The organism is Dyadobacter sp. HNCC25DJ184 (genome assembly GCF_056895215.1).
Window position 1 is genome coordinate 57,672 of record NZ_JBXHAQ010000017.1, and the last position, 97,905, is coordinate 155,576.

96 protein-coding genes (1 of these 96 cut by a window edge) are annotated in these 97,905 nt (G+C 43.4%); 71 read left to right on the top strand and 25 right to left on the bottom strand.

All coding sequences use genetic code 11. From position 1 onward, the window contains the following. The 4 genes from rimM to AC1XUD_RS22090 all read right to left on the bottom strand — a co-directional run. Positions 1–323, bottom strand: partial view of a ribosome maturation factor RimM gene (rimM, locus tag AC1XUD_RS22075; RefSeq protein WP_483363196.1) — the 5' portion only. 238 nt of this gene lie to the left of the window's left edge; 323 of the gene's 561 nt are visible here — the first part of the coding sequence; its start codon is at positions 321–323; its stop codon lies beyond the left edge, outside the window. An 81-nt stretch (positions 324–404) separates the two neighbouring features. Further along, positions 405–968: a 30S ribosomal protein S16 gene (locus AC1XUD_RS22080; RefSeq protein ID WP_483363197.1), complete on the bottom strand. Its 564-nt coding sequence runs from the start codon at positions 966–968 to the stop codon at positions 405–407. A 102-nt stretch (positions 969–1,070) separates the two neighbouring features. Further along, the gene (locus tag AC1XUD_RS22085) at positions 1,071–1,382 is read right to left on the bottom strand and encodes a hypothetical protein (protein ID WP_483363198.1); all 312 of its coding nucleotides are present in this window, start codon (positions 1,380–1,382) and stop codon (positions 1,071–1,073) included. Positions 1,383–1,511: 129 nt separating this feature from the next. Continuing rightward, positions 1,512–1,754, bottom strand: coding sequence for a YtxH domain-containing protein (locus AC1XUD_RS22090; protein ID WP_483363199.1), 243 nt, complete (start codon positions 1,752–1,754; stop codon positions 1,512–1,514). A gap of 297 nt (positions 1,755–2,051) precedes the next feature. Between AC1XUD_RS22090 and AC1XUD_RS22095 the strand changes: the two genes are divergently transcribed. Beyond that, positions 2,052–2,438, top strand: a complete 387-nt coding sequence (locus AC1XUD_RS22095) for a response regulator (RefSeq protein ID WP_483363200.1) — start codon at positions 2,052–2,054, stop codon at positions 2,436–2,438. A 102-nt stretch (positions 2,439–2,540) separates the two neighbouring features. On the opposite strand, the gene AC1XUD_RS22100 is transcribed toward AC1XUD_RS22095, so the two are convergent. Together AC1XUD_RS22100 and AC1XUD_RS22105 are read right to left on the bottom strand one after the other, a co-directional pair. Continuing rightward, the gene (locus AC1XUD_RS22100; protein WP_483363201.1) at positions 2,541–4,820 is read right to left on the bottom strand and encodes a tetratricopeptide repeat protein; all 2,280 of its coding nucleotides are present in this window, start codon (positions 4,818–4,820) and stop codon (positions 2,541–2,543) included. 120 nt (positions 4,821–4,940) lie between these two features. Next, positions 4,941–5,663, bottom strand: coding sequence for a 3-keto-disaccharide hydrolase (locus tag AC1XUD_RS22105; RefSeq protein WP_483363202.1), 723 nt, complete (start codon positions 5,661–5,663; stop codon positions 4,941–4,943). A 249-nt stretch (positions 5,664–5,912) separates the two neighbouring features. Here AC1XUD_RS22105 and AC1XUD_RS22110 point away from each other — a divergent pair, with 249 nt between their 5' ends. Next, entirely contained in the window at positions 5,913–6,269 is a 357-nt protein-coding gene (locus tag AC1XUD_RS22110; RefSeq protein WP_483363203.1) for a SnoaL-like domain-containing protein, read from the top strand. A 24-nt stretch (positions 6,270–6,293) separates the two neighbouring features. Here AC1XUD_RS22110 and AC1XUD_RS22115 read toward each other — a convergent pair whose 3' ends face one another. From AC1XUD_RS22115 to pgmB, 3 genes are all read right to left on the bottom strand, one after another. Further along, complete coding sequence (locus AC1XUD_RS22115) at positions 6,294–7,055, bottom strand: isocitrate lyase/PEP mutase family protein (protein ID WP_483363204.1); 762 nt, start codon at positions 7,053–7,055, stop codon at positions 6,294–6,296. Positions 7,056–7,164: 109 nt separating this feature from the next. Next, the gene (locus AC1XUD_RS22120; RefSeq protein ID WP_483363205.1) at positions 7,165–9,489 is read right to left on the bottom strand and encodes a glycoside hydrolase family 65 protein; all 2,325 of its coding nucleotides are present in this window, start codon (positions 9,487–9,489) and stop codon (positions 7,165–7,167) included. 42 nt (positions 9,490–9,531) lie between these two features. Continuing rightward, the gene (gene pgmB / locus AC1XUD_RS22125) at positions 9,532–10,188 is read right to left on the bottom strand and encodes a beta-phosphoglucomutase (RefSeq protein WP_483363206.1); all 657 of its coding nucleotides are present in this window, start codon (positions 10,186–10,188) and stop codon (positions 9,532–9,534) included. A 118-nt stretch (positions 10,189–10,306) separates the two neighbouring features. Between pgmB and AC1XUD_RS22130 the strand changes: the two genes are divergently transcribed. From AC1XUD_RS22130 to AC1XUD_RS22140, 3 genes are all read left to right on the top strand, one after another. Then, positions 10,307–12,052 carry an alpha-amylase family protein gene (locus tag AC1XUD_RS22130; protein WP_483363207.1) on the top strand — a complete coding sequence of 582 codons (1,746 nt, stop codon included), beginning with the start codon at positions 10,307–10,309 and terminating at the stop codon, positions 12,050–12,052. Between the two features lie 162 nt (positions 12,053–12,214). Next, positions 12,215–13,099: an N-acetylmuramoyl-L-alanine amidase-like domain-containing protein gene (locus tag AC1XUD_RS22135; RefSeq protein WP_483363208.1), complete on the top strand. Its 885-nt coding sequence runs from the start codon at positions 12,215–12,217 to the stop codon at positions 13,097–13,099. 91 nt (positions 13,100–13,190) lie between these two features. After that, a complete protein-coding gene (locus AC1XUD_RS22140) occupies positions 13,191–14,264 on the top strand; it encodes a mechanosensitive ion channel family protein (RefSeq protein ID WP_483363209.1) in 1,074 nt (357 codons plus the stop codon). 88 nt (positions 14,265–14,352) lie between these two features. On the opposite strand, the gene AC1XUD_RS22145 is transcribed toward AC1XUD_RS22140, so the two are convergent. The 4 genes from AC1XUD_RS22145 to AC1XUD_RS22160 all read right to left on the bottom strand — a co-directional run bounded on the left by AC1XUD_RS22145 (position 14,353) and on the right by AC1XUD_RS22160 (position 18,932). Next, positions 14,353–15,987, bottom strand: a complete 1,635-nt coding sequence (locus AC1XUD_RS22145; protein WP_483363210.1) for a SulP family inorganic anion transporter — start codon at positions 15,985–15,987, stop codon at positions 14,353–14,355. Between the two features lie 180 nt (positions 15,988–16,167). Continuing rightward, complete coding sequence (locus tag AC1XUD_RS22150) at positions 16,168–17,538, bottom strand: ATP-binding protein (RefSeq protein WP_483363211.1); 1,371 nt, start codon at positions 17,536–17,538, stop codon at positions 16,168–16,170. Beyond that, complete coding sequence (locus AC1XUD_RS22155; RefSeq protein ID WP_483363212.1) at positions 17,535–18,212, bottom strand: response regulator; 678 nt, start codon at positions 18,210–18,212, stop codon at positions 17,535–17,537. Before AC1XUD_RS22155 ends, AC1XUD_RS22150 begins: the two co-directional genes overlap by 4 nt. A 165-nt stretch (positions 18,213–18,377) precedes the next feature. Continuing rightward, complete coding sequence (locus AC1XUD_RS22160) at positions 18,378–18,932, bottom strand: DinB family protein (protein ID WP_483363213.1); 555 nt, start codon at positions 18,930–18,932, stop codon at positions 18,378–18,380. A gap of 220 nt (positions 18,933–19,152) precedes the next feature. Here AC1XUD_RS22160 and AC1XUD_RS22165 point away from each other — a divergent pair, with 220 nt between their 5' ends. The 3 genes from AC1XUD_RS22165 to AC1XUD_RS22175 all read left to right on the top strand — a co-directional run bounded on the left by AC1XUD_RS22165 (position 19,153) and on the right by AC1XUD_RS22175 (position 22,784). After that, entirely contained in the window at positions 19,153–19,755 is a 603-nt protein-coding gene (locus tag AC1XUD_RS22165) for a DUF4136 domain-containing protein (protein WP_483363214.1), read from the top strand. Positions 19,756–19,792: 37 nt separating this feature from the next. After that, positions 19,793–20,458, top strand: coding sequence for a hypothetical protein (locus tag AC1XUD_RS22170; RefSeq protein WP_483363215.1), 666 nt, complete (start codon positions 19,793–19,795; stop codon positions 20,456–20,458). Positions 20,459–20,627: 169 nt separating this feature from the next. Further along, positions 20,628–22,784 carry a hypothetical protein gene (locus AC1XUD_RS22175; RefSeq protein WP_483363216.1) on the top strand — a complete coding sequence of 719 codons (2,157 nt, stop codon included), beginning with the start codon at positions 20,628–20,630 and terminating at the stop codon, positions 22,782–22,784. A gap of 93 nt (positions 22,785–22,877) precedes the next feature. Here the strand turns inward: AC1XUD_RS22175 and pheA are convergent, their stop codons facing one another. Together pheA and AC1XUD_RS22185 are read right to left on the bottom strand one after the other, a co-directional pair. Next, on the bottom strand, positions 22,878–23,954 hold the full coding sequence (pheA, locus tag AC1XUD_RS22180) for a prephenate dehydratase (protein WP_483363217.1): 1,077 nt from the start codon (positions 23,952–23,954) through the stop codon (positions 22,878–22,880). A gap of 43 nt (positions 23,955–23,997) precedes the next feature. Then, the gene (locus AC1XUD_RS22185) at positions 23,998–25,872 is read right to left on the bottom strand and encodes a DNA topoisomerase IV subunit B (protein WP_483363218.1); all 1,875 of its coding nucleotides are present in this window, start codon (positions 25,870–25,872) and stop codon (positions 23,998–24,000) included. Positions 25,873–26,148: 276 nt separating this feature from the next. On the opposite strand from AC1XUD_RS22185, the gene AC1XUD_RS22190 reads away from it, so the two are divergent. The 18 genes from AC1XUD_RS22190 (at position 26,149) to nagA (ending at position 46,088) form a co-directional block, all read left to right on the top strand. Further along, positions 26,149–28,632, top strand: a complete 2,484-nt coding sequence (locus tag AC1XUD_RS22190; RefSeq protein WP_483363219.1) for an SLBB domain-containing protein — start codon at positions 26,149–26,151, stop codon at positions 28,630–28,632. A gap of 2 nt (positions 28,633–28,634) precedes the next feature. Further along, a complete protein-coding gene (locus tag AC1XUD_RS22195; RefSeq protein WP_483363220.1) occupies positions 28,635–29,699 on the top strand; it encodes a hypothetical protein in 1,065 nt (354 codons plus the stop codon). Positions 29,700–29,708: 9 nt separating this feature from the next. Then, positions 29,709–30,536 carry an ABC transporter permease gene (locus tag AC1XUD_RS22200; protein ID WP_483363221.1) on the top strand — a complete coding sequence of 276 codons (828 nt, stop codon included), beginning with the start codon at positions 29,709–29,711 and terminating at the stop codon, positions 30,534–30,536. An 18-nt stretch (positions 30,537–30,554) separates the two neighbouring features. Beyond that, positions 30,555–31,805 (top strand): ABC transporter ATP-binding protein, encoded by a 1,251-nt coding sequence (locus AC1XUD_RS22205; protein WP_483363222.1) that lies wholly within the window; start codon positions 30,555–30,557, stop codon positions 31,803–31,805. Then, the gene (locus AC1XUD_RS22210; RefSeq protein ID WP_483363223.1) at positions 31,798–32,880 is read left to right on the top strand and encodes a DegT/DnrJ/EryC1/StrS family aminotransferase; all 1,083 of its coding nucleotides are present in this window, start codon (positions 31,798–31,800) and stop codon (positions 32,878–32,880) included. The genes AC1XUD_RS22205 and AC1XUD_RS22210 overlap by 8 nt, the downstream gene beginning before the upstream one ends. A 4-nt stretch (positions 32,881–32,884) precedes the next feature. Then, a complete protein-coding gene (locus tag AC1XUD_RS22215; RefSeq protein ID WP_483363224.1) occupies positions 32,885–34,930 on the top strand; it encodes a glycosyltransferase family 39 protein in 2,046 nt (681 codons plus the stop codon). Positions 34,931–34,968: 38 nt separating this feature from the next. Continuing rightward, on the top strand, positions 34,969–35,667 hold the full coding sequence (locus tag AC1XUD_RS22220; RefSeq protein ID WP_483363225.1) for a WbqC family protein: 699 nt from the start codon (positions 34,969–34,971) through the stop codon (positions 35,665–35,667). 1 nt (position 35,668) lies between these two features. Beyond that, a complete protein-coding gene (locus AC1XUD_RS22225; protein WP_483363226.1) occupies positions 35,669–36,328 on the top strand; it encodes an acetyltransferase in 660 nt (219 codons plus the stop codon). A gap of 50 nt (positions 36,329–36,378) precedes the next feature. After that, a complete protein-coding gene (locus AC1XUD_RS22230; protein ID WP_483363227.1) occupies positions 36,379–37,605 on the top strand; it encodes a glycosyltransferase family 4 protein in 1,227 nt (408 codons plus the stop codon). After that, positions 37,602–38,585, top strand: a complete 984-nt coding sequence (locus tag AC1XUD_RS22235) for a glycosyl transferase (RefSeq protein ID WP_483363228.1) — start codon at positions 37,602–37,604, stop codon at positions 38,583–38,585. Before AC1XUD_RS22230 ends, AC1XUD_RS22235 begins: the two co-directional genes overlap by 4 nt. After that, a complete protein-coding gene (locus AC1XUD_RS22240) occupies positions 38,585–39,364 on the top strand; it encodes a DUF5672 family protein (RefSeq protein WP_483363229.1) in 780 nt (259 codons plus the stop codon). Before AC1XUD_RS22235 ends, AC1XUD_RS22240 begins: the two co-directional genes overlap by 1 nt. A 17-nt stretch (positions 39,365–39,381) precedes the next feature. Next, positions 39,382–40,341 carry a hypothetical protein gene (locus AC1XUD_RS22245; protein WP_483363230.1) on the top strand — a complete coding sequence of 320 codons (960 nt, stop codon included), beginning with the start codon at positions 39,382–39,384 and terminating at the stop codon, positions 40,339–40,341. Between the two features lie 22 nt (positions 40,342–40,363). Next, positions 40,364–41,254: a glycosyltransferase family 2 protein gene (locus tag AC1XUD_RS22250; protein ID WP_483363231.1), complete on the top strand. Its 891-nt coding sequence runs from the start codon at positions 40,364–40,366 to the stop codon at positions 41,252–41,254. Next, positions 41,251–42,588, top strand: coding sequence for a hypothetical protein (locus AC1XUD_RS22255; RefSeq protein ID WP_483363232.1), 1,338 nt, complete (start codon positions 41,251–41,253; stop codon positions 42,586–42,588). Before AC1XUD_RS22250 ends, AC1XUD_RS22255 begins: the two co-directional genes overlap by 4 nt. Before the next feature lie 64 nt (positions 42,589–42,652). Further along, a complete protein-coding gene (locus tag AC1XUD_RS22260) occupies positions 42,653–43,702 on the top strand; it encodes an acyltransferase family protein (protein WP_483363233.1) in 1,050 nt (349 codons plus the stop codon). 200 nt (positions 43,703–43,902) lie between these two features. After that, positions 43,903–44,199 (top strand): thioredoxin, encoded by a 297-nt coding sequence (gene trxA / locus AC1XUD_RS22265; protein WP_483363234.1) that lies wholly within the window; start codon positions 43,903–43,905, stop codon positions 44,197–44,199. A gap of 168 nt (positions 44,200–44,367) precedes the next feature. After that, positions 44,368–44,925 (top strand): pentapeptide repeat-containing protein, encoded by a 558-nt coding sequence (locus tag AC1XUD_RS22270; RefSeq protein ID WP_483363235.1) that lies wholly within the window; start codon positions 44,368–44,370, stop codon positions 44,923–44,925. 53 nt (positions 44,926–44,978) lie between these two features. Beyond that, positions 44,979–46,088, top strand: a complete 1,110-nt coding sequence (nagA, locus tag AC1XUD_RS22275; protein WP_483363236.1) for an N-acetylglucosamine-6-phosphate deacetylase — start codon at positions 44,979–44,981, stop codon at positions 46,086–46,088. Between the two features lie 7 nt (positions 46,089–46,095). Here the strand turns inward: nagA and AC1XUD_RS22280 are convergent, their stop codons facing one another. The 3 genes from AC1XUD_RS22280 to AC1XUD_RS22290 all read right to left on the bottom strand — a co-directional run bounded on the left by AC1XUD_RS22280 (position 46,096) and on the right by AC1XUD_RS22290 (position 50,316). Then, complete coding sequence (locus tag AC1XUD_RS22280) at positions 46,096–48,294, bottom strand: B12-binding domain-containing radical SAM protein (RefSeq protein ID WP_483363237.1); 2,199 nt, start codon at positions 48,292–48,294, stop codon at positions 46,096–46,098. A 113-nt stretch (positions 48,295–48,407) separates the two neighbouring features. Beyond that, the gene (locus tag AC1XUD_RS22285; protein ID WP_483363238.1) at positions 48,408–49,172 is read right to left on the bottom strand and encodes a ThuA domain-containing protein; all 765 of its coding nucleotides are present in this window, start codon (positions 49,170–49,172) and stop codon (positions 48,408–48,410) included. A gap of 1 nt (position 49,173) precedes the next feature. Then, positions 49,174–50,316, bottom strand: a complete 1,143-nt coding sequence (locus tag AC1XUD_RS22290) for a glycoside hydrolase family 18 protein (RefSeq protein WP_483363239.1) — start codon at positions 50,314–50,316, stop codon at positions 49,174–49,176. A gap of 1,029 nt (positions 50,317–51,345) precedes the next feature. On the opposite strand from AC1XUD_RS22290, the gene AC1XUD_RS22295 reads away from it, so the two are divergent. Next, complete coding sequence (locus AC1XUD_RS22295) at positions 51,346–52,227, top strand: sialate O-acetylesterase (RefSeq protein WP_483363240.1); 882 nt, start codon at positions 51,346–51,348, stop codon at positions 52,225–52,227. A gap of 422 nt (positions 52,228–52,649) precedes the next feature. Here the strand turns inward: AC1XUD_RS22295 and AC1XUD_RS22300 are convergent, their stop codons facing one another. Both AC1XUD_RS22300 and AC1XUD_RS22305 read right to left on the bottom strand, forming a co-directional pair. Next, positions 52,650–54,392 (bottom strand): tetratricopeptide repeat protein, encoded by a 1,743-nt coding sequence (locus AC1XUD_RS22300; protein ID WP_483363241.1) that lies wholly within the window; start codon positions 54,390–54,392, stop codon positions 52,650–52,652. A gap of 272 nt (positions 54,393–54,664) precedes the next feature. Beyond that, complete coding sequence (locus AC1XUD_RS22305) at positions 54,665–55,342, bottom strand: S24 family peptidase (RefSeq protein WP_483363242.1); 678 nt, start codon at positions 55,340–55,342, stop codon at positions 54,665–54,667. A gap of 110 nt (positions 55,343–55,452) precedes the next feature. Here AC1XUD_RS22305 and AC1XUD_RS22310 point away from each other — a divergent pair, with 110 nt between their 5' ends. The 14 genes from AC1XUD_RS22310 to AC1XUD_RS22375 all read left to right on the top strand — a co-directional run bounded on the left by AC1XUD_RS22310 (position 55,453) and on the right by AC1XUD_RS22375 (position 63,622). Further along, a complete protein-coding gene (locus tag AC1XUD_RS22310) occupies positions 55,453–55,737 on the top strand; it encodes a hypothetical protein (RefSeq protein ID WP_483363243.1) in 285 nt (94 codons plus the stop codon). 30 nt (positions 55,738–55,767) lie between these two features. Continuing rightward, the gene (locus AC1XUD_RS22315; protein WP_483363244.1) at positions 55,768–56,076 is read left to right on the top strand and encodes a helix-turn-helix domain-containing protein; all 309 of its coding nucleotides are present in this window, start codon (positions 55,768–55,770) and stop codon (positions 56,074–56,076) included. Between the two features lie 10 nt (positions 56,077–56,086). Beyond that, on the top strand, positions 56,087–56,254 hold the full coding sequence (locus AC1XUD_RS22320; RefSeq protein ID WP_483363245.1) for a hypothetical protein: 168 nt from the start codon (positions 56,087–56,089) through the stop codon (positions 56,252–56,254). Then, complete coding sequence (locus AC1XUD_RS22325) at positions 56,244–56,606, top strand: hypothetical protein (protein WP_483363246.1); 363 nt, start codon at positions 56,244–56,246, stop codon at positions 56,604–56,606. Before AC1XUD_RS22320 ends, AC1XUD_RS22325 begins: the two co-directional genes overlap by 11 nt. Before the next feature lie 240 nt (positions 56,607–56,846). Beyond that, entirely contained in the window at positions 56,847–57,161 is a 315-nt protein-coding gene (locus AC1XUD_RS22330) for a hypothetical protein (protein ID WP_483363247.1), read from the top strand. A gap of 8 nt (positions 57,162–57,169) precedes the next feature. Further along, positions 57,170–60,172, top strand: coding sequence for a BT4734/BF3469 family protein (locus AC1XUD_RS22335; RefSeq protein ID WP_483363248.1), 3,003 nt, complete (start codon positions 57,170–57,172; stop codon positions 60,170–60,172). Between the two features lie 562 nt (positions 60,173–60,734). Beyond that, the gene (locus AC1XUD_RS22340; RefSeq protein ID WP_483363249.1) at positions 60,735–61,343 is read left to right on the top strand and encodes a hypothetical protein; all 609 of its coding nucleotides are present in this window, start codon (positions 60,735–60,737) and stop codon (positions 61,341–61,343) included. A 2-nt stretch (positions 61,344–61,345) separates the two neighbouring features. Next, entirely contained in the window at positions 61,346–61,522 is a 177-nt protein-coding gene (locus tag AC1XUD_RS22345; RefSeq protein WP_483363250.1) for a hypothetical protein, read from the top strand. After that, a complete protein-coding gene (locus AC1XUD_RS22350; RefSeq protein ID WP_483363251.1) occupies positions 61,512–61,874 on the top strand; it encodes a hypothetical protein in 363 nt (120 codons plus the stop codon). The genes AC1XUD_RS22345 and AC1XUD_RS22350 overlap by 11 nt, the downstream gene beginning before the upstream one ends. Next, positions 61,864–62,058 carry a hypothetical protein gene (locus AC1XUD_RS22355; protein ID WP_483363252.1) on the top strand — a complete coding sequence of 65 codons (195 nt, stop codon included), beginning with the start codon at positions 61,864–61,866 and terminating at the stop codon, positions 62,056–62,058. Before AC1XUD_RS22350 ends, AC1XUD_RS22355 begins: the two co-directional genes overlap by 11 nt. Further along, entirely contained in the window at positions 62,055–62,288 is a 234-nt protein-coding gene (locus AC1XUD_RS22360) for a hypothetical protein (RefSeq protein WP_483363253.1), read from the top strand. The genes AC1XUD_RS22355 and AC1XUD_RS22360 overlap by 4 nt, the downstream gene beginning before the upstream one ends. Before the next feature lie 33 nt (positions 62,289–62,321). Continuing rightward, positions 62,322–62,570, top strand: a complete 249-nt coding sequence (locus AC1XUD_RS22365) for a hypothetical protein (RefSeq protein ID WP_483363254.1) — start codon at positions 62,322–62,324, stop codon at positions 62,568–62,570. A gap of 131 nt (positions 62,571–62,701) precedes the next feature. Beyond that, positions 62,702–62,893 (top strand): hypothetical protein, encoded by a 192-nt coding sequence (locus AC1XUD_RS22370; RefSeq protein ID WP_483363255.1) that lies wholly within the window; start codon positions 62,702–62,704, stop codon positions 62,891–62,893. A gap of 15 nt (positions 62,894–62,908) precedes the next feature. Continuing rightward, entirely contained in the window at positions 62,909–63,622 is a 714-nt protein-coding gene (locus AC1XUD_RS22375; RefSeq protein WP_483363256.1) for a hypothetical protein, read from the top strand. A 10-nt stretch (positions 63,623–63,632) separates the two neighbouring features. Here AC1XUD_RS22375 and AC1XUD_RS22380 read toward each other — a convergent pair whose 3' ends face one another. Beyond that, entirely contained in the window at positions 63,633–64,553 is a 921-nt protein-coding gene (locus tag AC1XUD_RS22380) for an abortive infection system antitoxin AbiGi family protein (RefSeq protein ID WP_483363257.1), read from the bottom strand. An 81-nt stretch (positions 64,554–64,634) separates the two neighbouring features. Then, the gene (locus AC1XUD_RS22385) at positions 64,635–64,931 is read right to left on the bottom strand and encodes a hypothetical protein (RefSeq protein ID WP_483363258.1); all 297 of its coding nucleotides are present in this window, start codon (positions 64,929–64,931) and stop codon (positions 64,635–64,637) included. A 375-nt stretch (positions 64,932–65,306) separates the two neighbouring features. Here AC1XUD_RS22385 and AC1XUD_RS22390 point away from each other — a divergent pair, with 375 nt between their 5' ends. From AC1XUD_RS22390 to AC1XUD_RS22450, 13 genes are all read left to right on the top strand, one after another. Beyond that, complete coding sequence (locus AC1XUD_RS22390) at positions 65,307–65,825, top strand: hypothetical protein (RefSeq protein WP_483363259.1); 519 nt, start codon at positions 65,307–65,309, stop codon at positions 65,823–65,825. Positions 65,826–65,929: 104 nt separating this feature from the next. Further along, the gene (locus AC1XUD_RS22395; RefSeq protein ID WP_483363260.1) at positions 65,930–66,265 is read left to right on the top strand and encodes a hypothetical protein; all 336 of its coding nucleotides are present in this window, start codon (positions 65,930–65,932) and stop codon (positions 66,263–66,265) included. Next, complete coding sequence (locus AC1XUD_RS22400) at positions 66,243–67,520, top strand: hypothetical protein (protein ID WP_483363261.1); 1,278 nt, start codon at positions 66,243–66,245, stop codon at positions 67,518–67,520. The genes AC1XUD_RS22395 and AC1XUD_RS22400 overlap by 23 nt, the downstream gene beginning before the upstream one ends. After that, the gene (locus AC1XUD_RS22405) at positions 67,517–68,491 is read left to right on the top strand and encodes a DUF6712 family protein (protein WP_483363262.1); all 975 of its coding nucleotides are present in this window, start codon (positions 67,517–67,519) and stop codon (positions 68,489–68,491) included. The genes AC1XUD_RS22400 and AC1XUD_RS22405 overlap by 4 nt, the downstream gene beginning before the upstream one ends. 1 nt (position 68,492) lies before the next feature. Beyond that, the gene (locus AC1XUD_RS22410; protein WP_483363263.1) at positions 68,493–69,236 is read left to right on the top strand and encodes a hypothetical protein; all 744 of its coding nucleotides are present in this window, start codon (positions 68,493–68,495) and stop codon (positions 69,234–69,236) included. After that, on the top strand, positions 69,152–69,772 hold the full coding sequence (locus AC1XUD_RS22415) for a C40 family peptidase (protein WP_483363264.1): 621 nt from the start codon (positions 69,152–69,154) through the stop codon (positions 69,770–69,772). The genes AC1XUD_RS22410 and AC1XUD_RS22415 overlap by 85 nt, the downstream gene beginning before the upstream one ends. After that, positions 69,769–70,098 carry a hypothetical protein gene (locus AC1XUD_RS22420; RefSeq protein ID WP_483363265.1) on the top strand — a complete coding sequence of 110 codons (330 nt, stop codon included), beginning with the start codon at positions 69,769–69,771 and terminating at the stop codon, positions 70,096–70,098. The genes AC1XUD_RS22415 and AC1XUD_RS22420 overlap by 4 nt, the downstream gene beginning before the upstream one ends. Next, positions 70,052–70,411 carry a hypothetical protein gene (locus AC1XUD_RS22425; RefSeq protein WP_483363266.1) on the top strand — a complete coding sequence of 120 codons (360 nt, stop codon included), beginning with the start codon at positions 70,052–70,054 and terminating at the stop codon, positions 70,409–70,411. Before AC1XUD_RS22420 ends, AC1XUD_RS22425 begins: the two co-directional genes overlap by 47 nt. Then, positions 70,335–70,745, top strand: coding sequence for a hypothetical protein (locus AC1XUD_RS22430; RefSeq protein WP_483363267.1), 411 nt, complete (start codon positions 70,335–70,337; stop codon positions 70,743–70,745). Before AC1XUD_RS22425 ends, AC1XUD_RS22430 begins: the two co-directional genes overlap by 77 nt. Before the next feature lie 11 nt (positions 70,746–70,756). Next, positions 70,757–71,614 (top strand): hypothetical protein, encoded by an 858-nt coding sequence (locus AC1XUD_RS22435; RefSeq protein ID WP_483363268.1) that lies wholly within the window; start codon positions 70,757–70,759, stop codon positions 71,612–71,614. 130 nt (positions 71,615–71,744) lie between these two features. Continuing rightward, positions 71,745–72,212 carry a hypothetical protein gene (locus tag AC1XUD_RS22440; protein WP_483363269.1) on the top strand — a complete coding sequence of 156 codons (468 nt, stop codon included), beginning with the start codon at positions 71,745–71,747 and terminating at the stop codon, positions 72,210–72,212. Positions 72,213–72,270: 58 nt separating this feature from the next. Next, positions 72,271–74,292, top strand: coding sequence for a DUF5977 domain-containing protein (locus tag AC1XUD_RS22445; protein WP_483363270.1), 2,022 nt, complete (start codon positions 72,271–72,273; stop codon positions 74,290–74,292). Then, positions 74,289–75,680, top strand: coding sequence for a hypothetical protein (locus AC1XUD_RS22450; protein ID WP_483363271.1), 1,392 nt, complete (start codon positions 74,289–74,291; stop codon positions 75,678–75,680). The genes AC1XUD_RS22445 and AC1XUD_RS22450 overlap by 4 nt, the downstream gene beginning before the upstream one ends. Here the strand turns inward: AC1XUD_RS22450 and AC1XUD_RS22455 are convergent, their stop codons facing one another. Beyond that, positions 75,681–75,887, bottom strand: a complete 207-nt coding sequence (locus AC1XUD_RS22455) for a hypothetical protein (protein ID WP_483363272.1) — start codon at positions 75,885–75,887, stop codon at positions 75,681–75,683. A gap of 108 nt (positions 75,888–75,995) precedes the next feature. On the opposite strand from AC1XUD_RS22455, the gene AC1XUD_RS22460 reads away from it, so the two are divergent. From AC1XUD_RS22460 to AC1XUD_RS22485, 6 genes are all read left to right on the top strand, one after another. Continuing rightward, the gene (locus AC1XUD_RS22460; protein WP_483363273.1) at positions 75,996–76,640 is read left to right on the top strand and encodes a hypothetical protein; all 645 of its coding nucleotides are present in this window, start codon (positions 75,996–75,998) and stop codon (positions 76,638–76,640) included. Further along, on the top strand, positions 76,640–80,782 hold the full coding sequence (locus tag AC1XUD_RS22465) for a hypothetical protein (protein WP_483363274.1): 4,143 nt from the start codon (positions 76,640–76,642) through the stop codon (positions 80,780–80,782). The genes AC1XUD_RS22460 and AC1XUD_RS22465 overlap by 1 nt, the downstream gene beginning before the upstream one ends. 73 nt (positions 80,783–80,855) lie before the next feature. After that, complete coding sequence (locus tag AC1XUD_RS22470; RefSeq protein ID WP_483363275.1) at positions 80,856–81,347, top strand: hypothetical protein; 492 nt, start codon at positions 80,856–80,858, stop codon at positions 81,345–81,347. A 190-nt stretch (positions 81,348–81,537) separates the two neighbouring features. Next, complete coding sequence (locus tag AC1XUD_RS22475) at positions 81,538–82,089, top strand: hypothetical protein (RefSeq protein ID WP_483363276.1); 552 nt, start codon at positions 81,538–81,540, stop codon at positions 82,087–82,089. A gap of 19 nt (positions 82,090–82,108) precedes the next feature. Continuing rightward, complete coding sequence (locus AC1XUD_RS22480) at positions 82,109–84,370, top strand: hypothetical protein (protein ID WP_483363277.1); 2,262 nt, start codon at positions 82,109–82,111, stop codon at positions 84,368–84,370. Further along, on the top strand, positions 84,371–85,180 hold the full coding sequence (locus AC1XUD_RS22485; protein ID WP_483363278.1) for a LamG-like jellyroll fold domain-containing protein: 810 nt from the start codon (positions 84,371–84,373) through the stop codon (positions 85,178–85,180). It abuts the gene before it with no gap. A gap of 120 nt (positions 85,181–85,300) precedes the next feature. On the opposite strand, the gene AC1XUD_RS22490 is transcribed toward AC1XUD_RS22485, so the two are convergent. Beyond that, positions 85,301–86,461, bottom strand: coding sequence for a hypothetical protein (locus AC1XUD_RS22490; protein WP_483363279.1), 1,161 nt, complete (start codon positions 86,459–86,461; stop codon positions 85,301–85,303). A gap of 376 nt (positions 86,462–86,837) precedes the next feature. On the opposite strand from AC1XUD_RS22490, the gene AC1XUD_RS22495 reads away from it, so the two are divergent. From AC1XUD_RS22495 to AC1XUD_RS22545, 11 genes are all read left to right on the top strand, one after another. Further along, a complete protein-coding gene (locus AC1XUD_RS22495) occupies positions 86,838–87,629 on the top strand; it encodes a S49 family peptidase (RefSeq protein WP_483363280.1) in 792 nt (263 codons plus the stop codon). 28 nt (positions 87,630–87,657) lie between these two features. Continuing rightward, complete coding sequence (locus AC1XUD_RS22500; protein WP_483363281.1) at positions 87,658–88,086, top strand: hypothetical protein; 429 nt, start codon at positions 87,658–87,660, stop codon at positions 88,084–88,086. A gap of 44 nt (positions 88,087–88,130) precedes the next feature. After that, positions 88,131–89,099 (top strand): hypothetical protein, encoded by a 969-nt coding sequence (locus AC1XUD_RS22505; RefSeq protein WP_483363282.1) that lies wholly within the window; start codon positions 88,131–88,133, stop codon positions 89,097–89,099. Between the two features lie 88 nt (positions 89,100–89,187). Then, positions 89,188–89,910: a hypothetical protein gene (locus AC1XUD_RS22510; protein WP_483363283.1), complete on the top strand. Its 723-nt coding sequence runs from the start codon at positions 89,188–89,190 to the stop codon at positions 89,908–89,910. Positions 89,911–89,970: 60 nt separating this feature from the next. Further along, entirely contained in the window at positions 89,971–90,246 is a 276-nt protein-coding gene (locus tag AC1XUD_RS22515) for a hypothetical protein (protein WP_483363284.1), read from the top strand. Between the two features lie 42 nt (positions 90,247–90,288). After that, positions 90,289–90,582: a hypothetical protein gene (locus AC1XUD_RS22520; protein WP_483363285.1), complete on the top strand. Its 294-nt coding sequence runs from the start codon at positions 90,289–90,291 to the stop codon at positions 90,580–90,582. A gap of 23 nt (positions 90,583–90,605) precedes the next feature. Further along, complete coding sequence (locus tag AC1XUD_RS22525; protein WP_483363286.1) at positions 90,606–91,022, top strand: hypothetical protein; 417 nt, start codon at positions 90,606–90,608, stop codon at positions 91,020–91,022. Then, positions 91,009–91,641, top strand: a complete 633-nt coding sequence (locus tag AC1XUD_RS22530) for a hypothetical protein (protein WP_483363287.1) — start codon at positions 91,009–91,011, stop codon at positions 91,639–91,641. Before AC1XUD_RS22525 ends, AC1XUD_RS22530 begins: the two co-directional genes overlap by 14 nt. After that, positions 91,625–93,118 carry a terminase large subunit domain-containing protein gene (locus tag AC1XUD_RS22535; protein WP_483363288.1) on the top strand — a complete coding sequence of 498 codons (1,494 nt, stop codon included), beginning with the start codon at positions 91,625–91,627 and terminating at the stop codon, positions 93,116–93,118. The genes AC1XUD_RS22530 and AC1XUD_RS22535 overlap by 17 nt, the downstream gene beginning before the upstream one ends. A 548-nt stretch (positions 93,119–93,666) precedes the next feature. After that, entirely contained in the window at positions 93,667–94,590 is a 924-nt protein-coding gene (locus AC1XUD_RS22540; RefSeq protein WP_483363289.1) for a hypothetical protein, read from the top strand. Beyond that, positions 94,587–96,530 carry a C1 family peptidase gene (locus AC1XUD_RS22545; protein ID WP_483363290.1) on the top strand — a complete coding sequence of 648 codons (1,944 nt, stop codon included), beginning with the start codon at positions 94,587–94,589 and terminating at the stop codon, positions 96,528–96,530. The genes AC1XUD_RS22540 and AC1XUD_RS22545 overlap by 4 nt, the downstream gene beginning before the upstream one ends. A gap of 132 nt (positions 96,531–96,662) precedes the next feature. Here the strand turns inward: AC1XUD_RS22545 and AC1XUD_RS22550 are convergent. Beyond that, a partial coding sequence (locus AC1XUD_RS22550; RefSeq protein WP_483363291.1) for a phage integrase SAM-like domain-containing protein occupies positions 96,663–97,905 on the bottom strand: 1,243 nt, incomplete at its 5' end.

Consider the following 97,905-nt stretch of genomic DNA (forward strand, 5'->3'; position numbering starts at 1 on the left):
AATCCTTTGATTTCGTGATAATAGAATTCTTCGTCACCAAGCTCTTCCAATTCTTCCAATGAAAGATACAGGGAACTTCCTACCAAAGCTTGCGCCTTTTCTATTGTATTCACATCCTCAAACGTAACAATCGCGTTGTTTTGCTTCTGAAGGTTGAAGTCTTCTATGAAATACGGAACGAGTTCCCCTTTGATTTCTACAAAAACAGCATCAAGCTCCTCATAATCAGACGGATCGTTTACATCCAGATAAATCATTACATTTCCGGAGGTTCCGTGTGTACGCACAATATATCCTAGCAGGTAGCAATTATCTTGAGTCATTTTTATTTATTTTGTCCTTAAACAAATATGAGTCTGACGGAAACCGGCAGACCCATATTAGCAAAAATTTTGATTCTTCGATTATTCAGCAGACTCTTCAGCAGGAGTTTCTCCTTCTGCTTCCGCTGCTTCACCTTCAACAGCTTCAGTTTCTTCAACCACTTCTTCTTCCACCACTTCTGCAACCGGTGCATTTTTTGCAGCAATCGCTTCTGCACGAGCAGAGTTCACTTTACGTTCAGCTTCCAGCTTAGCTTCTTTTTCAGCCTGATTTTTAGCTGCCAAAGAACCTGCTGCATCTGCCTTACGACCTGTTTTAGATTCTTTCCATTCCTCAAAACGTGAATCTGCAACTTCCTGAGTGATAGCTCCTTTGATAACACCAACTTGCAAATGTTTTTTCAACATTACACCTTCGTGTTGCAAAATAGAACGTGTGGTATCAGTAGGTTGAGCACCTTTCAACAACCAATCTACAGCTTTATCAGCTTCAAGAACGATAGTTGATGGGTTTGTATTGGGGTTGTAACTTCCCAATTTTTCGATGAAGCGACCATCACGTGGTGCTCTGGCATCAGCGATAACTATATCGTAAATCGCTTTCTTTTTGCGTCCGCGACGCGCTAATCTAATTTTAACTGCCATTATAGAAATGTTTGTGGGATCTCGTCCCTTATTAATTAAGGGTGCAAATGTACGATTTTCTATTTAAAAAATAGCAATCCACCTCAAACATTCGCCTCATTATCAGATTAAAACCTCGTCCTTATCCTCCGTGACATGTTTCACCCACTTTAATCCTTTGATTAGCAGGTCACGGCCTTCATCCACTCCATGTTTCATTATTACCTTTTCGATTAGAAAAGGTGCAACGAAATTCAATGGCGTTGGAAGACTCCTTAGTACTGTTTTCCCTAAGATAGCACTCACACCCAGCTCCATTCCTTTTCCTGCCACGCCTGTAGGGCCGGCACTAATCAGTTGGGCTGCGTAATTGACCACCGACTTAATCGCCGAATGAGTTTCAGGCTCTGATTTTATATCCTCTATTTTCTCCATCTTCATATTGAGCGGTTAGTTTTTGGGGGTTAGCTTTTAGTTATTACTATGTGCGTAGTGTACAAATCAACCAGCTTTCAGCCTTAATGTGTATCTGATCGCTGGCAACCAAAAGCTAACTTCCTATAGCTACGAAATGCTTTGTTCTACGTCATCTACCAAACCCTCAGCTTTATCTTTCAATTCGGCAGCTTTCTCCTCCGACTGAATTTTGCTTTTTTCCAGCGCTTCCAGTAATTCGGAAGCAAGGCTATTCGTTCTTTTCCTTATTTTCTTTCTGGTTTTACTTCCGTCTTCAGGAGCGAACAGAAGTCCGATTACGGCCCCCAACGCCGCCGCTGTCACGATTCCCCAAAGTGCCTTATTTTTCATGATATCAAGTTTTACAGTTGAAAGTATTTTACCTAATCGTTACAATTTCCATTCCCGACATATTACCTTACTCAAGTTAGCTTTCGCCAGCCAGATTATCAATACTTTAATAGAGTATCACTGCGAACATCCCGCCTCAGTGTTGAAAATGCGGGATAAGATTCCACATTAGTTTTTCGACGCTATTTTTTTGTTAATTTGATATCGGGTGGCAAGGTTGTTGTAACCACTGTAAAAATCATTTATTTATCCTGTTTCCGATTTGCCCTCACGAGACTTACTTTCGCATAAAATTCCATGAATATTGTAATTATAGAAGACGAGCACGAGTTGGGGGTTTTGATGCGCAATTTCATTGTGAAACAACTGAGTGTTAAGTTGCCTGATCAGATCGTCAAAATTGCCACGTCTATTGCGGAGGGGTTGACCTATATACGCAAATTGAAGCCGGAATTAGTTTTTATTGATAACAATCTTCCTGATGGTAAGGGGATTCAGACTTTATCAGTAATTAAAGAGCTTGGAGGCACCGCTCACATCCCTACGTTGGTAATGATGAGTGCTATGACAGATCTAAAGGAAGAAGCTTTGCGGAATGGCGCCGATTACTTCCTGGACAAACCCATCAGTTTCGTAGAAGTTTCCAGAATTATTAAGGACCAGCTACAAGGTATCCGGGAGTAATAATTCACGAGCAAAAAAATCTCCATATTGGTGCAGCCCCTTGATTTTCGTGGAAAGATTTTCTCAATTCCATTTCACCGAAGATTTCCCTGCCAATTTCTATTACCAGAATACGGGGCATTGCGTCCCTGATTTTCCTTTTCTTCCCGGCATTTTTACTTTCTTCTGCCGATGTGAAACTCTTTTAACTGGCCGTTCAGGCTTTTTTTTGTTGTCATAGGCCACGAGCTTGAAGTCATATTCCGGAATAAAATAATCTTCCTTATACTCGGCTACCGGCAACGGCATGAAATGGCGTCCCGGAAATTTAAGGGTGTCATATTCGTACTTATAAAGATAAATAGTAACCATACCGTCGAGACTATATTTGATACCTATATCTCCATATGGCCCGTCATCTCCGGCAGAAGCAACAAGTTTCATCATCTCCTGCCGCTTTCCCTTAACCAATACATTCATATTATACTGAAAGACCCGGTGGAGAGAGTCAATTTCTAAAGCTACACCCAGATAATATTTTGCATCCGGCATCCTGTCGATCGCGGCATACATGACTGCCGTATTATTCAATGCACTTTTATCCTGATACTGCTGGTAACTCAACTTTGCTTCATCATATTTCTGATAAAAGCGATATACATTCCCAACGTTGACATTGTACAATTTATCTTTCGGAGACTTTTCCATCGCAGTTGTAAAATCTTCGAATGCCCCGTCGTATCGTGCATTCGCTTCCTGAGACTCGCGTTTTTGTTCATGTCTGTTCCCGATATAAGCCTGAACGATGCCGTGATTATTATGAAGAAAAGGCAGTTCAGGATTTTCCTTAAGTAAGCTGTCAAAGAGAGTCATCGCGCGATCCAGGTGATCATTTTCCAACAGCACAACACCCCAACCATTTTGTGCATTGATATTCTGAGGATTTAGGGCGACAGCTTTTCTAAAAACCTGAAAACCTTTTTTGAACATGTCAAAATGCAAAAGCAAATTGCCGTAATTGCTCCACATCAGGTCATATTTCTGCTCATATCGCAGGGCTTTTTCCAAAAACTGACCAGCCTCGGCATATCGTTGTTCGTCGATCAGGATACTACTCATACCTGCCAGGGCCTCATACCGGGCGGGATCAAGCCTTATTGCTTTCCGGAAGTCGTCAGCAGCGTTCTTTTTTATGCCTAAGTAATATTCAGAGAAGCCCTTACAAACAAATAAATCCGCATTGAATTTATTGTCTTCGTCCATGGCACTTTCAGCTCTCTTGAAATCTGATAAAGCTTGCTGGTATTTTTTCAACCCATAATTGGCCACCGCCCTTCCCAATATAGCGGGCATGAAAAGGGAATCTTTTTGAATCACTTTTTCAAAAAGCTCCATCGCCTGTTCATACTCATGGTTCGACAAATGGATATTAGCTAATCCGCAAAACACTGAAGCGTTCTCCCTTTTCACAGTCAGAGCAAGTCGATAATAACGTTGGGCTTCTCCAAGGTTCATCAATCCATAGTATGAATGCGCGAGACCGAGATATGCATCTCCCCGGTATGTTTTGTCGTCGGTTTCCAGGTAAAGCTCAAAAACGGCTCTTGCCCTTCCAAACTCGTTGATGGCCAGCAGTGCATTTGCATATCGGATTTGAGCCTTAGGGTGCTTGCGCGCCACTTTTTCAAAATCCTTCACCGCCTTTTTCTGCTGCCCCATGCGCATATACAGATCTCCTCGCTGAAGCCGATATGCCACCAGGTCATCATTTTGTCGAATAGCAGCTGAAAATTCGTCGATGGCCTCGTCTTTTTTGCCTTCCAATTTATAGATCAGGCCATGGTTGTAATTCCACTTTCCCTTGCTGTTATGCGCACTGGCTGTTTCAGCAAAGGATAGTCCCTCCCCATATTTTTTCTGTTTTCCAAAACCATACAGAATGTTGAGGTTTCCCGAAGATTTGCTCCCATCTTCAGCCAGCTCTGATCTTCCTTTATTGAAATTCCCGGAAAGGTTGTAGAAGAGGCCGCGGTTATGTTGAATGGATTTTTCGGCAGCACCCAAATCCAGACTTTCCATGATCCGACTGGCCTTATGATAGTTGCCGGATAAAGCAAGCAACACCGCCTCGTTGTTCATCCGCTGAACAGAATCTGAAGGCTCGAAATTACTGCTATTGTACTTGCTGTAAGCCGCGTTCAATGCGCGTAAGTTTTTTTGATACTCGTTATTTTTGAGCAGAGCAGGATTATTATCTTCAAAGGCTTGGTTAAAAACAGGCAATAAGTCTTTCAAAAGACTCTGACATTCCCCAAAATTCTGACCCAGAGCCGGGCAGGCCATACCAACACAAAGGAATGGCAGAAATAGAATCCAGACCCAATTGAAGCTATTAATTTTCATTTGCACATGCTGAAGCTGCTCTGGTTAACCTGATACGAAGGCAAGAGATTAGCAACCACACGCTAAAATAACAATTAATTACCAGTTATTTAAGTCCGAATTCCTTTACGAAATACAATTTCAATATGCCTTAAATTTGATGTTGCGGTACCAAACGGTACTTCCCCAATCCTGAAGTCCTATTTTCCCAGTATATAAACCTTTCCCTATCGGGGCATTTTTTAACCCACTTTTGGCGATTCTATCTTTCCAGTCAGCACTATTCAAGTCGTGTTCCTGAACCATAAATCCGTTCAGATATACCGTCAGCTTTTTATTTTTTACAATAAGGTGCAGTTTATTCCAATCGCCCACAGGATTTATCTCTCGTAGCCGGGCGTTCGCTACACCGAAAAAGTCACCTGCACGATGGGTATTTTCCTTTGCTCCCTCGTAAATATTATCATCGATTACCTGCGACTCAAGGCCGGTATTGTGCATAAATTCATATTGACTGGCCTCTTTTACGAAGAAAAATATACCGCTGTTGGCGAATTTGCTTACTTTCCATTCTGCCTTGAACTCAAAGTCTCCTTTGATATCGAAATCCGTAACGATATCGCCCCCATTTGGAGCTTTATTTCCGGCCCGAACGGGAACATCCAATTTGATCGCACCTTGATCAATTTTCCAGGCGGAACCAGGTGCTTTTCCTCCATATGCATGCCAGCCTTTCAAGTCAGTTCCATCAAAAATGAGCTTCCAACCTTCCTTTTTTTCGGCAGAAGAAAGTGTATTCAAGGATTGACTTTGCCCGTCAAAATGCACGGAAACAAGTAATAATGTAAAAAATAGGTATTTCATTGATAGTTGAGGGGGGTTGGGTGTGGGACTTCTCCCATTATTTGAAAAGATACTAAAAGACAATAAAAGAAGAGATAAGGGGTTGCTCTACTTACAGTCGTCATTGCATCCTGTCAATGATTCGTTTAAAATAGTGTAATATCTTGTCCAAATCCCCCCGTTAGAAAGTCCATTTTCCACCCCCTTCAGTTATTTTTTAGCTGATACTTTTGTCATATAAGATTTATAGCAAACACAAAAGATCTGGTTATGACCACTTATGAAGTTGGGGCTCGTTTCGATCAACTTGCCAAAGAGGAAAAATGGTTTGAAATTCAGGAAGAACTTTTTTCGGACGATGTACGGAGTATTGACCCTGAAAATTCACCGTATATGGGTTACGCCGAAGGCAAATCTGCGGTTCGCAAAAAAGGGGAAGACTTCATAAAAAAGATCGAAGCTTTTCACGGTGCGTCAACTACTGCGCCTGTCGTGGGAGGCAACCATTTTGCAGTCGGGAGAGAGATGGATATAACCTTGCAAGAAATTGGACGAGTGCAGGTGAAGGAAGTGATGCTTTATGAAGTGAAAGACGGTAAGATCGTCCTGGAGCAATTTTTCTACTGAGGCCCCTTCTGCTCTATTCTAACATTAAAATAAAGCATCAAACGACCCAGTGTCACGTATTGCTTTCATTACATCCGCTGCCTTACCATATGTTGCTCTGTAAAAGTTAGCACCAGTGCTTATCCGTTTAACACCAAGTTGGGTCAAATCCGATACTGAGAGCACTCCTTTTGTTGCGAGCACATTAAAAGGCAAAGTTGTTGATTTTACTATTTCCGTAATGTCAGCTTCTGCAACTGTAAACGGTACAAACAAACTATCGGCCCCTGCTTCTGCATATAACCTGGCCCGCATTAATGTTTCCCTGAGCGGTGAGGGATGCCCCACCAAATACGAATCCGTTCTCGTATTGATGAATATGTTTTTATTCTTCCCAGACAATCCACTTTTGATAGCTTTTATTTTCGATGCAAACTGATCGGCCGGCACAAGTGCCTTATTTTCAGAATCTTCCAAATTAATTCCGACAACACCAGTGTCTAGCAGAGCTTCGATATTGGCAATGACTTGTTCAATATCTTTCGAATATCCTGTCTCGATATCAACGGTTAATGGCAGCTGTATACTTGCTGCAATTCTTCGTACCACAAACAAGAGCTCATCAAAAGACAAATTCTCTCCATCCTCATAACCCAGCATATCCGCAATTGCCCAACTCGAGGTAGCTACCGCCTGATACCCATTTTCCTCGGATAGCTTTGCACTCCGCACGTCCCATGCATTCGCCAATATCAGAGGTTTGTCCTGATGATGTAAAGCCTTGAATATTTCGTAACCCGTTTGCATTGATGGTATCGTTTTAGATGTTCGATTCTTTCTTTCTATAACCATTGAGAAATTAAGGGCCATTGATCCTTAATTTCTCAATGGTTTAATAATTTGAAACGGCTGAATTCTAGACCATCTTATGCACAATTGAACTTCCGACTGCCACAAAAAACCGCTCCTTGTGGACAAAAATTACCAGTTCTTTTTCCGAGATATTGCTTACCGTCACTTCTTCTTTTGTCACTTTCACATTCAGCAATGACCCGCGATAACCGATCCGGAAACTGTACGAATTCCATTGATCAGGCAGATATGGCGATAAGAGTAAAAAGCCATTTTTAATCCGCTGTCCTGCAAAACCTTTCACGACGCTCATCCAGGTTCCGGCCATGGAAGTGATATGCAAGCCATCTTCCGTGTCATTGTTATAATCGTCCAAATCCAGCCGAGCTGTTCTCAAATACATCTCGTATGCCTTCTCTTTCAGTCCCAGCTTTGCAGCCAGTATCGAGTGCACACATGGCGAAAGCGACGACTCATGGACCGTCATAGGTTCATAGAAATCAAAATCCCGACGGATTTCGTCGGTTGTGAAGTCTTCTTCGAAAAGATATAAACCCTGCAAGACATCAGCCTGTTTGATGAAACACGATCTCAGGATTCTGTCCCATGACCACTTTTGATTAATCGGCCGTTGATTGGCTATATCATGTACAGTCAATAATTCTTTATCCAAAAAACCTTGCTGCTGAAGATGGACACGACGGGCTTCATCATATGGTAAGTATATATTGTCCACAATATGCTTCCAGTCAGCCATTTCGCCATTCAGGTCAAAATTTGTTTTAAGAATAATTTCGTTCAAACGTACCGAATCAGTCGTCCACAACTTGTTGATCACTTCCAATGTATACCGCAGCGTCCATGTAGCCAGATAATTGGTATACCAATTATTGTTGACATTATTTTCATATTCATTCGGCCCCGTGACGCCCAACATCACATATTTATCCTTGTCAGTCGACCAGTTAACGCGTTGCTTCCAGAACCTTGATATACCGATCAAAACTTCCAGACCATACTGGGAAAGGTAATCTTCGTCGCCGGTATATCGGGTATAATCATAAATCGCATATGCAATTGCGCCATTACGGTGGATTTCCTCGAAGGTTATTTCCCACTCGTTATGGCATTCCTCTCCGTTCATTGTCACCATAGGATACAGTGCCGCTCCATTCGTGAAACCCAGTTTTTCTGCGTTTTCGATGGCCTTATCCAATTGCTTGTAACGATATACCAGCAAATTTCTCGAAACCTTCTGGTCGGAGGTTGACAGGTAAAAAGGAATACAATATGCCTCGGTATCCCAATAGGTACTTCCGCCGTACTTCTCGCCGGTGAACCCTTTCGGGCCTATATTAAGACGCTCATCCTCACCAGTATATGTCTGCTGTAAATGAAAAATATTAAATCTGATTCCCTGCTGAGCCGCGTCATTTCCTTCAATGGTGATATCATTTCCCGCCCACTTTTCGGCCCAGGCAGCCACGTGGCGCTCTAGTAAGACGTCGAAACCGTCTTCGTATATGCGCTGCACATAATTTTTACAGGATGTCAGCAACTCTTCGCGGGGATAATTCGCAGACGATAAATTGACCCCATATTTATATACGATCAACTCCTGTCCCTGCCTAACATCCATCGTCACTGTTCCGGCGACGTACTTCTCGCGCTTCACGGGCAACGACTGATATTCTACTTTTAAATCATTAATTTTCACCTCAAACCCCATCCCTGTTGCGACCTGAAATCGTTCAACGCCATAAGGATTTGCTTTCGTTTCCAATATCAGATATCCTTCTGAGAAACTGGTCTCCCGATATACCTCATCCCAAAAGCTTTCGTCATAATTCGAATCGCGATTTTGGATATTTCCGTCGAGATATGGGGTGATCGTTATCAGATCGTCAAAGTCTAACGGAGTGATGCTATATCTGATGGCACCTGACTCGTCGTCGGCCATACTGCAAAAGCGTTTCGAGTGGATTTTCAGGCGACGCCCTCCCGGTAAAGCTACCGTTGCCGTTCTTTCCAGATACCCTTCCTTCATATTTAACTCGCGGCGGAAACTTTCGACTAGGCAGGTATTCAAGTCCAAAATCTCCTCCCCGATTTTCACATCTATTCCCACCCAGTTGCATGCATTCAGCACTTTCGCGAAATAATTAGGATATCCATTTTTCCACCAGCCAACTCTTGTTTTATCAGGAAAATATACGCCGGCAACATAATTGCCCAGTAAAGTCTTTCCAGAATAGGCCTCTTCAAAATTCCCCCGCTGACCCATACGACCGTTTCCAAGGCTCATGAGGCTCTCCGTTATTTCGTTATTGGCCGTATGAAAGCCATCTTCAACTATGGACCAGGGGTCGTGTGTAATATAATTCTTCATCCTGAAATCAGTTACTATTTGTTTGTGATGTAATGCCTTAGGTTATTTAAATTGACTTTTAAGATCTGAGAGGCTAAAATTCTCAAATCCTTCCACTACGATATCTGCCTGGGTTAGAACAGAAGCCTCTCCTATTCCGACCGCGTACATTCCCCCCGCTTTTGCAGCTTCTACTCCAGCAACCGCATCTTCAAAAACCACACAGTCTTCCGGAGCTAAATGCAAATCATTTGCTCCGATCAAGAATACTTCCGGATCCGGCTTGCTTTTCGTGATTCTTGTTCCGTCCACGATCGTTTCGAAATAATCCAGCATATCGATTCGCTCTAATATTACTCTCGCATTTTTACTGGCAGATCCCAGTCCAATTTTTATACTGGCCGCCTTGACTTCCTCCATAAATCTGCGAACTCCCGGAAGCGTATCATCGGGCGTCATTTGCTGACATAATTCAAGGTATCTGGCATTCTTTACTGCTGCTCTGGCAACCTTTTCTTCATCGGTCAATGTGGCATTTCCGAAGCCCAGAATGATGTCTAACGACTCCATTCTGCTAATCCCTTTCAGACTCTCATTTTGTTCTAAACTAAGGTCAAAACCGAGGTCGTTGGCCAGCTCGCGCCATGCTATATAATGGTACTTTGCAGTGTCTACAATCACCCCGTCCAAATCAAAAAGGCAGGCACTTAATGTCGGCATATCATTTCAAATTTAATATCTTGCAAAATAGTAAAAGAAGAACAAAATGTAGAAAAGGATTTCTCTGTATTCGTTTTCTTATCGCCCTGAGCCGTTCACTCCAAACATAACAAACTATATGTCAGCGACAAAAAAGGACAAATTTGTATTATATCAGATCTTCACAAGGCTGTTTGGTAACACCAATACAACCAATAAATTTTACGGTACAATTGAGGAAAATGGTTGTGGAAAGTTTAATGATATAAACGACAATGCGCTGCGCTCGATCAAAGACCTCGGCGTGACACATGTGTGGTATACTGGTGTAATTGAGCACGCAACGCTGACGGATTATAGTAGCTATGGAATTTCCATTGATCACCCATTGATCGTAAAAGGTCGGGCGGGATCGCCCTATGCAGTGAAGGATTATTATGATGTGGATCCGGATCTGGCTGTAAATGTCCCCGACCGGATGGCCGAGTTTGAAGCATTGGTAAAAAGGACGCATGAACATGAGCTCAAGGTAATTATTGACTTTATCCCAAACCATGTTGCGCGCCAATATAACTCGGACGTACGTCCTTCACATGTGCCGGATTTTGGGCAAGATGACGATACGAGTCTCAGCTTTTCACCTCAAAATAACTTCTATTATATACCCCATCAGGATTTCATAGTTCCTGCAGGTCATACCCCTCCGGTGACTGTGGTGTCTCCATATCTGGAACGTCCTGCCAAGGCAACGGGAAATGATGTTTTTCAGGCACAACCGAGCCAGTATGATTGGTATGAAACTATTAAACTAAACTATGGTGTCGATTATCTGAACGGCCATGCTACATATTTTGATCCAATTCCGTCCACATGGTTAAAAATGTACGATATCCTCGCATTCTGGACTGGTAAAGGTGTGGATGGATTCAGATGCGATATGGCGGAGATGGTCCCGGTAGAATTTTGGGGCTGGGTAATTCCAAAGGTTAAAGCCTTGAATCCTGATATCATTTTTATTGCAGAGATATACAATTCAGGTGCTTACCACAACTATATTAACAACGGCAAATTCGATTATCTGTACGATAAGGTTGGGCTTTATAACTCTCTGGAAAAACTGATCAAAGGCCACGGTAGTGCCGAAGATCTTACCAGATTGTGGCAGCAGGAAACAGGAGATATTGAACCCAATATGCTTCGTTTTCTGGAAAATCATGATGAACAGCGGCTGGCTTCCCGTTTTTTTGCAGGAGATCCCTGGCTGGCCGTTCCTGCGATCACACTTTGTGCAACGATGAATACGGGGCCATTTATGCTCTATTTTGGCCAGGAACTCGGAGTAAGATCTACCGAATCCGAAGGTTTTCAGGGAGACGATGGCAGAACTACAATATTCGACTATTGGAGCTTGCCCGAAATACAGGAATGGATGGGTGACGGAAGTTATGACGGTAAGACTTTTAACAAAGAAAGGAAGGCACTACGTGATTTTTATCAGCGACTTAATCACTTCATAACCAACAACGAAGCTATATCGGAAGGTGCTTTTTACGATCTTCAGTATGTAAATATCGATGGTCAGAGCCCTCATTACGATAAAACGAGGATTTACACTTTCCTTCGTTATACCGCGGCGCAACGCTTCCTTTTGGTTTACAATTTTGACCGAAACAATACTTACGAGACCAATATTAAAATGCCTGAAGAAGTATGGGCTCAGACGCTGGGATTAAAGAGATCTCCATCCTATATCCTGAAACCCGTTTTTCCTCAATTAACCCCACTGCCCCACCTTGAAGCTGCGTCAATCACGTCGTCAGGTGTTCAGATTACTTTGCCTCCAGTATCGGTTTGTATTTATGAGATTGTCGCAAAAGATATCTGAACGAAGAACTGGCATGCCTTTTTGCTAAAAAGTTGACGTAAAATTCCTTCCGCTATTTCACCAAACAACACATCAGGATGGAGAAATGCGCGCAGTTTTATAAATTGTAGGATAAATTTGCATTAAGACTTATTCACTCAACACTGTTTACTCCATTTTAAAATGAATGTTTTTAAAGGTATCTGTTCAACCGAATGGAATCCAGTCCGTCAATCCGTTGAGGCCACAAGCGTATCAAAAGCTCTCTCAGTCGTAATATTATACTTTACGTTAACTTCCGCCTTTGCCCAACAAAGTGTTCAGAAACAATTTGAACAAAAAATGGAGCTTCCGGAAAGTGGTGGTATGGGTATGCAGGTTTTAAGGATGAGTGAGTCTTTTTTGGGCATACCCTACGTGGCTAGCACGCTGGAAGGAAATTCCACCGAGCGCCTCGTTTGCAAATTTGACGGGGTTGATTGTACCACTTTGGTGGAAAGTTCCGTGGCACTGGCAGTTGCAAAATCTGAGGACCAGACTTTCGATGATTTCAAAAAAGAACTCACCGATCTCCGGTATCGTAACGGCACCATTGATGGATATCCTTCACGACTGCACTATGTACTCGACTGGATGTATGAAAATGAAAAAAGAGGCAGGCTGCATGATATCACCGAAAAACTCGGTGGAATTCCGTATAAAAAGGAAATTAATTTCATGAGTACCCATGCCAACTTGTACCCGTCGCTGGCCACTTCGGAGGTTTGGGAAAAAGTAAAGGCTCAGGAAAATGCGATCAACGAGAGGGAATATTCATATATACCCAAGTCAGAAATCGGCAAAACCGAGCCTTTACTGAAAAACGGAGATATCATTGCTTTCACGTCTTCGGTGCCCGGACTGGACTGTAACCATATGGGAATTATTACTAAAATCGGGAACAGGGCATATCTGCTGCACGCGTCATCTGCCGAGAAAAAAGTGATTTTATCTAAAACACCGTTGGCTGAATATGCGGCTTCGGTTGCCAAACACACGGGCATCATCGTCGCCCGAATGACGGAATAAACGTTATCAAATTATTGGTCAGTGGATTATTATTAAACATGATGTCTAATAACAGAACGATCGTGTCAATGAAAACCGAACTTTTGATATCATGAATATCGACTTTAATGAATTACTAAGACTGCTGGACTTCAAGCATCAGCCATGGATCAGTATCGGCGTCGGAACGCTTATTGGTTTTCTTGCTGCCTTTATTTTATCCGGTATTATCAAAATTACAGCCAGGAAGAAAGATTGGCAAGTGGTAAAAACCATTAGCGAGAACATGAGCGGAGTATTATATCTGTTTTTCCCGCTGCTGATCATCAATATCATCGCCCAGCCTTTTTCCCATCGTACGCATTTATATGCTCTTATTTACGGAATCGACAAAACGCTACTGGTTGCCGTAACTACCTGGCTGGCAGCAAGGATCGTGATTATTATCGAGATTGTTTTAATAGACAATCTGGATATTAAAGGCGAAAATAATTTACAGGCAAGAAGAATATATACCAAGATCAAGTTCATCAAACGGATCATTGTTGGGATATTGGTCAGTTTGGGCGTTGCGGTATTGCTTTTGAGTTTCGACAGCGTTCGTCAATATGGAGTGGGTATCATCACTTCGGCAGGTATTGCCAGTGTGATCGTCGGTTTTGCGGCGCAGAAGTCGATTGCCAATTTGCTGGCAGGTATTCAGATCGCATTCACTCAGCCTATCAAAATTGATGATGTCGTAATTGTTGAAGGCGAATGGGGGCGAATAGAGGAAATTAACATCACGTATGTCGTTGTCAATATATGGGATTCCCGCAGACTTGTACTGCCTATCACTTATTTCATTGAAAAGCCGTTTCAAAACTGGACCCGCAACAACAGTGACCTCATCGGCACCGCCTTTTTTCAACTGAACTACACAACGCCTGTAGATAAACTTAGAAACCAGCTGGAAATCATTCTTGACAAAACGCCACTTTGGGACAGAAAATCGTGGGCACTTCAGGTCACGGATACTCAGGAGCAATATATGGTAGTAAGAGCCATTATGTCGGCGCGGAATTCATCTGAGGCTTTTGATCTTCGCTGTCTTGTCCGTGAGAAGCTTATCGAATATATAGTGACCGAGATTCCGGAAGCACTGCCTGTTTTCCGCCAGCTCAATTCCAACGACGGCTTGCTTTAAGACAAAAAAATTGGCTACCAGAATCCGGAAGCCAATTTCTCCTTACTACTCACCTAACTCAATTTAATAAAAACTGTGTTAATCTTTGTTACCGATCAGCACCCGGCTGATATTGTGTTACGATAACCTTTGGGTTCTTTCGTGCCGCAAAAGGATGCGACGATAATGCTTTATGTTGTCCGAGTCCTATCAGTTCCATTGAACCTCCGTGAAACTCATAATCATTTTTTAGTTTATGTAAATTCTCCATCACCGTGCGATCCACATATGGAGCGTCTGAAAAATCCACTTGTACTCTTTTACCGGCAGGTATATCTGCCAATTTATTTTTCAGTAACAGATAGTTGGTAAAAACCGCCGACCTTGGAACTCGGACGAAATGATGATCGCCGTTGATGGTCACTTCGATTTTCGGTGCAAAAATGTGCGACAATTTCACACCGTATATCAACTGAATTATTATTTTAACTACAATCCCACTCACAATCCCAATCAACAGATCGGTACTCAACGCTACAAAAATCGTGATCAGAAATATAGCCAGCTGCTCTTTTCCTATATGGTAAATATTCTTTACCTCCGAAGGTGATGCCAGCTTGAAACCTACATAGATCAACATCGATGCAAGTGCTGCCATTGGAATCATTTTGATCACCGGCGAAAGCAATATCACGAATAGCAACAGACACACGCCATGAAAAAGGCTGGCCCACCTCGTTCTCGCACCATTGTTGATATTCGCGGAACTACGCACTATCTCCGATATCATCGGTACCCCTCCAAACACTCCAGCCACAATATTGCCAATACCAACAGCCGTTGTTTCCCGATTCAAATCCGATTTCCGTTGAAATGGATCAAGCGAATCAATAGCCTTCACCGTCAACAAAGATTCAAGACTTCCGATCAATGCGAACATGACGACATATTTCATGAAAATCGGCAACAATTCTCCCCTCGCCCCTCCGAAATCTACACTCCATGCGAATCGAAAATCACCTGGATTGATAAGCGGTTTAAAGTTTGCAAATGTCGGCTCGGTTAAATGGAAAAAACGTCCTAATGCAATTGAAATAACTAATACCACAAGTGCTGGAGGTACTTTTTTTAAAAAACCTAACGAAAGGTACTTCCAGCCAAACATGATCATCAGACCAACCAATCCTATGATTGCGATATGGTATTCCATATGCATCAAATAGAGCGGAATGCCTTCTAGCAATGCAAGCGAACTCTTTCCTTTCAACAGCGCCGGAGCAACTCCAACAGCCAAGGGTATCTGTTTGGCAATTACAACTAATCCGATTGCTGCTAAAATTCCATGAACAGCGGACAACGGAAAAAAATCAGCGTAGTTGGGCAACTTAAAGACACCCATCAAAACCTGAATCACTCCCGCAACTACTATCGCACCGAGGGCAAGATGCCAACCTAAAACAGCATCTCCTTTTCCCAACTCCTCTACTGCACCTCCAACGACAACGATCAAACCTGCGGCTGGTCCTTTAATTGTCAATTCTGAATTCGTCAAAAACGATATTAAAATGCCTCCTGTTATGGCCGTTAAAACACCCATCATCGGCGGAAATCCACTAGCTGCTGCGATACCCAAACTAAGCGGCAAAGCGATTGCAGAAACCATGAACCCGGCATTAAGATCCTTTATCCAATTCTCCTGAAATCCTTTGATGCCCATCGTAGGTTCCCATGACTTTGGATTCATAATCTTTACCGAAATTGGGTATAAATTTTGGCTGATATTACGGGCTTGAAATACTTCAAAGAACTACCAAACCATTTGGATATTAACTCCTTGGATAAAACCGTGTTGTACCAACTGATTCTATGATACAAATCACATCAGAGTTTGTTAAAGGGGAATTAACAGGGAATTAAAATGTAGTTAAAAAGGCGGGAAACGCAGAATAAATGTAGTTCCAACTCCAAGCTTGGAGTCGACTTCAATGCTCGCTCCCTGCATCGTGATAATTCTCTTGGTGAGCGCAAGACCGATACCGTAGCCCGACTTACTCATTGTGGAGGCGCTTCTGTAAAAGGTATCAAAAATATAAGGCAGTTCTTCTTTCGAAATACCAGAACCAGTGTCTTTGAAAAATAAGTTAATGGAATTGTTTTCCGCTTCCAGATAGACATTGACAGTCTTGTTTTCGGAATACTTACAGGCATTGTCCATAAGGTTAACGAAAGCAGTCCGAAGCAAACTTTCATCACCATATCTCATGAGCTGTTCCTCATTTTCGGGAATTTTGCCATAATGAATATGAACCTGATATCCCGGATTCTTTTGCATCACCGAAGCCTGAGCCTGCCACAGTACTTCGTCCACCCTGATCTTGTAAAAAGTTACGCGAAATGTTTCTTCCTCAGTCCTGGCAAGTTCAAGCAAACGATTCACTAACTCATTCATTTCCTTCACCTCTCCCAATATGCCAGATAACGCCTCCTGATAGCTTGCTGAGTCGCGCTCTTTCATGAGCGTCACTTCCACCTCACTCATGATTAGTGCTAAAGGCGTACGTAATTCATGAGACGCGTGGGAGACAAAATTCTTTTGGGCTACGAAAGCGATTTCAAGCCGATGAAGCATAGAGTTGAAGGTTTCGGCGAGCAACGCCAGCTCATCTTTCTCGCGCCCTACGTGTACTGTTTCATGCAGATTGCCTGCAGAAATTTTATTCACCTGGGCGATTATATCCGCGACGGGCTTAATGGCGTCGTTAGCGAACTGCCAGCCAGCCACACCCACCAAGCCAAGTGCCAGCATCCATCCGATGACAAGAATTTCGCGCAAACGGTCTAATTGGTTAAGCCCCTGCAAATCTTTGGCACTTGCCGCTACGACCCACGGACGCCTGTGATCCTGGAGAATATGGCGGATCACGATTACCTCTTTTTTATCAAGTTTGGTCTTGATTTCCTTACCAGCCCTTACTTCGGCGATGATCGTTTTGGGGAGATTAAAGGCATTTTCACCGCTGTTGAATATGACAGAATCAGCTCCGTCAAAAAGCGTAATCTCTTCATCCAGCAAAACGGTGTTATTTTCTTTTTCAATTTTCTCAATATCCGCCTTGCTGATTCCCTGCCGTGCCTCGATAAGTTGTGCAACAGTTTGCCCTCTCTCATTTAAAAAAGAGTAAAACTGTTTCTCACGATATTGGTCGTAAAAAAAGTAAATAGACAAACAAAACAAGGCCATGATGGAGCCAACCAACATGGTAAAAAGCAATGTCAGCCTGGCTTTGATGTTCATTCTTCCTTGAAGATATATCCCATACCTACTACGGTATGTATCAGTTTGTTAGGGTAGTCTTTATCTACTTTTTTTCTAAGGAAATTGATATACACATCAATCACGTTAGTACCTGTATCGAAACGGATGTCCCACACTTGTTCGGCGATATCTACACGTGAAACGACACGTCCTCTATTTCTCATCAGATATTCCAGCAAAGCAAATTCTTTGGCCGTAAGATCAATTCGGTTTCCTCCTCTTCGGGCAACTTTTTCATCCAGGTTCAATTCCAGATCTGCCAGAGACAGCACCTGACTCGTTTGCTCGCGATTGGTATTTCTTTGAGAAAGAACCTTTATCCGTGCTATCAGCTCACGGAATTCAAAAGGTTTGACAAGATAGTCGTCAGCACCTGCTTCGAAGCCGTCAAGTTTATCGTCAATCGTCCCGAGTGCAGTCAAAAATAATATCGGTGTTTTGAGTCCTTCGCTTCGAAGCTGTTTAGAGAGATCATATCCGTTCAGGATCGGCAGGTTAACGTCGAGAATGATGATATCGAAGCGATAGTTGGAAGCCATCTTTTTCCCAACCTGACCATCATAAGCCAACTCTACCTCCCACGACTGTTCTTCAAGACCCCGTTTCAAAAATCCAGCCAGTTTAGGTTCGTCCTCAACCACAAGTATTTTCATTCGTACTTTTATTTTGGTTAAATAAAAATTGCAATTCACCTTCCGCCTTAAATTTAGCGAAGCAATTCAAAATTCAAATGTTGCACGGATTTAAGACATTTCATAAAAAAAGCCATTCTGAATATAGAACGGCTTTTTTAGAATGCATTTGAGGACATTATCAGATCAATAAAAATCATCCTCGTCGTTGAAACTTCCTTCGCTGTCAAAGCCTCCGAAGTCATCTTCCATCGCCATGGATTTAAGTGCTTTTTTGATCAGACTTACCTGGCCAGTGTGATATACATCGTGATGTATCAGACTGTGTATCAAAGTATAATATGAATAATCTCTTCCAGGAACATATTCCTCCAGGAATTCATCGTTTTCGATTTTTTCCAATTCAGAGATCAACTCTTCTTGCGAAAGGCTCAACTCCATCTGGATTGCCTCCCACTCGAACTCATCCACAACCGGCAATTTCTTCCAGTCCCTATCTTTCGTTTTGATATCAAATTCCTTGTCGCCTTGCAGTTTCCTGACCGTAAAAATCCGCCAGGTAGTCATGTGATATACTATTTCTGCAATAGAATGGGTCGACTCGCTAAGCCTTCTTTCAGCCAGTTTTGGAGTTACCTCTCTTAACGCTTCCACTACTGAGGGGCCATACCAAGCCTCTTCACTCTCATATGTATCGTTAAGTAAATCTATGATTCTTAAAATTTCTTCCTTCGTTTCCATAGTTAATTTACGTCCTGAGCCCAAAATTACATTGTTTGAGTCAATTAAAACCTATTTTCCCAATCCCATATTTCAAAATTGTTGTTGCAACCAATTTACTCTTTTTATGATCTGTTTAAAAAAGTGGCAGATCTCGAAAGTGATGAGATATTGCCGGAAAATAAAATGTTCATTTCCAAATTTCGTTTATCAGTAACAATAGCATTCCATACAAATCAAAATGTTAAAAAAAACTTTTTTATTAATCGCCCTTTTTGCATTCGGGCTTTTCGGATGTTCAAAAGACCCTATCAGTGATTTATCAACTGAGGAAACACTGGTTTATATCACGAACAATGACAAAACCACTGATTTTAAAACCTTTAAGACTTTCAGTATTGTTGACTCCGTAACGATCATTGAGAATAACAGAACCGGAAAAGATTTGACAGATCTGGATAAGGATATGCTTCAGGCCATCATCACCAACATGAAAAACCTGGGCTACACCTATGTCAGCAAAAATGATAAACCAGATGTTGGCATTGATGCTGCCTGGATCAGTAATACTTATCTAAATGTGGTTTCAACGCCCGGGTACGGTGGTAGCTATTGGGGCGGCGGATATGGCTATGGATATCCAAGTTACTACCAATATTATGAAACCAACGAAACATACTGGATGATATCCATGCTTGATTTCAAACATCCTGACACGGCCAATAAAAGCTATAATGTGGTATGGAATGGACAAATCAACGGAGCCGGTATCAATGACACGCAATATGTTGATACAATGGTAAACTCAATTTTCAGCCAATCTCCCTACCTGAAAATCAACTAGTCGCGGAGGAAAACCCATAGTTAAAATTTTGAATTCAATGAAAAACGCAATTCTCGCTACCGTTATGCTGGCGATTTCCATATGCAGTTCCCAGGCTCAGGACGCGCCTAAGCCAAAACTATATACACTCGCTTCCCCTTTTGATCGATATACCCATTATCTGGCAACGTTCAGGTTTGCAGCTGCAACTCCGGTCGGCAACTTCTCGGACGGATATATCGACAAAACTTCCTTTAGAAACTTCTCAGCATCCATGGAATGGGTTCTGCAAAGCCCCATTTCAATTGGCGGTGAGATCGGATCTTCGTATTTTGAAAAGAGAATTCCGCGAACCGTCGTAGAAGATAACGGGCAGACGATTTCCGCTGTACAAACCCGGACTTTGACGCAATATCCAATCCAGGGATTTGTAAATTATCGCCTTGCTCCGAGAAATGCGATGATTCAGCCCTATGTACAGGTGAGCGGAGGGGTGAGCATTGTGGACTTCACCAACTATTATGGAAGTCTGGCAGATCAGCAACAAAAAGCAAGTTTCACATATGGAGTGGGAGCAGGTTCAAAATTCCTTTTTAAGAAAGACGGCTCGTGGGGCGCGGATGTTCGCGTTAAATATGCTGCCACCACTTTTAAATATGATTTAGTCGACAAGGGCATATCCTCTATCAACACCTCGGTTGGTATTTTCTATAGATGGTGGTAAATTGGCTGGATAAGTAAGGGCCCGGAGCGATTAGCGTGAAGGATTAAAAGGTTAACGGTCAAATGTTAGCCCTCTGATCCGTTAAAAGGCCGACCTTCCATGTTCAATTGACTAGCACTTCACCCATCAAAATCAACTAACTTTTCCAAAATTGTCAAAAGTCAATATTTTGCAAAAACACACTATCCTATGGATCTCCGCATTGCTCTTCGTGGCCGCAGGAGGATCTTTTTGGGCATGGAATCGCTTTGGGCCATCACATTCCAAGTCATACGAAGAAGTTATAAAAAACCAAGAATTGTTCGCGACCACGATCGACTCAGCCTCTCATAGCTGCGATCTGGAGGTAAGGCGTTATAAGCAAATTGGCAAAGAACTGCAGTTTGAACTGGCAGCAAACGCGAGCGGTTTGGCTCCATATGATGTAGAAGTCTCGCAAAATGGAAAAGTCCAGTCATTCAAGAGTGTTCCGCATCGTTATGGTATTTGGCTAACATTACCCTCGTTAAAACTTGCCTCTGGTTCGGCAGAAATTAAAGTGACGAGTTTGGGACAGGCTGGATGTGCAACAACTGCACGATTTACTTACGACGAAAAAAAAGTAAATGAGATCCTCGCCGAAAATCAATGGATTCGGCAAGGAAGCAAGGATAATTGGCTGGATATCAGGCCAGTTTCCAAAAATGGAAAGGTATACCTCACTGATTTTGCTGACTACGAAGACGGCAGGACGAAAGTTGTGTTAATTGATGGAATTCAGGTGAAAGATCTGAAAAACGGTATTGAAGTGAAACCCGGTTATCTGTATTCTGTAACAGCCAGGTGGATTGACGCACCCTATAACGATTGGTGGAATAAATTGAGAAACCGGGCTGTCCGACAACAGAATATATGGATCACCCCAGTCGCTTCCACCAAGTCAGAAGCTTCGGATTTAACTAAAATTGAGATACCATCCTGGTTCCGGCCTTCAAGTACTACCAATGCTATTTTCGACACACTCTTTCCGGAATTCGACCCGATCAAAGGAAAAATTGTAGCGCAACATCATCTGAACGATTATGTACCAGACGAGAATTACTTCAAAAGAGGAATCAACTACATAAGAAATCCGGTTACTGACGTCCCGCCGCAACGCCAGCATTGGACTTCCACGGCAAATCATTTTGCAGATCAGAAGGAAGACTGGTTTGGCAGTATATCAAAAAAGGAGGCTGAAGATCGAGCAGCAATCCCTGATTTTGGAATATATGCGCTGGACTATGAATATTGGAACCAGAATTACACCGACAGCGTCAAGCAAAGATTGATATGGTTTACGAACAAAATAAAAAAGGATCATCCAAATACACTGCTTTTTGACTACTGGGGCGGCGGTGCGTACATCAACAAGCATATCACAACGATGGGTGAACATAAGCCACTCGATTTCGTTAAAGATTATAGTGACCCGAAGCCAAACACACCCAATTTCGAGCCGTTGGCAAATGGTCAAAGTCTTAAATCGGCCTACGATATTACGCCTGTGGATGTATATGCCAAACCGATGTTCCCAATGGACGAAGCCGGAAATACCGCTTACAATTTCACCCTTTTGTCGGCCATCCACTCCCTGAGAATCAACAAATTGATCCCGTTTCAGAAAGATAACAAGTTCATTTTTTACGGATGGAACCGATATCAGCCTTTATATGGAGATCCGATTGTGCCCTGGAATCTCCGGACAACGGAGCCGAAGGGTGAGCTTGTGTTAAACCAAATGGAAATGATTCCGGCCAGCCAGGCGATGGCTTTGTCGATGTTCTCGCTGATTCTTTTCGACGGCTATTATTTATGGAGTGACTGGGGCGTTTTCGGAAAAGATCCAAATGGATATTATATTCCAAAAAAAGGTGAAGGTTACGGGATGGAATGGTATCCTGATGACTCCAGGTCTCCTGTTTCTGCATTAAGAAAAGGTGCTCGTACAAAATCTGAGTCAGCCCCTTTTTGGGATTACCCAACGGAGTATTATGTTCTGGGCAACTGGATGTCCAAACAAGTTGAAGATATCATTGTCGGTGGTTCGAACGTTGATCTTCCCTTTAAATCGCAAGGAAACTGGGTTATTCCAAAAAAAGAACAAGTCCTGCTGTCTATGAACGAAAAGCAGCCTTTTGTAACATCTATCGTCAAAGGCAATAAAATCGCCGTCTTAGCCGTCGACTCATTTCAATCGCCCACAGCAGAAAAGAAAGTAGATATCAAACTTCCTGATGGTACCGAAACAACGATAAGCCTATATGGCAACTGGCCGGTTTTGTATCGGGGAACGTTGAAGAAGTAAGGAAAATTGGATTAATGGTTAAAAGGTGAAAGGGGCAGGGCTAGCCACTTTCACCCCTTCACCTTACAACGCGTTTTCACCGCTAACCGTTTTTTACCCCGATACCTGCACGTAACTTCCCAACCATTTCAGGTGAGAACCATATTTGTACATTATTTCTTTTACGCCTTCGTCTTCAATATGACCGAGGAATTCAACGAGGAACCAGGCACTGAAAGTGGCTTGTCCCCTGATCGGGCGGCTTTCAATTTTGGTCAGGTTAATACCCCGGTCGTTAAAATCCTTCAGGAAATCATATAATATCCCTGGTCGGTTCGTGTTTGGAAGGTTGGCGATGATGGTTGTTTTGTCTGCCTCGCTTTTTGCATTTACTACATCTTTGGCCAAAATCAGGAACCTTGTTTTATTCTGATCGCTATCTTCAATATTTTCGAATAGCATTGGTACGCCGAAAAGACGTGCGGATATAGGTGAGCAGATCGCCGCCGAATGAGGATCCTGAGAGGCCAGAAGAGCCGCTTTGGAAGTAGACTCTACCGGCAATAACTCTACTCCTTCCCTGTCCAGATACTCATATATAAACTTTCCACATTGGCGGAAGGCAATATCTTTTGAATAGATGCGCTTGATATTCCGAAGCGAATCGGCTTGGGCTGCAAAGGCAAAGTTGATAGGTAATAGCAGCTCAGCAACAATAGTTAGATTCTTTTCTCTCAAATAGTCCACCGTTTCGACCACAATCCCTTCCTGATTATTCTCAATCGGAACCACACCAAATTTGGCGCGACCAGTTTCAACGCTTTCAAAAACAGAATGAATTGTTGGCAAAACAAGATATTCACTCATTGCACCGAAACGGCTTTCTGCTGCCTGGTGCGTAAAACTTCCTTCAGGGCCGAGATATGAGATCCGTTCGGGTAATTCCATATTTCTGGAAACTGCGAAAATCTCAAAGAATATAGCGTCAATTGCTTGTTGATTGAGCAGTCCGGTATTCTTTTTCCCTAATCTTTCTAAAATCTGCTTCTCCCGCTCCGGCCTGTAAATAATAGTATTTGAAGACCTTTTTAAATCGCCCACCTTCTTAACCAGCTCCATGCGCTCATTGAGTATGTCCAATAGCTGGTCATCCAAATAATCTATCCGCTCTCTTAAATCTTCTAATTTCACAAAAACAACTTATAAAATATGGTGGTCTAAACTATTCAATTGCTTATCCGACAATCGCTAACTCTTCAATATTCTTTTCAATTTTAAGATTATCAATAATAAATCGCTGCCTGTCGGGTGTGTTTTTGCCCATATAATAGGTCAGCAATTTCTGAATCGACATTTCCTTCTGAAGAATGATTGGCTCAAGGTGCATATCCTCGCCAATAAACTTACCGAACTCCTCGGGCGAAATCTCTCCTAATCCTTTGAAGCGCGTAATTTCGGGTTTATTTCCGAGCTTATTTACGGCGGCCTGTTTTTCCTCTTCCGAATAGCAATATATCGTTTCCTTTTTATTCCGGACCCTGAAAAGTGGTGTCTCCAACACGAAAAGATGGCCATTCCGCACCAGATCGGGGAAAAACTGCAGGAAGAAAGTCATCAACAGCAACCGAATGTGCATGCCGTCCACATCTGCATCCGTCGCGATTACGATCCTGTTGAATCTTAAATTTTCAACCCCAATTTCAATATCAAGCGCATGTTGAAGAAGGTTAAACTCCTCATTCTCATACACTATCTTCTTTGTGAGCCCAAAACAATTTAAAGGCTTGCCTCTCAAGCTAAATACTGCCTGAGTCTGGATATTTCTTGATTTCGTAATAGATCCACTCGCAGAGTCTCCCTCCGTCACAAAAAGGGTACTTTCATACCTTGAATCACTTTTGAGATCCGTCAAGTGAATGCGACAGTCTCTTAACTTCTTATTATGCAAATTGGCCTTTTTGGCACGCTCGTTGGCCAGCTTTTTGATCCCAGCCAGTTCTTTCCGCTCCCGCTCCGACTGTTCGATCCTTTTCTTCATCGCATCCCTTGTTTCCGGGTGCATATGCAGATAATTATCTAACCTTTCTTTTATGAAATCATTGATAAAAGTGCGGACCGTCGTGCTGTTTGGATCCGGTGTAATGGTGTTGGAACCCAGTTTTGTTTTGGTTTGAGACTCAAAAACAGGTTCCTGTATCCGAACCGCTATCGCTCCTATAATCGACGCCCTGACATCCTCCGGAGCATAATCTTTACCGAAGTGTTCGCGAACCGCACGCACTATAGACTCTCTGAAAGAAACCAAATGCGTACCTCCCTGAGTAGTATATTGGCCGTTTACGAAAGAATAATATTCCTCGCCATATTGATTACCGTGAGTTAGCGCAAACTCGATATCTTCCCCTTTTAAATGGATTATCGGATATCGTATCGACTCCTCGTCAGATTTGCTTTGCAGGAGATCGAGCAACCCATTTTGAGATATAAATTTTTGCCCGTTGAAATTAATGGTAAGACCTGCGTTCAGATAGCAATAATTCCAGATCATGTTATTCAGATATTGAGGTATGTATCTGAAATTTTTAAATATCACGCCGTCCGGTTCGAAGACCATCAAAGTTCCATTCCGCTGATTTGTAGCTTCCTCTCCCGATTCATGGGTGATCACTCCCTGATGAAACTCGGCAAGTTTATATTTTCCGTCCCGAAAAGATTGTACCTTAAAATAATTAGAAAGTGCGTTCACCGCTTTGGTACCCACCCCATTCAATCCCACCGATTTCTGGAAAGCTCCTGAGTCGTACTTCCCACCCGTATTAATTTTCGAAACACAGTCGACTACTTTGCCAAGAGGAATACCTCTACCATAGTCCCGTACTTCCACACGATGCTCTGATATTTTAATTTCGATGGTTTTTCCGTTTCCCATCATGTGTTCATCGATCGAATTGTCGACTATCTCCTTCACCAGTACATATATACCGTCATCTATGGACGACCCGTCGCCCAACTTACCAATATACATTCCGGGACGAAGACGGATATGTTCTTTCCAATCCAGTGACCTGATACTATCCTCGTCGTATTGAACGTTAGTGGTATTGTCCATATGTTATAAATGATTCAAAAAAATGCTCGTTTTAAATTTCCGCAATCTTTATTTTTCAAGACTTTGGCAAATCTAATATTTTAAAATTAACTTTGCGTTACAAAGTACTTTCAATACGGTTGCTAGAAATTCTTTAAAAATAGGAAAAATCTAATTTACTTTGCCGGTAATATGGAAATCGTAATTAGCGCTTAAACCTGAAGAAGAATCAAAAATAGCAACTCTATTAATGGTTTTAACAAATTCAAGGTATTTCCTGGTACAATATTAACTTATATGAACAGATTCAAGTTGGCAAAACCTTTTAGATACATTTTACCGTATTTATTTAGCCTTTCACTCACACTACCGTCTTTTGCCCAGGTTTTGGCACCCGCTCCACAAGCACCCACAACTACTAACGCACCCTCTACCGGCCTGCCTCAAACAGGCAACCAGACTGGCAACAATACCAATCAGGGGAAATTGAGCCCTAATGCCCAGCAAGCCGCTCAGCAGGCAGCAGACGCCAAGCTGACGGATAAGGCAAAAAGCACCTCAAATTCCGATTCAAAGGTTCAGGATGGTCAGGATCAAAGTAAGATAAACGAAAACACTACCGCAACTTTGAGCCCGGAAGAAAAAGCCAAAGCAGAATTTCGTGCAAAAATATACGGATCCTCAGTTTTTGCAGACAAAAATTACAATCCGATCCCTGATTTTCAGATCAGTACCCCAACTAACTACATTGTCGGTTCAGGAGATCAGCTCAATATTTATTTATACAACTACGCGCAGGCTACCTATGAAGTGACGGTAAATCGTGATGGCTTTATTACGATTCCTCGAGTTGGAAACGTTTTCGTTGCAGGCCGTACCATTGAAGAAGTAAGGAAAATATTAATCGACAAGTTCTCCAAATTCACACCCGGATTGATAGGTACTGACGGCTCAGGCCCTCAAACCAAATTAATGGTGACCTTAGGAGAAATCAGGACCGTAAAAGTTTTTGTAACAGGAGAAGTCCTCAATCCCGGAGCATACGAGCTTTCCTCACTCGGATCAGCCTTTAACGCACTATACCTCGCCGGCGGACCGAACGAAATCGGATCATTCCGTGATATTCGGGTTGTTCGTAACGGAAAGGTTGTGAGCCACTTAGATATTTATGGTTTACTGTCAAACGGAAAAATTGATGGCGACATCCGTGTTCAGGACAATGATAATATTATAGTTGGTTATTATCTCAAAAGAGTAGAAGTAGCCGGACAAGTAAAAAGGCCGGGTATTTTCGAGTTAAAACCGGAAGAGAAACTTCAAAACACCTTGGCTTACGCTGGTGGATTTGCCGATAAAGCATATCGTGCCCGTGTTAAAATTCAGCGGATTACGTCGAAAGAGAGAAAGATTTTGGACGTTCCTGAAGAGGAGTTTCCAACATTTGATGTTGCCACGGGGGACTCAATTAGTGTAGAAGCGATTCTTGACCGATTTGATAACATTGTAACAATAGAAGGAGCAGTGATGCGACCTGGTAATTATGCGCTGGAAAACAGTCCATCACTTAGAAAGCTGATCGACAACGCCCAGGGATTACGTGAGGATGCATTCGTTGGTCGGGTTAACGTTCTTCGGACAAGAACTGACTTAACCATTGAAAATATATCCCTTAATTACTCAGATATATTAAATAATACGGTTCCCGATCTGATATTGAACCGCCTGGATCAAATCATTATCCCTTCAAAATTCGAAATGGCGCAGGCTGCCCATATAAGTGTCGAGGGAGAGGTAAACAATACAAAATTCAGTGACAATGAGGGTAAATTTGCGTATACCTCTAATATGACCCTTGAAGACGCATTATTGCTTGCGGGAGGCTTCAAAGAGTCGGCCTATGTATCCGAAGTTGAAATTGTGAGACGTAAAAGAAACAGTGTTGCTGGTATTGCTAACGCCCAGATTGCCGAGATCTATAAGTTCAACGTCAATCGCGACCTCTCAATAAATAACAATGAGACCAATTTTGTTCTATTTCCGTTCGATCAGATCATCGTTCGTAAATCGCCTAACTATGTTGAGCAACAATTGGTATTCGTGGAAGGTGAAGTACTCATAACCGGTACTTTTGGTATTGTTAACAAGAACGACAAGATAAGTGACGTCATCAAACGTGCCGGTGGTTTAACTGAACTTGCCTACCCTGAAGGAGCAACTCTTTTGAGAAGGACGATTGTTAAAAGTTTGGAGGCTCCAACCGACTATCAGGCGGAACTTGCTTCAGAGAATAGTATCAAGAAGGGAACTATCATCGGGGATCAACCTAACGTGAAGGAGGAATCTATCGGTATTAAACTGAAAAGCATTCTAAAAAATCCCGGCTCTTTCGAAGATCTGATTCTTCAGGAAGGTGATATCATCCGAATACCTAAAAGACTTGAAACAGTACAGGTAAATGGTCAGGTTTTGTATCCAACCACCGTTAAGTATGGTAAAGGTTTGAACTTCCTTGATTATATATCTCAATCGGGAGGATTCACAACCGCCTCATTGAGAAAGAGCTCTTACATTAAATATCCAAATGGAAATGTTGACAGAACGAGAAGATACTTATTCTTCAATGTCTATCCAAAAGTAGAGCCAGGATCAGAAATTTACGTTCCGCAGCGCGCTGCACCAACACTTACACCTCAACAGGCCATTTCGACAACTACGGGTATATTGACATCCATTATGTCCTTGATCCTGGCTGTATTAGCCTTCCGCTCAATCAATAATTAATTATGTCACAAACAGTTCAACAAGTTCCTGACGATCAACTTACGCCCAAGGAGGTAGTACAGAAGCTCGTCGATATAAAAGATGCCCTTCTCAGGAACTGGAAGGCGTTGATTATCGTCCCTCTTCTTGGCTTTGGGATCGGCTATGCACTTGATTTATACCTTAAAGAACCAGATACTTTTGATGCAGAGGTTGTTTTTAACCTTGGTGGGGGAAATCAAAATTCAGGGTTAGGCGATCTGTCCGGTCTGCTTGGACTGGGGTCGACTCCTGATGCCAATATATTCACTGGTGAAAACTTTTTTTACTTCGTAAAATCAAGACCGGTTCTTGAGCGTAATCTGATGAAGGAAGTGGATGTGAAAGGCCAAAAAACTATCCTTGCCAACTATTACATTGAAACAAGCGGCATCATCGATGACGAATGGGAAGAACGTCCGGATATTCACAAATTCAGATTTAAGGACAATGATCCTGCGAAAATGGATCTGGAAAGCAGACGGATACTGAATGAGCTCGTTAAAAAAGTGGCAGATCAGACTGAAATTGCAAACCTGGATCGGAAATCGTCATTCATTTCGTTGTCGGCGAATATGCAGGATGAACTCTTGACCGGACTTTGGGTAACCAATCTTTTGGAAACCGTTGAAGAACTATATACGGAAAACCAGACTCAGAAAACCCGCAAAACACTCAATCTGCTTCAACATCGCGCTGACTCGCTGGCGAGCGTCTTAGGAATTACAGAACACAAGCTGGCCAGACAAATGGACTATAGTCAACAGATTATATTGCCGGAAGCGCAGATTCAAACAAAAAGTATCGAACGCAAATCATCGTTTCTTCAGTCGCTGTATTACGAGGCCATTGGAAGTGCAGAAAAAATGCGCGTCTCTCTTGTTCGTGAAGCTCCGCTTTTTACAAAAATTGAAGATATCAAAATACCATTAGATAGAAGACTACAGACCAAAACAAGGGCAAAAATCGGTGCGCTGGCCGGGTTGCTTGTTGCTTTTATCTTTATTTATTTCAGAACTATTTTTGCAACGGTTCCCAAAAAGGCATAATCATACTATATGCAACATACTATTACTATTAAAGCCGGAGGGTCGGAAAAAGATTATTGGAAGGATTTATGGCTTAACAGGCAGTTGCTCTGGATTCTGTCCAAACGTGATATTTCCGTTAGATATAAACAAACATTACTGGGGGTTGCGTGGAGCGTGCTTCGGCCTTTGATGACCACGACCGTGATGGTCTTTGTATTTAGCTACCTCGCCAAAACAAAAGGTGATCCAAATATTCCATACCCGCTGGGAGTCTTGAGTGCCCTCACGATATGGACATTCTTTTCCAATACTTTTACACAAATCAGTAACAGTATTCTGATTAATTCAAATCTGGTCTCAAAAGTATATTTTCCGCGATTGCTGATGCCGCTGAGCTCCATAGCTGTGGGCTTTATGGACTTTATCATCGCCTTTGGGATATTCCTGATTATGACCCTGTTTTTTCAGTACCCAATCAGCATGAATATCGTCTTTCTGCCTTTCTTCATTATTCTTACGTTCGTCACCTCTTTGGGATTTGGTTTGTTCTTCGCAGTGTTGAATGTCAAATTCAGGGATATTGGCCAGCTGATTCCATTTATGGTTCAAGTCGGTATGTATGTATGCCCTGTTGCATATAGCAGTGCTTTAGCAAAAGGAACCTGGTTTGAAAAGTACTATAACCTCAACCCGCTCGTTGGCATAATTGATGGCTTTAAATGGTGTCTCTTGGGTGATAACGCTTATTTCAATCCTCAAAGCCTGTATTCGACCGCTATTATCTCGTTTTCAATTTTGGTACTTTCAGTGGTTTATTTCCGCAAAAAGGAGAAAACGTTCGTTGATCATCTTTGATAATCTTTATTTTTGTACATGTCTGTAATTGTAGCTGAAAATATCAGTAAAAAATATATTATCGATCACCAACGTAAAAAGGGGGGATCGAGCCTTAGGGATATTGTTTCGGAAACGATGGACAAATGGTTTTCGACGGGCAATAACTCTGAGGAAAAAGAGGAATTTTGGGCTTTAAAGGATATTAGCTTCAGTATAGACAAAGGTGACAGGATAGGCATTGTCGGCCACAACGGTGCAGGCAAATCAACACTTTTAAAGATCCTTAGCCGAATTACCGAACCTACCACTGGCCAAATTAATATTGACGGACGTATCGCCAGCCTTCTTGAAGTAGGAACAGGTTTCCATCCAGAGCTAACCGGCAGAGAGAATATTTTCCTGAATGGTGCTATTTTGGGAATGTCCAAAAATGAGATCAAACAATCTTTTGATGCCATAGTCGATTTTGCAGGTGTTGAGAAATTTCTGGATACTCCTGTAAAAAGATATTCTTCGGGTATGTATGTGCGGCTCGGTTTTGCCATCGCAGCACACTTAAATCCTGAAATTCTGATTGTGGACGAAGTTTTGGCCGTAGGAGATACTGAATTCCAAAAGAAATGCCTTGGTAAGATGCGGGATGTTTCGGAAAGCGGGCGTACACTTATTTTCGTTAGCCATAATCTTACTGCCATTCAGGCGCTTTGTAATAAGTCATTTTATTTTGAAAAAGGCAGGTTGATCGATCAGGGCGAAACTACCCATATCGTTACCAACTATCTGAGCAAAGTGTCGCATAAGTCCCTTGAAAAACATTGGGACAATATCAATGATGCACCGGGAAATGACCAGGTACGCATTAAAAGCTTCAAGCTTTTCCCTGAATATCAGGACTCTCTGACACATATTGATGTCAGAACCCCTATGAATTTCCAATTTGAGTTCTGGAATATGGAGGAAGGTGCTATGCTCAATTTGAGTATGCACTTGTATACCTTCACGGGCGAATGCATATTCAACGTAGGAACTACCGCCGAATCTTTCGGAAAGGGGCTTGTGAAAGGAATTTGTGAAATTCCGGGTAACTTCCTGAACGACGGGTCTTATGTTGTTTCCATGATGATTGTAAAAGATACAAGCACTGTACTTTACAATATGGAAGAGGCGCTGGTTTTTGATATTGAAGACTATCGTGAAAATGTAACCTGGTATGGTAAATGGCCTGGTTATATTCGCCCCCAACTAAATTTTTCTATTCGACAATCTGAACACGTAGTGAATGATTAACGTCACTAAAACATTTTTGCCAGATCAGGAACAGTATATTGAGTATGTTCGTCAGATCTGGGAAAGAGGATATGTAACCAATAACGGTCCCTTACTTCAGCAACTAGAAGCCCAATTAAAGGATTATCTTGAAATTGACGATTTGTATTTTTGTACCAATGGTACGATTGTATTGCAAATTGCCATCAAAGCACTTGAATTAACGGGTGAGATCATCACCACGCCTTTCTCATATTGCGCAACTTCCAACGCGATCATATGGGAAAACTGCACGCCGGTATTTGTAGATATTGATTCCAAAACTTTCAATATCGATCCGAATTTGATCGAAGCTGCGATAACACCTCAAACCGGTGCGATACTTGCGACCCATGTTTATGGTAATCCTTGCGCAATTGAGGAAATTGAAGCCATCGCTTTAAAGCATAATCTTAAGGTGATCTACGACGCGGCTCATGCATTCGGCGTGAAGTATAAAGATCGCTCCCTGCTCTCATATGGTGATTTAAGCACCTGCAGTTTCCATGCAACAAAGGTTTTCCATACAACAGAAGGCGGGTTACTGGTATCCAATATTCCGGCATTAAAAGAAAAATTACACCTTCTGAGAGCTTTTGGTCATCAGGGAGACGAAGTATATCTGTTCGCCGGTGTTAATGGAAAAAATTCGGAATTCCATGCCGCGATGGGCCTATGTAATTTACCACACGTACCCGATATCATTCAGGCTAGAAAAGAGGTATTCGACGCATACGATGGGCTTTTGAATTGGGATATCCTCTTCAAACCCTATCGCGATCCGGCTGTTGAATATAACTATGCCTATTATCCGGTCGTTTTCCCTTCAGAGCAACATTTGAAAGGAGCTATGGAAGCATTGGCTGCGCAGGAAATTATACCCAGAAGGTACTTTTACCCTTCGTTAAATACATTGGCATTTATGCCCAAATACTACAGTTGCCCTGTTTCGGAAGACATTGCGCTTCGGGTAATGTGCCTGCCATTATATGTTGGCCTGTCTACTGAAGATATAGAAAGAATCTCTAAAATTATCAACGATTACTTGTCGTCCTAATCTTATGGATGTCTTATACTGGATTTCCTTTGCCATTTTCTTATATTTTGTCGGACAGGTAGCTTCAAAAATAAGCCAACCGTCTGTAGCTGAATGGTTGATTACCGGATTTATTATTTTTGTCGGAAGCGTCGTTCCAACTGGCTTTGTGCTCTCCGCCCTGAATCTGATTCCAAGCACCCCGTCCTGGATACTTGGTAATTTCCTGTTTCTTGGCATCCACTGGCGACTTTGGACATACCTTTGTCCCCCTCAGCACTACCAGATTTCAACGGTTTTCGCCAATCGTTTCGCCACGTTCCGTGTTTGGACTCGAGAGCTTTCTCCGTATCTGAAATTCATATTCATCCTACTTTTCGGCACATTCGCAATCATCGCGATCACGAATCTTATTCTGGTGCTTTTTACGGTTCCAAATGAATGGGATAGTATGACGGGCCATCTGAACCGGGCCATCCGGTATATTCAGAGAGGAACAATGGCGCACTTTGGCGGTACCAACTGGAATATGGATACCTACCCGCGTAGTGTTACAGCCATTCAGATTTATACCTATCTGATCAGTGGGAAAATAGAGAATGCATTCAAGTTTATTCATCATTCCGCCTACTATATTACGATTCTGGCGGTGTTTGGAACAGCTCAGCGAATTGGAAGGAATTTGTCTGCCAGTATACTCTGCGCGCTTGCATACAGTATGTTTCTGGACTTCCTGATGCAGGCCGTAACAACTGAAACTGATATTGTTCTGACGGCATATCTAAGCTGTTTGATGTACTATCTCTTTACTTTTTACGCCACCAAAGAAAACAAATATCTGTATCTGGCTGGTCTGGTTTTCAGCATCGCCCTTGGTCACAAGATCACATTTGTGTTTTTAATGCCATCTTTCTTTGTCATCACAATTTACACCGTCTTCATTTCGCCTTCCTTCGTCGTGTTCCGAAGTAGATTTGTCAAGTTGGGCTTATCCATTGTATTAGCATCGCTGATCTACACTTTACCTACCGGCTACGTTAAAAATATAATGGTTTTTGGTCATCCGATCGGGCCGCCAACCGCTTTAAAACATCAATCAATCGAACGTGCAGGCTCCCTTTCTAACCTTTTCAAGCAGGGTACCCGGAATGTCGTTCGATATAGTTATGATTTTGTAAATCTCGATGGAATCAAAAATGCGCAGTGGGGCTATGATTTAAATACCATTATCAGAAAACCGATCGTTGTCATTGAGGACAAACTTCGGATGCGCCTGGATGAAGAAACCGATTTTTCAATTGTCCCGTTTACATTTCAAAGAAAATTCGACTATTACAACGCGAATCCGTACTGGGGTGTATTTGGCTTTGCCCTTATTATTCCTTTAATTCTTCTGGTATTCTTCAGAATCCTTTCGTCCCGAGTACACTGGTTTCTTGCCCTGGCATTCATCCTTAATTTCCTGGCGATTGCTTATACGGCGCCTTACGACCCCTTTAAGGGAAGATATTTTATAGAATCGGGCCTGTTTGGAGCCTTATTCTTGCTACTACTCTTCTCTAATCACAGGCTTTCAATTATTAAACCAAGACGCCGCATTTGGAAAGGATATGTAGCTGGTATTATCATTTTAGCATGTGTCTCAGCGGTAATGTCGATATATTTGAATGTTCGCTGTCTGCCATTCGCTGCTTATGGGCATGCTTCTGCTTTAAAAACCGGCAGAATTGAAATGATGACATTCGCCAGGCCGGATATCACGAAGCCTTATCTGGCGTTTGACTCCATTGTTCCGCAAAATGCGACGGTGGCTTTAGCAACCATCAATGATGACTTCGAATATCCCCTTTACGGAAAAGATCTCACCCGGAAACTGATTTCAATTAATCCTTTCGAAGAAGGGTTACGGCCGATTCCGAAGGAAGCAGACTATGTGTTTTACGACAAAAGCGTTATCAACGATACGAGCAAAATCCGGGCATTGCCAACCGATTTGAGACTTGGCAGTGATACCACTCTGGTTGACCTCAATGTCAAAGGCGAAGATTATTATCTTCGTAAACTAAAATAATAGGCGCCTTTTCAAAGCGTCTCCTTACTATACATATCATGACTATTGGCATCATGCAGCCTTATATTTTTCCATATATAGGCTATTTCCAAATGATCAAGGCTGTTGACAAATTCGTAATTTACGACGATGTCAATTTTATAAATAAAGGTTGGATCAATAGAAACAGGATTCTGGTTTCCGGGGCACCTCACCTTTTTACAATACCATTAAAGGAAGCAAGTCAGAATAAACTGATTTTTGAAATCGAACTTTCAACTGATGCATCATGGCGTAAAAAATTGTTAAAAACCATTCAACAGTCCTATCTGAAGGCTCCCAATTACTCAAAGGTTTTTCAACTAATCGAAGAAGTTGTACATTTAGAGGCAGGAAACATTTCAGAACTCAATCTTTACGGGCTGAGAAAAGTGGCGGAATATCTGTCCATTTCAACTGAAATAGTCAACTCGTCCCGTGTTTACGACAACACCCATTTGAAGGGACAGGATCGTATACTGGATATATGCCGGCAGGAAAAAGCAGACCGGTATATCAACGCGATCGGAGGAATGGAGCTTTATGACAAAGCCATTTTTGAATCTGAGAATATTGAACTTTCCTTTATCAAAAGCAAGGAAATAAATTATCCTCAATTTAAAAGTGCTTTTGTACCTTGGCTTTCGACTATTGACGTTCTGATGTTTTGTGACATTGAAAGCATAACAGCGTATTTGGACTTGTACGAACTCATATAAAATGGCCAAAGTAATCTTATTCGGAGTTTTAGATACTGCCGAGCTAGCACACTATTATTTACAGCACGACTCTGAACATGAGGTTGTTGCGTTCACGATCAACAAAGAGTATATCAATGAAGCGTCATTTAAAGGATTGCCTATTGTAGCATTCGAAGACGTTCAGGATTTGTTCTCCCCGACTGATCACAAGTTTTTTGCGCCCATGACAGGTCGTAATATGAACCGGAATCGTGAAGCAATCTATAATCAGGCAAAAGCAAAAGGGTACGAATTCATCTCCTATATCAGCTCCAAAGCGACGGTTTTTGACAAAAGCGTTTTCGGTGATAACTGCTTTATTCTGGAAGACAATACGATTCAGCCATTCACAACTGTCGGTAACAACGTGGTAATGTGGAGCGGAAACCATATTGGTCATCATGGTAGAATACACGATCACGTTTTCTTTACCTCACATGTCGTCATGTCCGGGCATTGCGATATCGGTTCCTACTCGTTCTTCGGCGTAAATGCCACAATTAGGGATTATACCGCCATCGCGCAGGGTACGCTTGTTGGTATGGCGTCTGCTATTACTAAAGAGACTGAGGAGTGGGGAATCTATATTGGTAATCCAGCTAAAAAAGTTCCTGGGAAAAAGAGTTTTGAAGCTTACTGACTAACTTAGCGGGAAATCCAAATCAACAGCATTAAAATTATTTTGGAGGAATGGTGCAGAAGAAGATACTTTTTATAAGTCATGATGCGAACAGAGCTGGGAGCCAATTGCTTCTTCTTCAGCTCATTAGGCTCCTAAAGGAGCGCAATGTTCCGATGCACTTACTTCTTTGTAATGGAGGTGAACTTGAAGAAGAATTTGAAAAAGTAATAGGCGTGTCGCGCCTTTTTCACAAAAACGGAGTACCTCATCCAAAAGCCATTACCGACAAAATACTTAAGAAGGTCAATTTATTTAACCTATATGAAGAAAGAAACTCGCAGAAGGAAAACGGACGATTAATCGCCGAACTGGAAAGCGAAAATATCGGCCTCATATTTGTCAACTCTATCGCTAATGCGGAAGTTTATCACAACTTCCTCACGTTCTTTCACCACCTGCCGGTAGTTCTCTTTGTGCATGAACTGGCTATGTCGGTCAAGATATATACCCATGAGCAATCGCTTAATTTCCTGTTGAGGAAAACTGATCATCTGATCGCGGTTTCGAAAGCTGTTGCGAACTTCTATGTTAAAAAATACGATTTCCCGATTCAGCATGTGAGCACCTTCACGCTCATTGACAACGATCACATTGACAAAAAACTGCGGGAGGTTCAGTCTCTCCTACTTGAGAAAACTTATCGGATTCCGCAAGATGCAGTCATAATAGGTGGTTGTGGAAATGCCGAATGGCGGAAAGGAAATGACATATTCAACTGGATAGCAAGAAATGTGATTCAGAAGACAGCGCCCCTACCCGTTTACTTCGTTTGGGTTGGAGCTGGTCCGCAGCATGAAATATACGAACTGATAGAAAGTGATATCCGGCTAATGGGTCTTTCGGACCGGATTATTCTGATCCCTCCGACACCACATGCGCTGGACTATATCAGCCGCTTTGATGTATTATTGCTAAGCTCCAGGGAAGATCCATACCCCCTTGTTGTACTGGAAGCCGCACTTTTGGAAATCCCCGTAATATGTTTCCGGGACGCCGGTGGTGCGCCCGAACTGATCGAAGCAGATGCCGGTTTCGTTGTGCCTTTTCTGGATATCGATGCTGCTTCTGATGCCGCAATTCAGCTTGTACTGGATCCTTCGAAACGCGAAAGAATGGGACAACGTGCTCGCAGCAAAGTACTTGAAAGACATGACACTGCAAAAAGTGTGGGCAACATTGAACGTATCATTCAAAAGTACTTACCTTTGCAGGTTTCCCAACACGAAAATCAATGACGATTGCCTTTACTATTTGCTCTATTAACTATCTTGCTCAGGCACATACTTTAGGCACTTCACTAAAAGAAACAAATCCTGATATTCTCTTTTTCATCGGCCTGGTCGACAAGCTGGATGGTATTGTTTTTGAGAAAAAGTATGCAGCTGAATTCCCGATGCTTGAAATCGATAAGATAGACATTGAGGAGTTTGAGGAGATGGCTAATAGGTACGATATAACTGAATTAAATACTGCCGTTAAGCCTTTTTATTTCACCTACTTTTTCAAAAAATACGCGACCGCTAACAATGTCATCTATCTTGATCCGGATATCATTGTATTCCAGCCTCTAACGGAACTGCAAAATAATCTGTCTCATCATGACGCCGTCCTGACCCCACATATTAATACGGAAATTAAGGACCGGTTGGTTCCCAATGAACTTCACCATCTGAATACCGGCATATATAACCTTGGCTTTGTGGCGTTTAGCAGAAGCGAAGCATCTCTTTCATATATCAAATGGTGGGAGGAAAAACTGAGGTTCGAGTCGTATATTGACCTTTGTAATGGTTTGTTTACCGATCAGAATTGGATGAATTTTCTTCCTGTTTTCGTAGATAATGTATATATCGAGAGGAGCCCGGGATACAATGCTGCATACTGGAATCTCCATGAGAGAGTTTTCGGTTTCGAAGACGGAAAATATGTCGTAAACGAAGACTTTCCGCTCATTTTCTTTCATTACAGCGGCTACGATCCGGAAAAGCCGGAAATATTGTCAAAATATCAGAACCGATTTGAGCTTGCGGCAAGACCCGATCTGACCTCGCTCTTTAAGCTTTACAGAGACAGCCTTATTGAAAAAGGAAATTTATATTATCGTCAATTTGCCTGCTTTTATATCAAACCTAAACAGGTATTGCGTTATCAAAGGGTAAGAAAATGGGCTAAAATGCCTATCGAACTGGCTATTTCGAAACTACGCACTATTTAATGAAGGAGCTTGTAACCGTAGTCATTCCCATCCTCAATCCCGTTCTTTCACCATTGGAAGAAATGGCATTGCATCACAGTATCGAAGTTTTACGAAAACATACTGTGATTTTCCTGAGCGCAGCTGAGACCGACCTTTCCATCGTTAGGGAATATCTTAATGATTTTGACATAATCAATTTTCCGGATCAGTATTTTAAATCCAGAAATGATTTTGGCCGGCTATTAATGATGGAGGAATTTTTTGAGCGGTTCAACTGGGCGAGCTATCTGCTTGTCCATGAACTCAATAGCTGGATCGTCAAAGATGAATTGACCTATTGGTGCAATCAGGGATATGACTTTCTGAGAGCCTCCCCCGTTTTTGACAGTAAAGAAAAAGAATCGTCATTGATTAACACTTTTTCGCGGATAAAAGGACTTTCCGAACTCCAAAAACGTGAATTGGGGGATGCTTATTTCGAAAATGGTTTTGGATTGTATTATATAGAAGCTATGTCAAGCGTTTTGAAAAGTAAGAAAAAACTTGCACATCAATATCGTCATGATCAGTCACTTAACAATGCCGACGCCGTGTTTTGGGATGTTGAACCAAATCGTATCCTTCCAAAACTGCGGAAACCGACAAAAGTGGTCCAGCAATATTTTGCACGTCATATCAATAGTTTAGAAAACCTCTCTGCACTTAAAAGAGATCAGTTACCATTTGCCATCACGGGAGTAACATCCATCAAAGGAATCACTTCTGAGATTGTACACGAATTGCCTTACTTTTCCTGAGGCACGTCAGCCAGATTATGAATATAGTTTACACAGTTTGCAACCGTACTTCACTCCCGCACGCTATTGCTTTGGCGGAGTCTGTTGCTCAACATCAGCCCAATGACAAATTTTTTATCAGCTGGGTTGATCATGAGCCTATACCTAAGTTGCCAGCCAACTGCAACGTCCTTACTATCGATTCGGTTAACATTCCTTCATGGAAGGAAATGCAAATAAACTATTTTGACTTTGAGCTGATTGCAGCCTGCCGCCCTTGGTTTGCAAAATTTATTTTCGAGCATACCGCTGACTGTCAAAGACTAACATTTTTAGCACCGACAGTACTTCTACTGCAACCTATTAATGAGTTAATTGGACTTGATCGTGATATGATTTTAACACCTCATATTATCAAACCACTTCCAAAATCTTCCGCTCTTCTGGATCGGCGAATATTAAATATCGGTATGTTTCATTCCAATTCCTGGACGATGAGAAGATGCGCCCAAACAATTGAATTCATTAATTGGTGGTGCGTTCGAACGATCGATCGGGCAAAATATAACCTTTGTGAGGGGATGTGTATGGATCAGTTATGGCTCAACTTCGCGCCGGTTCGCATACAAAACTGGGCAAAGACAGACGCTGGGAATTGGCATTATGGGCTGCATTCTATTCCAAATTATCAAATAGAATTTAAGAATGGCCAATATACCGTTGAGAATGCTCCACTTTTAAGCGTAGATTTTACCGGTTTACTGATGTTTGATCCAATTTGGTCAGACTATTCATCGTTAACTTCTCACAGTCCTGTCTTTCAGGTCATTTTGAAGGAGTACAAGAAAAAGGTATATCAGATTGACAGTCAATATGGGATCAAGGGTGCGCCTGGATATGGTATTATTCCCGAAATCAGCAGCATGAGGACTGCAAGAAATAAATGGGCGAATCAATTGAAAAAGGTAACCAGTTTTATCGATCAGGTTAAGTTTTGAAGACTGATCCTTTGAATACTATATGAATTTTCTACAAAAAAATACAGAGCAACTTCATCAGCTCCTTAATATGGAGACTCCTGCCCACAAAAATGTGGGACTGAAATCTTCCAAATTTCCTAAACTGACCATCATTACGCCGTCATATAACCAGGCCAAATTCCTGGAAAGGACGATTAAAAGTGTCATTAACCAGGGATATCCTAATCTGGAATACATTATAATCGACGGTGGGTCAACCGATGAAAGCGTAGAAGTAATTAAGAAGTATGAAAAATATCTGACCTATTGGGTCTCTGAAAAAGACCGGGGCCAGGTTCATGCAATCAACAAAGCGCTAGCCATGGCGACCGGCGAATATATTGCATTTCAAAACTCTGACGACGTATATTTTCCAGGCACACTCCAACTATTTGGAGAAGCTGCTACCAGATATAATGACGATATTTTGTTCGGAGATTTATATATGATCGATATGGACGATAAAGTGACGGAGTTATTAAAAACGACGTCTTATAGTCTTGAATCTCAGGTTTTGGAAGGAATGCAAATTCATAATCAATCACTTTTCTTCAAAAGGAGACTAATTGAGAAATATGGTTTATTTGATGAGTCTTATCGTTTCGCTTTTGACTACGAGTTTATTACAAGATATACCGCTGACAAAACGGCAAGCATTCGTAAAGTAGGTGGCCTAGGCGGAGCACTCAGGGTTCATCCGGACGCAAAGTCCTCCACCATCGCCACCACCATTGGAAGAGAGGAACATGCCAAGATAAAAACCTATTACTTAACTCAGTTAAATCTGAATGCTGTCGGCAAATTCCGCTACCTTTGGTGTAGATTTAGAAAAATAGCCTACTTCATTTCCCGATTGGATTTTGGGTATATAAGCTACAGACTATCAATATGAATTGGAGTTTATTAAACGTATTTAAAAATTTCACGTATCTGAGGTATTCCCTGGGCATTATGATCATGTTCAACGGGTTTCCTTTAGTGTTTTTTTTGAGGGAGACGCTGCATATCCTGCCCTACGGAAGTATATATACTGCCATATTTATGGGACTGGGCCTGGTTTTAATGCTACCACCACACCTGTTTAAACAATACTACAAGCCAAATGTAGTCCTATTCAATCTGGGACTTGCGTTTTTATTGATATCACTTTATTACTTTTTGTTCATCAACTTTCAGGGCAAAGCCATTGCAGATGTAGGTAATTTTGTGCTGACGCTTGGTTTTCTGGCGCTCTTGCTCCATATGCCTACCGAGGTCAAGGATACGCTTTTAGCTGTCATTTTTGTGGTTTCCTTTTTCTCCAATTTAGCCATCGTCTATTCGCTTCTCACGGATCCGAACTGGACCCCTGGTATGAGGGCTGCAATCAGCTTTGGAAATGATGGCGACGTACCTACTGGCAATCCACATATAACAGCCCGAAACGGGGTGGTATGTCTTGTTAGCGCAGTGGTTCTCATGGTTAATTCAAAGGATGTTCTTACCCGCGTTTTTCTTTTTTTCTCGGCACTTTTTAGTCTAGGCATTATCGTCCTTTCGCTTGCTAAATCCAGCTATCTGAGTGTTGCGTTAATGGCAGGAGCCTATTTTGTTTATAAATTCAAGGTGCGCAATATCCTTTCCGGAATGCGGGGACTATTCAAATTTCAAAATCTCGCGATCCTTTCTATCATTCTCGTAGGAATTAACGCCTTTCTGAGTAGATATAACAATGTTTTCAATCTGCTTCTTGTTTACTATGACACTTTCGAAGACCGGATTCTGGATGTAATTTTTACGTCAACCGGCGTTCAGTTGACTGAAACGGCGGCAGAAGATGCTTCCGCTATGGGTCGTGTCGGCGGATTTTCTACTTTTCTGGATACACTGTATTCCTGGAATGCATTTCTTGGTCAGGGTTTTAAATATGAATATCTGGACATTCCTATCCTGGAGACATTCGTAAATCAGGGGATTATTGGTTTCACTTTCTTTGCCGCCTTCAATATCTTTCTTGGCTATTATTCTATCAAAGAAATAAAAAACAACACATCACCGTTGAGCACGTTTTTGGCTTATATATTCGTCGCGATATCAATCCTGTTGTTTACTGGCGGCCGGCCGTATGATGTTGTATTCTGGTTTCCTTACTGTGTGATGATTCGCTTTCTTGGGGTTAACTACTCCGGAATCAAAGCGCAACTACCTTCAGTAAACCAGCCGCAGGTCGTAACACCCACAACTTAATTTAGAACCTAATTCCGGAGAGGTCGGGCACATGAATCCACCTCTTGCCGCTATATTTCCCTGAATGAAAAAAAGAGTAGAACAGTTGGATGGTCTGAGAGGTATATTCTCCGTCATGATCATCGCACACCATCACGGAGCATTCAAGGAATCGATATTCTACAATAACTTTTTTGTTATCAATTCAAGTCTTTTTGTTGACTTCTTTTTCGTTTTAAGTGGCTTTGTGATCGCCATGAATTACTCCGACCGAATCAACACTGGTGGCGATTTCCTGAGCTTCATGAAAAAAAGATTCATCAGGCTTTACCCGCTACTGTTGTACACCGAACTTGTCTTCCTTGTCGGCAATATGCTGGGAGACCATAGTAGCCTCAAAAACGTGAATACATCAAGCTTTACCTATTACTTCTGGACGGTAACCGACACGTTGACTTTCATGGGCTCAACGCCGATTTTTGGCCGCTGGATCGGGCTAAATTATCCGTCCTGGTCGATATCTTCAGAAATGATATCTTACGTCGTTTTTGGACTGGTGATATGGCTCTTCCCAAAATTAAAATACCTGGTTTTCGGGTTTCTAGTCATCCTTTCAGTCATTTTCATTTTCGACTACGGCGACTATATGCTCGCATACGATTATGGTTTTATCCGCGGTCTGCTGAGTTTTTGTATGGGTATTTTTACCTATCGTTTCCTGAGAAACCGAAGCTTTAACCTCACTTTTGCAGAGTTACCTTTTCTGGTATTGTTAATTGGCGCGATGTATATCACTTACCACAACTCACTCAATATGTGGAGATTGGCTTTTCCAGTGATATTCGTTCTTGGTATCATCATTTTCACCAATTCAAAAGGATTTGTGACCAACTTTCTGTCAAGCAGGCCAATGCAGTATTTGGGTAAAATATCTTACTCCATATACCTTAATCACGCGATTGTCCTTATTCTTATCAATGTGATTCTGTTCCGGTTTTTGCGCTTGCCTTCGACAGAACCGATGGTATTGTTTTCCCTAATAACCTCCATCACGGTCACGCTGATATACTCCAATTTCACTTACGAGTATATTGAAAAGGGAATTGGCAATTATTTGCGGAAAAACTGGAAGTGAGTTTTTGCGACCTTACAATCTAATGACCTGGTGTCCCCTACCACTCGCTGACAATACCTGACCCAACTGTGAAGGAAGATTCACTGAAAGTCAAAAAATGGCCCGCCGTTAATTCAATTCCTGGCACTATCTTTTAGCACATTTCGAAAACCTTTTTCAGCCGGTAAAGGTTATCCTTTTGTACGTAAGACTATTCGATTATGGCTTCTTTCAAAGAAATGATTAACAGTAACAAACCTGTTTTGGTCGACTTCTTCGCAGAATGGTGTGGCCCTTGTAAAACCATGAAACCGATTCTGGAGAATGTGAAGGCGGAATTGGGTGAAAGTGCATCGATTATAAAAGTTGATATTGATAAAAATCAATCAGCCGCCAACGCTTATAAAATTCAGAGCGTGCCCACTTTGATTTTATTTAAACATGGAAAACCGGTTTGGCGTCAGTCCGGGGTGGTGCAGCCCCACCAGCTAAAGTCGGTGATCAGTAAATATCTGTAGGCCTTAGTAGCTTTCTTTTCAAATCCATCCTTGTAATTCGAACAGTTCTGGTTGGATTTGCAAGGATGATTAGCTTAATTCTAATCATTGATTTTGCAGGATATATGCCTATTTTAGCTCAAATTTGAGTTAAAGCTTTATTCTCATACCACAATCACTAACCTACGAGTGAATAACAATTCCGATATAATTGAAAATACCGATTTTTCCATTCAAGAACTGCCAGCCCGGGAATTCGAACAAATAGAATTCAGAAATTGTACTTTTACGAGCCTGGCGGGAATCGACTTTAGTGAGTGTATCTTCTACGACTGTAATTTGAGCAACGCGGTCGTCAACAACAGCAAAATGGATGACGTCACTTTTGTGAATTGTAAGATGATTGGTATTAATTTTTCAGGTTCGAAGGATTTTGGATTTCAGATCAGCTGCGACAACTGCATTCTAGATTTTACTGTTTTTGAAAATAAAAAGTTAAACAAAAGCGCTTTCAAAAACTGTCGTTTGAACAGCGCGGATTTCACGCAGTCCGACCTTTCGAAAAGCCGTTTTGAGCACTGTGATTTTCTGAACGCTGCTTTTGCTAACTCCAATCTGTCTGGCGTTGACTTCACAACCTGTTCCCGCTTTACGATCGATCCGACTATCAATAATGTCAAAAAAGCCAAATTTATGTCCTCCGACCTTGCAGGTTTATTGACCAAATTTGGCATTATTGTTAAATAATTTCGGGTTACTGAAATTCCCCGTTTTGACACCTAAACTATCTGTTCGAGTTCATGAGTAAGCAAATTTTTGCCAAAAAGTTATTTACAGAATATAGTGTTCTTGAAAACCAACTCATTTCTTTCGATAATCACCTGATTACCAGCATAGAACCGGTTGATCAAAATCCGGGTGTTGACGGTTTTGACAATATTTGCGCCGGACTTTTTGATATCCATATCAACGGTGGCGAGAAGTGTCACTTCACCCAAAAGCCAGATAGAGATACTTTGGGGGATATTGATTCCGCAAATTATAAGTACGGGACGGCCTACTCGCTTCCAACCATTATTACCTCTTCTCCCGAAAATATCCTGAAAGGCATTGAGGCTACAAAAGAATATATGCGGCAGCATCCGCGTTCCGGAATTCCTGGAATGCATTTGGAAGGCCCGTTTTTAAATCCTTTGAAAAGAGGGGCGCATTTAGAGGCATATGTCAGAAAACCTTCCAATGTTGAGTTGGAAGAAATCGTCAAATATGGCAAAGGAGTTATCAAATTGATGACCATTGCCCCGGAAATGTTTACAACTGATCAAATAGAACTTTTGTTGGACTCCGGCATTACGATATCTGCCGGACATTCTAATGCCACCTATATCCAGGCTCAGACTGCATTTGGACAGGGAATCGGGATTATCACGCACCTCTACAACGCCATGTCACCATTGCGACATCGGCAACCGGGACTAGTCGGCGCAACTTTTGACAATCCCAATGTATATGCACCGTTAATTATCGATGGCGTTCATTGCGATTTCGCGGCGGCCAGCATTGCGTATAAGATCAAAAAAGACAAGCTGATACTAATTTCAGATGCTTTGTTTTTAGGGCAAAAAGTGACCAAATTTAATTGGGGTGAATTTGATGCAACCCTCAAAAACGGTCAGTATACCAACTCGGAAGGCAATTTGGCAGGGGCCGCTATCTCGTTGTCCGACGCTATATCCAACGCCGTTAAATATGTGAATATTCCGTTGATTGAAGCATTAGCCATGTCAACCATCCGTCCGGCCCGCGCTTTGGGGATGTCAGATCAACTCGGCAAAGTTGCAGTTGGATATTCATCCACATTTACGTCTTTTGGCGATGACCTTACCAAATTTTCAGTTCTCCGGTTATAAGGAAATGTCAAACGATCAAAAAGCCATGGCGTTGCAGACTAATGAAGGTAGGCGAAACTAGAAATTCGTCGAAATTACCAAGCTGAGCGGCCTCGAAGCCATTTCTAACTTCCTCCAAATACTGAACTGGTTGTTGCCCGATTATCAGCTCCGGAAGAATATCGTTCAACCATTCGCCAATTTCCTTGGATGCCTCCACTGCCCATTCGCCCTTCTTGTCAAAGAAAATCAGTTCAGCCATTTCCACCTGTTTTTTCCCTGTTTTTTGGGTGAAATAATTGAGCTCGGGGGCACTGCCTAACCACATGATCAAGGCATTCGTTCTAATATTCTGATCGGCAGTATCTTTCAGACTTTTAGCAATATAGCGTGGCGGAATCGAAGTAGCGGGGACTTTAAAATCAAACCATTCAGACAAAGGAAAATCAAGACAAACCCCATGCATGTAGTTGAAAAGCGACTTTCTCAAACCTTCCGAAAACTGTTCATGGGCTGCACCTGATGGATCTTCATGTTCGAGGTCGTTATTAGCAAATTTTCCCGGATCCGGTCCGATTCGCATCACGTCAAATTCTTCCGGATATAGGCCAACAGGACTGTGGGCAGTCATCGCAAACCGATGCCAAAACCCCGATTGGACTACACCTTCCTCAAAAAGCTGGCGAACCATTTCCAATGAATTGATCGTCTCCTGAGCCGTTTGTGTGGGAAATCCATACATCAGATAAGCATGAACCATTATTCCTGCCTTGGTAAAACAATCGGCCACCCGCGCCACTTGCGATACTGTCACGCCCTTTTTCATTCTTTCCAAAAGGCGATCAGAAGCTACTTCCAGGCCACCCGATATGGCAATACAACCCGAAGCTTTTAACAGACGACACAGATCAGCAGTGAAATTTTTCTCAAAACGAATATTGGTCCACCATACTACGGTCAACTTTCTTCTGATGATTTCAATCGCCAGATCTCGAAGCAGCATAGGTGGTGCTGCTTCATCGACAAAATGAAAGCCGTTTTGCTGCGTTTGTTCAATGATCTCCTCTATTCTGTCACACAACAAAGCAGCAGTCATCGGTTCATATCTTTTGATATAGTCGAGTGAAATATCGCAAAACGAGCATTTTCCCCAGTAGCAGCCGTGAGCAAGTGTGAGCTTGTTCCATCGTCCATCACTCCAAAGCCGATGCATGGGGTTAACAATCTCTATCACAGACAAATAGTCATTTAAAAGAAGATCGCTATAGTCCGGGGTTCCCGTATCTCTTTGAGGTACATCCTTCTCCTTTGCGCCGTTGACATATACAACTTTACCTTCAACCAAGGTGAAAACACGCTTCAAATGACGCAACTCGCGCTCACCATCGAGATACTCCAGTAAGCTTTGCAAAGGAGCTTCTCCGTCATCAAGACAAACGAAATCAATATAATTAAAGACTCTGGGCTCATCCAGAGACCGTAGTTCGGTATTTGCAAAGCCGCCACCCATGACAATTTTTATTTCCGGATGACACGTTTTCAGATATTGAGCGCATTTGAAACCACCGTAAAGATTCCCTGGAAAAGGGACGGAGATGCAAACGATCTCTGGATGATATTGATCCACGATTTTTTGCAATCGTTCTTTTAAAATCAAAGATAGTAGGGTTTCTTGTCCCTCCAGGGCCGCCTCCATATCGTCAAAGCTCGTGGCGGACCGTCCTAGTCTTTCAGCATATCGACTAAATCCAAAAAATGGATCGATAGCTTCCTGAATCAAATCACCTAAATCTTCCAGATAAAGTGTTGCCAAATGGCGTGCTTTATCGTGAATACCCATCGTCCCAAACGCCCAGTCAAGATCTTCCAACATTTGAAAACGACCTGCCTCAGGCAAAAAGGTTCGGTCACAAATGCTATGAGCAAGGGTGGGATTTACATTTTTCAAAAAACGAATTACCGGATCAATTGTCGCCAGATATTCATCCCGAAGCGCATAAACCCTGTAACTGTTATCAGAAAGCTCAATATCAGAGCTTTCCAATTCTGAAAAAATCTTTTTTAAGCCCTTCGATGAAAACAAAGCCAAAATTACTTCAATGCCCAAATCAGCCTGAAAAGACGGCCTGTTTAAGGTATTGAGAAACCCCTTCAAATACGCAGTTGCGGGATATGGCGTATTTAATTGTGTAAAAGGAGGAGTAATTAAGAGCGTTTTCTTTTTCAAAGTCTACCTAAATTTTTGCGACCACAAAGGTAAGGCATTTTACTTTGAATGCAGGAAAGTACCTAATAACGGAAGACTGGCAGAAATGAAGGTATAACAAAGTGTAGAGAGTATTACTTTCCACCCACTGCCCAAAATATGGCATTTAACAACATCCGCCTATAATTTTGATTATCAAATAGTTTCGGAGAGTGCCCCATAAAGATATATACATTCCTTGCCTTATAATGCGGATTTTGCCAAATCACGGGATGATCACCCATTTTTATATCAGAGTTGGGGACATAGGTATCCTCGTTCACGCTGGCAATAACATTCACGTTGGGTCGGGGACTTTTATCATATATATACCACTCTTCTCCAGCGATTTCAAACGATCCGGGCAACCCGTTCATGATCGGATGAGTTTTGTTTTCAACTACAACTTTTCCTGATGCGAAAGTCGGGATATAATTTTTGTAGCGAATCCCGCCCATGAAGGTGGAAAACCATGGCCACATTTTGAAACCGTCAAAATCTCCTAACAGCGTTGCGTGATGCAGCCCAATCCACCCTCCTCTCCCCTCGTTGATATACCTTTCAAAGGCAGACGCAGCTTTGGCACTCCAGCCATACGGAACGAAATCAAGTTGAATTAACAACTGATATTGCGCCAGGAACTGATCATTAATAGGATCCGTGCTTTGAATATAATCAACGTCAAAATTCTGAGCTGCGGCGACACTATCGAGCCAAACAACGGCTCGCTTTGAAAAAGCGACATGATGGCCTCCATTTTCGTACAAAGCTAAAGCTTTGAACTTAGTCTGCCCGAATACCACATGAACGCCCAACAGAAAAGCACTCACGAAAAATGCACATTTTGACAGCTTTTTCATCCTACTCGGATTTGAACGCCTGATTGATCGCATTCAATAGATACTCTTTTGGGTCGGACGTTGTCTCCCAAAACATCACACCAGCCATTTTGTGATCCAGAACATATTTACATTTCCCGGCAACCGATATCTCGTCGTCATAGCTGATCATTTCGCCTGTGCTACTGTTATATATGTAAGGCACTTTGGCGTCTTCATCACGAAATTCCTTGAATCCCTTTTTATTAACCAGACTATCCTTAATGAAAGTATATCCGTCAATATATGCCTTATCTGAAAATCTCTGGCCGAGGGGTGTGGACAAATTCTTGTCCACCGTGAACGACCGTCCATAAAACGGCAAACCTAATACCAGCTTTTCTACAGGAACCCCCGCCTTGACAAATGCATTGACACAGTGATCGGCGTTTTTGCTCGACTTGTAGCTTTTGCTCTCGTAAAGTCCGGCGTGGTTAACCGATACTCCTTCCACAAATAAATCATAGGTCATCAGATTGACGTAATCCAGAAACCTGGAAGCCTTGTCCATTTCGCTATGTTCCAAAAACTCAGCAAAACCGGCTACTGCGGTAGTCAACAATTTCTTTTGACCCGCTTCCTCCTCAAGCAAATTCAGTTCATTACGGATTTCCTGGAACATTAACGTGAAATTCTGCTTATCCTCAGGGCGATATACGTTACCCTCTTCACCCTCCATACCCGGATATTCCCAGTCTATATCAACACCGTCCAACTTGTATGTTTTAATAATATCCACCGCGCTTTTTGCGAATATCTTTCTGGACGAATCAGTCAGAACCGCATCTGAGAAATTTTCACTCCAGGCCCATCCTCCAATTGAAATTAAAATTTTCAGGTCGGGATTGATTTTCTTTAGAGCATTGAGCGTACGAAAGTTGGTGGAATCAGTCTTTTCGTCGGTCAGAAAAGCTTTTCCACCTTTGATATCAACAAAAGCATAATTGATATGGGTCAGCTTAGTTGGGTCAATTTCATCAGTATTCACAACTCCCTTGAACCCGCCGACGTACCCGATAACAACAGGCTTTGTTCTTGCACCTCCTGTTTCCTTTTTTCCTGCTTGACATCCGGTGAAACAGACGAAAAGAACACTAGCGCATAAATAGTTGAGCAAATATCTCATGGCATAATGAATTTTAAAATGAGTACGTTATCCCTAGCCTCTTATCTCTTTTCGCAAAAAAGACAAAATCGTTGTACGCTTTCCCTCATCCAAGAAAAATAATTCAAAAAATAATTTTGCACTAAGTTTCTCTCGCGCACTTTATAGGGATTAATAAATATTTTCTACACCTAAAGCCATGCATTTTTACGCGTGCTTAAAACTAGTTTGCTCCATACTTTCTATATAGCAATATTAAATTGTATTTAAGTAATTTGAGTACAACAAATACTACATAGGTATAAATTTATTCAATTTTTAGCATAAATCTATTTTGATTTAATCAAAACAAAAAACCATTACACTAGTTGTAAAACGCCCCATTATATCTACAATTATAACTTCTATGTAACTAATCGTAGCAATATCGTTTCTTACTTCCAAATCAAATAATGTTACATAATCCTTTGATTTTCAGAAAATAACAACTAGTTTTCGTTCAAGTTAGAGCAGAACACCGTTCTACAAACCGAATAATAAGTTAAAAAACGGTTTCAACTATTTTTATACATCATTCTGTGGTTATACATATTTTTTGAATAAATTGCAGCCTCTAAAATTTCCACGTAAACCTCAAACGTTATGAAAATGAACCTTAATGTTCCCCTATTGCGCTTCCCGTGCTCGCGTTGAACTAGGTAAATCGTTTTTTGACCAGCCAATACATCCGTCACCTCAGATTTCATGTATAGAAATAATTGGTGTACATTTTAGATCTGGCATCTAAATCAAGCGGAAGAAAAATTTGATTTAAAATTATAGTATAGCAATATATACGTAAATCCTCCTTAAAAATCACGTTATGAAGAACCAATTACACTTTCTATTTACTCTTGATATCCGAGAGCGGCAATTCGATATTCAACTCGAGAAATAAGCGAACCAATTTCGTTCCAAATTTGACAAACTCTCTCCCGAAACGGGAAATAGAGTCGGTTAACGATGGCTTTTCGTTTAGAAATAATGGGTTTCGAATTTAAAATTGCACACATGCTTACAATTATCATGAGAAACATATCTCTGCTAGTTCTATTGGTGTTTTTGGTATCCAATTCAGAGAATTTAGGCAAAAGAACTCATAACTTCCCGAAGCTTATTGAGAAAGTAGCTGTAACTCCCAAGAAGAATAAAGTCTGGGTGTTTATTTTAGCAGGGCAGTCAAATATGGCAGGACGAGGTTTGGTAGAACCTCAGGATACCGTTGCAGTAAAAAATATTCTGACAATTAATAGAGATGGAGAATTAATTTACGCAAAGGAACCATTACATTTTTACGAACCCAGGCATACCGGACTGGATTGTGGATTAAGTTTCGCTAAAAGTATTTCGAGGCTTATTCCCGACAGCATTACAGTACTATTAATACCCACAGCGGTTGGAGGCAGCAACATTCATCAGTGGCTTAATAATTCAGTCCATCGCGATGTTCAATTGTATTCAAATTTCGCCGAGAAAGTACAGATAGCAAAAAAATATGGCGAAATTAAAGGAATTCTTTGGCACCAGGGAGAGAGTGATGCGAGCAGCTACAAAGGACAATACAAAGACAATTTAAATAAACTCTTTGCAAGTTTTCGTCGTGAAGTGGACAATCCTAATTTACCAATTGTGATGGGATATTTAGGAGCTTATTCAAAAAACCGCCCGGCATGGGAACGGATAAATCAGCAAATTTCGGAATATACGAAAGGAGATCCTAATACTGCTATCATTCCTACCGCAGATCTTAAAGATCGCGGAGACAAAAAACACTTTAATTCTGAAAGCCAGAGAATAATAGGACAAAGAATGGCCAACGCTTATGTCAATAAATTCTATATCCAGCCTTTAAAGCAAAATTTACCTGAACTATCAACGATTACAGTTAAATAACCCTCCTTAAATTAATCTAAACCCAAATTAATTGATAACAACAGGAAATGTTCAAAATAAATATTTACAAAAAGCTAAGATTCATAATTCACCCTCCGTACTTTAAATTACCTTAATAACATTTCCTTACCTTCCACATTAACCCGGCTAATTTAGCTGGGTTAATTTTTTTTGATACTTCAGCATGCTCGGTATAATTTTTCAAATTTTCCCAGTTTTAAAAAATTTGGAAAATTCGACCTGCCCTTTGGCCACAAAAAAACCGCCTCAATTAAAAATCGAGGCGGTTTTAACTAGTTTTTGAAAGTGCTCACGCACGGTTTTGTGACCCATAGGGTATTACGAATAAACCTTGACAACTACCTCTAAATAAAATAATTATATAAACTCACGATGAAATCTCTGAAACATTTCTGAAACATTTACTTAAAAGGTAGACATGACATATGAACTTGAACATTTCCATTGTCCTTTGCTAGGCCGTAATATATAGCTGCCGCCCACTCTTCCTTGCGATTCACCTTCGGCCCCAAAGTTACCGTCGATACAGATCGTTTTACTGAGGCGAGTTCTACGAAAACACGAGGGATTGCCGTATCAGAATTAATCTCCTTCTTAAATATATCACCATCAATGACTAGTCTCACTTCATGCTCATATTGAAACTCCGCTGACTTGAAAAGATAGGCTACCTGCGAAAGTTCCTCCATTACCTGTAGATCTGTTTCCCCATTAGGATTACGGGACTTTAGCAGTTGGATTAATTCTTGGATAAGGTCAGTTAACTTAGTGTTATCAACTTCGCTAATTCCAGAGGCAGCGTATTTCAATGGATCCTCCCCAATCTTATATGCTACCCGATAAAAATTGAAATCGGGGAGTTTACTCTTAAAAAGGTTTTCTGCGAATGTAGTAAGTAATTTTGCGAATTCTTCTGGTGAAAACTTCGACACAGGTGATTCATTGAACGACCGAGGGCTGACTATCATCGATGCTTCCTCATTTTCTTTGGACATCTTAGAAACACGTAACTGCTCGTCCTTATCTTCATTCTCAATTGCTTTATCTTGCTGGGACAGCAAATCGTATATTTGTTCAATGAACTTAACGCGGTCGATCGTTATTGAACAGCCCATGGCCTCCTCATTGTCATTTTTCCCATACATCCTCCAAAGCGACAGATCATTATTTTTGTCCGACGCAACGAAACTACCTATAAAGGATTTTCGCGTAAATGGTATTGATTTTAATGATTTTGAATTTTCACCCGGGGCATCAGTTTCGATAATACTTATATTGTCAAACACTGTTCCTTCAGAAGAATCGTTTAGGCATGAACCTTCTGACAATCGAAATGGGGAATCTGACAAAAGCAACAGTTTTGCTGTATCCAAACTAGTATAGTGGGTTACAAATTTTTCATTGTAAGTCAAAATTTCGCGAATTTCTCTAATTAGGTCCTTAATCCTTTTAAATTTATTGTCAACCAGCAATGCTTCTATCTCCTTAAGCCTATTTGTCGCTTTGGTTACTAAAATATCATCCTTCTCACCTATTTCTATCAGCTCATTGAATGCTTGTTGGCTTCTCTCTAGGTCATTTAGCTGAAAAAAACTTTCTGCTAAATTATAATACGTATATGCAGCGTTAAATTTCAATTGGGTCGCACGCTGTAAATGTTCAACAGCCGTTTTGTAATCTCTTGTTGCAAAAAGACTGTTCCCGAGGTATAAATGTATTTTACCCGAATCAGGATAATGCTCTAAGCACTGAAAAAGTACCTTTTGTTGATTTTCAAAATCGTCAAGATTATAATATATCTGCGATAAAAAGGTAAAATATACTTCCATCGGATCCATCGAAATAGCTTTTTGAACTGGCTCGATCGCTTCAAAATATTTATTCTGAATAAAAAAAAGGTCTCCAATAGAAATATAACACCAAGCTGCCTCATTTAAATCGTTGGCCTTGGTATAACATTGTAGTGCTTCTTCATAATTCTTGATTTTTACATACGAATATCCCTTAAAGAACCATAACGAATTAATATGATGAATTTCTAACAATTCGTCTGTAATGAGTTCCGTAATTTCCAAATACCGATTTTCATGAGAAAGTCTATCTATCTCTTTCATCAGCTCCGACAAATTCTGATAGTCATCCATTGGACTTTTGCAGTTAGTAACATAAATATACTTGTGAATAGAACAATGATCGACTATTCGATCATCTTATAGGTCTGCCCTTAAGTCCCGCAGGATGGCTTACCCTCAATTAGAGAATCTACCCCCCTTTAATGATAAGTACAACTCCTCTTCATGAATAACAGCTATTCTAGCTCACTTTTCCCTAAGTTTCATGGTTGTTGAGCACGCGTGTAGATGTCTAGTTTAGAAACATCGATATTTTTCTTTTATTATGAGTGAAAGAAGAAAATCTAAATCATATTCCTCTTAATAGCCCCCTTAACAAAAAACATCCGTCTAATGTGTTCTTTTGGAAGCTCAAAGGACTCATAGTGTTTATTTTCGGACACGAGCAGCAAATTTTGCTCGCTGTCAGCTTTTTTCACGTACTTGATTGTACGCAGGTTGTCTGTGACGACCAGAAACACCTCCCCGTATGGAATATAATATCGCCAGTCGTGAAACTCTTTGCAAAGAATTACCTGGCCGTTCTGGTAAACAGGCCACATACTATCCCCCCAAATAGGAAAGGCAAGGTCGCAATCTTGGAAGTTCGGAACATGTATATAATCAGAGGGTAAGGTACTGCCATCAGTAAACAATATATCAGGACCTGCAGTAACGTCAATATCTTCGTAAAATGGAATTTTTTCAGCGTTTTCTAAATGCATTTTTAATCTTTCAATAAAGCAATTTGAATCTTTCGTGAGTTTGAGCATGGGTTGCTCACCTGTAAGAAGCCAGGTTGGATTGACTTCGGGGTAATAAGTGAGAAATCTCACCAAGTTCTCCTCGCTAATACCGTTTGGCTGCGCCAGAATACCCTTCGAGATTTTTGTTTCTTGGTAAAATCTATATTGACTAATGCCCTTGTATTCAAGATACTGTAAAATATTTTGCTTAATAAATGAATTTTCTTGCCTAGTCATTTGGAATAGTCTAAATATCTCCCCTATTTTTGTATTACAGAATCAGTCAAACGCAAATTACAAAAACCCTCTCGTTTGGCAAGTTATAATTGAGTTAATGGTGGAGACATATGAAATCAATCGAATACGATCCAAAAAGCGGAAAAAATCCGCTGGGGTCGATTAAGAAAAGACTTTTGGCTCGATTTGGTAAGGCCAAACAGATTGTCGGCGGTGGCTGGAAAGATGCGCTGGCCCGGGCCGAGCCGTTCTTTAACACCCGTGACGGTGAAGCCTATATGCGTTCGGTGTCGCAAGCATTCTCCAACCCGAAACGTGGTGATGTAGATCGAATAGAGCGTGTAACTCTGGCACTAGAGAGAATAGCAAAAATTAAAAGGCCACCCATCGCATAGCGACAACGTTAGTAAATACTTTTTCCACTCATGACAACAACAATAAACCTAAGCCTGCCAACTGATCAAGTTGAGCTACTGGAAACCGTGCGTTACCAGAACGATCGTCTATTGGCCGCCCAATCTCAAGCAGTATACCTAACGGAGAATGAAGCATGCAGCCGTTTAAAGGTATCTCTTACAACAATAAGAAAATGGCGCAAGGAAGGCTGGCTACGCTACTTTGCGGAAGGAGAAAATATCAGATACCGTACTGATTATCTGGATGCAGATTACGAGGCTAGGGCGTTAATAACAGCGCCAATGCTGGAAAATAGTAGGTCTAAGTCATCCAAATAACCATAATCATATGAAACCTCAAAATGCTCTAATAGTAGTGGCAGCAATTGTCCTTTTTGGTGAAGCCGTTTCGGACTTCCTTGCTGAACATGGCGCCTGGCTAACGGCTTTCTGCCTAGCTATTTTCTCTGGCACAATCATCCATGTTATCAAACAAGCGAACGAAGATGCAAAATGATCTACTGAATGGGCTTAATAATATTGATATCCCTGTTCCTTGCAGTGTTGCTGGACAAATGGGATCCAAATTCTCAAACGCGGAATACCGATGGTCCAAAGTGAATAAATCCCTATACGTTTATATATCTACGATAGAGGAAAATGGAAATTTCCCACGGACGCAGCCTCTGGCACACGTTCGGCAGACAAAGAACGGGAAATTTGAGGCCATCAGGGCAGGAATTGATCCTTATATAATGAACATCCCTGCGGGCACCCTGGAAACCGTAAAGACACTGCTCGAACAGCAGGTATACTATGAGGATCAGCTAGCCGAACAGCTCAAAAATATTACACTTCACAGACACTGACAGAGGAGGGTTAGGAAACACTGATGAAATGTTTCATTTCTAACAGTGTAAGGAATTGCACCCGGTGCCAGGGAGTTCGAGTCTCCCGATTCCACGAGAAGTATTTTACCCCTTCTCATAACGTTGAGTAATCTTTTCAGACCCGGGGCACTGCTCCGGGAATGACTTCCCCCTCGATCCAATCATTGTTCACACTCAAAATTTATTAGTCCCATGCAAAAAGTTACTATCCGCAGCTTTGTGCTTTCGCACGCCCAATTGAAGCTCGCCAACACCATGATTCGCCGTGGTGGCATGATCAGCTACCGAAAGCACAAAGATCACGACCTGCTACACGCTAAGATCCTGGCCGCGCTGATCAGAGCCAGGCAGATGATCGTTCCCACCATCCACTTAACCGACGTCGAATGCTATTTGATGCGCAAATACAATACGGACTACGCTGCTGCTTTGGGCGGTCCGCAGGAGCACAAAAACGAAGTCCAGCAACAGGAGGATTTCAGAGAATACAGATGCGCCAATCAGCTCCAAAAAATCTTTTCCACTCTATCATAGTTTAATTGATGTTTGAATTTAACTTTTTCGCCGGTGGTGCAAAGGTCACCAGGCCAACCTCGGTAATTACCCTGCAGGAGCTGGTGGAGACTATCCGGTCTGTCAAATACGCTGCTCCGGTGAAGAATGTGAGAAAAGCCGCTAGCAAGAAAGAAGCCGATTTCTTTAAAAAGGGACTGGACTTTGTAACGATTTCTGGCACATTCTCGCCGACCCGTAATGCCGGAAACCTTTTGAAGCATTCCGGACTCATCGTGATCGACTTTGACAATCTGGTCGACGCTCAAGCCCTGCGCCTGCAGTTTCAATGCGACGGACATGTAATGGCCTGTTTTATCTCACCTTCCGGCAAAGGACTAAAAGTTGTTGTAGCAATTAAAGATCCCGAACGACATAAGGAGGCTTTCGCTGATCTTGCTTATTACTTTAACACTAGCTACAAGCTTAACGATCAGGAAAAGGTAGATCCGTCCGGATCCGACGTAAGCCGTGCATGCTTTCTTTCATGGGATCCAGACGCATATTACAATCCGAACGCAAAAATATATGCTATCCGTAATGAGATTCCGCAAAAGCCCAGAAACGAGAAGCAACTTAGTCAGGATGCAACAGAGCTGGAAAAATATGTAGCTATCCTGGTTGATCGTATCGAGACTCACTCGATGGATATCTGTGACAACTACGGGGATGAATGGTTAATGATCGCTTTCTGCTTGTCGGTACTGGGAGAAAACGGCCGCCAATACTTTCACCGGATTAGCAGGCAGAATGCAAAGTATGATGAAAAGGACACGGATGCTAAGTTTGATAATGCCCTAAAAACTTGCCGGTTTACCCACATCGCCAAGCTCCTCAATATCTGCCGCGATTACGGTATCGATGTTAGCCGACCAAAACCGGAAAAACCAGTCAAAGTCAAATCAGAAAACGTTTCAAATGAATACGACGATCTACTTGCCGACGCTGCCACGCTGATCGTAAAAAACCAGACGCCGAGTCCGGCATCTATTCAAAAAGGATTAAAGATAGGGTACAACCGGGCATGGCGGATTATTGACCAGCTCGAACATATTGGAGTGATCAGCGCTTCTGATGGATCTTCGCCCAGAACGATCCTCAAAGATCACGCTGGGCTTGATCAGCTCTTCCAGGAGGGCACACTGCCCGAGCTGAAACAATCTGAATCACAGGACAGCAAGCCAGAGAAAGGAAAGAAAAAGAAGAAACGTCAGGATGATGATCTCGACGATGACGAATCCAACGATTATTTCACAGTCTGGTACACGGCCAGCGGCGGCATGAAGATCAAGGCCGGCAAATATTTTGACGATGTGGCCGATAATTTCCAGCTGTTCATCAAATACCGCACCGAGGATGAGCAGGAAAACGTCACCTGGGTTTTGGAAATTAAGAAAGCCAGCGGAGAAATCATTTTCTTGGAAGTGCTCCACGAAGATTTCTGTAGTGCCAAAAAGCTTAAGACCATGCTAGCCACCAAACGTCTGGGCTTTAAGATCAAGGATGGCCACCTGGACGAGCTGCAAAGCTACCTCTTTAACCGTACTGAGTTCTCGACCGCATCAAAGGTGATCCGTTACGGATTCCACCCTGAAAGCAAAATGTATTTCTTTGCCAACAAGGCGCTTAATCTCAAAACGGGTGAGCTGCTACAGCCAGATAAGTTCGGTATAGTTCAGGCCAATAACATGCACCTTTCCATCCCTCAAAAAAAGAAGGCGGTGCAGCTCCGGTACAGTTTGACGGAAACAGACACGACTTTTCAAAAATTCTGGAACCTGTATGCCAATGCCCATTTGTATGACAATGCCTTTATCCCGACATGCTTTTACATCTTTTCACTTTTCCGTGATATGGGAATTGCATTGAAAAACTTCTCCCCCATCCTGTTTTTAAAAGGTGGTGCGGGTACAGGAAAGAGCTCCATGGCCAGAACTTTGACGGCCGCATTCGGTCGCAAGCAGGAAGGGGTCAATTTGAAGACAAAAAACACCGATTCAGGGCTAAGCAAGCTCATGAGTCAAACCAGCAATATCATCACCTGGTTCGACGAGTTTCACAACGATTTAGGAAGTACCGAAGGCCTTTTGCAGGCAGCCTATGACAACGATGGATATCACAAGTCATCGTCAGATTTTAGCGGAATCGAGACGGACTCCGTCGACCTCTATAGCGCTCTGGCGTTGACCAGTAACTACATTCCTCAAAATCCTATTTTCTTTTCCAGATGCGTTTTTATTCCAATCACCGCTCAAAAGAAAACTGACGAACAGCGCCGGGCATTCCATCAGCTCGAGGAGCTGCAGGAGGCCGGTCTGGGATCGATGACCATTGAGCTTTTAAGATTGCGTGAACTGCTGGAAGCCAACAATAACTATGAAGTTAGTTTTAATCGGGTTTATAACGGCCTGAAACAGAGGTTTAATGGTCAGGACATCCCTGAGCGTATGTTCGCTAATATGTCTCAGATAATGGCCGCACCATTCACTTTTCACTGTTCCGGTAGGATCAACATGCTCACTTATGAGACCAATATTGAAGCCGAGATACTCAAAGAATTTCTGGATATGGGAGAAACATACATCTTACGCCAATGGCGCATCATGAAGGACAGCAAGGCCAGCGCGATATTTTTCGAGAACATACAGACTTTATTTGATAATAATAGAGTACACCCCGAATTCCATTTCCGGTTTGTTGGCGAAAACATAAGGCTGAATTTCCGAAAGCTCTATAACCTTTTCGCTGAGCGCTTCAAAATGATGAACAACCGCGAGACTCCCCCGGACCGCGACACGATACAATCCGAAATCGCCACGCTGGCTGGCTATGACGATTGGGAATCGATTTCGAAAAATATCCGCTTTGCCAATGATGGAATGGGGCACCACAACGCAACGACTATCCCCTTTACCGGATCCTGCGAGCTTCCTTACAAATTGTTACAGCAAAATTTCGGGATCGACTTTCAAAACAGGCAGTCGATGATTTAGTGGAAAAGTCATATTTATGACTACTTCGCTTGACTACTCCGATACGTACTCCGGAGTACTCCTTTTTCCAGCTTTCCAGCAAAAAACTCATGAACCCTGATTTCGCTACTACACTTTGCTACACTCCACTGAAAACAGGATTTACTCCGGAGTAGGAAAAAAAACATAACGGAGTACTTCGCGGAGTAATGAAGAGCACAGGTAAATATTAACATAAATAACTCAATAACAGGTTTTTATATGATTCTCAACACATCTTAAAAGCAGACTACTCCGGTAAAAGTGAATTTTTAAACGAATGAAAAAAAAGAAAAAAATCTACTACACTACTACACTAAATATATAAGTAATTAATAATCAATAAGTTAAGTATCTTTTAGTGTAGTAAAAAGTGTAGTAAAAGTGTAGTAAAGGTGTAGTAATGTAGTAAGTGTAGTAGATGTAGTAAATGAGCTACTACACCTTTCACGGATATACGTCACTCATTTTCATCTAGTTACGAAAACAGTGTAGTGTAGTAAAAAACAAACTCTAAAAATTTTAGAAAACTTTTTTGCGGAGTATGAAAACCCAGCCTTTAGAAAGTACAAATGCTATTGCTCAGGGAGAGCTAGCCGTCCACCGGTTTTCGAGGTGGTCTAATAAACAGGGAGCGCTGCTGGTAGTTCTTGGATTTTGGTACGGGAAAGACCACTCCAGGCCAATGTCTTCTGACTTCGAGAAAACGGATGTCGAAATGCTCAATGTCCATTCCCAGACCGTCAATACCCTAGCAATGGGCCGTTTTTACCACGATGTAATTAATGGCAATCTTTTCCCCTGGAAAGACCCAGTAACCCAACCAAAAACATTTTTTAAAACCATATCCATTTTTAACTCAATCAATTCTATCATGTCACAAATCATTTCCATTTCACTCTGCGTTTCGGACATCGACAAAAGCAAAATCACCATTGGAAAGAATGGTAAGAAGTACTACCAGATTTCAGTCGGTACCAAGGACACAAAAGACCAATATGGCAAGGATGCTTCCGCATGGGAAAGCCAGACCAAAGAAGAGCGGGAAGCCAATAAAGAGCGGGTTTGGCTTGGTAACGGCGAGATCGTTTGGGATAGCGCTAACGGGTCCAGATTGGCTACAAAAGAGGAAACGGACGATTTACCATTCTGATCATGAAAATAGCCCTCGAAATTTTATCCAGGATTTTAAGCGCGGTGCTGCTGGTAAGCCTGGGCATCACGCTCATCATCATGAGCCCGGTGATCATCTATCAGAAAATTGCAAGACTAGTTAAACCGGCCAGAAGTTCGACTAATTCACCTTTCCGCTCTACTACATATGAATACTGAAAATTTACATTTCACTTTCGTCGATATGAAGTATGTGGCAAAAAACAAGTACCAGGAGGAAGTATTAAAGCGAGTGGACGAATTCGACCGCTTGCTGGTAGAGTCACCTGAAAAATTCTTGAACAGCGTCTATTTTATGGTAAGTCATGTACATGACTCATTTCCCAGGTGTAAGATCCTAACGGTTTCTGATCAGAAAGGAATGCAAAACGATCTCCACATTTTCCTCGGATCGAACCAAGGCTTCCTGGCGACAATTTCAGTCAGAAAGGTGAATGGAGCTTTTGCAGGGGATCCTGAAAAACAGATTCAGGCATTAAACGATTTGATCCGGACGAAGAATGGAATCTGATTTTAATATCAAAGCTGGCCAGGTTTGGGAAACCAGATCCGGCCAGCGGATCCAGTTAGACCAGGTTTTAACGGATCACGGATACACGCCGGTGAGATCCGGTGACCGGTACTGGCAGCTCAATGGCCGATACTGGAGTGATGAAATTTCCCACTCAAACGATCTAATCAAATTAATCCAATGAAATCAATCAAAATAGGTTTTGTCATCGCTTTCACGATTCTCATCTCAGTAGGATATACGACCTTAAAATCCGCTAGACCCTCCATGCTAATACTGCAGTTTGATGGATATCACAGCATGAAATCCCAATCCGAGCTACTATTCAAAAAGGGCTGGAAAGTGAAACAGGTTGTGCCATACAACGACGGGCAGGCGGCGCGTATGGACTTCGTCGTGATTTACGAGAAGTAGCATTTTCCTTAATATTACTTAAAAACTTAAGTTATGAAGTCACAAATTAAAGCCTTCTGCCTCGGAGTGGGACTTTCAATTACAATAGCCGCATTTGCCCAAAATCAGGGATTGATGATTATCAAACCATCGGTTCCAAAACAGGTAGTCGTCAAAAAGTACAGTGTATTCTCTGAAGACAACATACAACCCGATGCTACTCAACTGATCCAACAAGGATTTGCTTTCAAGTCCTCAGTAATGGGAAAGTACTCCATGTTCTGTTTTTGGGAAAAATATTGAGCCAATGGGATCTATCATTTCACACATTGCCGACCAAATCAAACTTCACGGATCCTGGGACGCATATTGCCAGTGGCAGGAAAAAGAAAAAGCAGATAATCCCTACATTTGTGAGACAACAAACTCACGAGATGAAAAAACCGATCACGATATCAGTTCTTTGGGCACTTCTTAATATTGCACTCTTCGGCGCAATGATCATTATTGACAAACAAAACTTCCCGGATTTGCTCTATAGAGCGGTTCGGGTTGTGTTTTTGGTGAGTTTAATCATGCAGATACTGATCGCAATAGGATGGGTAAAACTGGAAGAAAACCACTAATCATTTTGCTAACAAATGACAACAAAAAAGCTACAGTCCATTCTCGACAAGCTAAATAGGCGAACACGATCGGAACTTGTCTTCATAAGACCATTGTCAGAAAACGTTGATTTTGCTAAAGTTTGGGATAAGAAACCTTCGCCAACTGACGAAATTGCACGCCCTGATGGACCAGAAAATTGTTACCTGATTAAAAATGAAATCGGCTATTATGTGGCAATTGTGCTAGATATGGGATATGATTTACACTGGTTTGTGAAGTATAAACATCGCAGCCAGGGACATTTAACCAGGGCTATGAAGGACACGGTCTTACCTCACCTGTTTGAGAACAGAACTAGTCAAAGTATAAGTATTTCTTTACACGAGATCGGACATACGAATTTTATAGGATCAGAAAAGGTAGCTCTATCGCTAGGTTTTAAAAAGGTTGCCGAAGGCGAATATTTGCTAGAAGCAACTGACTTTAAGAATGGTTTTTACATTGAAGGCCGCAACACTCCCATTTCAGAGGAGAGGCTCAAAATGTTAAGAAAGAAAATTAACTTCATTGGAAAGTCATTGTGGATGATACAATCGGAATTGGAAATGAAGTTTGGCGAAACAGATTATTGCGCCGACCTCAAAGACCTTGTCGATAATATCAGAAACCAAACGAGGGAGCTTGAAGACGAATGGTGGCTACGTAAGACCCACAATACAGCAGATATCGGTTCAGAATTCAGTTAATTGCCTTTTATTACCAATCCCTAGACAAATTTTCAAACGAATTGACTTTGGACAAAAGCAGGGTTTGATCTTTTTTCGTCAAATTTGGGAACTTCTCTATTAACTTCTCGTATACCTTAACAACGTCCTCGTTGTAGGCAACAATGATGTGAGAAATATCACTATGATCAAAAAGCAGATTCTTAGAAGATGCTTCCTCCACTGCTCTCTTGGCATTGGAACTGACGGACTGATATAAGCCTCGATTAATAGATGGGCGATCCCAATCATATTCATCTATAATTGCAGCGTCATTTGGAATGAATCGCCATTCCTTTTCGTCTTGATAACTCGTTCCAATAGATTTCGAAGAACCGCCTCCAGGCAATCTGACGACTTCTATTACCTTTGAATAAAGATACGAGACCGGAAAGCGGTTGCCTTTATTATCTTCTTTTATGTAGCCATCTCCCATAGGTTTAGGTGGCGAATAAATCTCATACCGCGCCTCGCCAACGGTTTGGATTTTTTGTGGCGCTCCTGTGAAACCAGAGCTCAATGAATTAGCTAAATGACTCCCTGGGACAATATACTGAACCGGATTAAGTCCATTTTTCTTACCCCATTGTTTCGTGAGACCAATCGCATAGGCAAGGTTGGGTCCATATTCTTGCTCGGCACCATAACGTTTCAAATGATCCGAAATAGCAGAAAATTTAATATCACAAAAACAAACCATAGGGATGTATTGGTGTCGAACAAATGGACTTCCACCCATTTCGGATCCGTACAAAAAACCAATTTCGTTTCTATCAAATAGCGGAAGTCGACCAATAGTATCAAGGCTTATTTCCCTATTATGATTAACTCTAAACCCAGACTCGATAATCCCTAAGACCGCTGGTAGGCCACCTTTGGTGTAATGAAAAAGTGATGTTGAACTGATTGGCATATTGAAAATTTTTAATTAAGTAAATCAACAGAAACACTCCACCAGCAATCGGCAGGGTGTCTGATTTATCAACCAACCAGATTAACCTGCTTTCACAGGTCTCACATGATAGGGTACTGCCTTTATAAGGCGTATATTATTAAATTCTTCAATTGTTCTCACATTCTCTGCTGGCACAATTCCTCTTTTGATCCAGTTCAACACGGTCTCAATGTTCTTAATATCAAAACGATTACAATACTCCTTAATAGTCACCCAGTCGGATAAATCCACAACTTCACCCTGACTGATCAGGTAGGACTGCGCTTCCTTTATTGCCGCTCTTGCCTCAGATAAAACGCGTTCAATTTCTTTCGCAACATCTTCCCTCGTTTCCATATATAGTTGTTTTGGAGGCTTTCGCCCTCTTTCTGATCATTTCTTTTTTTATTCCATATCGATTTCCTCAATTACCTCGTACAGTTTTTCGATTGTCTGCCAAATTTTGAGCCTCTGTTCTTCCCACATCTGCTAAGACATTTCTTTGAGTAGTCGGGGGAGTTTGGCTCATTCTCAGGTTAAATAAATCCATGTTTTTCTGTTTTTTGATGATATGAAGATACCATTTGTTAGGTTTACTAACAAATAGTATTCCGCTTTTATTTCTCCTTTTCTTTTAGTTTATTTAAACCCTTACCGGTTAGGAATGCTATCACAATTGCGCGCCTAATCATCAATGTGTTTTTTCAAAATTTTAACCTAAAATCGTCGGTTATGGATTCAAAAAATATCCCAGTAGACATCGAATCAATGGAAGTGAACGTTCCAGATTTTCCCGAAATGCTCAAATCACGTCTAATAGACGCAAGGCTCGAGGCACTGAAATCAATACGAAGAGATCGAGAAATTCTATGGAATGAATGGAAAAAAAAGAAAGATCTAATTAAAACGATCCTTGAAAGTATTAATAATGATTACCATGATAGTCAGTGCATTATTGAGGAATCTGACAATTCGGATCGGCTCGAATTAAAGTTACCAGACTATGAATTCTCATTTTCCAAAATTGAAGGCAAGTATGTTCAAAAAGGAGCATCATTTGTTCTTCAGCTAGACTTCTCCGGGTCGATCCGCTTTTATTTTATTTCACCCGCTGTAGAAGAATTGAACATCGAAAGTCAAGTAACTCAATTAGATCATGAGATCGCTGCTGCTGATATCAAGTATGATGTTGTATCAGAACAGTATAGTGAGTTTTTAAAATTACTTCTTGATTGGGAAGAAACTTGTTAGCAAAACCGGCACTAAGCCGGTTTTGCTATAATCTCTACTATTTGATTCCTGTCCTTTCCCCTTCTTAATGAGTCTACCAATTTCGTAACCAACAATTACGAAACATGGCAAGACAAATCATCAAACGCAAAATAGCCCTAGCCTCCATTCGTTCGGATGACTCCGGCGGAGCGCCTTCGATCCATTCGATCAAGTATCGGAAGATGGATGGCAGTATTGGCTATAAAAAGCGCGTTTGTAAAAGTTTTCGCCTGCTTCCGGGCTCCGGCAGATTTCGCGGTAATCTCAACGAGAACCACGAACTGCTTTTGATCAACAAAGAGGAGCCGGATCCATCCAAACAACATTTCAGAATTAAAGTCGACCTGCTCGTTGAAATGGACGGGCTGGTCATTGACCATACCAACGGAGAACACAATGGTAACCCAAATTTCCAATAACCTTTTTATGCTCAATGAGGGTGGTGCCAACGGTGCTCTCCTTCAGCTCACCGGAGCACGTGACGTTTCTTTTAGCAGCCCGTCATTCAACCATTCCGATTTTTTCGAGCATGTGCGCTGGGGAGCCGGTGACAATCAGCCCAATGTCATGCGAAAGCTGATCGAAAAAAATACGATCGTACAGTCCCTTCTGGGATCCCTCCGTGATATGATCTACGCCTCCGGAGTCGGTTTCTTCCAAAATAAAGAAGTGGATGGCAAATCCCAGATCGTGCCGTATACCGACAGCCGTCTGGAAGACTGGGCGTGGGCTACTGATCTGCAGAACTACGCGGTTTCCGCCATCAACCAATACGTCGATAACGCTAATATTTTCACAAAATGGAAATACGATCCTTTGCAGGACTGGTTTACCCTCGAGGTGCTAGACAGCTTTAAAACCCGGATCAGCAAAACAGCGGATCAATTCCATGTAAACCCCTACTTCGGTTATCTGAACTATCTGGGACTTGCCGAAACCGTTAAAATGCCGGCGTATAACCGTCAGAGTCGCGAGGCCAATGTTAAAAACACGGTTACGGTAAACCATTCCCGCACACGCATACCTGGTCAACCGTTTTACTCTTTCCCTTCCTGGTGGTGTTCAGAAGAAGCCATTGAGCTTGCCAATTTGATTATCGCCTTTCACAAAAACGGGATCCTGAACGGCTACAACATCAAATATCTGATCCGTATGCCTTCGGATCACTTTGATAAAGACGGTTTACGTACAGTCGACGGAAAGGAGTCAAAAGCACGCTGGAGCAAATTTTCCGACAATCTTTCCGGATGGCTGGCCGGTCAGAAGAACGTCAACAAAACGATGATCATTAAATACCTGCGTGGATCCGACGGTAAAATGATGGATAACGTCGACGTGCAGCCGCTGAAAAATGAGATGTCTGATGATGCTTATGACAAGGTCTGGAAAAATGCTAATCAGTCGATCGCTAACTCGGTGGGACTACTCCCTACCCTTGCCGGTGTGAATCCGGGTTCCGGAAATGACTCAGGCTCCCAGATCCGAGTAATGGCAGATTACCAGCAGCACTTCCGTACCCCAATTCCACGATTGGCGGTTCTCGGCGATATCAACAACGCGCTAAGGATGATGAATTACCGCGATGTTTTTGCCGGCTTCAAAGAGGTTCAAATTACCACCCTTGACAAAAACCCGACGGGCGCAGAAGCCGTCGTAAATAACTCCCAATCATGATTTTAGATCTTGACAAATTGAAAGCTCAATTGGGCGGAGTGCAAAGTCAGCTAAACTTTAAGACTGTCTTGCCCTTTGTGAAAGTCGCTGAGCGCGAATTCCGAAATATTGTCGGCGTAGAGCTGTACGATTTTTTAAATGAAGCTGATTTCACCGAAAACGAGCTCGACAGGGTTAAGCTTGAAGAGCTTCTGGAGATCACTCAGGGCTGCATCGCCTGGGCAGCCTATGATCTGGCACTTCCCCACCTGAAAATGAAAGCCGGTGATTTGGGTATCATTAAAAACAGCCCGGCAAACACAGTGGCCGTTTCCAAATGGGAATACGCCGATAGCCGCGACGCGAACTTGGCTATGGTCGATATGCTATGGGAATTTTTCTGGGAGTCGCTCGAAGACACAAAACCAGAAGCCTGGACCAGCTCAAAAGCTTATCAGCGCCGCAACCAATACTTTTTAAGATCTGCAGATGAGCTGACCGACTACATCGCCCTGGTAGGGAGAAACCGCCGTTTTTTCTCACAGCTTGAAAAATTCATTCGACGTGGCGAAGAGCTCTATATCGCCGAAGCCATCACCCAGGGCGTTTTCGATAATCTAAAAGCCCGATGGAAGGATAAAAACATCCAGCTGACTCCGATCGAAGAAATGCTGATCGAAAAGATCCGGGAGCCTCTGGCCTACCTGACCCTTCATGAAGCCTACCCCTACCTGCCTATTAAGATCGATAACAGCGGTCTAAGGGAAGTCAGAAAATGGGACGGAGTTGGCAACGAAACGACGGCGGATTCCAAATATCGCAACGCCCAGATGCAGCAGCTCTTTCAGGATTCACAGCTCTATATGGGAAAACTCAGGGCTTTTATGGATAAAAATTCCAGCCCCGAGCAGTTCCCCGACTACTACTACGCCAACCTGAACATCGACAATACACAGGAGGATTTCACCAATAAAGCCCATATCATACTCTAACATGTTACCAGACAAAAACACCCCCGCACCCCCAAAAACCGCGTTTACCAACGTTGCAAGACGTGACAGCCCGGACGAGCTCGAATTTCAGGCACAAAAGCTAAAAGAAGAAGCCCAGGCGATCCGCTCTCAAAAGCAGCAGGAAGAAAAACAGCAGCAGGATTCCATGACGCTGATAGCTAAGCAGCTACTGGATCAAACCCGCAGAGAATTGCAGGATCTCAATGAAGCCCTGGATCTGTCGCCTAAATTGTCATTTGCTGAAGTTCGTGAGCTGAACGGCCAGAAAAGGAAACTGGCTGACGATATCGCCAAACTGGAATCACAACTGGGCATCCGTCAAATTGCCAATCTTGACACAGGGCCACAAAAAGCCGCTTCTAGCCCATGGCCGACAGTTGCCAAGATCCTGGCATTGATCCTGGGCTGTTTCGGGATCGTTAGCTACTCCGGAGAATGGATCCTGGACAAGTACCCTACAGCCGCCATTTACAATGATGTGAGCTTTCAAAAAGTGCTTTTCGCATTTGCGGTTTTTATTTTTTCGATCGGATCTGCGATCGTCGCGTTGACGGTTTTCTTTCCCGGCATCGGCAAATATTTCAATCCTTTCAACCGGCAGCAGCTGGACTTTTTTACAGACTTTAAAACCCTCTCTCAATGGCAGCGTACCGTTATCTCTGTGGCTTTATTTTTTGCCTTACTGTTGGCTTTTGTCTTGACAGTTTCGGGCAAACTGGACTAGGAGCAGACACAACCAAAAGCGCTATCCGCGAGCGCGTGATCGCGATCGCAAAAAAAGAGGTTGGCGTTACTGAAATAACCGGACATAATGATCACCCGCGGATTGTGGTTTATCACCGTTCGGTTTCAGAATGGCTGGCCAATTACAAGCCTGGCCAGCCCTACTGCGCCTCTTTTGTCAACTATGTCTTTAAACAGGCTGGCGTTAAAGTGACCGGTGTGTCCAACCCCGCCAGGGCGCGCGACTGGTTTAAAGAAAAAAGCCGGATCGTGATGACACAGCAAAGTATCAGGGGTAACCGCCGAATGATGAAAATCCCGCCGAAAGGCAGCGTGGTCGGCTACATCTTCTACGGCTCAGCGATCAGTCACATCGAGATCCTGGACAGGATCGATCTGGAAGAAGGATACCTGTACTGTGTGGCCGCCAATACCAGCCAGAAAAACGCGGCTAACAATGTTAACCGCGAAGGTCAGGGAGTGTTTTACGTCAAGCGCCGTATCAAAATGTTTTACGCAATCGCCGATTTGATATGAGAATATCTACTGAATTTTCCAGCATCATTATGCTGCTTTTACTGGTGCTGCTGCCGGTACTGAGCTTCACAGCTTGCCACCGGCGGCGCGTGGATCCACTCTCAGATGTGTTGGATCTTCCAGCCGATACCGTCTACATCACCCGTGTGATCGACCGGTGTAATTATCAGTATTTGAGCGCCGATCCTAAAAAGGCACGCCGGCAGCTGCAGGCCGCTGAACGCTCACTTGACGAGCTGATCGCCGAGTACGACGCTAAATTAAAATCCAAATCCCGCCATGCAGGCGCATTACTCTCACAAATCAATGAACAAGAAAGAAATTGACCCTTCACAACAGGGCAATGGATACAGCTCCCTTTGGATACCGGCCGCCGGAGCAGCTCTCATCGCCATCCTGATTTGTCTGCTTGTATGGAAAACCGTCCCCGAGGCTGTCGAGCAGGTCGAAAACAATGTCAACAAGAAAATCGAACTTTTATCAGAGCCCGTCTATGTTCCCAAATACGATTCCACTATCCAGTCCCGGATCGATACCATTGAGGCCAATCGTCAAATTTCTCATGATCACATTGATCATTATTACGACGCAGAGCTTCAAGGCGTACTCGATAGCATTTTCAACTCACAATCTGAATGAGTTAACTGGTGATACCATCAGTACCGACAGCATTCGCAGACTCGTTCCGAAAGGGTATTATATCCTTAGTGAGCTGGGAGCACAAAAAGCGCTGAAAGCAGATGTAGATGCGAAAGCCTACTTTCAAAAGTGGCGGCTGGCCGACCGCGCTCTGGGCGATATGTCGCTAAAGCTGGCCATTACGACCGCGCAACGAAACGATGCTATCAATCTGGGAATCAGAAAAGACCAAGCCATATCCACTTTAACGACCAAATTAAAGTGGACAAAAGTACTCGTCTGGACGGCCAGCGCTGCTACCTCATATTTTGCTGTTAAAGCCAGCTTTCATTAAACCTATTTTCAATGCAAATCATATCAATAAACGGCAAAGATTACAGTATTCCTGAAAGCTGGACAGAGGTTGATCCCGTAGCGCTTCCAATTTTACTTCGCCTGCTGTATGCGCAGCCCGAAAACCCTTCAACCTATCACGAACTGCTCCGGATCACGCTTGGATTTACGGCCAAAGAATGGCGGACGTTTATGAGCCGGTTCTTTGGATCCAGCCGTACCGAGCAGCAGATTGAGCTAAGCGCCCAAAATCTACAGGCACTTTTGAGCCAATTGTCCTGGATGTGGAAATCGGATCTGACCCTCGCTCCGATGGAGTATCTGGAAGTCGACGGCGAAAAATGGTATCTGTTTGAATCCGGGATGAAGTCCATGAGCTTTGGCGAAATGACCGATGCATATATTCATGCGCAGGCATTTATCAAACAGCTGGTAAGCGGCACTGACCGGCTCGACCTTTTGACCGCAACCCTGTGCAGACCACGCCGCAAGGGTAACTACAAAAAGAATCCAGGCTGGAACGGTGATCAGCGGGAAGACTACAATGAGCACATTGCAACGCTTCGCGCCAAAAAACTATCAGGCCGTTTTGAAGGGGAAAAGGTGCTCGTGCTTGTGTATTTTTTGGGCAGCGTCAAGGATTTCTTTTCTTATTACGACCTGTTCAACAACGACAGTTCAAACCCTCCGGTACCAGAAGAATTTCCAGGCCAAAGCCTGCTAAAAAACCAGCACTTCCTTTCCAGCAAACAGGTATTCGGCAGTATGGCAGCCACAAAGGCCACATGCGTCCATGATGTGTTTTACTTTCTGGAAGAACACCGAAAGGACGTGCAGGCGGAAATAGAACGTAACAAATCAAACCAATAATCAATATGGACGCTATCAAAGGTTTTGTCAATTTACTCGCAGTACTGGCCGTAGTCGGCTTGGTTTGCGGCGGCTATTTTTTTGTAAAAGCAGTGATCTGGCTTTCGGATCACATTTACCTTCAACTCCAATGACCCCTACTGATCTTTTTTGGCAGTACCTGCAGCCGATCCTCGAGCAGCAGCGCACTCAAAACGGCGTCGTTTATATCCAAAAATCGGACGGCAGCGGCATGGATCTGATGATATCTACATCAGTCTCCGAAGACGTCTATCCCGGTATTTTCGTCATGCTTCCCAAATATTCGACCCGCCTTGTGGACAATCATATTTTGATGGCCAATTACAACACCATTTTTTACGTTTGGTGCAAACCTGACCAGGACGGCCAGCAGGATCAGGATGCTGCATATCAACAAGCCGAAACGATCGCAAACCAGATCCTTATCCGCCTACAGCGTGACGCCCGTGAGTACAAGAACTTCTTTGAGTTTGACACCGTTCAGCTGGATCCGGTATTGCACCTGTCAGCAGATGCTGTCTATGGATACGAGGTTAAATTCCGTTTAGGACTCGCAGCAAACCAAATTTACAGTTAAATCAGTCCTTTCAGGTGGCGATGGATGGGGAGAATTTCGTGAAAATGAAATTTTCAGCATGATCGACCCCATCGCCACCGACCAGTCCTTTCTGCCGCTAAAATTTAGCCGCAACAAACTTACCCATACTATTGAGGCCGCTGACCCATCGCTCACCAGTCGGGCAGGGCTCAAATATTTTCTAACCCTTTCGGTTCCCCGGTTCCCTTTCAGCGAAAACCTCGAGCTGCTCCACACAAGCGAAGGTCGCGAAAGTCCGGTCGATGATCAGTCGGGCGTTCAGATTTATTCCGGAGCTGAATTCCGTTACAATTCCGGCCGTAACGGCAAGATTGACGGGCTGCTCAGCTACACCAAACCGCGCCGGCTTCAGGCCGGAATGAGTGTGGTGCTCACCCAGACAATGGCTTTTAGCCTGCAGGAGCGTATCACTGGTGGTGAGCCGGCGGTTGATATCACCCGAGAGCTTGGAAAGTCTTACGCCATTAAAGCCGGGCTTGCTAACGAGGATTTTTACTCCTACGGCGATTCATTTTTTAAAAATTGGCAATTAGGAGCCCGACAGTTTCTCACTTGGCAGCCCAATTACAAACTTGTCAGCACAGATCAGGAGGAATACCTGCATTTTCTTTTGAACTTCACGCCTAAGCCGGCAACACTGCAGCTACGTTTTCAGACCTATAATTTGGACGGTGTCAGCTCCGAAGCGGTGACCGCTTTCCCATTAAGCAATCCGCCACTCTACTCGGTGGTATGCTGCCCGGTGGGTATGAAAGCGCTGGATATATCGGGCGCTATCTCCCGATATGATATTTGGCTTTCCAACGAAGACAACCGCCGGGTAAGTGAAATCCGGAGTTTCATCGTCGACCGCTCAGAGCAGGTCTATGACAAGCAGATTTTGTTTGTTAATTCGCTGGGCGGATGGGATACGCTTCGGCTCACCGGACAGTCACAACAGACACTGAAGGTCTCCCAGACAACCGCCGAGATCGAACGGCCAGCAGCCGCCGGCGTTGATTTTTCTGAGCTCAAAATCATTTCGATCGAGGGAGAATACGAGCTGCAGGTCAGTACCGGTTTTTTTAAACGCGATGCCGCTGCCTATCTAAAATATCTTGATGAGCTGCTTTTATCCGAAGAGATTTATCTGCTTACCGACAAAGGCCACCGGCCACTGCAGCTGATCACTGGCGCGATGATCGACCAGGCAGATAACCAGGATCTGATCGCCCGTACTTTCTCTTTCCGGATCCTGGACACTGTTGAGAATTACTCCAATCTGCCGGCGGCCGATCCAGTCGAGCCCAGGGTAACGACGTGGCGCGGATCCTCACTCCGGCAGGTACTTGACGGCTACGGGAAACGCACTGGCTACCTGGTGTTTGAAAGGCTGGAAAAGGTGTATCTCGACAACGAAACACTCGTAAAACCCTACACCGCAAAAGCCAATTCACAGGGAGATCCGGACTATGTGGCCGCAATCCTGGATAACAGTATCCCGCCGGGCAGTACGCCCTACCCCAGCGCTGAAATCTCACGCGCCGGCAGCTTCAACAGGACTACCTGTCCTTCGAGCGAAATAGGTGGAGCGGCCACGATCGTAATTGCGGCCGGAAGCTATGGCGGTGAAAATCCGGGCGATGCCGACTTGCTGGCCGAAGCCCGTTTTAATACCATCAATACCCAGGCCTATGCCGATGCAAACGGCAGCTGCACCATTAACAACGAGCCGGTACATTTCGCCATCAAGCACCATATCCCTATGTCATTGGATACGAAAGTGATCGGCGAAGATCTGTATGGACCCGTTGTGAGCCTTCGCAGATCTGGCGGGGAGATCATTGCCAATACAACCGGACAGGATCCATTTATTGTCCGTCTGTCGGATGAAACATATCTGCCAGGCATTTACAATTTGATCATTCAGGTTGCATATGCCAGTTTGCCATTAAAGTCCTGCAGCATCAAATTGGTTTCAAAGAACCGCTCGGTGAACGTCACCGGTAACGGCTATTTTGTTTTTGAAAATGTAACTGCCAATAGCTCTGATGAGCCTTTAATTTTTGAAGTAAGATGATCCGGATCAATGGTTTTGAAGTGCTAACACCCGCTGATCAGAGCGTCAGTTATCAGCTTGTCAATCCCCACCTGCTCTATGATTCCATTCCCAGCAGCCAGGCTACGATCCCCGTCTTTCCAGCCGTTCTGACCAACCGGGCGATTTTTGATTATTTCGAAGAGCCACAGGCAGGGTCGTTTTTACCCCAGATGCTTTATGAGCACTTTCACAATGGCGAGCTGATCCGGGAAGGATATTTCATTTTAACCGAAGCTTCACTGGAAGGCGGTTATAAAGGAGCCTTCACCGACCGGCTTGGATTGTTCTTTGGTGATCTTCAAAATATCTCGCTGCAGCAGATCGATTTTGGAACCATTGAGCTGCCGGAAGTACTTAAACCGGTGATCACGGATCCGGATCCGGTCTGCTGTTTTCCCACAATAATCAATGAGAGCTTTTTTGGGGTAAACGCGGCAGCTGTATCTTACTCCGGAAAAGTCAACGACTTTTTTGACGGTGAGTATCTGGAGAGCCCGGTCGTGCCACAGTTTTTTGTCTGCTGGATCCTGAAAAAAATTGCAGCGCTCACCGGTGTGACCATCACCGGCAGCTTTTTTGATCATCCTGAATACAGCCAGTTGATCCTGGTCAACATGCGTGAGCTAGAAACGGATTCGATTACCGTTAAAAACCATTTGCCTGCAATGAGTATTGCAGAATTTATTCTCGAGCTTCGAAAAACCGGCAATCTAAAACTAACCTTCAATACCGTAGAAAAATCTTTGAAGATAGATTTTTGGGATTCATGCATTTCTGCTGCTACGGAGCGGAACTGGTCTGCAAAAGCCGTTTTAGGTGAGATCAAAACACCTGAAACCAACACGCGCGTTCAGTTGAGCCTGGTAGTGGATCCTTCCGACGCTTTGGCAAAGGACAAACCGGGCGAGCTAGCCGATTACCTTTCTCCAGAAACGGAAAGTGCAGTCAACGGAATCGCGAAGATTGACTTTAAGTTCTCTACGCTACTGGTCGATACGGAAACCAGTCTGCCAGTTTGCAAACAGGAAGGTCAGACGAGCCAGTTTGCCCAGGATGCTAAAACCTGGGCTCCCCGGTTGTTGTTTTGGAGGGGCGTGTATGATGATTGTCCAAAAGCCATGCCTGAAGCTGGTGACGTTTCATTATTTCCGGCCGGGATGGCCACAGGCGCGTGGAAAGAAACCATAGCGCTCAAAAAACGCCAGTTTTATCTTAAAAAGGACTTTATTATAACAGAAGCAGATATCGCTCAGCTGGACTTTTCAAAAAAATACCACATTTCAGGTGTGGATTATCTGATCGCACAGCTGAGCGTTGGTGTTCCGATTAAAGGGGTGGCAACAGCACTATTGATTGGTGGAATATAGTTACCCTGCTATCAATGCAGCAATTTGGCTAACACTCTCAGTAGTAAAATAGACATAAACAGCATGTCCATTAGAAACCATTATCGGAGTAGAAAGTACAATATTTGAACCAGTACCCTTATCATAATATCCAACGATATGATCAACATTGATAGTTGTAGGACTCGAAGACAAGGATGAAATACGAACCTTGATAAATTTTGCCATAGTTGTAAAGTTTGGTTAAACCTAAAAATAGCTATTTCGTCATTCCAGTCCTTTATCACTTATTAAACGGTCATGAACTTAGCATAAAACCTTCAATGCTAAGTTCTCATGGCTGACAAAGTAATCCAGCACCCGGTCGTTAATGCCCTCCTTCAACAGTTTATCCGAAAAACCGAAAAAGCCTTCCAAAACGCAGTTGAGCGAGAAGGACTGATCTCATCCGGAGCGCTTCTAAACTCGATCCGGGCAGATGCCGTCAAGTCCGGAAGCGATTTCATTTCCGCTCACGTCTACTACAGCGAGCTGCTACGCATCAAGGATATGAAAGCTTTGGAATATTCAACGATCCCGGCCATACGTCCAATCGCCGATTGGGTGGAGCGCACAGGTTTGAGCAAATTCGCCTGGGTTCCCGGCTATTCGAAAGGAACTGCTTCCGCCAGCGAAACCGACAAGGTCTACCGGATCGCCGCCGGAATCCAGTACCATCTCAAAGCCTTCCCGTCCCTAAAACGTGGCTATCGGGGTATTTACAACGACAATCTCAAATATACGCTCCTGCCACAGCTCTATGATGATATGCGGGCTGCGATCGCAATGGCCGCCAAAGAAAGCTTCTACAATGCTTTCGGCTATGAGGCGCACGTGGACGTACCCTCCGGAGAGATCAATGCAAGCCGGATACAGGCGGCCTGGAATGCACAGGCTACCAAAATCGCAAGAAAATACGCTAACCTTCCCACTACTAAATAATGACCTCAGACGTAATTGACATCGAGCTGCGCGGCCGGTCGACGCAGCTTCAAAACGACCTTGACCAGGCCAATAAACGCGCCTCCGAGCTACGAAAAACGATTTCCGCAATCGAAAAGGATGGCGGCAAAGGATCCGAGAACTGGCAGAAATACAAAAACGAGCTTAAGGCCACCCAGGATCAGGCCGGGAAACTGGCCAAAGAGCTCAAAACGCTCGATGTTTCGACAATGACCATGCGCCAGCTGGAGCAGCATGCTAAAGACCTGGCCAAGGAAATGAAAAACGCCGACCGCAGCTCCCAGGACTACGTTAAAAACGCCAAGCGGCTCGGTGAAGTAGAGCGCGAACTTGACAAAGCTAAAAAACAGGCTACGGCTATTAAAACTGAAGGTCAAAACCTGGGCAACAGCGGACTTTGGAGCAAGATTTCAAGCGGCGTCAAGGGAATTGGAACTGCCTTTCAGGCCATCATGGCGCTTCAGGTGATCCAGTGGATTATTGGAATCGGCAAAGAGATCTTTACCACCACAGCCAGCTTTGAAAAGTACGAAAAGGTGCTCACCACAGCGCTCGGAGGACAGACACAGGCCAAGCAGGCAATGGAAGCCATCAAGAAAATGGCCAAGGAAACAAGCTTCGGTGTCGATGAGCTCACCGACGGCTATGTAAAAATGGTCAATCGTGGGCTTCGCCCGAGCCAGAAAGAGATGATGGCCATGGCGGATTTGGCCGCATCCCAGGGCAAAAGCTTCGATCAGCTCGTGGAAGCGGTACTTGATGCGCAGACCGGTGAATTTGAGCGTCTCAAAGAATTTGGTGTAAAAGCCCGTAAAGAGGGTAATAATGTCTCGCTTTCCTTTAAAGGCCAGACGCAGGTAGTTAAAAACAACGAAGAAGCCATCTACCAGGCGATGATCGCGATGGGCTCCATGACCGGCGTCGCTGGCCAAAATGCTCAGATGATGGAAACATTGGGCGGAAAGGCGAGCAATTTCGGTGATGTGATGGACTCGTTGAAAGTGGCCATCGGAGACCGCCTCTCACCAATTTTCAAATTCTTTCTGGATCAGTTATCCAACGGCATTGAATGGTTTGTCCGAATCATCAAAGAAAGTGACCCTATCCTGGCCGTTTTTGAAGATCTATTCTCGGTGGCAGGTGATGTCGCAGGTGCGTTTTTCAACATATTCTCAAACATCTTTCCCAAGTTCAACGCCGGCGGAAATGCGCTAACTGTCGTCATGCAGAGCGTCGGTTTTGCCTTCCGGATTCTTTTGACGCCGATGCAACTGGCCATCGGAGTAATGGGAGATATCTATGAAGCTATGGCCGGCGTTGTGCAGGGTGGAAAAGCGGTCGTCCAGGTACTCTCAGGTGATATCGCCGGCGCAGCTAAAAGCTTTGAAAATGCCAAAACCAACTTTACAAATATCGGCACCCACGCGGCGGCCAGCTTCGACAAAATCAAAAAAGGGTGGACTGATGCTTTTGTCACCCAACCAAAAAAAGACCAAATAGAAGCGGTTTTGGCGGCCGGAAATACGGAAAAAGGGCGTCAGGATGAAGTGTCGAAACAGCAGCAGAAAGCGAATGAAAAACGGGCGAAAGAGCGTGAAAAAGCAGAGAATAAGATCAACGAACTCATTGCCCAGCTGGACGCTGAGCATAACCAGAAAACGGCTGGGGAAGCTATTAAAAGCGAGGAGTTTAAAATCGAAGAGATCCGCCGCAAGCGCCTCAAGCAAATCAACGACTCAGTAGCTGACGAAAAAACAAAGCTGACAGCGATAGCAGCCGTTAATCGAAACGCCGACGAGCAGATCATTGCCCTCAGGGTTGCCGATAATAAAAAAGCGCTCGAACTGCTCGCCCAAATGGAGTCTGAGCACACCGTCAAAACTTCAAAGTCCGAGCTTGAAGCCCAGGAAGCAAAGATCGCTGAAACCCGGCGTAAACGACTGGCTGATATTCAGACGTCCGGAGCGGATGCAACCGTGAAGGCTCAGCTAATCGAGGCTATCGAAAGAAACGCGGAAGCATCCCTTGAAAAGGTGCGGCAGGAGTACCGTGACAAACGCATCAAAGAAGATCAGGAAGCTGCAAAAAAACGTCAGCAGGCCGAAAACTTTGTTCGAGACCAGGAGCGTCAAGCTACTATGACAATTTTTGACTGGCGTGAACGGCAGGCAAGAAACAGCGCCGGAAAATTGGCCAGCATTCAAAAAGAACGCGTGGACGCCGAGCTGCGCTTCGCCCAGGATAAGATTCAGGCGGAGCTGGTCGCTGAGCAGCAAAAGGCCGTGGAAATGACGCACGACGCTGAGCAGCTGGCCACAGCGCTCAATGCGATTGAGCAGAAGTACCATAATGAAAGCATACTGGCAGAAAAAGCTGCAACTGATCAAAAGATCCAGATTGACCGGGATCTGCATGAGAAAAAAGCGGCGGCGGTTAAAGGTTATTCGGACATGTTCTCAGCGCTTCTGGCCGGCGATGTGACCCGATTCATGGACGCGGCGGGGACAACTGTAAAAGGCCATCAGGAAGCCTGGCAGAAAAAGCTGGCCGCCGATCAGGCAAGCTATGACCAGGCCGGTGCTATGGCTCAGCAGGCAGTCGCATTTCTAAACAATCTCGCCCAGGCCAAAGCAGAAAAAGCGATCGCCGAAGCTAATCGGGAGCGTGACGAGAAAGTCGCTATTCTGCAAAACGAGCTGACGGTAACAGAATCTTTGATCACCAGCAGCTCTAACTATGTGACCGCATTGAAAGAGGCCGAGAGCAACCGGCTGGCAGAGCTTCAGCGCATACTCACCGACGAAACCAGCACCGAAGAACAAAAACGGGACGCACTTAAAAAGTATTATTCCGACCAGCTCCAGCAGATGAAAGCTGCGGAAGAAGCCAAGATCCAGGAGCTGCAGCGGCTGGCTAATCTAGCCAAAACGGAAGACGAGAAACAGGCCATCGAGGCAAAGATCGCCATGGCTCAGCGCGAGAGCGAAGAAAAGATCCGGCTAGCAGAGCAAGAGGCTGCCGAAAAAACCCAGATACTCGGCGAGCTACAGGACTTTTCAATGGAAAGCTCCCAGGCGCTATTAACCGACGCCGCCCAGGCTTCCGAGAAACAGATCCAGATGGCCAGCGATGAAGCCGAGCAAAAGGCGGATTTTAAAGCGGATCTGGAAGAAACCATCGCAGCAGAAAACCGAAAAGCCCGCGCGACCGAAATTACTGAAAAGAAAAAGGCTTTTGCCGCCCAGAAGAAAGCCGATATCGCAACAGCGCTGATCACCGGGGCGCTTGCCGTTTTGAAGGCATTGGCCAATTTCTTTCCGCTCAACATTATCCTGGCCGCAACGGCTGCCGTTGTAACCGGCGTTCAGATCGCCAAGATCAAGAACCAGCCGGATCCTAGCTTTGCCCATGGGGGAACCTTGGGACAGGTGGTGAAGGGCGGCAAGCATGGAGCCGAATATGGCACAGGAGGGATCGCACTCATTGACCGGGCAACCGGCCGTGACGTTGGTGAAATGGAAGGAGAAGAAGCCATCATCTCAGCAGGGCAAACGTCGGCCAACTGGCCGCTGATACAACAGATGTTTAAAAACGCCCGGACGCCAGGTAAAACCCATACCGCCGTGATGCCACACCCTGCGACACCGATGGCATTCCGTGATGGGGGTAAATTCGAAAGTCCTTACTTCGAAAGAGGAATGTATCTATTTGGATCCAAGAAGCGCAAAGCCGAACAGGCCGCCAAAGATGCGGAAGCGGAAGCGGCCAAAGCCCAGGCGGAAGCAGATGCAGCCATGGGCGACATGCCTTCATTTGACGCCAGTGCTTATGGCGGGGTTGATTCAAGCGGAGTTTCCGGCGATACTGCAAGCGCATCAGCTGCCCATGAGGCCGCCCAAAAAATGGGGCAAGATCAATTGCAGGCGATACTGGATATATTGGACGAAACCGTGGCCAACGGCGAAACACTTGGCAAAGTAGTGGCTCTTTTGTCGGATCTCAAGCCGTCGATCAACGGAGTGGAAGGTGCCGTCAATAGCGTAAAGGATGCCGTTTATACCACGAATTCGCAAGGCAAAATTGATCAGCTCATCGGGGCAATCAGTAGTATGAGTGCCTAAAATAATGTTTTTAGTTATTTAGGAAAATTTGTCTTTTTTCGTTATTTTTAAAGGTAATCAATCCACTTTTTCAATGGTCAAAAAAATTACTGTCGCACTTCCAGTACATGTTAAAAAGTTCCTGTTATTTGAATACAATGGATATCAGAGAAAAGGTCACGACGAGATACACGTTGACAAAAATTCCGAACTCGGAAAGCTGATCCATCTTATTTCGAGGCCTATCCCTTACATCCAGAAAACCGAACGTCCTAAATCCAATACGGGAGGGCACCTGACTATTCGTTACTACACCCATGTGCAAAGTATGGAGGTAGATGTGACAAAGCTTTCGCAACTGGCCACTTATCTCGACGAGCTCTTCCGCCGGTCGCTGATCAATGAGGTACGCGGAGCGCATGAACTGTCAGGTGGAGACTATGGTCCGTTCGTTACCCGCTTTTTGGAAAGACGCGGGATCCTGCGCGATATTGACGTCGATTTTCAGACGATGCGCAAGATTTACAGGGACTATATCTCGAAGACCTTGAAAAAAATGCAAAAACTTGAAAAAAGTTACGCGTAAGAAGTAACGCAAATGCGTAAGAAGTAACGAAAATGCGCAAGTTGTAACGTAAATGCGTAAGAAGTCCACCTATTTTCGAAGTGAAAACAGCCCATAAAGAACATATAGGCTGTTTTCGCTTCTTTTTTTGCTGTAAAAACCGCGTTTTTTCGTCCTTTTCAAAAGTGCTGTTTGCCCGTACATTTCGGGCATGTTAGGCACTCTTCAACAAATTGGCGAATCCGGTCAGACAAGCTTCAACGCCGGCTACCTCACGCACCTTTATCTGATCCGCACTGAAGATGTGGTTTATGTGGACTCCGTGCTGCCGGATACGCTCAATTTGCCCGCGACCTCGATCGGCATCAAAGTTGGCGCAACGATCAGTCAATTTATGATCCGTCCAAAAACGGCGAGCTTTTCGGAGAGCTCCGCCGATTCCTTCGATGGCACCGCTTACTCGATGTCGCTCACCTTTCCCATGAAAGCGAGCGACGAGCTGATCGCAAGCTGGCGTCATCAGAATTCCAAACGACGCTTTGTGATCCTGTGCCGTGACACATTGGGTAACTGTTACCTGGCTGGCAGTCCACAGAACGGGGCGCGTGTCAGTTGGAGCCGGCAGGTAGTCGCAACCAATTTCCACCAGATCACGCTTAACCTGGTCGACTGGCATCCCATGACCTACCTTCCGACGATCGATCTCGATCAAATATTCGCAGACCGCGAATTCGACTACTCATTTGATTTAAGCTTTTCATAACCTTTCCCACTTCTAAACTATGCCCTGGAGCGCCAACGACGAAGAGATCAACGGGCTGATCGATTCGAATCTCAAAAGCACGCCCCCCAACCCACCGGCGGTCAATACCGCCGAAACCGTCCGAAGCCTTTTTAAGAGCTTCTGGTCGCTTGTCGCTGCACAAGTCAGCACAGCGATCGACTACGTGGATGAAACCAACTCTTCCGTTTTTATTCAGGATGCCATCGCCCAAACCCAAGGGTCTGTCAATGCAGCTACCGTGGTACTGGGGCAGGCTCAGCTCGAAAGGCTGGCCAGTCAGACCGCCCGTGATCAGGCAGTTACCGCAAAGACTGATGCGCAGACGCTTCTGGCCAATGCCATGCTCGCCCAAAATCCGCTGGGTTCCTATAATGTAGCTACGAACAGTCCCGCACTCACTACTACCCCACCGGCCGGTGTAAACGGATCTTACTATGATATCACTGCTGCCGGCAGTATCGGATTTGCTGGTAGTAACTTTGCCTCCGGAGCAGCGCTGGCCATCGGCGGCAGGCTCATTAAAAAGGATACGCAGTGGTATTACCAACCGCCATCTGATCTGGCGCTTTCAAAAGTCACCACGCTGGAAGCACTTGCAGCCAAATCAGCTGAGCTTCTGATCTCCGGGGTAAGCATCGCCTTCCGGGATAACGCGGGCAACATCATTTTTGCTATGTATCCGGATGGAAGCACTTACCCACCAACATTTAAAGCTAAAATATTGCCGTTTGAGCTTTCCGATAAGACTTTGGCATTGATCGACAAAAACAAGCTGGTGGACACGCCCGGCACTAACCTGATCAGCGGCACCAAAGATGCAGCAGGAAATGTAGTGAATGGTGTGCTTGCTGACGGGTATCCCTATCCACCCACACCGACGAAAAGAGCTTCAACCAGCTCGCAAAAGGATCTGTACTTTGATGATCTTTACGATTATATCAGCCCCCCTAAAGTTATACCCAACGCAATCTACGGGCAATGGAGCTGGCCAGTTGCGGTTGACGATGGCGAGTGTCTTTATATCGGAAGCGTCGGAGCCGGGAAAGGCGGCAACCAGGGCGAGATCAAAGTTTCTCAAAAGCGTGGTGACGGCTTTGTTCGCTCTGTTATTCTGTGCAATGTCCGCTCCGATATCTCATATGGTCCGACCGATGATCACAATGTGCCGGTGATCCGTTATGACGAGCGCGCCGGCGCGGTTAATCCCATCACAATCTATCAGACCGAGCACAACACGCACCCAACCCGGTTCTTCCCGCAGACCAGCAAGAACGTTTTCAAGTGGGATAAATCCTTCAAGACTTTCGGCGCAAATGCTTCGTACACGCAGGTGAATGTGAACGGTGCCAACAAAGACGAGATCCTGATATTCTCCCGACTTGATTCAGCGATCCCTCGCAGCTGGAAGTTTGCCCGGTCGACCGACAACGGGCTAACCTGGATTGAAAAGCCATTCTTTGCCGGTGACGGATGGATGTATATGCTCGGAAAAAACAACGCCGACGCTACCAAGATCAATATCACCTTTTACGCGCATCCGGATAACTCGACCGACCACCGGATTTTTGTCATGGTATTGGATTGGGCAACTGGTGCGATCTATGCACCGGGAAATGCCGGCTCACCCATCTCTGCCGATTTCCGCGCAGCCATGCTGGACGGCAGTTTCACCCCAATAGATCCGCGCGCCGGAGCCCTGGCGATTGTTACACCGCCCGCTACGACACCGGAACTGGAAATCAAAACTCGGATCTGGGATATTGGAACTTCCGTCTCCGGAGAATGCCTGGTTACTTACAACCAGTTCCCAAAAGGCAAAACGATGGCAATTTTCAACCAATCCCAGCACCGGGTTGTAAGTTTTAACCTGGACACCGGTGCGATCAATTACGATATATCGCTCCGTGATGCCGGTATGCCTATGGAGCGTCGTGACGATACCCCTCACTGGTCTTACTTCTCCGGGAACTGCGTGATTGACAATAAAACAGTATGTCTGGCCACCTACAAGAACAAATCCATGATGAGCGGCGGCACTGATGTTGATACCAGTGACGGCTATACTGTGCTGCAAGCTGCGGATCTTACTAATCCGGGCGCTGTGGTTCTTAAAGAGCTGGAGAAAATCCCCGGAAAGGCTGGGCGGCCTCTGAAAGTTGAAAAATCTCCGTACCTGCTGGTAATTAACCCGAGCTCCTTTGAAACCTTCCGCACCTTTCAATCCTGCATTCATATTCTCAACCTTAACGACTATTTATAAATGAAATCTCTAATTGTTTCATCTGCTGACTATTCCTCAGAAAGAGTAGCGGTTCCAGAAGCTAAACTTCCGCCGGTTGGGCGGGCTCTCAAGCATATTTTGATTGCTGACAAGTTCAACGCCGCCACCGGTATTTTGCAGGATCCGATCGCCGGTGATTTTCAGCATTCGGCTTTTGTGGTCAATGGTGAAAAGCCTGTGACCTCAAACCCGGTCGCCCTGGGAAATAAGCTCTGTCTTTCCTTCGCCCGTGAAGCAGGGAAAAGAAAAGATCTGAAGGGAGCGCTCAACTGTGAAAACTCGGTTTGGACAATGACCTTCGTCCATGCTAATAGCAACTCGATTGCCACCAACACCAACCGGGTTTTGTTTTCGTTCCTTTCCAAATTAGAAGATAGCAAACAAACGATCATGCGGTACTACTCCACAGGATCCAGCGGGGTGACAAGGCTTTTGATGGGACAATCTGCCGGCGCACTCGTATTCGGTAATTCCAGCAATGTGACAACCGTAAACCATAATCTTGGTCTGGCGTCAACCAATGCAGTTAAAACAGTAATTTCCCTGGTGGGCAATGTGGACACACAGCAAATAAAGGTTTACACAAACGCAGTATTGACCGAAACCCTCGCCAGCAGCTACGTGACGCCGCTAAAAGGCGATTTGTATCTGGGTGTGAGCCTTACCATTGCTGACGAGACAGGCGACTATTGGGGATCGATCGGTGAGGTGGTTATCCATGATGACGAGCTGACAGCAGCCGAAATCGCCAAACTACATGCAGCACTTTCGGCGGCTTTCACAGCCTGATTCCAGGATTCAATTTTCTTTACTCAACAAAAAGCCCGAGCAAACACTCAGGCTTTTTGTTGCACTTCCAATATAATAATATTAAGTCATGAAATTGAGTGCAATTTTCTTAACCAAATACTATTTTGGGTCGGCATCGCCAAGTACGTATAAAAACCGTACCGATAACATTGGAATTGTTCTCGTATAGAACACTCTATCATCCTTTTCATCCAATGCATTTAAATTTCCGGTAGATAGTTTGATTGGCTGCCCTGTTGGAAAATCATCTCGCAGTTGTCGGCGATTTGAGAACCCAACAAGCCCAACAATATGAAAAAATTCGGAAACCCTAAGCCCAACACCGATACCGCCTTCAATAGATTTGTTAACTCCTAGCTGTCCATCTGACAACTCAGCAATATTTAGTGCGACAACATAAGATAATTTTCCAGGATAAAGGTAATCCTCCCCCTCTTTGACGTTTCTCGCGCTAACCGCTTGATTTCTAGAGCCATTTACTCTCTCAGTAGCTTCTAAATCCCCGTTTATACTATTTATTTTTGAATTATCCGGAGATTTCTTCGAAGTGGTTCTCTTTTTATAAAGCCTCATTCTATTGTACACTAAACAAGTTGATAGTTGTAACGAGGCCATAGGCAGTGACTGCCTTATAACAGTATCACCCTCCGCTAACGAAGCACTATTTGTACTGTGTAAGTCAAATGCTGGCCCAATTCCGAATCCGACTTTAAAGTTCTTCCAGTTCAATGCTGATTCGCTAACTCCAGACTTTGTATCAGCGTCTTTCTCAATTGGTTCCTTCACAGTTTCCGCTTTACTTGACTCGTGTTTCTCTGAACCCGATTTCTCTTTTGGTTCATTAGGAGTTTCTTCATCTTTAGGAGTAGTTGAGTTTTTACTCTGCAAATCGGCGGTTGGTTTCTCCTTTTCATCTTTCACCACCAATTCCTTTAAATCTTCTGACTTATTTTCGGTTAGTTTTAAGTTCTGCGGGATAGCCATCGGATTGGTTCCCTTCACTCCGAGCACGCTATCTTTCCTGAGCGAGTAAATCAATTTTTCTTCGGTTAATAGAGAAACTTTTTTGCCGTCAACAATAGTATCTTTTTTCGTTGAAAACACTTGTTGTTTCTCCAAGGTTAGGTTCACCTTCCCCGACTTTAATGCTGAATCTGCTTTCCTTTTACTAAGATTCGTAGCCTTTTGAGAAAAACAGTAAACGTTGGAAGACGAATAGATAAAAACTGCGATCAGGAATTTGTAAGCGATATGGTTCATAAAAATAGGAGTTAGATGGCTTTCCGATACATACCTTCGCTTCGATTGCGCCTGCATTGACACAAACGAACACATTCGAATTGTTTAATATCCTTTGGGAATTACAAGAATGGAAAACTTAACTTTTTAAATACCAATCAATTACATATTTGTCAAAAATATCAAAAGTTCAAAAGATTTTCCTACCGCTTAATAATTACCGAGAAAAAATCGGGTCGCATCAATTTCAGAAAAGTCCCAAGCCTTTTTTGTCCTTTATGGCCCTGAAATAAAATTTCTACTTCGTAGCTCTAAGACTCCAATTAACCAGTCCAACAGTGTGAACGCAGAAACCTTTTCAGGCCTATGGTATCTTGACAAACTCTTCTCTAGCCGGATGGAAGGAATAATCCTTCCCCGGCTGTTTTCGGGTCAGGATCCTATCCCACCTCATTTCAGACCCGTTTCCGCCATTTCTCCAATGGACAAAAATGGCGACTACAGCTACACCCGTGATTGCCTGAGCTCTTATCTGAAAGCCGGTGGTGGGGATGTCGCCGTAATCCCTTTGGAAGGCACCATGAGCCGTTCAGGTTTTTGTGGAATGGGAAACGAGTATCTGATCAGCGTTCTCGCTGAAGCTGCGCTCGAACCGCAGGTGAAAGCCATTGTTTTGAAAGGCAACACACCAGGCGGCACTGTTGATTCGGTCGAGATCCTCGCTGACGCCGTTAAAAACTTTCCAAAACCCATCGTTGGCTATGTAAACGGCATGGTTGCCAGCGCTGGCGTATTCGTATTTTCTCAACTCGACCACATTGTCATCGAAAATTCGAGTGCTGCCCGCTTTGGTAGCATTGGCGTAATGATGGTCTACACCAACGAAAACAAGGCGCTGGAAATGGCAGGAAAAGAAGTCATCATTTTCCGCGCCGGCGAATCCGTCGACAAAGTGACCGTTAATCCCGTTGAACCCCTGACCAAAGCGTTGAAGGCAGAAATCCAGGTCGAGCTCGACGGCGCAATGGGCGTTTTCAAAGGCTACGTAAAGCGCGGCCGCGCAGGAAAGATCAAATCAGATGACGTTTTTACCGCCAAGCTGTATAACAAAGAAGATTCGATCAAATATGGCTTGGTCGACTCTTCCGGAACACTTGCTGATGCTATCAAAATTGCCCGTAAGCTGTAATTCAACTATTTTTTTTATATCCAATCCAATGAGCAAACCAATCACCTTATCGACGATTTTGGCCAATCTGTTCCCAGGCTCACAAAAAGTAATTTCTGAAAAGCTTACTACCGAAGAGCATATCGGCTTTTCAGCTGAAGTGCAAGAGCTCAATGACCGTATCGACGCCCAGACACAAGCCAATGAGCTCGTAGTGGCTGACCTGGCTACGGCAAATGCGACCATCGCTGGACTGCAGGCTAATTTGGCTACGGCGAACACAAATCTGAAGACTGCCAATGCAAATCTGACCGCGATCACCAGCGAGCGCGACCGCTACAAAGCCCACTACGACAAAATCGGCGACAAGGGCAATCAAAATCCGGGCGAAGACGAAAACAGTCGTAAACCTTCCGGCAAAGCGGGTTACAACCAGCATGCCATGGACGTTTGGCATAAGGCCAACAGAAAACAGTAAGCCATTTTTCTCAATCTAAAAACTCACTTTTCTTTATTTTCAATATGCCTCAGATTCATAATTTTGACAATTTCCACGAGGACTTGATGCAAACCATTGACGGCAACGGCCAGGTAATCCTGGATGCTGTTACTTATGGAGCGCAGTCCCTCAGAGAAGACTTTACGGTCATCGTCACCCGTGACAAAGCCGCGTTGGTTAGTATGGCGGTGAAAGATGCCTGGGCACCGGCCTCAGATGACTTTAACGCCAAACAAGCGCTGGATGTCCGTAGCCGTTATGCCACTTTCAAGGAAGCCGACATCGATCTTGAAATCACGCTTTCACAGATCAAAGAGGTTTATCAATCTTATCTTGGCTGGACTAAAACACCAGGCCGCACCCTGATCGAAGTAAGCGACACGCCTTTCGAGCTGTTCTTTTTAAACCACATCATCAGCTCTCACTTTGAGCTGCTTCGTTTGAACACTGCCTGGAATGGGGTGTATAACGCTGCTGGTTCAGGTGCTGGCTCGCTTGCTGACGGTTTTATCACGATGCTAACCGCTGGCCGCGGTGTGGGTGGTGATATTCTTGCCTCTCACGTTTTTGACGGGACAGTAATCACCGACACAAATGCTTACGCTCAGTTCAATGGTGTAGCGGACATCATCCAAACCGTTCGCCCGAAACTTCTTTTAAAGCCTTTGGAAATTAAATGTAGCGCGCAAGCTTACGACAAGTACCGCAAAAACCGCCGCGCACTCTTCAAAGAGCATGTCGGACCGGCTGACCGTCCGACCGTTCTGGATGACTACTCGAACATCGGATTCAAAGTGGATCCAGGGCTTGCAGGTAAAGACACGCTGGTAATCACGCCAAAAGACAATTTCCTTTTTGTCTGCAACGCGGATCCGGGTCAGTACCGCCTATCAATTGTGAAGGATGTTAAATCATGGAAAATCAGCATCCGCGTATCACTTGGATTTGACTACGCTTCTCCAGACGAAGTTTTCCTAAACGACCTGGTGTAACCCAGACCCTCCCTAACCCGGCTCTCCCTTACTTTGAGGGAGGGCTTTTACTGAATCTTTTTTTAACATTCATTTTCAATTCATTCAAATGAAAAATCTTTTAAAGATCGCTTTTGCAGCCTCATTGATGCTTTTGGCGGCTTTCGTAACCCATGCCAGCGGTAACCCGATCATGGGATTGATGTCTGCCGGCGCAGTTGCATTTTCTGCCGAGCGGCTGACCGGTATAAGCCTGTTTGATTTCACCGATGCCGCCTACTCGACTGCTCTGGTAGGATTTAAACGTAAAACCCAGACGCTCACCATCGGTGGGGCAAAACGCTTGTACATCGTCGCTTGTGAGGATATCCTGACAGAATTTTTGACTTACGATCTGGCCAAATCTGCCGGAAAATTTTCTGGCGCTATTCCCCTTGTAGCCGGTAAAAAGTTCGTGGAAATCGAAGCCTGGTATGATACTACCAAGTTTGATACCGAGATGAAAACGGGTGCCGGCTTTACGCAGAACATCGAATTCAAGGTACTGGGCTATAATCACGAAAATATTAAGCTTGCCGCACTGCTTTATGAGAACCCGGTGAATTTGATTGTTCAGGGCAATGATGATGATTTGTATTACATCGGTCAAAAATATATCCCGATTATTTTGGATATGAAAGGTGTGATGCCTGAAAAAGGTACTGCCCGTAAAGAAATGACCTTCTCCGGAAAACAGGAAGGTATGCAGGTGCCTGTATTCCCACTTGACGCCACAGCGACTTTCGAAGTGGAGCCACTTGTTGGCGCTGAAGAGCCAGAAGGAGGCGCGTAGACAGAAAAGCAGGCTGCAGTAATCGCAGCCTGCCATTTTATAACCTCAATTATTTACACAGTGAAATCCAGTCAATCAATTTTCGAGCTAGTTAACTATGATGAAAAAGGATACGTTTTCGTGGGCGGAAATACCCGCCATCTTAAAGACCTGGGCCAAGCGGAGCTTGCGATCCTTGCTAAGAACGGTGATTCGCGCGTTAGGATCAAACCAGAAGAAAAAGCAGAAATAACGCCAGTTGTAGAGCAACCGATTATAGCTCCGGAACCTGTTGAACAATCAGCGCCGGTTCAGGTAGCTAAAAAATCTGCAAAACAAAACACGCCGGCAGCCTAGCGCTAACCAGCCCACATTTTAAAACGCTTCAATTTTCATGCAATGGATTTAAAACAGTTAAAAGCATCCTATCAGCTTTCTGAGATGCGCGCGAAAGCGGATCCGTCCGACGCCAATAAAGCACTGGCCGCCCAGGCCAAAGAAGCCTATGAAAAGGCTCTCAACCCGGAAACTCCGGAAAAACCGAAAGGTCAAAAAAAAGGGCAGGTTTCCCAGAAATCTGAAAATGATGACAAAAAAGAGGATTTACCAAAGGAGCCAGCAAAACCAGCAGCATCTGCTGACAGTGAAAATATTCCCGAAGCGCAAACCGATCCGGAAAAAAAAACGGAGTAGAGGGCGCCGCTGACAAAAAAGTTATGGAGCAACTTCTTATGCGTGCCAATGCGCTGCATATGGAAGCTGCTCTTTTGTCTAACACCCTGCATGAATTCCGGGATGATGATATCGAAGGCGTAAAGCCGGTGATCGCCCAGATCACCGAGAAAAGGCGGCAATGGTCACTGATCCGAAAGGATATCGACTACTACCAAAAAACAGGAAAATTGCCGCCGGTTAAAACCGAAAGCGAGCCGCGCCCGGACGCACCAGGTGTAGCTCAGCTCAAAGTGGAGCTGGCCAAACTTAATGTGAACATTTCCAAATACGCCGGAAAGCTCAAGGCAAACCCCGATCATAAAAAAGCAGAGCAGTGGTCGGAAGATCTCGGCAAAATGGAAGCCCTCAAACAGGAATTGAAGCAAAATATCGTAAATCTCACCTATGCGGCAAAATAACAAGTACCTCGAAAAGGTCTACGAAGAAATGGATGTTTACAGCCAGCACCTTCTCACCGGCAAGGAGCTCACCGTCCAGCAGCAGCAGACTTTTGATAAAATTGACATCGTCCGGGGATGGCTCCGTGACGGTTTTTCCGATATCGACGTGATTAAGCTCGCCAAGTCGGATCCGCGCCTGGCTGTCCAGGACAGACGTGCCCGCGAGCTGATGGCGATGGCTTATGAGGTTTTTGGCGAGCTCCGTCAGCTCCGTAACCGCGACGGCATCAAATTCATGTACGCCGAGCAGTTTCGTAAGGCAGCCCAGCTGATCATGCAAAAAATCATTGCCCTTTCCAGAGGTCACGACGTCGACGACTCGGATCCGGAGCTCAGATTGATCCTTCTGCAGGAATCCGCTGGAAATGCGAAAGAAGTATCCTTTTTAATGAAGGAATACACCCGCGCCATAAAGGAAGCGGCGGTCATCGATGGCGCTTACGACAACAGCCCACAACGAAGCGAAGAAAAGAAAAAACCGACCAAAATTGTGATCAAGCGCAAAACTGTGATCAATAATGGCAAGGTTGAAAATGACACCTTAACTGAGGAAGCAAATTATGAGCTCAGCGAATAGTTTAATTGAGGAAATCGAAGTCAATGACAAACAAGCCGATTTTATTGAAGGCATTTTTTACGGTTTGACTGCAGATGGATCCAAAACCGCTACCATGATCGGCGGGATCGGATCCGGAAAGACGCATGCAATGGCGCTTTTGATGATTCTTTCCAAAGAGGAGCTTCCAAAAGCCAAAGGCCAATTCGCATGCGCTACCAAAACACAGTTTCAACGCAGTATCATGCCGGGAATAAAATCGGTTTGGCAGGATCAGTTCGGACTTGTCGAATATAATTTCAAAACTGGTCAGGGCGATTATGCACTTTGGCGAAAGCCGCCCGACACATGGGAAAAGCCCTATCAAAGCCCGGACAACTGGGAAAACTGTATCACCTTTCCAAATGGCTGGGTAATTGAGGTCTGCGGTTATAAAATGTTTGCGGATCTGCACCGTGGGCGAAACGATGATTTTGCCTTTATGGATGAAGCATTGCTTTTTAAGAGGGAATGGCTCAAGATCTTGGAAGGCCGGATCCGGGCGAACAAAAACAAATTCCAGTCTCCTATGCACTGGCTCATTTCCATTTTTTCAAGCCCACCGTACGGATCCGGAGGCGATTGGCTTTTTGATGTTGAGAATCTGCAGCGTCAGGAACCTGACCGCTACATGTTTGTTCAAATAACCACCAAAGACAACCAGGCTTTTTTGCCTTCCAACTATATTGATAACCTTAAAAAGAAGCTCACCAAGCTGGAATTCTCTGTCGAAGTGGATGGTAAACGGCTTACTAAAATGCCGCAAACCTTTTACGCCAACCTCGAGGAGCGGCACAGCGAAATCGATCCGGACCATTTTTATGACCCATTCAAAGATGTGATCGCGGTGGTGGACTTTAATGCGCACTTCACATCATGCAGCGTGTGGCAGGACTATGGCCAGGCTCAGCACTGTATCATGGGAGTGTTCGTCTATGAGCCAGACAAAGAGATGGACATGAGCCAGACGCTGGCCACCGAACTGCTATCAAGGCTCGAGCATCACCAGGGCAGACGCATCCATATCACTGGCGACCGCAACGGGCTCAACGCTAGTGCCAGCTCCAAGAAGAATAATGATGGTACGTGGATCACGCTGTATGATGAGTTTGCCCAGGTATTTATAGACGCCGGTTGGGAGGTGTTCTTAAACCCGCTTACCTACAACCCTTTCAAGGATGAAGTGCACAAACTCATGAAGGAGGTACTTACTGAGAAGGAGCCCGACCAGATCTTCTTGCGCTTCCATCCCGTCGATGCCAAGTCAGTCACCGTCAGTATGCAGCGAGCGCCTATCACAGCTGACTATAAGAAGGACAAGAGCAGTGAGACAAAGAAGGACACTGACCAGCAGTACGCTACACACCTGAGTGACACGGTCGACTACTATGTTGCATGGCGTAAGCTTGGAGGCGCGAGCGTCGCCATCGATGCAAGCTTCGAAATCGATTTCATCTGATCACAAATCTCAAAAAAGCCCACCTGACCGGGATCAACCGGCACAGGTGGGCTTTCAGCTATTCGAAAAATCATTTTTTGGAAATTTCCATTTCGTCAATGGGCGGGCTTGAAGTTAAGACTGTTGTTAATCTTTTCCATTTTTTGAAACATAACACACTGATTTACAAGACAATAACCAAAGTAACCTCGAAATAAAAGTGCAACTTTTACACGAAAACGCTAACAACTTGATTGTCAAATATCTACAAAATTAAAGATATAGATTTGAGCATAGCAACACGATAATCCATAACAATCGTTAGAACATGCAAGTGAGACTGACAATCCCGAAAATTAGATTGCTTACTACGAAAATAATCATTGATGTCAATATAGTCCTCTATTAGATTTTCATTCAATACGGTCTACTGAGACTCCGACAAAGACAGAGATAAAGCGATGTAATTAATGTTTGGTAAAATGTACGCAACCGATTAATAAAAGCTTTTTGATATTGCATTCCTTTTTGCTAAATTTTCGAACACAACTCTCCAAATTTTTAATAAGATGAAATCAAACCTTAGATCTATTTCCTTCGCCGTCATCTGTTTCTTCCTTGCAATAACTAGCTGTCAGACCAAAAAAAAGGATCAACCAGCAGACTCCGTAGAAGAAAAAGTTAAAACGCAGTTAGCAGATCCCACAGAAGAAGAAATCGAAGCAATTAATGACTCGATATTAACACTTCAACGAGATACCACAGTCAATTTAATTCAAGGGTCTGCTTCCAGAGGTGGCGCTTGGAAAAGCTGGGAGGAAGCATTTCGTGAATGCTTCCAGAACGAGACTTTCAACAAAAATATTGTTTATCTAGGCCCATCCAACTATAAGTATTTAGGCACAATATTATCAAAAGATAAAAACACCTCTAGGAGAGAACTTAAGTCAGTAATACCGTTCGATGATTTCTCTAAGTTTATTTCACCTGGCCAAATCGTTAATAATTGCGAGTTAAAAAAAATAAAGGAATTTACGTTAGATCTTTTAATGAATGCAGTGGTGAGTCAAATGAAGGACTCACTGTATTCTGCAATAAATACAAATGACAGTATTATCGTAACAGGAGGGCAGTGGCGAGTTCAAGAAATATTTACGGACCAACTCACTGATTATTTAGATGATAATAAAGATAATCCACAAATTGCAAAATACCGTAAATCGTTGTTAGAGAAAGGAAATTTAGTAATAACTAAAGTTGTAAGAGTATACGGATTTAGCGCAGAAATCTATAACAAAAAAGAATTTTCCGTAGGATTATCTGGAAAATTAGGATCTAAATTAGGCACATATAATGTTGCATCATTAGATTCCGCGGACACCAAAATGGCGTTCAATATAGATCTAACCAAAAGCAAAAAAGGTATGGTAAAATTATCTTCATCCGGAGATTTTTTTGTCTTTGCTCAGGTAATGAAAGGCACGTCATTATGATAAAGGTGATTTATTTGGTGTTTCTTTCTATATCTTTCTACAGCTATGCGCAAGAAAGGGATTCAATTGCAACAGGCCTTGAGGATCCTTGTCAATCTGAACTAGATAGATACTTGTCTCCTGGTACACCCCCTGTGTCAGGCAATATGATTAATCCGCCAAAGTCAGCGTCTTTAGCGCGTTTCGTTCCGGCAATAGGAAATCAGGGAGTACAGGGGGCCTGCACTGCTTTCGCCGTCTCAGCTGCACTAAATATATTATTTAACCAATCGTCTGGAAAAACATTCGATACTGACAATCGTGAGGAAGATTTTGCGAGTCTATTTAGCCCTGCGTTTATATTTAATGTTGCAAAATCAAGTTACCCTTCTCCTAGAAGCGACAATTGTTTAGACGGGATTAGTTACATTGACGCATTTATTGTTGCTAGGGACTATGGAATCGCTGGTTGGTTGGATCATCAATACAATCCATATGGTTCTGGCGGGTGTTTGAGCAAAAATTACCCTAATAATAGTGCGTTTAAGATAGCAAGAAGGCATAAAATTGTCACTTTTCAGCGCCCAGATTTGAATTTACAACTTTTCAAATGCCTACTTGCTGATTCACCTGGTTATCCAATATGTATTTCAGTTAAAATTGATAAAGAGTACAAAAAAGCGAGTGACCATATCAATCCTGATGGTATTTGGTCAAAAAAAGGCTCGCCCCTTCAAGATCAATTAAATAGTCGCCATGCGATGGTAATTGTCGGCTACGCGGATTCAATTCGATGTTTTAAGGTTTTAGATTCTAGGGGTATTAACAAAGGAAATAAAGGATATTTATGGCTGAGTTATGACCTTTTAGAAAATGGTACAATTTACGATGCCTATGTTTGCTCATTTGATGGAAAAATACTTAAATCTGAGCGTTCAGCGAATGCTGGATCTCGTGATTCTCTCTTAAGCGCAGCAATCCCAACCAAAACTTGGCTAAAAAAAGGCTACTACAGATTTTTTAACGACTATAAAGTCACATGCGTTGATATAGACAAGAAAGAAAAGAGGGTGATTTACAAAATATCCGATATTTACACTGGTCAAATACTCGCGCCGATCACGACCATTGGAGTTAATCAACAGAAATATTTTGAAATCCGAGGCAAAACTGTTACAATATTTTCCAAGAGAATTTTTATGAAGGGGATCCGCCCAATGGATTTAGCGAGTGAGTTCGAAATTTCTTTAAATGATCAGCCAATTAATGAAAAGTTTGTTCGCCTTGGATCAATAAAGGAAGACATTACAAGAATTTACAATCTTACTTTTTTCTCAAAGTCATTCAAGTCTATTAGCGGATTTGAATTTGATAAGTTTGCCTTTTCAGGACTTCAAGAACCATTCAGGGTAGGTGATATTATTAGAAATGATTATGGTTCGCCATTTATAATTTCTTCTTTAAAAGACAGCACAAAATATGTGAGGGGAATTTCCAATCTTAATACTACTGGCATATCGGAATCTCGTTCAACTCAAAATTCAGATTTTCACCTTGGAGACTTACTGAAAGAATTGGGAGCTGATCTTGAAGACCCCCTAAGGTCTTTCATCCAAAGTGATCTTAGAATGCGGGTTCGGTCAGTAGGATGGTACTTGAATCATTTCCTAGTTGAAAAGCTAACATCTAAAGAATTAAACAATCTAGTTATCAATAACAACGATATAAGTGATATATCAATTATCTCCGAGACTGTCAATTTAACTTCTTTAACAGGTTCTATAGTTATGACCAACAATGCGAGTCCTGACTTACTGTTAGCATTAAAAAATTCAATTTCCTTGTCTGCTAAAAACGTCGATATCGTTATTCAACTAGATGGAGAAATCTTAAAAATAGAATTTGCTCGTTCGATTCCAGTATTTTATCGAAAAACTAAATTATATGTTGATAAAAAATAAGCGTCAGTTCGACGGTAATTCTATGTTTCAGGTATGCTAGAGCGATTATCATACCTATTGACATTGCGAATTCGGTATGCGACAAAGCAATATTTAAACATTGAGATGAGGTGAGCAAGAATCAACCAGTAATTAACCATAAACCGAATCAACCAAATCATCATTCTCCGACCTACTTGCCGCCTTGAGATAATTCTCCGTAACAGAAACAGAACTATGATCCAGTGCATCTGAAACTTTGTGAACATCACCAGTCTTCCGGGTAGCGATATCGGCAAACGAATGCCTAGCAACGTGCATGCTTATTTTAGAAACCCCGATTTTCTCCGCAATGGTTTTCAGATGCCCATTTATAAGTGCGTTTGAAGATGCAATTGCTTTCACCCACTCGTCTTCGGTAAACTGACCTTTATTTTTAGATTTCAGAAACGGAAAGACGTAGTCAAGTGGTTTCTGACCCGGGTAGCGGTAATGGTTAAGAATTACCTTTGCACGTTCAATGAGCTTTTTAGAGCGAAATTTTTCAGTTTTCCCAGCTATATACTCTACTCTGTCGCCATTTATTTGCCCCCATTTTAATTGAAGTATATCAGCAGTTCTCATTCCTTGTAAATAAAATGATAGTAAAAAAATGTTTTTACTGTGCCATTCGTTGATGCCGGGTTTGATATCCAATTTTTCAATGGCCTCAATCTGATTTTCAGAGAGTTTAGCTCTACTTGATTTAGTCTTCTTTGGTTTGTACATGTTCCAGGGCGACCCCTTTTCAGGTGTGAAATACCCTGAATTAAACGCTTCGTTATAGATGGCCTTAATCGTTTTCATATTCGCATGAATAGTATTTACGCCATTTTTTTGCTTTTTCAGGTGTCTCTCATAGTTAACCAGAAATTCGTAGTTGATTTCAAGGAAATGTAGACCTCGAGCTCCAACATACTCTTCCAATTTTTTAATGACTGAGCCCTGCGCTTTCCTAGTCCAAGGAGATACCATTTTGGAAATTCTTTCATTGGCAAAGTCAAGGAAGCTCTCACCCACAATCCCTCTCTTCAATTTTCCGATCAAACTGTCCGGAGTAACCCCTTGATTCAATACCTCGCTTTCGAGATATTTCTTTTCCAAGTCAAGTAACCTAGATCGCACTAAAGCATTGATTTGTCTGTGTTGGGCGTTGGTTTTTCGAACCTCGGACTTCTCCGGATTCCAATGTTCTGGTAGTACCGAAACACCTGTAGTAACTCGTTTGGACTTTCGATGTTGGGTGATCCTTATCTGAATGTTAGCGGTCCCGTCTTTTTTGCGGTAGCTGTCTAGCTCGACATTGAAACTGATGTTACTCATGAAAATCCCTGAAACAATCCCTGAAACAAATCGC

Excerpts from the sequence above, each read along its gene's own strand:
- AC1XUD_RS22165 (WP_483363214.1), top strand. The coding sequence starts at position 19,153 with ATGTTAAAAAAAACTTTTTTATTAATCGCCCTTTTTGCATTCGGGCTT.
- AC1XUD_RS22225 (WP_483363226.1), top strand. The coding sequence starts at position 35,669 with ATGGCCAAAGTAATCTTATTCGGAGTTTTAGATACTGCCGAGCTAGCA.
- AC1XUD_RS22350 (WP_483363251.1), top strand. The coding sequence starts at position 61,512 with ATGAATACTGAAAATTTACATTTCACTTTCGTCGATATGAAGTATGTG.
- AC1XUD_RS22290 (WP_483363239.1), bottom strand. The coding sequence starts at position 50,316 with ATGAGATATTTGCTCAACTATTTATGCGCTAGTGTTCTTTTCGTCTGT.
- AC1XUD_RS22135 (WP_483363208.1), top strand. The coding sequence starts at position 12,215 with ATGAATGTTTTTAAAGGTATCTGTTCAACCGAATGGAATCCAGTCCGT.
- nagA (WP_483363236.1), top strand. The coding sequence starts at position 44,979 with ATGAGTAAGCAAATTTTTGCCAAAAAGTTATTTACAGAATATAGTGTT.
- AC1XUD_RS22255 (WP_483363232.1), top strand. The coding sequence starts at position 41,251 with ATGAATTGGAGTTTATTAAACGTATTTAAAAATTTCACGTATCTGAGG.
- AC1XUD_RS22445 (WP_483363270.1), top strand. The coding sequence starts at position 72,271 with ATGATCGACCCCATCGCCACCGACCAGTCCTTTCTGCCGCTAAAATTT.
- AC1XUD_RS22250 (WP_483363231.1), top strand. The coding sequence starts at position 40,364 with ATGAATTTTCTACAAAAAAATACAGAGCAACTTCATCAGCTCCTTAAT.
- AC1XUD_RS22320 (WP_483363245.1), top strand. The coding sequence starts at position 56,087 with ATGAAACCTCAAAATGCTCTAATAGTAGTGGCAGCAATTGTCCTTTTT.
- AC1XUD_RS22210 (WP_483363223.1), top strand. The coding sequence starts at position 31,798 with ATGATTAACGTCACTAAAACATTTTTGCCAGATCAGGAACAGTATATT.
- AC1XUD_RS22370 (WP_483363255.1), top strand. The coding sequence starts at position 62,702 with ATGAAAAAACCGATCACGATATCAGTTCTTTGGGCACTTCTTAATATT.
- AC1XUD_RS22425 (WP_483363266.1), top strand. The coding sequence starts at position 70,052 with ATGCAGGCGCATTACTCTCACAAATCAATGAACAAGAAAGAAATTGAC.
- pgmB (WP_483363206.1), bottom strand. The coding sequence starts at position 10,188 with ATGCCGACATTAAGTGCCTGCCTTTTTGATTTGGACGGGGTGATTGTA.
- AC1XUD_RS22145 (WP_483363210.1), bottom strand. The coding sequence starts at position 15,987 with ATGAATCCAAAGTCATGGGAACCTACGATGGGCATCAAAGGATTTCAG.
- AC1XUD_RS22245 (WP_483363230.1), top strand. The coding sequence starts at position 39,382 with ATGAATATAGTTTACACAGTTTGCAACCGTACTTCACTCCCGCACGCT.
- AC1XUD_RS22305 (WP_483363242.1), bottom strand. The coding sequence starts at position 55,342 with ATGACTAGGCAAGAAAATTCATTTATTAAGCAAAATATTTTACAGTAT.
- AC1XUD_RS22295 (WP_483363240.1), top strand. The coding sequence starts at position 51,346 with ATGCTTACAATTATCATGAGAAACATATCTCTGCTAGTTCTATTGGTG.
- AC1XUD_RS22315 (WP_483363244.1), top strand. The coding sequence starts at position 55,768 with ATGACAACAACAATAAACCTAAGCCTGCCAACTGATCAAGTTGAGCTA.
- AC1XUD_RS22185 (WP_483363218.1), bottom strand. The coding sequence starts at position 25,872 with ATGGACAATACCACTAACGTTCAATACGACGAGGATAGTATCAGGTCA.
- AC1XUD_RS22530 (WP_483363287.1), top strand. The coding sequence starts at position 91,009 with ATGCGGCAAAATAACAAGTACCTCGAAAAGGTCTACGAAGAAATGGAT.
- AC1XUD_RS22150 (WP_483363211.1), bottom strand. The coding sequence starts at position 17,538 with ATGAACATCAAAGCCAGGCTGACATTGCTTTTTACCATGTTGGTTGGC.
- AC1XUD_RS22335 (WP_483363248.1), top strand. The coding sequence starts at position 57,170 with ATGTTTGAATTTAACTTTTTCGCCGGTGGTGCAAAGGTCACCAGGCCA.
- AC1XUD_RS22520 (WP_483363285.1), top strand. The coding sequence starts at position 90,289 with ATGGATTTAAAACAGTTAAAAGCATCCTATCAGCTTTCTGAGATGCGC.
- AC1XUD_RS22260 (WP_483363233.1), top strand. The coding sequence starts at position 42,653 with ATGAAAAAAAGAGTAGAACAGTTGGATGGTCTGAGAGGTATATTCTCC.
- AC1XUD_RS22355 (WP_483363252.1), top strand. The coding sequence starts at position 61,864 with ATGGAATCTGATTTTAATATCAAAGCTGGCCAGGTTTGGGAAACCAGA.
- AC1XUD_RS22500 (WP_483363281.1), top strand. The coding sequence starts at position 87,658 with ATGAGCAAACCAATCACCTTATCGACGATTTTGGCCAATCTGTTCCCA.
- AC1XUD_RS22510 (WP_483363283.1), top strand. The coding sequence starts at position 89,188 with ATGAAAAATCTTTTAAAGATCGCTTTTGCAGCCTCATTGATGCTTTTG.
- AC1XUD_RS22475 (WP_483363276.1), top strand. The coding sequence starts at position 81,538 with ATGTTAGGCACTCTTCAACAAATTGGCGAATCCGGTCAGACAAGCTTC.
- AC1XUD_RS22490 (WP_483363279.1), bottom strand. The coding sequence starts at position 86,461 with ATGAACCATATCGCTTACAAATTCCTGATCGCAGTTTTTATCTATTCG.
- AC1XUD_RS22435 (WP_483363268.1), top strand. The coding sequence starts at position 70,757 with ATGCAAATCATATCAATAAACGGCAAAGATTACAGTATTCCTGAAAGC.
- AC1XUD_RS22220 (WP_483363225.1), top strand. The coding sequence starts at position 34,969 with ATGACTATTGGCATCATGCAGCCTTATATTTTTCCATATATAGGCTAT.
- AC1XUD_RS22080 (WP_483363197.1), bottom strand. The coding sequence starts at position 968 with ATGGCAGTTAAAATTAGATTAGCGCGTCGCGGACGCAAAAAGAAAGCG.
- AC1XUD_RS22345 (WP_483363250.1), top strand. The coding sequence starts at position 61,346 with ATGAAAATAGCCCTCGAAATTTTATCCAGGATTTTAAGCGCGGTGCTG.
- AC1XUD_RS22385 (WP_483363258.1), bottom strand. The coding sequence starts at position 64,931 with ATGGAAACGAGGGAAGATGTTGCGAAAGAAATTGAACGCGTTTTATCT.
- AC1XUD_RS22155 (WP_483363212.1), bottom strand. The coding sequence starts at position 18,212 with ATGAAAATACTTGTGGTTGAGGACGAACCTAAACTGGCTGGATTTTTG.
- AC1XUD_RS22470 (WP_483363275.1), top strand. The coding sequence starts at position 80,856 with ATGGTCAAAAAAATTACTGTCGCACTTCCAGTACATGTTAAAAAGTTC.
- AC1XUD_RS22455 (WP_483363272.1), bottom strand. The coding sequence starts at position 75,887 with ATGGCAAAATTTATCAAGGTTCGTATTTCATCCTTGTCTTCGAGTCCT.
- AC1XUD_RS22540 (WP_483363289.1), top strand. The coding sequence starts at position 93,667 with ATGAAATCAAACCTTAGATCTATTTCCTTCGCCGTCATCTGTTTCTTC.
- AC1XUD_RS22440 (WP_483363269.1), top strand. The coding sequence starts at position 71,745 with ATGACCCCTACTGATCTTTTTTGGCAGTACCTGCAGCCGATCCTCGAG.
- AC1XUD_RS22160 (WP_483363213.1), bottom strand. The coding sequence starts at position 18,932 with ATGGAAACGAAGGAAGAAATTTTAAGAATCATAGATTTACTTAACGAT.
- AC1XUD_RS22415 (WP_483363264.1), top strand. The coding sequence starts at position 69,152 with ATGGCAGCGTACCGTTATCTCTGTGGCTTTATTTTTTGCCTTACTGTT.
- AC1XUD_RS22460 (WP_483363273.1), top strand. The coding sequence starts at position 75,996 with ATGGCTGACAAAGTAATCCAGCACCCGGTCGTTAATGCCCTCCTTCAA.
- AC1XUD_RS22525 (WP_483363286.1), top strand. The coding sequence starts at position 90,606 with ATGGAGCAACTTCTTATGCGTGCCAATGCGCTGCATATGGAAGCTGCT.
- AC1XUD_RS22480 (WP_483363277.1), top strand. The coding sequence starts at position 82,109 with ATGCCCTGGAGCGCCAACGACGAAGAGATCAACGGGCTGATCGATTCG.
- AC1XUD_RS22365 (WP_483363254.1), top strand. The coding sequence starts at position 62,322 with ATGAAGTCACAAATTAAAGCCTTCTGCCTCGGAGTGGGACTTTCAATT.
- AC1XUD_RS22285 (WP_483363238.1), bottom strand. The coding sequence starts at position 49,172 with ATGAAAAAGCTGTCAAAATGTGCATTTTTCGTGAGTGCTTTTCTGTTG.
- AC1XUD_RS22105 (WP_483363202.1), bottom strand. The coding sequence starts at position 5,663 with ATGAAATACCTATTTTTTACATTATTACTTGTTTCCGTGCATTTTGAC.
- trxA (WP_483363234.1), top strand. The coding sequence starts at position 43,903 with ATGGCTTCTTTCAAAGAAATGATTAACAGTAACAAACCTGTTTTGGTC.
- AC1XUD_RS22485 (WP_483363278.1), top strand. The coding sequence starts at position 84,371 with ATGAAATCTCTAATTGTTTCATCTGCTGACTATTCCTCAGAAAGAGTA.
- AC1XUD_RS22400 (WP_483363261.1), top strand. The coding sequence starts at position 66,243 with ATGGTAACCCAAATTTCCAATAACCTTTTTATGCTCAATGAGGGTGGT.
- AC1XUD_RS22100 (WP_483363201.1), bottom strand. The coding sequence starts at position 4,820 with ATGAAAATTAATAGCTTCAATTGGGTCTGGATTCTATTTCTGCCATTC.
- AC1XUD_RS22390 (WP_483363259.1), top strand. The coding sequence starts at position 65,307 with ATGGATTCAAAAAATATCCCAGTAGACATCGAATCAATGGAAGTGAAC.
- AC1XUD_RS22205 (WP_483363222.1), top strand. The coding sequence starts at position 30,555 with ATGTCTGTAATTGTAGCTGAAAATATCAGTAAAAAATATATTATCGAT.
- AC1XUD_RS22420 (WP_483363265.1), top strand. The coding sequence starts at position 69,769 with ATGAGAATATCTACTGAATTTTCCAGCATCATTATGCTGCTTTTACTG.
- AC1XUD_RS22200 (WP_483363221.1), top strand. The coding sequence starts at position 29,709 with ATGCAACATACTATTACTATTAAAGCCGGAGGGTCGGAAAAAGATTAT.
- AC1XUD_RS22170 (WP_483363215.1), top strand. The coding sequence starts at position 19,793 with ATGAAAAACGCAATTCTCGCTACCGTTATGCTGGCGATTTCCATATGC.
- AC1XUD_RS22120 (WP_483363205.1), bottom strand. The coding sequence starts at position 9,489 with ATGAAGAATTATATTACACACGACCCCTGGTCCATAGTTGAAGATGGC.
- AC1XUD_RS22380 (WP_483363257.1), bottom strand. The coding sequence starts at position 64,553 with ATGCCAATCAGTTCAACATCACTTTTTCATTACACCAAAGGTGGCCTA.
- AC1XUD_RS22310 (WP_483363243.1), top strand. The coding sequence starts at position 55,453 with ATGAAATCAATCGAATACGATCCAAAAAGCGGAAAAAATCCGCTGGGG.
- AC1XUD_RS22110 (WP_483363203.1), top strand. The coding sequence starts at position 5,913 with ATGACCACTTATGAAGTTGGGGCTCGTTTCGATCAACTTGCCAAAGAG.
- AC1XUD_RS22195 (WP_483363220.1), top strand. The coding sequence starts at position 28,635 with ATGTCACAAACAGTTCAACAAGTTCCTGACGATCAACTTACGCCCAAG.
- AC1XUD_RS22360 (WP_483363253.1), top strand. The coding sequence starts at position 62,055 with ATGAAATCAATCAAAATAGGTTTTGTCATCGCTTTCACGATTCTCATC.
- AC1XUD_RS22505 (WP_483363282.1), top strand. The coding sequence starts at position 88,131 with ATGCCTCAGATTCATAATTTTGACAATTTCCACGAGGACTTGATGCAA.
- AC1XUD_RS22190 (WP_483363219.1), top strand. The coding sequence starts at position 26,149 with ATGAACAGATTCAAGTTGGCAAAACCTTTTAGATACATTTTACCGTAT.
- AC1XUD_RS22375 (WP_483363256.1), top strand. The coding sequence starts at position 62,909 with ATGACAACAAAAAAGCTACAGTCCATTCTCGACAAGCTAAATAGGCGA.
- AC1XUD_RS22545 (WP_483363290.1), top strand. The coding sequence starts at position 94,587 with ATGATAAAGGTGATTTATTTGGTGTTTCTTTCTATATCTTTCTACAGC.
- AC1XUD_RS22395 (WP_483363260.1), top strand. The coding sequence starts at position 65,930 with ATGGCAAGACAAATCATCAAACGCAAAATAGCCCTAGCCTCCATTCGT.
- AC1XUD_RS22325 (WP_483363246.1), top strand. The coding sequence starts at position 56,244 with ATGCAAAATGATCTACTGAATGGGCTTAATAATATTGATATCCCTGTT.
- AC1XUD_RS22090 (WP_483363199.1), bottom strand. The coding sequence starts at position 1,754 with ATGAAAAATAAGGCACTTTGGGGAATCGTGACAGCGGCGGCGTTGGGG.
- AC1XUD_RS22130 (WP_483363207.1), top strand. The coding sequence starts at position 10,307 with ATGTCAGCGACAAAAAAGGACAAATTTGTATTATATCAGATCTTCACA.
- AC1XUD_RS22240 (WP_483363229.1), top strand. The coding sequence starts at position 38,585 with ATGAAGGAGCTTGTAACCGTAGTCATTCCCATCCTCAATCCCGTTCTT.
- AC1XUD_RS22465 (WP_483363274.1), top strand. The coding sequence starts at position 76,640 with ATGACCTCAGACGTAATTGACATCGAGCTGCGCGGCCGGTCGACGCAG.
- AC1XUD_RS22430 (WP_483363267.1), top strand. The coding sequence starts at position 70,335 with ATGATCACATTGATCATTATTACGACGCAGAGCTTCAAGGCGTACTCG.
- AC1XUD_RS22115 (WP_483363204.1), bottom strand. The coding sequence starts at position 7,055 with ATGCAAACGGGTTACGAAATATTCAAGGCTTTACATCATCAGGACAAA.
- AC1XUD_RS22085 (WP_483363198.1), bottom strand. The coding sequence starts at position 1,382 with ATGGAGAAAATAGAGGATATAAAATCAGAGCCTGAAACTCATTCGGCG.
- AC1XUD_RS22300 (WP_483363241.1), bottom strand. The coding sequence starts at position 54,392 with ATGGATGACTATCAGAATTTGTCGGAGCTGATGAAAGAGATAGATAGA.
- AC1XUD_RS22405 (WP_483363262.1), top strand. The coding sequence starts at position 67,517 with ATGATTTTAGATCTTGACAAATTGAAAGCTCAATTGGGCGGAGTGCAA.
- AC1XUD_RS22450 (WP_483363271.1), top strand. The coding sequence starts at position 74,289 with ATGATCCGGATCAATGGTTTTGAAGTGCTAACACCCGCTGATCAGAGC.
- AC1XUD_RS22340 (WP_483363249.1), top strand. The coding sequence starts at position 60,735 with ATGAAAACCCAGCCTTTAGAAAGTACAAATGCTATTGCTCAGGGAGAG.
- AC1XUD_RS22140 (WP_483363209.1), top strand. The coding sequence starts at position 13,191 with ATGAATATCGACTTTAATGAATTACTAAGACTGCTGGACTTCAAGCAT.
- AC1XUD_RS22235 (WP_483363228.1), top strand. The coding sequence starts at position 37,602 with ATGACGATTGCCTTTACTATTTGCTCTATTAACTATCTTGCTCAGGCA.
- AC1XUD_RS22230 (WP_483363227.1), top strand. The coding sequence starts at position 36,379 with ATGGTGCAGAAGAAGATACTTTTTATAAGTCATGATGCGAACAGAGCT.
- AC1XUD_RS22410 (WP_483363263.1), top strand. The coding sequence starts at position 68,493 with ATGTTACCAGACAAAAACACCCCCGCACCCCCAAAAACCGCGTTTACC.
- AC1XUD_RS22535 (WP_483363288.1), top strand. The coding sequence starts at position 91,625 with ATGAGCTCAGCGAATAGTTTAATTGAGGAAATCGAAGTCAATGACAAA.
- AC1XUD_RS22495 (WP_483363280.1), top strand. The coding sequence starts at position 86,838 with ATGGAAGGAATAATCCTTCCCCGGCTGTTTTCGGGTCAGGATCCTATC.
- AC1XUD_RS22215 (WP_483363224.1), top strand. The coding sequence starts at position 32,885 with ATGGATGTCTTATACTGGATTTCCTTTGCCATTTTCTTATATTTTGTC.
- AC1XUD_RS22095 (WP_483363200.1), top strand. The coding sequence starts at position 2,052 with ATGAATATTGTAATTATAGAAGACGAGCACGAGTTGGGGGTTTTGATG.